This window comes from Phycisphaerales bacterium, from assembly GCA_016699835.1.
GTDB lineage: Bacteria > Planctomycetota > Phycisphaerae > Phycisphaerales > UBA1924.
In genome coordinates, this window is record CP064987.1 from 1902077 (window position 1) to 2017419 (window position 115343).

The 115343-nt window shown below is 66.5% G+C and carries 90 protein-coding genes, 1 tRNA gene and 1 other RNA gene (2 of these 92 running past the window's edge); 61 read left to right on the forward strand and 31 right to left on the reverse strand.

The features are described 5' to 3' along the window. On the forward strand, positions 1–231 hold the end of the coding sequence (locus tag IPK69_07935) for a glycosyltransferase family 2 protein (GenBank protein QQS07939.1). Its footprint begins 690 nt before the window's first position; only the last 231 of its 921 coding nucleotides appear in the window; the start codon falls outside the window, past its left edge; the stop codon is at positions 229–231. A gap of 48 nt (positions 232–279) precedes the next feature. Here the strand turns inward: IPK69_07935 and IPK69_07940 are convergent, their stop codons facing one another. Next, the gene (locus IPK69_07940; GenBank protein ID QQS07940.1) at positions 280–2244 is read right to left on the reverse strand and encodes a transketolase; all 1965 of its coding nucleotides are present in this window, start codon (positions 2242–2244) and stop codon (positions 280–282) included. Positions 2245–2673: 429 nt separating this feature from the next. On the opposite strand from IPK69_07940, the gene dnaN reads away from it, so the two are divergent. Further along, on the forward strand, positions 2674–3840 hold the full coding sequence (gene dnaN / locus IPK69_07945) for a DNA polymerase III subunit beta (GenBank protein ID QQS07941.1): 1167 nt from the start codon (positions 2674–2676) through the stop codon (positions 3838–3840). Between the two features lie 15 nt (positions 3841–3855). Here the strand turns inward: dnaN and IPK69_07950 are convergent, their stop codons facing one another. After that, positions 3856–3996, reverse strand: coding sequence for a hypothetical protein (locus IPK69_07950; GenBank protein QQS07942.1), 141 nt, complete (start codon positions 3994–3996; stop codon positions 3856–3858). Between the two features lie 119 nt (positions 3997–4115). Between IPK69_07950 and nuoE the strand changes: the two genes are divergently transcribed. Both nuoE and IPK69_07960 read left to right on the forward strand, forming a co-directional pair. Next, the gene (nuoE, locus tag IPK69_07955; GenBank protein ID QQS07943.1) at positions 4116–4670 is read left to right on the forward strand and encodes an NADH-quinone oxidoreductase subunit NuoE; all 555 of its coding nucleotides are present in this window, start codon (positions 4116–4118) and stop codon (positions 4668–4670) included. Next, positions 4657–5445: a prolyl oligopeptidase family serine peptidase gene (locus tag IPK69_07960; GenBank protein ID QQS07944.1), complete on the forward strand. Its 789-nt coding sequence runs from the start codon at positions 4657–4659 to the stop codon at positions 5443–5445. The genes nuoE and IPK69_07960 overlap by 14 nt, the downstream gene beginning before the upstream one ends. A gap of 59 nt (positions 5446–5504) precedes the next feature. Here the strand turns inward: IPK69_07960 and IPK69_07965 are convergent, their stop codons facing one another. Next, positions 5505–6713 carry a hypothetical protein gene (locus IPK69_07965; protein QQS07945.1) on the reverse strand — a complete coding sequence of 403 codons (1209 nt, stop codon included), beginning with the start codon at positions 6711–6713 and terminating at the stop codon, positions 5505–5507. A gap of 261 nt (positions 6714–6974) precedes the next feature. Between IPK69_07965 and IPK69_07970 the strand changes: the two genes are divergently transcribed. Beyond that, positions 6975–7634: a hypothetical protein gene (locus IPK69_07970; protein QQS07946.1), complete on the forward strand. Its 660-nt coding sequence runs from the start codon at positions 6975–6977 to the stop codon at positions 7632–7634. A 108-nt stretch (positions 7635–7742) separates the two neighbouring features. After that, complete coding sequence (locus IPK69_07975) at positions 7743–10055, forward strand: hypothetical protein (protein ID QQS07947.1); 2313 nt, start codon at positions 7743–7745, stop codon at positions 10053–10055. Here the strand turns inward: IPK69_07975 and IPK69_07980 are convergent. Beyond that, positions 10052–10753: a DUF2238 domain-containing protein gene (locus IPK69_07980; GenBank protein QQS07948.1), complete on the reverse strand. Its 702-nt coding sequence runs from the start codon at positions 10751–10753 to the stop codon at positions 10052–10054. The two genes, IPK69_07975 and IPK69_07980, sit on opposite strands and share 4 nt — an antisense overlap. 383 nt (positions 10754–11136) lie before the next feature. Here IPK69_07980 and IPK69_07985 point away from each other — a divergent pair, with 383 nt between their 5' ends. After that, the gene (locus tag IPK69_07985; protein ID QQS07949.1) at positions 11137–11448 is read left to right on the forward strand and encodes a hypothetical protein; all 312 of its coding nucleotides are present in this window, start codon (positions 11137–11139) and stop codon (positions 11446–11448) included. A gap of 176 nt (positions 11449–11624) precedes the next feature. Here the strand turns inward: IPK69_07985 and IPK69_07990 are convergent, their stop codons facing one another. Then, positions 11625–13163 (reverse strand): leucyl aminopeptidase family protein, encoded by a 1539-nt coding sequence (locus IPK69_07990; protein ID QQS07950.1) that lies wholly within the window; start codon positions 13161–13163, stop codon positions 11625–11627. 201 nt (positions 13164–13364) lie between these two features. Between IPK69_07990 and IPK69_07995 the strand changes: the two genes are divergently transcribed. Next, a complete protein-coding gene (locus tag IPK69_07995; protein QQS07951.1) occupies positions 13365–13952 on the forward strand; it encodes an HIT domain-containing protein in 588 nt (195 codons plus the stop codon). Positions 13953–14139: 187 nt separating this feature from the next. Then, positions 14140–14739, forward strand: coding sequence for a TetR/AcrR family transcriptional regulator (locus IPK69_08000; protein QQS07952.1), 600 nt, complete (start codon positions 14140–14142; stop codon positions 14737–14739). 87 nt (positions 14740–14826) lie between these two features. On the opposite strand, the gene IPK69_08005 is transcribed toward IPK69_08000, so the two are convergent. Beyond that, a complete protein-coding gene (locus tag IPK69_08005; protein ID QQS07953.1) occupies positions 14827–15567 on the reverse strand; it encodes a GIY-YIG nuclease family protein in 741 nt (246 codons plus the stop codon). A gap of 809 nt (positions 15568–16376) precedes the next feature. Here IPK69_08005 and IPK69_08010 point away from each other — a divergent pair. From IPK69_08010 to IPK69_08050, 9 genes are all read left to right on the forward strand, one after another. Next, positions 16377–17795, forward strand: coding sequence for a cysteine desulfurase (locus IPK69_08010; GenBank protein QQS07954.1), 1419 nt, complete (start codon positions 16377–16379; stop codon positions 17793–17795). Between the two features lie 39 nt (positions 17796–17834). Further along, positions 17835–18662: a hypothetical protein gene (locus tag IPK69_08015; GenBank protein QQS07955.1), complete on the forward strand. Its 828-nt coding sequence runs from the start codon at positions 17835–17837 to the stop codon at positions 18660–18662. Positions 18663–18689: 27 nt separating this feature from the next. Beyond that, entirely contained in the window at positions 18690–19583 is an 894-nt protein-coding gene (locus tag IPK69_08020; protein ID QQS07956.1) for an ABC transporter ATP-binding protein, read from the forward strand. 18 nt (positions 19584–19601) lie between these two features. Continuing rightward, positions 19602–20888, forward strand: coding sequence for a hypothetical protein (locus tag IPK69_08025; GenBank protein QQS07957.1), 1287 nt, complete (start codon positions 19602–19604; stop codon positions 20886–20888). A gap of 23 nt (positions 20889–20911) precedes the next feature. Then, complete coding sequence (locus tag IPK69_08030) at positions 20912–21532, forward strand: HYExAFE family protein (protein ID QQS07958.1); 621 nt, start codon at positions 20912–20914, stop codon at positions 21530–21532. 116 nt (positions 21533–21648) lie between these two features. Further along, complete coding sequence (locus tag IPK69_08035) at positions 21649–21897, forward strand: hypothetical protein (GenBank protein QQS07959.1); 249 nt, start codon at positions 21649–21651, stop codon at positions 21895–21897. A 139-nt stretch (positions 21898–22036) separates the two neighbouring features. Next, positions 22037–22372, forward strand: a complete 336-nt coding sequence (locus IPK69_08040; protein ID QQS07960.1) for a hypothetical protein — start codon at positions 22037–22039, stop codon at positions 22370–22372. Then, positions 22369–22719, forward strand: a complete 351-nt coding sequence (locus IPK69_08045; protein ID QQS07961.1) for a hypothetical protein — start codon at positions 22369–22371, stop codon at positions 22717–22719. The genes IPK69_08040 and IPK69_08045 overlap by 4 nt, the downstream gene beginning before the upstream one ends. A gap of 21 nt (positions 22720–22740) precedes the next feature. After that, entirely contained in the window at positions 22741–24126 is a 1386-nt protein-coding gene (locus IPK69_08050; GenBank protein QQS07962.1) for an ATP phosphoribosyltransferase regulatory subunit, read from the forward strand. Between the two features lie 39 nt (positions 24127–24165). Here the strand turns inward: IPK69_08050 and IPK69_08055 are convergent, their stop codons facing one another. Together IPK69_08055 and IPK69_08060 are read right to left on the reverse strand one after the other, a co-directional pair. After that, positions 24166–25761 carry a hypothetical protein gene (locus IPK69_08055; GenBank protein QQS07963.1) on the reverse strand — a complete coding sequence of 532 codons (1596 nt, stop codon included), beginning with the start codon at positions 25759–25761 and terminating at the stop codon, positions 24166–24168. Between the two features lie 400 nt (positions 25762–26161). Next, a complete protein-coding gene (locus tag IPK69_08060; GenBank protein QQS07964.1) occupies positions 26162–27688 on the reverse strand; it encodes a hypothetical protein in 1527 nt (508 codons plus the stop codon). A gap of 123 nt (positions 27689–27811) precedes the next feature. Between IPK69_08060 and IPK69_08065 the strand changes: the two genes are divergently transcribed. From IPK69_08065 to IPK69_08090, 6 genes are all read left to right on the forward strand, one after another. Further along, positions 27812–29593, forward strand: coding sequence for a (2Fe-2S)-binding protein (locus IPK69_08065; protein ID QQS07965.1), 1782 nt, complete (start codon positions 27812–27814; stop codon positions 29591–29593). Positions 29594–29635: 42 nt separating this feature from the next. Continuing rightward, positions 29636–30973 carry a serine/threonine-protein phosphatase gene (locus tag IPK69_08070; protein QQS07966.1) on the forward strand — a complete coding sequence of 446 codons (1338 nt, stop codon included), beginning with the start codon at positions 29636–29638 and terminating at the stop codon, positions 30971–30973. A 3-nt stretch (positions 30974–30976) separates the two neighbouring features. Next, positions 30977–31171 carry a hypothetical protein gene (locus IPK69_08075; GenBank protein ID QQS07967.1) on the forward strand — a complete coding sequence of 65 codons (195 nt, stop codon included), beginning with the start codon at positions 30977–30979 and terminating at the stop codon, positions 31169–31171. 67 nt (positions 31172–31238) lie between these two features. Continuing rightward, complete coding sequence (locus IPK69_08080) at positions 31239–32306, forward strand: tRNA pseudouridine synthase A (GenBank protein QQS07968.1); 1068 nt, start codon at positions 31239–31241, stop codon at positions 32304–32306. Positions 32307–32309: 3 nt separating this feature from the next. Continuing rightward, entirely contained in the window at positions 32310–33689 is a 1380-nt protein-coding gene (locus tag IPK69_08085; protein ID QQS07969.1) for a glycosyltransferase, read from the forward strand. A gap of 103 nt (positions 33690–33792) precedes the next feature. Beyond that, entirely contained in the window at positions 33793–34107 is a 315-nt protein-coding gene (locus IPK69_08090; GenBank protein ID QQS07970.1) for a hypothetical protein, read from the forward strand. Positions 34108–34303: 196 nt separating this feature from the next. Here IPK69_08090 and trpS read toward each other — a convergent pair whose 3' ends face one another. After that, entirely contained in the window at positions 34304–35386 is a 1083-nt protein-coding gene (gene trpS / locus IPK69_08095; protein QQS07971.1) for a tryptophan--tRNA ligase, read from the reverse strand. A 39-nt stretch (positions 35387–35425) separates the two neighbouring features. Next, positions 35426–36367: a CPBP family intramembrane metalloprotease gene (locus IPK69_08100; GenBank protein QQS07972.1), complete on the reverse strand. Its 942-nt coding sequence runs from the start codon at positions 36365–36367 to the stop codon at positions 35426–35428. Positions 36368–36392: 25 nt separating this feature from the next. Here IPK69_08100 and IPK69_08105 point away from each other — a divergent pair, with 25 nt between their 5' ends. Beyond that, the gene (locus tag IPK69_08105; protein ID QQS07973.1) at positions 36393–37286 is read left to right on the forward strand and encodes an indole-3-glycerol-phosphate synthase; all 894 of its coding nucleotides are present in this window, start codon (positions 36393–36395) and stop codon (positions 37284–37286) included. Next, on the forward strand, positions 37283–38839 hold the full coding sequence (locus IPK69_08110; GenBank protein QQS07974.1) for a TlpA family protein disulfide reductase: 1557 nt from the start codon (positions 37283–37285) through the stop codon (positions 38837–38839). The genes IPK69_08105 and IPK69_08110 overlap by 4 nt, the downstream gene beginning before the upstream one ends. A 51-nt stretch (positions 38840–38890) precedes the next feature. Here the strand turns inward: IPK69_08110 and IPK69_08115 are convergent, their stop codons facing one another. Beyond that, on the reverse strand, positions 38891–39823 hold the full coding sequence (locus tag IPK69_08115; GenBank protein QQS07975.1) for a lamin tail domain-containing protein: 933 nt from the start codon (positions 39821–39823) through the stop codon (positions 38891–38893). A gap of 127 nt (positions 39824–39950) precedes the next feature. Here IPK69_08115 and IPK69_08120 point away from each other — a divergent pair, with 127 nt between their 5' ends. The 3 genes from IPK69_08120 to trmD all read left to right on the forward strand — a co-directional run bounded on the left by IPK69_08120 (position 39951) and on the right by trmD (position 41759). Further along, positions 39951–40280, forward strand: coding sequence for a hypothetical protein (locus tag IPK69_08120; protein QQS07976.1), 330 nt, complete (start codon positions 39951–39953; stop codon positions 40278–40280). Between the two features lie 262 nt (positions 40281–40542). Next, the gene (gene rpsP / locus IPK69_08125) at positions 40543–40896 is read left to right on the forward strand and encodes a 30S ribosomal protein S16 (GenBank protein ID QQS07977.1); all 354 of its coding nucleotides are present in this window, start codon (positions 40543–40545) and stop codon (positions 40894–40896) included. Between the two features lie 140 nt (positions 40897–41036). After that, complete coding sequence (trmD, locus tag IPK69_08130) at positions 41037–41759, forward strand: tRNA (guanosine(37)-N1)-methyltransferase TrmD (GenBank protein QQS10447.1); 723 nt, start codon at positions 41037–41039, stop codon at positions 41757–41759. 74 nt (positions 41760–41833) lie between these two features. Here the strand turns inward: trmD and IPK69_08135 are convergent, their stop codons facing one another. Together IPK69_08135 and IPK69_08140 are read right to left on the reverse strand one after the other, a co-directional pair. Further along, positions 41834–42493 carry an HD domain-containing protein gene (locus IPK69_08135; protein QQS07978.1) on the reverse strand — a complete coding sequence of 220 codons (660 nt, stop codon included), beginning with the start codon at positions 42491–42493 and terminating at the stop codon, positions 41834–41836. 87 nt (positions 42494–42580) lie between these two features. Continuing rightward, on the reverse strand, positions 42581–45385 hold the full coding sequence (locus tag IPK69_08140; protein ID QQS07979.1) for a beta-galactosidase: 2805 nt from the start codon (positions 45383–45385) through the stop codon (positions 42581–42583). A 304-nt stretch (positions 45386–45689) separates the two neighbouring features. Between IPK69_08140 and IPK69_08145 the strand changes: the two genes are divergently transcribed. From IPK69_08145 to IPK69_08155, 3 genes are all read left to right on the forward strand, one after another. Beyond that, the gene (locus IPK69_08145) at positions 45690–47348 is read left to right on the forward strand and encodes a TolC family protein (GenBank protein ID QQS07980.1); all 1659 of its coding nucleotides are present in this window, start codon (positions 45690–45692) and stop codon (positions 47346–47348) included. 61 nt (positions 47349–47409) lie between these two features. Continuing rightward, a complete protein-coding gene (purF, locus tag IPK69_08150) occupies positions 47410–48948 on the forward strand; it encodes an amidophosphoribosyltransferase (GenBank protein ID QQS07981.1) in 1539 nt (512 codons plus the stop codon). A 6-nt stretch (positions 48949–48954) separates the two neighbouring features. After that, entirely contained in the window at positions 48955–49983 is a 1029-nt protein-coding gene (locus IPK69_08155) for an ABC transporter substrate-binding protein (protein ID QQS07982.1), read from the forward strand. Positions 49984–49986: 3 nt separating this feature from the next. Here the strand turns inward: IPK69_08155 and IPK69_08160 are convergent, their stop codons facing one another. The 4 genes from IPK69_08160 to IPK69_08175 all read right to left on the reverse strand — a co-directional run bounded on the left by IPK69_08160 (position 49987) and on the right by IPK69_08175 (position 57665). Next, positions 49987–52257, reverse strand: a complete 2271-nt coding sequence (locus tag IPK69_08160; GenBank protein ID QQS07983.1) for a hypothetical protein — start codon at positions 52255–52257, stop codon at positions 49987–49989. Positions 52258–52432: 175 nt separating this feature from the next. Continuing rightward, the gene (locus IPK69_08165; GenBank protein ID QQS07984.1) at positions 52433–54607 is read right to left on the reverse strand and encodes a hypothetical protein; all 2175 of its coding nucleotides are present in this window, start codon (positions 54605–54607) and stop codon (positions 52433–52435) included. A gap of 40 nt (positions 54608–54647) precedes the next feature. After that, positions 54648–56708: an HlyD family efflux transporter periplasmic adaptor subunit gene (locus tag IPK69_08170; protein QQS07985.1), complete on the reverse strand. Its 2061-nt coding sequence runs from the start codon at positions 56706–56708 to the stop codon at positions 54648–54650. 57 nt (positions 56709–56765) lie between these two features. Continuing rightward, positions 56766–57665: an efflux RND transporter periplasmic adaptor subunit gene (locus IPK69_08175; GenBank protein QQS07986.1), complete on the reverse strand. Its 900-nt coding sequence runs from the start codon at positions 57663–57665 to the stop codon at positions 56766–56768. 276 nt (positions 57666–57941) lie between these two features. On the opposite strand from IPK69_08175, the gene IPK69_08180 reads away from it, so the two are divergent. Then, positions 57942–59108 (forward strand): DegT/DnrJ/EryC1/StrS family aminotransferase, encoded by a 1167-nt coding sequence (locus IPK69_08180; GenBank protein ID QQS07987.1) that lies wholly within the window; start codon positions 57942–57944, stop codon positions 59106–59108. Between the two features lie 108 nt (positions 59109–59216). Here the strand turns inward: IPK69_08180 and IPK69_08185 are convergent, their stop codons facing one another. Both IPK69_08185 and ffs read right to left on the reverse strand, forming a co-directional pair. Next, complete coding sequence (locus IPK69_08185; protein ID QQS07988.1) at positions 59217–59357, reverse strand: hypothetical protein; 141 nt, start codon at positions 59355–59357, stop codon at positions 59217–59219. 177 nt (positions 59358–59534) lie between these two features. After that, positions 59535–59633: signal recognition particle sRNA small type (gene ffs, locus IPK69_08190), an RNA gene on the reverse strand. 75 nt (positions 59634–59708) lie between these two features. On the opposite strand from ffs, the gene IPK69_08195 reads away from it, so the two are divergent. Further along, the gene (locus IPK69_08195) at positions 59709–61103 is read left to right on the forward strand and encodes a PIN/TRAM domain-containing protein (protein QQS07989.1); all 1395 of its coding nucleotides are present in this window, start codon (positions 59709–59711) and stop codon (positions 61101–61103) included. Positions 61104–61181: 78 nt separating this feature from the next. Here the strand turns inward: IPK69_08195 and IPK69_08200 are convergent, their stop codons facing one another. The 6 genes from IPK69_08200 to IPK69_08225 form a co-directional block, all read right to left on the reverse strand. Beyond that, entirely contained in the window at positions 61182–61427 is a 246-nt protein-coding gene (locus IPK69_08200; GenBank protein ID QQS07990.1) for a hypothetical protein, read from the reverse strand. Positions 61428–61668: 241 nt separating this feature from the next. Next, on the reverse strand, positions 61669–62373 hold the full coding sequence (plsY, locus tag IPK69_08205) for a glycerol-3-phosphate 1-O-acyltransferase PlsY (GenBank protein QQS07991.1): 705 nt from the start codon (positions 62371–62373) through the stop codon (positions 61669–61671). After that, complete coding sequence (locus tag IPK69_08210) at positions 62370–64043, reverse strand: DUF3459 domain-containing protein (GenBank protein ID QQS07992.1); 1674 nt, start codon at positions 64041–64043, stop codon at positions 62370–62372. Before IPK69_08210 ends, plsY begins: the two co-directional genes overlap by 4 nt. A gap of 45 nt (positions 64044–64088) precedes the next feature. Further along, on the reverse strand, positions 64089–64748 hold the full coding sequence (gene tmk / locus IPK69_08215; GenBank protein ID QQS07993.1) for a dTMP kinase: 660 nt from the start codon (positions 64746–64748) through the stop codon (positions 64089–64091). Positions 64749–64795: 47 nt separating this feature from the next. Further along, positions 64796–65848 carry a hypothetical protein gene (locus IPK69_08220; GenBank protein ID QQS07994.1) on the reverse strand — a complete coding sequence of 351 codons (1053 nt, stop codon included), beginning with the start codon at positions 65846–65848 and terminating at the stop codon, positions 64796–64798. Between the two features lie 20 nt (positions 65849–65868). Beyond that, positions 65869–66723, reverse strand: a complete 855-nt coding sequence (locus IPK69_08225) for a DoxX family membrane protein (GenBank protein ID QQS07995.1) — start codon at positions 66721–66723, stop codon at positions 65869–65871. A gap of 147 nt (positions 66724–66870) precedes the next feature. Here IPK69_08225 and IPK69_08230 point away from each other — a divergent pair. Beyond that, positions 66871–66954: transfer RNA gene (locus IPK69_08230), tRNA-Leu, on the forward strand. Positions 66955–67001: 47 nt separating this feature from the next. On the opposite strand, the gene IPK69_08235 is transcribed toward IPK69_08230, so the two are convergent. Then, positions 67002–68486 carry a hypothetical protein gene (locus IPK69_08235; protein ID QQS07996.1) on the reverse strand — a complete coding sequence of 495 codons (1485 nt, stop codon included), beginning with the start codon at positions 68484–68486 and terminating at the stop codon, positions 67002–67004. Between the two features lie 180 nt (positions 68487–68666). On the opposite strand from IPK69_08235, the gene IPK69_08240 reads away from it, so the two are divergent. After that, the gene (locus IPK69_08240; GenBank protein ID QQS07997.1) at positions 68667–70511 is read left to right on the forward strand and encodes a sodium:alanine symporter family protein; all 1845 of its coding nucleotides are present in this window, start codon (positions 68667–68669) and stop codon (positions 70509–70511) included. A 16-nt stretch (positions 70512–70527) separates the two neighbouring features. On the opposite strand, the gene IPK69_08245 is transcribed toward IPK69_08240, so the two are convergent. Further along, on the reverse strand, positions 70528–70764 hold the full coding sequence (locus IPK69_08245) for a hypothetical protein (GenBank protein ID QQS07998.1): 237 nt from the start codon (positions 70762–70764) through the stop codon (positions 70528–70530). Between the two features lie 278 nt (positions 70765–71042). Here IPK69_08245 and IPK69_08250 point away from each other — a divergent pair, with 278 nt between their 5' ends. From IPK69_08250 to IPK69_08295, 10 genes are all read left to right on the forward strand, one after another. Then, positions 71043–74999 (forward strand): hypothetical protein, encoded by a 3957-nt coding sequence (locus IPK69_08250; GenBank protein ID QQS07999.1) that lies wholly within the window; start codon positions 71043–71045, stop codon positions 74997–74999. A gap of 200 nt (positions 75000–75199) precedes the next feature. Continuing rightward, a complete protein-coding gene (locus tag IPK69_08255) occupies positions 75200–77227 on the forward strand; it encodes a ShlB/FhaC/HecB family hemolysin secretion/activation protein (protein QQS08000.1) in 2028 nt (675 codons plus the stop codon). 104 nt (positions 77228–77331) lie between these two features. Next, on the forward strand, positions 77332–86811 hold the full coding sequence (locus tag IPK69_08260; protein ID QQS08001.1) for a filamentous hemagglutinin N-terminal domain-containing protein: 9480 nt from the start codon (positions 77332–77334) through the stop codon (positions 86809–86811). Positions 86812–87112: 301 nt separating this feature from the next. Further along, a complete protein-coding gene (locus IPK69_08265; GenBank protein ID QQS08002.1) occupies positions 87113–87736 on the forward strand; it encodes a hypothetical protein in 624 nt (207 codons plus the stop codon). Between the two features lie 34 nt (positions 87737–87770). After that, positions 87771–88334 (forward strand): hypothetical protein, encoded by a 564-nt coding sequence (locus tag IPK69_08270; protein ID QQS08003.1) that lies wholly within the window; start codon positions 87771–87773, stop codon positions 88332–88334. Positions 88335–88476: 142 nt separating this feature from the next. Continuing rightward, positions 88477–90150 carry a hypothetical protein gene (locus IPK69_08275; protein ID QQS08004.1) on the forward strand — a complete coding sequence of 558 codons (1674 nt, stop codon included), beginning with the start codon at positions 88477–88479 and terminating at the stop codon, positions 90148–90150. Positions 90151–90226: 76 nt separating this feature from the next. Next, a complete protein-coding gene (locus IPK69_08280; GenBank protein ID QQS08005.1) occupies positions 90227–90682 on the forward strand; it encodes a YcfL family protein in 456 nt (151 codons plus the stop codon). Between the two features lie 31 nt (positions 90683–90713). Continuing rightward, positions 90714–92465, forward strand: a complete 1752-nt coding sequence (locus tag IPK69_08285; GenBank protein QQS08006.1) for a hypothetical protein — start codon at positions 90714–90716, stop codon at positions 92463–92465. A gap of 171 nt (positions 92466–92636) precedes the next feature. Next, the gene (gene purE / locus IPK69_08290; protein ID QQS10448.1) at positions 92637–93182 is read left to right on the forward strand and encodes a 5-(carboxyamino)imidazole ribonucleotide mutase; all 546 of its coding nucleotides are present in this window, start codon (positions 92637–92639) and stop codon (positions 93180–93182) included. Positions 93183–93212: 30 nt separating this feature from the next. After that, positions 93213–94334 carry a 5-(carboxyamino)imidazole ribonucleotide synthase gene (locus tag IPK69_08295; GenBank protein ID QQS10449.1) on the forward strand — a complete coding sequence of 374 codons (1122 nt, stop codon included), beginning with the start codon at positions 93213–93215 and terminating at the stop codon, positions 94332–94334. On the opposite strand, the gene IPK69_08300 is transcribed toward IPK69_08295, so the two are convergent. Continuing rightward, complete coding sequence (locus IPK69_08300) at positions 94335–95381, reverse strand: flippase-like domain-containing protein (protein ID QQS08007.1); 1047 nt, start codon at positions 95379–95381, stop codon at positions 94335–94337. A gap of 80 nt (positions 95382–95461) precedes the next feature. Here IPK69_08300 and IPK69_08305 point away from each other — a divergent pair, with 80 nt between their 5' ends. The 14 genes from IPK69_08305 to IPK69_08370 all read left to right on the forward strand — a co-directional run bounded on the left by IPK69_08305 (position 95462) and on the right by IPK69_08370 (position 109330). Next, positions 95462–96268: a polyphosphate kinase 2 family protein gene (locus IPK69_08305; GenBank protein QQS08008.1), complete on the forward strand. Its 807-nt coding sequence runs from the start codon at positions 95462–95464 to the stop codon at positions 96266–96268. 158 nt (positions 96269–96426) lie between these two features. Then, entirely contained in the window at positions 96427–98361 is a 1935-nt protein-coding gene (locus tag IPK69_08310) for a PAS domain-containing protein (protein ID QQS08009.1), read from the forward strand. 22 nt (positions 98362–98383) lie between these two features. Next, complete coding sequence (locus IPK69_08315) at positions 98384–98719, forward strand: STAS domain-containing protein (protein ID QQS08010.1); 336 nt, start codon at positions 98384–98386, stop codon at positions 98717–98719. Beyond that, positions 98716–100539 (forward strand): Flp pilus assembly complex ATPase component TadA, encoded by a 1824-nt coding sequence (gene tadA / locus IPK69_08320; GenBank protein QQS08011.1) that lies wholly within the window; start codon positions 98716–98718, stop codon positions 100537–100539. Before IPK69_08315 ends, tadA begins: the two co-directional genes overlap by 4 nt. Then, positions 100536–101774 carry a type II secretion system F family protein gene (locus IPK69_08325; GenBank protein ID QQS08012.1) on the forward strand — a complete coding sequence of 413 codons (1239 nt, stop codon included), beginning with the start codon at positions 100536–100538 and terminating at the stop codon, positions 101772–101774. The genes tadA and IPK69_08325 overlap by 4 nt, the downstream gene beginning before the upstream one ends. Continuing rightward, a complete protein-coding gene (locus IPK69_08330; GenBank protein ID QQS08013.1) occupies positions 101771–102856 on the forward strand; it encodes a hypothetical protein in 1086 nt (361 codons plus the stop codon). The genes IPK69_08325 and IPK69_08330 overlap by 4 nt, the downstream gene beginning before the upstream one ends. Before the next feature lie 3 nt (positions 102857–102859). Beyond that, positions 102860–103504: a hypothetical protein gene (locus tag IPK69_08335; protein QQS08014.1), complete on the forward strand. Its 645-nt coding sequence runs from the start codon at positions 102860–102862 to the stop codon at positions 103502–103504. Then, a complete protein-coding gene (locus tag IPK69_08340; protein QQS08015.1) occupies positions 103501–104094 on the forward strand; it encodes a hypothetical protein in 594 nt (197 codons plus the stop codon). Before IPK69_08335 ends, IPK69_08340 begins: the two co-directional genes overlap by 4 nt. A gap of 54 nt (positions 104095–104148) precedes the next feature. Next, positions 104149–104697: a hypothetical protein gene (locus tag IPK69_08345; protein QQS08016.1), complete on the forward strand. Its 549-nt coding sequence runs from the start codon at positions 104149–104151 to the stop codon at positions 104695–104697. 247 nt (positions 104698–104944) lie between these two features. Beyond that, positions 104945–105403: a prepilin-type N-terminal cleavage/methylation domain-containing protein gene (locus tag IPK69_08350; GenBank protein ID QQS08017.1), complete on the forward strand. Its 459-nt coding sequence runs from the start codon at positions 104945–104947 to the stop codon at positions 105401–105403. Between the two features lie 27 nt (positions 105404–105430). Continuing rightward, complete coding sequence (locus IPK69_08355) at positions 105431–106120, forward strand: prepilin-type N-terminal cleavage/methylation domain-containing protein (protein QQS10450.1); 690 nt, start codon at positions 105431–105433, stop codon at positions 106118–106120. A gap of 138 nt (positions 106121–106258) precedes the next feature. Next, positions 106259–107509, forward strand: coding sequence for a hypothetical protein (locus IPK69_08360; protein ID QQS08018.1), 1251 nt, complete (start codon positions 106259–106261; stop codon positions 107507–107509). A gap of 4 nt (positions 107510–107513) precedes the next feature. After that, positions 107514–108032 carry a hypothetical protein gene (locus IPK69_08365; protein ID QQS08019.1) on the forward strand — a complete coding sequence of 173 codons (519 nt, stop codon included), beginning with the start codon at positions 107514–107516 and terminating at the stop codon, positions 108030–108032. Continuing rightward, complete coding sequence (locus IPK69_08370; GenBank protein QQS08020.1) at positions 108029–109330, forward strand: hypothetical protein; 1302 nt, start codon at positions 108029–108031, stop codon at positions 109328–109330. Before IPK69_08365 ends, IPK69_08370 begins: the two co-directional genes overlap by 4 nt. Before the next feature lie 93 nt (positions 109331–109423). Here IPK69_08370 and IPK69_08375 read toward each other — a convergent pair whose 3' ends face one another. After that, positions 109424–111094 carry an oligosaccharide flippase family protein gene (locus IPK69_08375; protein ID QQS08021.1) on the reverse strand — a complete coding sequence of 557 codons (1671 nt, stop codon included), beginning with the start codon at positions 111092–111094 and terminating at the stop codon, positions 109424–109426. A gap of 115 nt (positions 111095–111209) precedes the next feature. Here IPK69_08375 and IPK69_08380 point away from each other — a divergent pair, with 115 nt between their 5' ends. Next, entirely contained in the window at positions 111210–114008 is a 2799-nt protein-coding gene (locus IPK69_08380; protein QQS08022.1) for an oligosaccharide flippase family protein, read from the forward strand. Here the strand turns inward: IPK69_08380 and IPK69_08385 are convergent. Both IPK69_08385 and gmd read right to left on the reverse strand, forming a co-directional pair. Continuing rightward, positions 113931–114875 (reverse strand): FkbM family methyltransferase, encoded by a 945-nt coding sequence (locus tag IPK69_08385; GenBank protein QQS08023.1) that lies wholly within the window; start codon positions 114873–114875, stop codon positions 113931–113933. The two genes, IPK69_08380 and IPK69_08385, sit on opposite strands and share 78 nt — an antisense overlap. A 48-nt stretch (positions 114876–114923) precedes the next feature. Beyond that, positions 114924–115343 carry the 3' portion of a GDP-mannose 4,6-dehydratase gene (gene gmd, locus IPK69_08390; protein QQS08024.1) on the reverse strand. 639 nt of this gene lie beyond the right edge of the window, so 420 of the gene's 1059 nt are visible here — the last part of the coding sequence; its start codon lies off the right edge, out of view; it ends in the stop codon at positions 114924–114926.

Below are 115343 nucleotides of genomic sequence, written 5' to 3' on the forward strand. Positions count from 1 at the left end.
ACCCCCTGCGTCCACCTCGACCACGCCCGGGGCTACGTCAACGACCACGCCCAGCGCGTCAACGCCCAGATCCGCGACGAGACCAGGCAAAGCAAATCCACGCGCACGGCCCACGGCATCACCGAAATCAATCGCGCGACCGGGTCGATCCTTGATGCCGATTCATCACTCTCGACCGTCGCGAGCGAACCCTTCGCGCGGCACACGTCGCCACAGATCTCGACACCGTGAGCATCGAGACAGGGCCCGAGTCCATCTCCGCGCCGGCCACACCCGCCGTCACACCCCCAGCATCTTCATCGCCGCGCTCTTGATGTCGTCCGCGGTCAACCCACACATCTTGAGCACCTCGTCCGCCGACCGCGCGCTCTTGGGGATCCGACGCACGTGCATCTGCCGCAGCGTGAACGCGTCGCCCGAGTCCGCCAGCGCGTCGCACACCGCCGAGCCGATCCCGCCGCCGAAGTTGTCCTCGATCGTCATCACGTTGAAGTTGTTCTCGCCCACGATATCCAGGAGCGCGTCCGTGTCGAACGGGATCGAGTACAGGTCCACCAGCGTCGCCGAGACCCCCGCCTTGTCGAGCAGTTCGATCGCCTTGTTCGCCTCGTGCACCATGTACCCCGCGGCACACAACACAATGTCCCGACCCTCGTGCAGCACTTCGAACCCGCCGAGGTTGAACACGGCATCATCGCTATACAGGAACTCGGTCTCCGGGCGCAGCGTCCGCATATAGCACACGCCCTCATACTCCGCCATGACCTCGGTGAGCGCATACGCCGCGAACGCGTCTGCCGGCTGAAGGATGTAGCACCCCGGGTTCCCGCGGTGGTCGCGCATCGTCGTGAACGAGCGGAACCACGCCACGTCGGGGAGCGCCATCTGGCTCGGCCCATCCGCCGCCAGCGTCACGCCGCAGTGGCTCCCGATGATCTTCAGGTTCGCCCCGGAATAGATCGCCATCTCGATCTGGTCATACGCCCGCGTCGCAAACTTCGCGAACGTCGAGCAGAAAGGCACCTTCCCCGCCGCCGACAGCCCGACCCCCAGCGACACCATGTTCTGCTCCGCGATCTTGCACTCCATGAACCGGCTCGCCAGCGCCGGATCCTTGCGGAACGTCTCGGCAAACGTCGAGTTCGAGACGTCCGCGTCGAGCACGACGATCCGGTCCGACGCCTTCCCCAGTGCCCGCAGGCCGATGCCATACGCCCGACGCGTCGCCATCGACCCCGAGTGCATCGCCGACTCCATGTCCATCGACTTCATCATCGCCGACAGCGACGGGATCTCGACCTCCGCCGAGGGCTTGGGCTTGATCTCCGCCGGCGGCTGGATCGTGAACTGATCCGCGGGCGACAGCGCGCTCGTCAACTCGATCCGGCGCTCGTCCAACTCGCCGATCGCGCGCTTCAGCGACTCGCCCGTCGGGGGCTTCCCGTGCCACCCGTTCCCCTGGATGCTCGGCGCGCCCCACCCCTTCACCGTCTTCGCCACGATCGCCATCGGCTTGCCCGTCGTGCTCTTCGACACCTCGCTAAACGCGTCGAACGCCGCCTTGATCTGCGTCGGGTTGTGACCGTCGATCGTCTTCACCTGGAAGCCCGCGGCCTCGAGTTTCGCCGCCAGAACCTCCGGCGACTGCTGCGCCGACACGCGATCCGCCTGCCCATACTCGTTGCAGTTGAAGATCGTCAACACGTTCGTCAACTTCCGATCGACGATGTAGTCCATCGCCTCGGCGATCTGCCCCTCGCGCGACTCGCCGTCGCCCACGATGCAGAAGACGCGCTTGTCAATCTTGTCGAGGCGCGCCCCCTCGCCGATCCCCGCCGCCACGCTCAGCCCCTGCCCCAACGAGCCCGTCGCCGCATCAAAGAACGAGAACCCTTCCATCGGGTTGGGGTGCCCCTCCAGAACACTCGTTCCCATGCGCAGCGATGCGAGATCCTCAACCTTCAGTTTCCGCTTCGCGTCGCCCACGCCGACCATCACGCCCAGTTTCGCCGCCGCCGCATACACCGCCGGCACCGCGTGCCCCTCGCTCAACACAAGCCGGTCGCTCGTCGGATACGACGGATAGTCCGGGCTCCACCGCATCGACGCGAACATCGCCACCGTCACAAGGTGCCCCAGGCTCATCGCGCTCGTCGGGTGTCCGCTCCCCGCGCTCGCGCACATCTCCAGCGACATCCGATCAATCTCCAGAGCCTGGGCATGGATCGCGGCTTCGAACGACATCGGCACTACCTCCTACACCCGAGAGGACCCTCGTCCCGCACGGGCGGCATGACAAAGTCCACAACACAATCAGGGACCACGAAAAAACACACCAAACACGACCACAACACAAGCCATCCAGGCCCGCATCGCGGCTCCACCAACACGCCCACGCCGGCACAGGCACCCGCCCCCAACACGACCCCACGCCAGCCCGACGCATCGGACCGATGAGTATCTGGGACCCCGGCCCATCGGGCAAGACGATTTCTTCCCGATTCCCATGCTTCCCCAACTTTTCTTCGCCTATCGACCGGCTCACCCCGCCGACCATGGGCGCAAGTCGAGCCAAACACCCCGCTTGCCCGCCCGTCGTCCACGATCGCGGTACACTTGCCCACTCGAGGCGTTTTTCGCGCCCGAATCGACTACAGGAAGGCTGGAACCACCATGAAGGTGATCTGTGATCGCAGCGCGCTCCTCGAGGCCGTCAACGCCGTCTCCGGCGCTGTCGCCTCGCGCACACCCCGAGTCCAACTCACCTGCGCCAAACTCATCGCCACCAAGAGCGGCAAGGCCGGCGAACTCGCCCTCCTCGCCACCGACGCCGAACTCGCCCTCAAACTCATCATCAGCCAGGTCGACGTGTCCCAGCCCGGCGAGGCCCTCATCCCCGCCGACAAACTCCGCCAGATCATCTCCGCCGAAGAGCACGACCCCACCCTCACCCTCGAGACCGAGGGCGACACCTGCCATATCCGGGGCACCGACGCCCACTTCCGCGTCCATGGCTATCCGCCCGCCGACTTCCCCCCCATCCCCGATTTCGAGACCGTCGTCAGCGGCTCCGCCGAGGTCCAGAAGGCCAAGGCCGTCATGACCCACCCCGCGGGCAGCCTCCAGGCCCTCATCGGGCGCACCCTCTTCGCCACCGCCCGCGAGAACTCCCGCTTCGCCTACTCCGGCGTCCTCTTCAAGCGTGACGGCAAGCGCCTCGAACTCGTCGCCACCGATGGCCGCCGCCTCGCTCTCGCCCGCGCCAATCTCACTGGCCAGGCCGAGAAGGAAGCCAAGCCCGTCTCCTGCATCGTCCCCACCAAGGCCCTCTCCATGCTCCTCAAACTCATCGGCGACCCCGAGGAGCAGGTCGCCATCGCCATCACCGACAACCAGATCGTCTTCAGCCTCGGAGGGCGTGCCATTCTCTTCAGCAACCTCGTCGAGGGCGCCTTCCCGCCCTACGAGGACGCCATCCCCCGCGACCAGGACAAGAAAGTCACCTTCGACCGCGACGTCCTCGCCTCGGCCGTCCGTCGTGCCGCCGTCCTCACCAACGAGGAATCGCGTGGCGTCCGCATGAGTTTCTCGGGCAAGGACAAGCGACTCGAACTCGCCAGCCGCGCCCCGGAAATGGGCGAAGCCGAGATCAAGGTCGATGTCGCCGCCTACGAGGGCACCGACATCGAGATCGGCTTCAACCCCGCCTTCATCATTGACGCCCTGAAGGTCATGAACGAGCCCCAGGTCATCATGGAACTCAAGGCCCCAAGCAAGCCCGCCCTCATCAAGTCCGGCCAGGACTTCATGTACGTCGTCATGCCCGTCGCCCTGCAATAGACGCGGTCCCGGGTGTTACTCGTCGTCAGGTTCCGACATCAGCAACTCCTCCTCAAGCGCCGACCACCGGTTCGCCGTGGGGTCGCGGTCTGGGTTGAGATCCGACCGCAGGCCATGGTCCCTGGCACACGCCCCGTCCGCGCAGGCCATCGCCATGGTCACCAGAATCCACACGCGCCGCATCCGAAAGAGCCCAGAACTCGTCCGCATTGCCGCACCTCCCACCACAACCTTCGGCGTTCGACGCCAAACTCGCCCACCTACGCTTAGACACCATGGCCTGGATCACCAAACCCTCCGGCACCACCAAGATCGAGCGTCGCGATCAGCCCTACCTCACGCCCGCGATGCGCGACATGCTCACCACCACCTACCTCCCGCGCTACCAGAAGCCCGCGGGCGCCCTCCTCCCCGCCCTCCACATGATCCAGCACGACTATGGCTGGGTGCCCCACCAGGCCATGATGGAGATCGCCCAGTTCCTCTCGATGTCCCCCGCCGAGGTCATCGACTGCGCCTCGTTCTACGAGGAATACTGGCTGAGGCCCAAGGGCAAGCACCTCGTCCAGGTCTGCCGGTCCATCGCCTGCGAGTTTTGTGGCCAGCCCGAGATCACCGACGCCGTCCGAACCAAACTCGGCATCGACGTCGGCGAGACCACCGACGACGGCACCTTCACCCTCATCGAACTCGAGTGCCTCGGTTCCTGTGGAACGGCCCCCGCCATGCTCGTGGATCACACCCTCTACGAGAATCTGACCCCAGCCCAGGCGGTCGAGATCCTCGACGAGTACGCCAGCGGAAAGAAAAACGCGCATGCGCACCACTGAGACTCCGGGTTCCCGCCCCTCGCATGCCGAGTGGTGCGCCCTCGCGATGCTCGCCATCGTGGCCTTCGCGCTCGTCGGCTGCCGCGGCATGACCGATCCCGCCTCCGCTATGAGCGCCAACAACAACGGCCTGTTGTACACGTCCGTCACAGTCAACGACGCCAGCCACCTCTACGCCGTCTACGCCCCGCGCGAGTACAAATCCAACGACAAGCCCTGGCCCCTCATCATCTTCCTCAATGGTCGCGGCGAGTGCGGCACCGACGGCCAGCGACAGGCCGCCGTCGGCCTCTTCCCCGCAGCCCTCGGCGAGCCGGAAGCCTGGCCCTTCGTCATCGCCCTCCCCCAGAAGCCCGTGGCCAAGACCCAGTGGATCGAACACGATGACCTCGTCATGGCCGTCCTCCGCGAAACTCAAGAGCGATTCAACATCGACCCCAAGCGGATCTATCTGACCGGCCTCTCGCAGGGCGGCGCCGGCACGTGGGCCATCGGCGCCAAGCACCCGGACCTCTTCGCCGCCCTCGCCCCGGTCTGCGGCTACGGCGACCCGGCCATCCTCACCGACTCCCTCAAAGGCATGCCCATCTGGGCCTTCCATGGCGAGGCCGACAACGTCGTCCCGCCCCAGAAGACCAGGGACCTCGCCGCCAAAGCCAAGGCCCTCGGCGCGATCGTCACCCAGTCCTACTACCCCGGCGTGAACCACAACTCGTGGGACAAGGCCTACCGCGAGGAAGACCTCGGCGAGTGGTTCCTGGAGCACGTCAAGTAGACATCATGTCCCGCACTCGTCGCACGCGCGCGAACAAGCCGGGCGCACCGATCACACCTTCACGGGGCGCGACGCTCCAGCGGGAATCGCAGCATCACCTGCGAGTGCAGCGGCGGATAGTCGATCTCCACACGCATCCCCACAAAGTCGTTCGGGGACCACCCCGCGCGATCGAAGACCATCTGCACCATCTCCGCATACCGCGGCACACGCGTCGTCGCCACCGCCGGCGGCGAGCCCGCGATCCGCACCACCCGGGGTTTCAAAGGCAGCACTCGCGGATCGTCCGACGCCGGAGTCCGCTCCCCCTGCGGATAGATCTGCCCGAACACCAGCGACTCGACATGGTCTAGATTCGTCAGCGATCGGTGGTAGAGAAGATCAAACACCAGATGCTCGCTCGGCGTCGTGATCGACGTTCCCACCTCGCCAATGTCATCCCCGGGCGCGGCGAACCGATCCTCGCCGCTCCTAAGCAGTTCCCCGGCGAAGACATCAAACGCCCCGGCGTTTCCCACAAGCCCACTCCGGAGCATGTAGTTCGTCCCCTCCGGCGTCGCCGTCAACTCAACCTTGGGCACATCACCCTGGCAGAAGTCGAGCAGCAGCGGATTCTCCACGCTCGCGCGCGGATCCAGTGGCGTGAACGGGCGCTCCTCCGACGTCTGCCCCTCCGTCCTCCACACACGCGTCTTGAAGATCGGCCACTCGACATTCGGCCGAAGCCGACGGACCCGCGCATACCCGCGAAGCGTCGCCAGGTCCAGCCGCGTCGGATCCTCCGTGTTCGGCGCCACAAACCATGTGCTCAATCGCGTTCGCGCTTGCACACCGAAGATCCCGCTCTGCCCCCGGAATGTGTACCGACGGCTCACCTCCAGCCGCTGGTCCTCCGCCGGGAGCACGTTGTCGAGGATCAACTCCAGCGTGCTCCGATCGCCCGCGTGCCGCTCCACCATCTCGTCGATCGCGCTCGCCGCGTCCCGAACGCGCTGCTTCATCTCCGCAAGCCGCTTCCCCCCGGGAAAGGCGTCCGCCACTTTCGTGATCGAGGCCGCGCCCGGTGCGAACGACAACGCCTCCAGAGCCACCGGCGCATCCAAAAACCGGGCGATATTCCACGTCAGCGTCTTGTTGACGCCCAACTGCCGGGCCACATCCTGCGGCTTCTTGTGGTCGGCGTTCGCGGCATCAAAGAGCTCGATGAGGGCCGATTTCAGCCTCCCAACAACCTCCTGACACTCAATCTCGAAATGGCTTTGCGACATGCCTTTCTCGCTCCTGGGGGGCATCATACCACAGATTGCAGAAAGCAAAAGTCCACCCGCCGAAATTCCAAAAGATTTTCCAGTTGGAAAGTTGACAGGATATTGAAACTCTGGTAACTTGATGTCTGTCAGGGCGGTGGACCACACCAGTCGCCGCCAGGTGGGACCGAGAACGAGGCGTGTGTGGGTGTTCCGCACACCACAAACTCGGCCGGACAAGACCGACGGGACGACAGTCCCAAACGAGAGGAGATGGACATCATGAAGGCGAAGACTGTGTTGGCTGTGGCCGCGTTGGCCCTGGGCGCTTCGATGGCAAGCGCCGACGTGCTCTGGAATCAGGCGCCTGATCAGACGCAGAACGGATTCTTCAACTCGATCTCCGGCGCGCCACCCTTTGGCGTGACGGCGTACGTCGTCGCCGACATCACCGTCCCCGCCGGCGGCTGGAACGTCGACAGCATCACCATGTACTTCGGCGACATCGAGTCCGGCGGGTCCTGGCAGACCTCCGTCACCCAGGGACGCCTCTACATCCAGCCCAAGACCGGATCGCTTCCCACCGCCGCTCCCGCGGGCGCGCTCATCCCCATGTCGGCCGTCTCCCTCTTCGACAACACGGTTCAGCAGGCGTACTACGCCGTCACCGCCGCCGGCCTCGCCCAGTCCCTCGCCGCAGGTGACTACTGGATCGGCATCACCCCCGCCGCTCCGGGCGGATTCTTCGGGCCTGAGATTGGCCTCTCCTCGTCCAGTGTCATTGGCGCGACCTCCGCGTCCTACGACGCCGGATTCCCCTCTTGGGCTGCCCTCTCGACCGACGCCGCCATCACGGTGAACGGCACGGCCATCCCCGCCCCGGCAGGCCTCGCGCTCCTCGCGGCCGGCGGCCTCGCCGCCTCGCGCCGGCGCCGCGCCTGAAACAAACTCCCCCAGCGCCCGCCGCGAGCGACAGCCCGTGCCGGGCATTCCCACGGACCGACTCGCAACGTCCGTGAACACACGATCCAAACACACACGGAGGACATCATGCGCCCCGCCACACTCTCGATCGCCACCCTGCTCGCGCTCTCGGGCTCCGCCCTCGCGCAGCCCGTCCTTGTCATCACTCCCGCCGCCGAGGACATCGACTCCACAGGCACCAAGACCGTCGGCAGAGTGGTCGAGTGGACATCCACGCCATCGGGCCCGGACTTCGCCTACGCCCCATACGTCTGGCAGCGCGGCGTCGGGTTCACTCGTGTCCCCGGGACCTACGCCACACCGACGCTGGTCCGCGCCTCCTCCGACCTCTCCCAGTTCGTCAGCGATCTCGAGAACACCTCCAACTGGGGTGATCTCAACTGCTTCAATGGCTACTGCTTCGGATCCATGACCGGTTGCACGCCCGGCGATCCGCGCCCGCCGCAGGATCCGTGCTGGGTCCCCAACATCACACACCACTATTCCGCCGCCAACGGCTGGGTGAACGCCGGATCGCTCGAACGATTCCTCGACTCGGGAACAGGCCGATACTTCGGCGGCACGCGCTGCGACGGCACCGTCAACTCGCCCTATGACATCTCCGGCGATGGCCGATACATCGTCGGCGGCGCCTGGTGGGCGCCCCTCACCACCAGCACCGGTGGCCCGGGCTTCGGACTCTGTGGCCACTTCGACGCCTTCCGCTATGACTCCGTCACCGGCACTTTCGCCGCGCTCCCCTCCAACTCCGGATCCACGACCACCCGCGCCGACCGCGTGAACTACGACGGCACGGTCATCACCGGCTACGACCTCGGGCCCATCCCCGACGGCTCGGGCGGCTTCTATGACGCCCGCCGCATGTGCGTCTGGACCAACGGCACTCAATCCATCATCGACGGCATCTCGGGCAACTCCAGCATCTGGCCCGTCAACAGCCCCGGCACCGTCATCGCTGGTGGCCCAGCGAGCGCGTTCAGCCAGGCGACCTTTGGCGTCAGTGGCATCAAACTTGTCCGATGGGTCCGCCAGCCAGACAACTCGTGGATGCCGCAAAATCTGGGGCGCCCCGTCGATCGCTTCGAGGGCGTCAGCATCGACATCCTCGTCGCGCTCTATCCCAGCGCCATCAGCGACGACGGCAACACGATCGTCGGCACAGCCCAGTACAACGCCCTTGGACCGACCGGGACCTCGCGCGTCTTCATCTGGAACCCCTCGATCAACGCCGGCGTCCCCGTCGATCTCGGCGACTATCTCCAGACGATCGCCCCAACCAGCCCCATCCTCGCCGACGGCTTTCTGCTCTCCTTCTGCAACGGCGTGAGCGCCGATAGCAACGCGCTCCTGCTCAGCATCTTTGACAGCCGAAACACCTGCACCAACGGCGGGAATAGCCACGTCTCGTTCACCTCCGGCGTGCTCTATCTCAACGGCGCGGGCATCGCGTGCGATCCGCCGCGGATTGTTTCGCAGCCCTTCGACTGGACGGCGACACAGAACCTCGTTGGTCTTGGGGTGGCGATGAACGTCGCCGCCTCGGGGACCTTCCCCCTCACCTACCAGTGGCAGCGCGAGGATCCGCAGAATCCCGGGCAGTGGCTGAACCTCGATGACGACTGCTCCAATCACTACATCCCCGGCGAGGGCTGGAGCGGGTTTGATCCATTCTTCAACTACGAGGGCGTTCACACGAACCAGTTGCGGATCGGGATGGACGAGTTCGGCGTGTGCGATCGTCGCGGGCAGTATCGCGTGGTGATCTCCAACAGTTGCGGGAGCGTGACGAGCGATCCGGCGACGATGGACGTGGCTCCGCCGCTCTTCCGCAGCCAGCCGCAGGACGCGTCGATGTGCGCGACGGGCGGCGTGTCGAGCGAGAGTGCCGTGTTCGGCGTCACCGACGAGAACTTCCAGGAGTTGGTGCGCCGCTGGCAGGTGGAGTCGCCCGAGTCGAGCGGGCAGTGGGTGGACATCTTCGGGCCGACTTTCGGCGAGGGCTCGACGGGGCTCACATTCACGGTTGCGGACGAGTTCTCTCGGAATCTCACGGTCTCGAACGTGACGCTGGGGACGCACGGGCCATCGATCAAGATCAGGCACCAGGTCGAGTCGTACGCGTGCGGCGTCATTACGCACAGCGATGTCGCCACACTGACAGTCGCGACGTGCTGCGTCGCGGACGTGGACGATGGCACGGGCACGGGCACACCTGACGGCGGCGTGACGATCGACGATCTGCTGTACTACCTCGCGATCTTCAATCAGGGACTCGTGTCGGCGGACGTGGACGATGGATCGGGGACGGGCACTCTGGACGGCGGCGTGACCATTGACGACCTGCTCTACTACCTGTTGCGATTCAACGCGGGTTGCTAGGACGCGGTCGAGTCTTGCGTGGCCGCCGGTGTTGAGGCGTGCGGCGCTCTGTGCGCGAGTGCGACTCGCGTGAGTTGTCGATCATGCAAGCGCGGGAGCGTGAGGAGGGCGGCGAGGGCGCCCAGGCCGCAGAAGGCCATGTCTTTCTGGGTGTCCCAGATGTCGCCCTGGGTGCCGAGGAAGGCCTGGGAGCCGGCGGAGTCGATCTCGGCGACGGCCCACTCGACGAGTTCGTAGATCGCGCTGATCGCCATGCAGAGGGCGAGGATGACGACGAAGAGCCACGCGCGTGCGCCGCGGGATTTGTCGCGCGCGAATGGGGATTTTCGTAGGAGGATCTCGCGCGCGAGGATCGCCGGGACGAAGCCTTGCGCGAAGTGGCCGAGGCGGTCGTAGTGGTTGCGGGAGAGGTCGAAGGAGTGGCGGGCCCACTCGCCGAGGGGGACGTGGGCGTAGGTGTAGTGCCCGCCGACGATCAGAATGAGACAATGGATCGCGACGAGGATGGTGGCGAGCGTGGTGAGGGGGAAGCGGCGGTGGGTCGCGAGGATGACGGCGATGCCGACGACGGCGGGCGTGACCTCGAGGGCCCAGGTGGGATAGTCGTGGGGATTGATGGCGGACCAGAGGAGCGCCGCGAGGACGAGGACGAGAAGGGAGAGGTTGAGAAGGGCGGGTGTGGGGAGGCGAGCGGGCATGGGGTGAGGATATTGATGGTGGGGCGTGTTGATGATGAGGCGGCGGCGGGAGTGGGCGGGAGACTGGTTTGGAGCGGGATGTTGTGTGCTTTGATGTCAGCGGGAGTTGTGCTTCGAGTCGAGTGAGTAGAAGTAGACACAGGCGGGACGCTCTCCGAAACCGAGGCACAAGAAGAGGTAGGCGAGGTAGGGGCAGGCGGGCCGCCTGCCCCACGAGATTGAATAGAAAGAAAGACACCGCTCTGGAGAGCGGTGCCACCAGGAGCGGTGCTGGCTGAGGCCATCTTGAGTTTGAGGATGGTGGTGGCGGCGCGGCGGGTGAGTTCGTTGTCTTCGCCTCGGAGGATGATGCGCGAGAGGCAGGCGATGGCGTGGACCTTCGCTTGCATCAGGAGCATATCGGCGCGGAGTTCGAAGAGGGATTTGAGTTTCTCGAAGAGTTGTTCCAGTTCCGGCAGGCGGGTCCACTCGGCGAGGGCGTCCTTGGTGGTGGTGATCTCGTGGACGAGATCGTCGAGGGTTGTTTCGTGGTCGAGGAGTTTGCGGATGATGTCGGCGGTGGGGAGCATGATTGGAACATACATGCTTCCTGTGGGAATGCAAGGGGGTGTGGGGGTATCAGCGCGTCTTTGCGCGCAAGAGTGGGCATTGCGAGGGAGATGGCGCGCGGGTTGAGTAGTTTGGTGAGGATGTGAGTGAGGCAAAGGAAGTAGACGAAGGTAGACACAAGCGGGACGCCCCCCCCTCCCCCCTCCCCCCTCCCTGTGTCACGAGGAGAGGTAGGAGGAGTAGGGGCAGGCGGGCCGCCTGCCCCACGAGATTGGGTAGATAGGAAAGCACCGCTCAGGAGAGCGGTGCCACCTCGAGGCGATTACGCGTTGTCGATGAGGTTGGCGAGGAGTCGGACGCCCCAGCCTGTGGGGCCGGTGATGAAGGGGCCTATCGGCGCGTCGGCGGCGTGGACGCCGGCGATGTCGAGGTGGCACCAGGGGACTTTCTCGTCGACGAAGTTGGCGAGGAAGGCGGCGCCCTGGATGGGGTGGGCCTTGCGGTTGGGGTTGCTGTTGACGATGTCCGCGATGGGGCTCTTCATCATGTCGCGGTATTCCTGGTGGAGGGGGAGCCGCCAGACGCGTTCGCCCGAGGCGGCGGCCGCGGACTCGATCTGGGCGCGAAGCGCGTCGTTGTCGCACCACATGCCGGCGAAGGTGGAGCCGAGGGCGACGACCACGCCGCCGGTGAGCGTGGCGAGGTCGATGATGGCGGCGGGGTTTTCCTTGTCGCAGGCGTAGCAGAGGGCGTCGGCGAGGACGAGTCGGCCTTCGGCGTCGGTGTTGGTGACTTCGACGGTGACGCCGTTGCGGAAGGTGAGGACATCATCGGGGCGGTAGGCCTCATCGGAGACGGAGTTCTCGGCGGCGGCGAGGAAGGCGACGACCTTGCGGCGGGGCTTGATGACGGTGGCGATGGCGTGCATGGCGCCAAAGACGGAGCAGCCGCCGTCCTTGTCGCGCTTCATGCCGACCATGCCGTTGTTGACCTTCAGCGAGAGGCCACCGGTGTCATAGGTCATGGTCTTGCCGACGAGGACGATGGGCTTGGCGTTCTTTCCTTTCGCCCCGCCCTTGGGTGTGTACTCGAGTCGGATCATGCGGGGCTTGTTCTCGCTGGCTTTGCCGACGTTGATGAGGCCCTCGAACTTTTCTCTTGTGAGCGCGGCTCCCTCGAAGACGTGGCACTTGAGGCCTGTTTTCCGGGCCATTTTCTTGGCCTGGTCGGCGATCCAGGCGGGTGTGGCGACGTTGGGGGGCGTCTGGCTGAGGGTGCGTGCGATGTTGGCGGACTCGGCGAGGGCGAGGCCCCGCGACAGCCCAGCGTGGAAGTCGGCGTCGGAGGCGCGGAGGGCGAGGCGCGTGCGGTCTGTCTTGGGGGTAGCGGTGCCACGGAACTCGTCGCAGGTCCAGGCGATGAGGCCGAGGGACACGCCGGCGGCCTGGGCGAAGTCGAATGCGTCGATGGACTTGATGGCGGCGAGGGCGGAGTCGAGTTCGAGTTGGACGGCGGTGGCTTTGCTGGCGGCGAGGGCGCGGGCGAGGCCGGCGATCGCGGTGCGGAAGGACTCGAGGGTGAGGGCGTCCTTGGAGCCGAGGCCGAGGAGGATGACGCGGTCGGCTGTGTTGCGGGACTTGGAGGACCTGGTGGATTCGATGGGGGCTTCGGAGGTTGTGCCGAGAGCGGCGGTGAAGGACTTGCGGGTGTGAGCGGCGTTGGCGGCGGCGGTCAAGCCCAGGCCTGCGGCGAGGGATTTGGTTTTGGAGTCGAGCGGCTCGGCGGCGGACTTGGACTGGAAGACGCCGAGGACGATGGCCTCGGGCGTGAGGCGGTTGGCGGTGGAGACGGCGGTGAACATGCGGGAAACTCCTTGGAATCTCGTGGTTTTGGGAGGGGGAGTGTAGGGCTTGGGTCGCGAGAGATAGAGAGAGTGTGATCGCGCGTGGGCGAGTGGGGGCGAGGAAGGAGGACACAAGCGGGACGCCTGTGCCACGAGAAGAAGTAGGAGAAGGTAGAGGCAGGCGGGCCGCCTGCCCCACGAGGATGGGTAGAGTTGGGCATGACGACGCCGAAGCCCGATGCGAACTCGCCCGCGTCTTTGCAGGCGCCGTGGCGATTGGAGTATCTCGAGTCGTTGGGAGCGAAGGAGAGCGAGAAGGCGGTCGGGTCGTTCCTGCGGGCGTATTTCCTGGAGCCCTCGCGTGATATCGAGAACCACGTGGTCGCGCGGACGGCGGACACGATTGTGGACAGTGTGTCGCGGCGTGACGGCGGGATGATCCTGCTCAACGCGTTCCCGTATGCGAATGGGCATCTGCTGGTCGCGCTGGGCGAGGCGAGGGCGACGCTACTCGACTATGACGAGGCGCAGCGGGCGGCGCTGTGGCGACTGGTCGAGCGGGCGGCGGACCTCATGCGGAGGACGCTGCAGCCCCAGGGGTTGAACATCGGGATCAACGAGGGTCGGGCGGCGGGGGCGGGCGTGCCGGACCATCTGCATGTGCACCTGGTGCCCCGGTGGGGCGGCGACGTGAACTTCATGACGGTGGTGGGGCAGGTGCGGGTAATCCCCGCGGCGCTGGAGGCGATGGCGCGTCGCTATCGCGACGAAATGGCCAAAGAGACAAATGGCCAAATTTCCAAATAGGACCAAGGCGGCGAGGTCACGCCATGCACGGCGCATCACGCTCCGGGTCTTGCGTGCTCGCCTTCGCGCCTTCTCTGCCATTGCCTATTGCCCATTGCCTATTGCTCTCCCTGTTTGTGAGTGCTTCGAGAAGAAATGGGGCGTGGGAAGTGGCTTTTGGGGGTGTTGGGCACGAACAATCGGGGTGATGAGCCGTTTGCCGGCCGCCGAGCGGCGGGAGCAACTTCTGGACGTGGCGGCGGAGTTGTTCGCTCGGGCGGGGTACGCGCGGGCGACGACGGCGGAACTCGCCAAGGCCGCGGGCGTGACCGAGCCGATCATCTATCGGCACTTTTCGAGCAAGCGTGACTTGTTCGTGGACCTGATCGAGCGGACGGCGAAGCGGACGCTGGAGCACTGGGAGCAGCACCTCGCGGGGGCGAAGGACGCGGCCGAGCGGCTCAAGCGGCTGATCGGGGACAACCCGATGGTGAGCGATTACGGGCGCGAGAGTTATCGCGTGTTTCTGCAGGCGATCACGGAGGTCGAGGACGCGAAGATCAAGGAGGCGGTGTCGCGGCACATCGGCGAGTTGCACGCGTTCCTGAAGAAGGAGATCGAGCGGGCGCAGGGGGAACGGCGGGTGACCAAGGCGCTCTCGGCGGAGATGATCGCGTGGCTGCTCATTGACATCGGGATGGGCTATGGCGTGCTGGCGGCGATGGGCGTGCCGGGGCAGGGGGTCGACGCGAAGGGGCGGCACGTGCAGGATGTTTTGGAGCGGCTCTTGGTGGGGCGGGGGGAATAGGGATTCTGCCTGCGGCGGGGAGGGGAGAGAAACACCTGTCGGTCGTCTCGACCCGTGTGCAAGACGCTCGTTGATCCCACTTGTAGTCTAGAAAATTTTCTTCCACCTCTTGAAGGCGGCGACATCAGAAGAGTTCAGATTGAACCACTCGCCGTTCAATCGCTTGTTCTTGAAGCGATTGTGCCAGTAGGCCTCAACACCGTACATGTCATCGGTTTTGATCGAGTGGATTGATACGGCTTCTTCAGGCAGTTCAACAGAGATTTCGCCAAGCCGTCTCAGTTCATTCTTTGAGCAACCGAGTTTGAATTTTGTTGAATTGCCAAGCCTAAAAAGGTAAACATATCCGATAGAAACGCTCTCAGTGTTAACTACCTCGATCGGAGTACGCACCTGTGCGAGGTATACGTCGCAGAGGGCCACGACCGCCGAGTACTCTGGTCGATGATCGCAGTATTCCCGGAGTTTCACGATCATGTTTCGTCTACCACCATACCGCCTGGTTGACACTCCTAGGGACGGCATGTTTCTAGTGCCGTCTTTTACATGAAGCTTTGTCTCTTCAACAGTTGGTAGTCGGCCGAGTTCAGCGCATATCCGTGCGTACTCACTTAGCCTCACATCGTCTGCAACGGCAGTACTTCGATGATTCGGCTCAAGGCCCGCTTCTTGGATCGCATCACTCCAGCGAGCCCAATACACGCCAAGCCACTCGGACTCCTTTATACCTGTGGACGTCAAGAATCGCTTCCAGCCAAGAGGGGCGCCGCCATTTTCCGAGGCTGTTCGTCTGATCGCAGCAATGATCTCAGCCTTTGTTGCCATCATCACCCCAATCAGTGAGATTGATTCCGTGACGTGGCATTGTACCGGGACAGGCAATTCACTCTCGCGCGATGGCCGTTTGGCCTAGAGCAGTGGGATGGATAGGTTGCCAGTCCCGAGACGGCTTGTTCGTGGCTCTATCTGTTGGCGTGATTGACTCTGGCGGCCACGTGTCCCAAATCCCTAGTGATGTCGGCCGAATCGACGCGTGACTCGGGCGGTTCGGCGTTCGAATCCGGCGAATCGCCCCTCGAACCCGACGGATCGGCCTTTGGAACGCGGGAATCGGTGGTTGATTCTCGAGAATCGGTGACTGATTCCCGGGGATCGGCGGTCGTTTCGCGGGAATCAGCGGCTGATTCGCGGGGATCGGGGGTCAATTCCGCAGAATCTGCGCGTGATTCGTGCGGAGCGGCGTGCGATCCAGGCGTGGTTCCAAGCCCGGAGGGCTTGAAGGACATAGCCGGGGGCAACGCCCCCGGAACATGCCAGTGCCCGACATCACGATCCCGCAGGGATCGAACACAACCTCTCTTGTCACGCGTGGTTGACGGAAACGCCCATGGCACGGCGCGTGCCGTGTTCCATCCCTTCGGGATGGGGATGGTCGTTCGGGGTGTGGTGCTTACCGGGGGCGTTGCCCCCGGCTCCTGGCTTGCACCCCTTTGGGGTGAGGAGATTGCGGGTGATGGTGTGGGAGGGCATCGAGGTCTCACGGCGGATCACGACGGCACGGGTGTGATTGCGGTGAGGCCTCGCGGCCGTGGTTGTGGTGAAGATGATGGAGCATCAAGGGATTGGAGGGTGGGGAGGTGTCGGCTCGGAGAGCCAATCTGCCTGTGGGTGGGCCGTATCGTGTTGGCGTGATCTATCTGGACAACAACGCGACGACTCGGCCGGCGGCGGGGGTGGTGGAGGCCGTGGGGCGGGTGATGCGCGAGGGGTGGGGGAATCCTTCGAGCGTGCATCGGTTCGGGCAGGCGGCTCGACATGAGGTGGAGATGGCGCGGGCGAGGGTGGCGGCGCTGATCGGGGCGCGGCCTCGGGAGATCGTGTTCACGTCGGGGGGGACGGAGGCGATCGATCTGTGTGTGCGCGGGGTGTTAGGGGGGGAAGTGGGGAGGGGAGGACGAGGGAAACCGGTAGGAGAAGGAGACACAGGCGGGCCGCCCCCCCTCCCTGTGCCACGAGGGCAGGTAGGAGAGGTAGAGGCAGGCGGGCCGCCTGCCCCACGAGGCGAGGTAGATTCGCGCCCGGTGCTGGTGACGACTCGGGTGGAGCACGCGGCGGTGCGGGAGTTGGCCGAGGCTCTGGAGCGAGAGGGTGTGTGCGAGGTGCGGTGGTTGGAGGTGGATGGGGACGGGGTGGTGCGGGTGGATCGGTTGGAGGGGGCGATCGATGGGCGGGTGGCGTTGGTGAGCGTGCAGTGGGCGAACAACGAGACGGGGGCCGTGCAGCCGGTGATGGAGGTGGCGCGGGCGGCTCGGCGGGTTGGGGCGGTGTTCCACTGTGATGCGACGCAGTGGGTGGGGAAGATGCCGGTGGAGGTGTGGGGCGGTGATGGCGCGGCGGGGGCGGGGGTGGCGGATCTGGTGACGTTCTCGGCGCACAAGTTTCATGGGCCCAAGGGCGTGGGGGCGGTGTGGCGGAGGCCTGGGGTGGGGCTTGTGCCGCGGTTGGTGGGGACGCAGGAGGGCGGGGCTCGGGGCGGGACGGAGAATGTGGCGGGGATCGTGGGGATGGGTGTGGCGGCGGAGTTGGCGGGGGAGTGGCTTTCGGAGCCGTCGAGGCGCGAGGCATGTGCGCGGTTGAGGGAAGAGTTTGAGGCGAGGGTGCTGGAGTTGGTGGAAGGGGCAGTGGTGGTGGGGCCGAGGGGGGGAGATCAGGTAGGAGGAGTAGGCACAGGCGGGACGCCTGTGCCACGAGACTTGGTAGGCCGAATCTGGTCGACGTCGAACATCGCGTTTCCGCGGCTGGAGGCGGAGGCGTTGTTGATGCTCTTGAGCGAGCGTGGGGTGTGCGCGTCGGCGGGGGCGGCGTGCAGTTCGGGGAGTCTGGAGCCGAGCCCGGTGCTGCTGGCGATGGGTGTTCCCGAAGAGGTGGCGCACGGTGCGGTGCGGTTCTCGATTTCGAGGGAGACGACGCGCGAGGAGTTGATGGAGGCGGCGGCGATCGTGGCGGCGTGCGTGGAGCGGTTGAGGGGAAGTGGGGGGGGCGGCCGGGCGAAATAAACGGTCGATGGGGCGTCGGCACCGATATACGCTGTATCTATGACTCAATACACACAGAACCCGTACGGGTCGGACGTGATGGAGCCGCAGCAGCGTCTGAGTTTGGCGGCGTTGTTTGCGATGATCCTGGGGATCGTGTCGCTGGTGGCGTGCTGCATCCCGGTGGTGAACCTGGGTGTGGCGGGGGTGGTGGTTCTGCTGGCGATCGTGGGGTTGGTGTCGATCTCTCGGAGCGAGGGGCGGCTGCGCGGGACGGGGATGGCGATCACGGGGCTGGTGCTGGGCGGGCTGGTGCTGCTGATCGGTGGTTTGTGGACGGTGGGCGCGGCTCAGGCCGGGCCGAAGTTCTTCGGTCCCTACGGCGATGTGTTCGTGGCGGCGGAGAGTGGTGATGTGTCGCTGGCGAAGCAGGTATTGACGGGCGAGGCGGGCGACAAGGTTGATGCGTCGATGCTGGGGGCGTTCCAGAGCGAGTATCAGGCAAAGGTTGGGCACTTTGTTGGCGTGGAAATGTCGTCGATGGGCATTCTCAAGGAATGGTTGGGCATGGGGAAGTACAAGTCGCTCCTGCAGACGCTTCCCATGGAGTACCAGCAGAACGCGATCCCGATGCCTGTCCGGTTTGATAACGGGAAGGGGATTCTGTGGATGAAGTTGCCACAGACGCCGAATGGTGGAGGGAAGTACATGGCGGGTCCGATTGTGGATGCGGCGTTGCTCGTGGAGGGGGGGTCGGAGATCATTTATCTGTACCGAGGCCGTAATAGCCACCCGAGCCACGGGACGACGCCGGAGAAGGTGACGGAGCCGACGCCCTCGGAGACTCCGTCGGCGCCCGTGCCGAGCGAGGTCCCGGCGACGCCGTGATGCGAGTTGCGTGAGGAGGCGTTGGGGATGGAGACCCAGGACCGCGAGGCGGTGATCTCGTGCCGGGGCGTGGTGAAGCGCTTCGAGGGGCGGACGGTCTTGTCGGGGATCGACCTGGACGTCTATCGCGGCGAGACGATGGTGATCCTTGGGGGTTCGGGGTCGGGGAAGAGCACGCTCTTGCGTCACTTCATCGGGTCGGTCAAGCCCGATGAGGGGACGATCGGTGTGCTGGGGACGAATCTGTGCTCGGCGACGCCGTCGCAGATGGATGAGGTCCGCAAGCGGTTCGGGATTCTGTTTCAGAGCGGGGCTCTTTTCAACAGCATGACGATCGCGCAGAACGTGGCGCTGCCGATGCACGAGCACACGGACCTGGACGCGGGGATCATTGATATCCAGGTGAAGATCAAGTTGGAGTTGGTGGGCCTGCGCGAGCACGCGGACAAGTATCCGGCGCAGATCTCGGGAGGGATGAAGAAGCGGGCGGGGCTGGCGCGGGCGCTGGCGCTCGATCCGGAGATTCTGTTCTATGACGAGCCGAGCGCCGGGCTGGACCCGGTGACGAGCGCACAGATCGACCAACTCATCATCGCGTTGTCGAAGCAGTTGGGGGTGACGAGCGTGGTGGTGACGCACGAGATGGACTCGGCGTTCGCGATCGCGGATCGGATGGCGATGCTGGACAAGGGGCGAATGCTGCGGGTGGAGACGCGGGAGTGGTTCGATCGGGTGCGTTCGATGGCGTCGGGGGACGCGGCGGGGTTGAGCGAGGACGAGCGGCTGATCCGACAGTTTCTGCGGGGGGATGCGGAGGGGCCGATCACGGAGCGCCGGGACGCGGCGTCGTTCGCGGAGGACCTGCTGGGGGGCGGGGGCGGGGCGGAGGCGTTGCCGAGCCTCATGCCGACGAGGCGGTAGGCTCGATATGTAGACATCATGACGTCGTACAACAAGACCAACTTATTGGCTGGGGCGTTCCTGCTGGGCGGGCTGGCGCTGGCGGTGTGGGTGAGTTTCATGCTGTCGGACCGGTCGGCGTATGCGAGCGTGCGCCGATTCACGGTGCGCTTCGAGTTGGGCGAGGGGGTGACGGGGCTGAAGCACGGCTCGCCGGTGTATCTTGGGGGGAAGGACGTGGGGCGGGTGCTGGGGGTGGAGTTCATCATGAACGACGGGGAGGGCGGTGCGGCGAGCGGATCGGTGCCCGAGGCGCTGGCGGTGAAGGTGGAGATCCGGTCGGACGTGACGCTGTACGACGGCGCGGGGATTTTTCTGGATCGGCCGCTGCTTGGGAACCTGAGTTCGTTGAACATTGCGAGCGTGGGGGACGCGGGGCTGACGCTGTCGGGTGGATCGCCTCGGATAGAGGACGGGGATGTGATCGAGGGTCGGATCGCGCCGCCGGCGTTTCTGGCGCAGGCGGGTTTCGGGCCTGAGCAGGCCGCGATGATGAAGGAGACGATCCGGGACGTTCAGGCGACGGCGCGTCGGGCGAGCGAGATGGTGGAGCGTGTGGGGCCGGAACTGGAGAGCGCGGCGACGGAGATCGATTCGCTGGCGTGGGATGTCCGGATGCGCGCCAAGGACTGGGCGGCGTCGATCGACACGATCGTCGCGGACATGAAGACGGCGTCGGGGAAGGTGAACCCGCTGCTCGACGAGTCGCGCGCGACGGTGGTCTCGCTGCGGGCGATGGTGGACGAGAACCGCGAGAACGTGGACGGGATTCTGGCGAGCGCGCGAAAGGTTGCGGAGCGGCTGGACACGGAGGTGATGGAGTCGATCCAATCGGGAGTGCGCGACGCGACGGCGGCGCTCAACGGATTTTCGAGAACATTGACGCGCGTGGACGAGTTGATGGCGAGCGAGGCGCCCGGGGTGCGGCGGAGCCTGGCGAACTTCCGGTTGATGTCGGATCAGTTGAAACTGGCGGCGATCGAGATCCGGTCGCAGCCGTGGCGGCTGCTGATCCGGCCCGAGAGCAAGGAACTGTCGGCACAGTTGCTGTACGACTCGACACGGGCGTATGCGCAGGCGGCGAGCGATCTGAAGGCGGCGAGCGAGTCGCTCGAGGCCTTGATGGCGTCGGCGAGCGATGTGCCTGGGGCGGGGGTGGGGCGTGAGAGCCTCGATGAGGTCTCGCGCACGCTGACCGAGGCGCAAGCGAAGTACAAGGAGGCCGAGGCGGCTCTGCTGGACCGGCTCATTCGGGCGCGGGAGTGATGGGGCGCTGGTAGGATGGTGGGATGGCGCAGCGCCGGCACCACTATGAGCGGGCCTTTGAGGAGTTCGTGCGGGAGCGGCGGATTCCGTATGTGGCCGTGGACGAGGCGAAGAAGGCGCTGGTGGGTGACTCGTCGGGAACGCGGCTGTCGCGGGGCGACTCGGGATTGAGGTCGCTCAAGTCGTTCGACTTTGTGATCTATGGCGGGGACACGAACCTGCTCCTGGAACTCAAGGGGCGTCGGGTTCGCGCGCCCAAGACGCGGAAGGTTCGGTTCAACGAGGATGGGGTGCTGCATGTGCCGCCGGCGAAGACGAGGCTGGACTCGTGGGTGACGCTGGAGGACATCGAGTCGTTGCGGGAGTGGGAGCGGCTGTTCGGGGCGGGGTTCATGGCGGCGTTCGCGTTTGTGTATTGGTGTGATGAGCAGCCGCCGGATTCCTTGTTCACGGAGGTCTTCGAGCATCGTGGGCGGTGGTACGCGATGCGGGTGGCACGGGTCGAGGAGTATGCACGGGTGATGAAGACGCGGAGCACGCGCTGGGGGACGGTGCATGTGCCCGGGCCGGTCTTTGAGACGATCAGCACGTCGTTTGGGGCGCCGGGGTGGTCGGCGGCGGGAGGTGTTCCTGCCCGCACATAGCCCTGACGGGGTGGGGCTGGTGTGGTGTGGGGGTGCTCGTGGCGGCGGCATAACCTTGGTGAGACGGGGCAACTGCCCCTGGGGCGGGGGCGAATATGGACGCGATGGGAGCCGTCATGAATCGAGCCGCGATGTTGTCTCTGGTGCGTGTGGTGGTGATCGCGTTGGCGCTGGGCTCGGCCATTGGGCCGGTGTCCACGGCGCGGGCGCAGTCGTCGCAGAAGATCGAGGAGATCCGTCCGCCGGCTCCGGGGAAAGAGGATGACACGCACAGTTACGTGCTGAACATGCTCATCGCGATCGCGCTGATGGGGATCGTGGTGGGGGCGGCCGTGATCCCGAGCAAGCGCGGGCACCAGGACTAACGAGCCACGCGTGGATGGGTTGTGGCGTGCGTCGCCGGTACCGGTGTCGTGAGACGTGCGTGGAGCGGGCGTTGGTGTCGGCGCTGTGATGACGCACGCACCCATTGACCGGCAACGCTGGGAGTGGTGGAAGGAAACCATGGGCGACTCGAAGGTTGAATCGCGGGATGGACACAGGGCGGGCGGGGCGCGCCGTGGTCGTGTGGCGATGCTCGTTGGCGTGAACGCGATTCTGGTCGGCGGGCTGGCGATGAAGTGGTCGCCCATGGCGTGGGCGCAGGACCGGTCGCGGCCTCGCGGGGAGTACACGATGGTCAGCGGGCGGCTCCCCAGTGGCGGGCCCGAGGCGATCTATGTCGTGGACGCGGCGAACGAGGAGATCGTGGCGCTGCGCTGGGACAACGGGCGGCAGGCGCTGGTGGGGATCGGGTATTCGCAGATCGGCAGCGAGGCCGAGCAGGATCCGGGGCGATGAGCGAGACGCGCACGAGCACGGGTGGAACGGCGATGCGCCTCGTGGAGCGCGGGCTGTGGCTCCTGGCGGGAGTGCTCGCGGGGGCGATGCTGTTTGGGGGCGATCGCGGGGCGACGATCACTATTCCCGGGGTGTCGGCGGCGAACGCGGCGGTGGTCTCGAAGGCCGGGGCGTTGACGGTGCTGACGGCCGAGGGGACCAACGACGAGATGCTGATGGTGCTGGACTCCCGGCGTGAGGAGTTGCTGGTCTATCGCACGAGCGCGCAGAACGGGATGCAGTTGTTCCAGCGGATCCCGCTGGCGGACCTCTTTCGCGATGCGCGGCTTCGGGCGCGCGGGCAGTAGCGACGTATCCTTGCGTCGCGCATGAGCAGCGAGAAACACCAGGGCGGAAGGGCGGCAGTGCCGGCGTCTCCCAGCGGGACGCGGGACTTCTATCCGGCGGAGATGCGCCGGCGGCAGTACCTCGAGCGCGCGTGGCGCGACGCGGCAATCCGGCATGGGTTCGAGGAGATCGACGGGCCGACGTTCGAGCACCTGGACCTGTACACGATCAAGAGCGGCGAGGGGATCGTCAGCGAGTTGTTCAGTTTCCAGAGGGCGGGGGGCGAGAAGACGTATGCCTTGAGGCCGGAGTTCACGCCGACGCTGGCGCGGCTGTATGCGCAGCGGGCGGGGTCATTGCCGAAGCCGACGAAGTGGTTCTGGCAGCAGTCGTGCTTCCGGGCGGAGCGCCCCCAGCGCGGGCGACTGCGCGAGTTTTTGCAGTGGAACGTGGATGTGGTGGGCGTTGGGGGGGGAGAGGCGACGGTGGAGTCTTTGGCGCGGGCGGATGCCGACGTGATCGCGTGCCTGGTGGATCTGCTCGCGACGCTGGGTTTGCGTGAGAGTGATGTGCGTGTGCGGCTGAGCCATCGGGGCGTGGCAGGGGAGATCCTGCGATCGATCGGGGTGGGAGAGGGCGGCGTGGACCGCGCGCTGCAGGCGCTGGACAAGGTCGCGAAACTCCCGGCCGTGGAGGCCGAGAAGATGTGTGGTGAGGCGGGGTTTGTGCTTGATGCGTATCGCGAACGGGCGAGAGCAATTGAGCAGGCGTACGCGTCGGGTGGGGAACTGACGATCGTTGGGGGGAGTGAGATTGGCGGGGGGGGCGGCGGTGCCGCGCTCGCGGCGTTGCGAGGCGAGTTGGAGGCGAGCGGGATCTCGGCGTGGTGCGTGCTGGATCTCTCGATTGCGCGGGGGCTGGCGTATTACACGGGGACGGTGTTTGAGGCGATCGCGGATGGCGAGCGCGCGGTGGCGGGGGGCGGGCGGTATGACAATCTGATCGGGCTGTTTGGTGGGCCCTCGACGCCGGCGATCGGGTTCGGGATGGGAGATGTGGTGCTTGGGCTGGTGCTCGAGTCGCGTGGGCTGTGGCCCGATGATGCGGCGATGATGGATGCGCTCTCGGCACGGCCGGCGTCGCGGAGGCCCGAGGCGTTTGTGATCTCCAACGGGACGGCGGAGGCCGACGGCGCGGTGCGCGGGCTGGTGGCGCGGCTTCGCGCGGCGGGCCTGCACGCGCGGACGACGTCGAAGGCGACGAAGAACGTCGGGAAATTGCTGCAGGAGGCGTCGGCCTTGCACGCGAGGGCCGCGGTGATCGTGGAATCGATGACGACGGCGAGCGTGAAGGACCTCAAGACGGGGGAGCAGAGCGAGAAGCCGATGGGATTTGGGGAGGTTGTGGAGGGGCTGCGGCGGGGGTGAGCGATCCGAGTTGTGCAGCGGCGACCCGGTGTCGACGGTCTACCAGATAAACCGCATGCGGCCGAAGTCGGGGATGGGGATGCTGCCCTTCCATTTGGGGGCGGGGAAGTAGACGACGAAGGCCTTGCCGATGAGGAGTTTTCGGTTGACGACGCCTCGGGTGGGGTCGATCTCGTCGGCCCAGGGGTTGTTGGGGGGCCAGGTTCTGGCGTCCTGGGAGTAGGGGCTGTTGTCGCCACAGACGAAGAACTGGTCGGGGCTAAGGCGCATGGTGGTGATGGGGTGGGTGGCGCGGGCGGGGGTGTCGCGGGCGAGGAGTTGGGGCTGGTAGTAGACATCGCGGGCGAGGGCGACGCGGTAGAGGGTGAAGGGCCCGGCGCCCTTGAACTCCCAGCGGACGGTGGAGGCGAAGTAGGAATCGGGGTCGGTGAGGAGGCCGGGGTCGCGAGCGATGATGGCGGACCAGTCGGGGCCGAGGTTGGTGGCGGCGCGGACGCGCTCGTCGGGTGACCAGGCGTACTCGGCTCTGGCGATCTCCTCGCCATCGACAAAGAGGGTCAGGGTCTGATCGATGTTCCAGAACTCGATGTTGGCGACCTGGCCCGGGCTGAGCGCGCCGGAGAGGTTGGCTTTGGCGAGGTCGGTCCATGGCGCGTCCTGGTCGCCGCTGTCGAGCGAGCGCACCCGGAGGACGACGCTGGTGGGGGTGAGGTCGGCGCGGAACTCGTGGCGGCGGGCAGTGATGACGGCGGAGAGGGCGGCGTCGGGGCTGGTAGGGCGGAAGCCCAGGGACATGGCGAGATCGCCGACGGGGAATCGGTCGTGGGGGGCGTTGGTGGTCTGGTCGTAGGCGTAGTAGTCGCGAAGGGGTCGGCGGGCGGCATCCCACGAGAGCGTCGTCGGCGTGGAGGCGGAGTAGGTATAGATGCCGGTTGAGGTGTCCCACCCCCCCGCGCCAGAAGTCGTCGCCGGGAGCCAGGGGGATCGGAAGGTGGAGCCGGATTTGGGGGTGTACTGCGAGTCGAAGACGGGCTGGAGCATGGAGCGCTGGATGCGTTCGGGCTTGTGGACGCAGCGCCAGCCGGGGAGGTTCCAGGCATCATGGGAGGGGGCATCGTGAGTAGGGTCGGCTGAGTCGGCCTCGCTTGGGGTGCGGGCGAAGACGTCGCCGTCGATGAGGGCGATCCAGTCGCCGGGGAGGCCGAGGAGGCGCTTGATGTAGTTTTCCTGGGGGTTGGTGGGGTTCTTGAAGACGATGGCGTCGAAGCGGTGGGGGGCGCCGAGTTTCAAGACGAAGATGCGGTCGCCCGAGCGGAGGCGCTGGTTGAAGGTGGGTGGGAGGTCCTGGGCGGTGAGGGGGTTCTTGAGTTTGAGGGGGTTGCCCGCGGTGCCCTGGGTTGATTCGCCCATGGCGGTGTTGCGTCGCATGTCGCGCGGAGCGACGACCCACTCGTTGCCGGCGTTCTCGTCGCGGACCTGGAGGTGCTGGCCCAGGAGGGTTGGGCCCATGGATCCCGTGGGGATCTGGAAAGGCTCGATGACGAAGCCGCGGAAGACGAAGGCGAGGGCGAAGGCGATGATCATGGAGATCACCGTCTCCTTGATGTGGGAGCGGGCGGCGTGGGAGGCGGTCATTGGGGTGAGGGTAGGGTGGGGTTGGGGAGGTGAGGGTGGGGAGGTGAAGAGGTGAAGAGGTGAAGTGGTGAGGGGGTGAGGGGGGGCAGTCGCGACTCGCCATTGGCGCGTCTCGCGGGGCTGTCTGAATCGTTCGGCGTCGGTGTTTTCTCTCCCGGCAGGCCAGCGGAGAGACGTTTCTGGCCAGCGGAGAGACGTTTCATGGCAGCGGAGAGACGTTTCATGGCAGCGGAGAGACGTTTCATGGCAGCGGAGAGACGTTTCATGGCAGCCCAGAGGCGTTTCATGGCAGCCGAGAGGCGTGTCATGGCAGCCGAGAGGCTCGGCAGGCATGCCGAAGGGTGTGGGAGGCGTCAAAGTTGCGCGTGGGAGGGGGCGAAGGGATCGTTGACCCTGGGTGTTATGCGCCACCGCCGCCGCCACCGCCACCCGGACCTCCGCCGCCGCCACCACCACCACCGCCCCGGCGTCGGCGACGTCGGCGCTTGCGGGGGGGGTGGCCAGAGCCGGAACCCGGCTCACGCTCACCTTGATCTCGTGGCCCGGCGTCTTTGTTGGAGGACGGGCCGGTGTCGCGTGGGGGTCGAGCGCGATCGGGGCCGCCGACGTCTTGTTCGTCGAGGGCGGCCATGATGTCGTCGATGTTGTCGTCGATGTTGTCGTCGATGTTGTCGTCGGCGGTGTCGCGCTTTGGTGGCGATGCGGGTCGGGGGTGAGGGGGGGGGTGAAGGGGGGGGCGATCGGCGCGGGGGGAGTCCGGTTGATTGCGTGCCGGGCCCGGCTCATGTGGAGTCGGCGGCGAGGCGCGATCGGGCCGCGTGCCCCGATCGGATGGCGATGTTGGCGAGCCGGACCCCTGGCGTGATCCTCCGCCCGAACGCGATCCATCTCCGCCGCGGGGGGGGCGGGGGGGGTGGGGGGGGCGAGAGTGGGGGGTGGGGAACTCGCGGACGGGTCTGGTGGTTGAGACGGGCGGGGTGAGGTCCTCGACGGGAATGGCGACCTGGCGGATCTTGCCATCGGTGCCGATCTCGTCGAGTTCGACGAGGACGAGTTGGGTGAGGATCTGGGAGTCGAGGACCAGGCCATCGCCCTCGGGGGTGCCGACGCGGGACTTTCGGCGGGGGAGTCTCTTGGCGAGTTCGGCGTAGGACTCGTCCTCGTATCGGAGGCAGCACATGAGCCGTCCGCAGCGGCCGCTGATCTTCATGGGATCGAGGGTGGCCTTCTGGACCTTGGCGGACTTCATGCTGACGGGCTTCAAGACCTTCAGGAAGTTTTTGCAGCAGCAGTACTGCCCGCACTTCTCGTAGTCGGCGGTGAGTCGGGCCTCGTCGCGGCTGCCGACGTGGCGGAGATCGATGCGCTCGTGCAACTCGTCGGAGAGGAGTTTCAGGAGGTGCGAGAGGTCGAGGCGTTCCTCGCTCGTGTAATAGACGATCAGCCGCTCGTTGCCCAGGAGGGCCTCGACATCCACGATCTTGAGGGGCATCTTCAGCGACTCGGCGAGGCGGCGGGCCTTGAGGCGCAACTCGTGACGCGACTGCTCGATCTTGGCCTGCGTGTCCATGTCCTCGAGCGTCGCCACGCGGAGGACGCGGCCGTCGGTGGAGAAGGGGTAGTCGCGGCCGCCGGAGTGATCGATGTACTGGAGCATCTGCTTTCGGGAGACGCTCTTGCCGCAGCCGGAGTTGGGGCAGGTGGTGGTGAGCATCTCCCCGATCTCGGTCCCGCGATGCGTCCTGATGACGATCTTGCTGCCGCAGCCGGGCTTGGCGTCGCCGTCGTAGGGGAACTCGCCGACCTGGAACATCGCGCCGTATCGCACCACCATCGTCTTGGGCGGCGTGAGATCGGCGTAGGTCTTCTGGTCGGCCTCGTCGGCGAGAAGATCGGCCTCGAACTGGGGAAGGGGAAGAATGGGCATGGTGGGAGCAGGGAAGACGATGGTTCGCGTCGCCACATCGGTGGCCGCGTGCGGTTTGAAGGCTAGGGCGTTTGTTTGCCGAGGGTTGGGGACGCAAGTGATGGGCGACTAGGATTGCGACCTATGCCCTCGATCATCATCAATGGCGTGAAAACCGAGTTCAAGCCCGGCCAGACCATCCTTCAGGTCGCCAACGACCTGGTGGTGCGGGGCGAGGTGGGCGAGCACGCGGAGATCCCGCAGTACTGCTATCACGATGGTCTGTCGGTGGTGGCGTCGTGCCGGATCTGCCTCGCAGAGTGCTATGCGCCCAACCCCAAGAGCGGGGCGATCGAGCCGTTCATGGGCGGGAAACTCATCCCGACGTGCCAGACGCCGGCGGTGGACGGGATGGTGGTGCACACGGACTCGCCCAAGGCCGTCGCGAATCAGAAGGCGGTCATGGAGTTCCTGCTCATCAACCATCCACTGGATTGTCCGGTGTGCGACCAGTCCGGCGAGTGCTTCCTCCAGGACTACTCGTACCAGTTCGGCCGGGGCACCTCCCGCTTCGAAGAGCAGAAGGTCAAGCAGCCCAAGAAGGACCTGGGGCCGAACGTGCTGTTGTACAGCGACCGCTGCATCATGTGCACGCGGTGCGTGCGGTTCACGCGCGAGGTGGCGGGGACGAGCGAGTTGATGGTGCAGGGGCGCGGAAATAAAGAAGAAATCGACGTCTTCCCGGGCGTCGCCCTCGACAACGAACTCTCCGGCAACGTCGTGGATCTCTGCCCCGTCGGCGCCCTCCTCGACAAGGACTTCCTCTTCGCCCAGCGCGTGTGGTTCCTCAAGGAAACGCCATCGATCGATGGCATCACCGCGAGCGGGGACAACATCTGGGTGCACCACAACGAGGGGAAGGTCCACCGCATCAAGCCCAGGACCAACGACAAGGTCAACAAGTGGTGGATCACCGACGAGGTGCGTCACGGCTGGTCGTTTGTGCACAGCCAGGATCGGCTGACGTCGGCCATGCGCCGGCATCACGGGCGTCTCGTCGAGACGGACTTCGCCAAGGGATACGCGGACGCGATCGAGGGGATCGCCGCGGCGACGGGGCGTGGCAAGCGCCTGGCTGTCATGGTCAGCCCGATGCTGTCGTGCGAGGAGGCGTTTCTGCTCGCCCGGTTGGCATGGCGTCTGGACCCGAGGGCGATTCTGGCGGTCGGGCCTGTGCCGGTGTTGGGGCAGGATCGGTACTACCCCAAGGGGATCAAGGCGGATGATCCGAAGGCGTTCCGCGTGAGCGCGGAGAAGTGTCCCAACGCGCGGGGTGTGCGGCGGGTGCTCTCGGGGTTTGGCGGGGCGTCGCACGTGGCGAGTTACGAGTCGCTGGTGAAGATGCTGCAGGAGCCGGGGGGATCGGTCGGGGCGGTGATCCTGACGGGGAACTATCCGAGCGAGTGGGGGACGGCGGAACTCAAGAAGGCGCTGGCGGGGGAGTTCGTGGTGCTCGTGGACACGCTGGCGTCGAGCGTGATGGACGTGGCGAGCGTGGTGCTGCCTGGGGCGACGTGGGTGGAGAAGGCGGGGACGTTCGAGAACGTCGGCGGTCTGCTACAGGCGTTCGAGCAGGCGATCCCGGTGATCGAACTCGCCAAGAGTGAGGGGCAGATCGCTCTGGATCTGGAGGCGGTCTTGGATGGCTCGCCGCCGCCGAGCGAGCGGGCGATGCCCGTGCCGGTGATCTCGACGAAGGCGCAGGTGCCGGCGGGGGCGCGGGTGGCGGTGGCGTGGCGCGAGGTGTACGACGCGGCTCGAGTGCGCGGCGAGATGGTGGCGGCGGGGCTGTCGGCCTTCGGCGAGGTGTCGAGGCCATCACCCAAGGCGGCACGCACGGCGGACATGGAACTGGTGGAGATCTAGATCCAGTGGGGGCGAAGATGTCGAGGAATCGCGGGTGTCGGCATGGGTGATGTGGGTCCTGCGGGCACGCGGCGCGAGGGCGGTCGTGCGTCGGCGCGGGACGAGCGTCTGCGTGACATCATCGATCTCTTGAAGACCACGAGCCGGTATTCGGACGATCCGCAAGAGTCGGTGCTGGCGTATGCGCAGCGGGTTCGGAAGATATCCGAGGCGGATCGGGTGGTCTCGATCTCTCGTCGGGGCCTGGAGTCGCCCTTCTATCGCGTGACGCGGAGTTCGACCTGGCCGATCGCGCTGGATCCGTGGAAGGAGCGCGAGCGATTGCCGCTGTTCGAGGGCGGGCTGCTCTCGGAACTGATCTATGCGGGGGAGCCGCGGCTGATCGATGACGTTCGCGTGACGGCGTTGGACCCGGCGGCGGAGTATCTGGAGGGGATGAGCAGCCTGGTGGCGCTCCCGACGTGGGACGACGGCGAGGCGCTGAACATGGTCGTGCAGATGTCGGCGAGGCCGTACGCGTTCGATCCGTCGCGACTCCCCGAGATGCTCTGGATCAGCAACCTCTTCGGGCGTGTGACGAAGAATCTGGTGCTGTCTCGCGAGGTGAAGGAGGCGTACGCGGCGCTCGATCGGGAGTTCCGCGTCGTGGGGGAGATCCAGATGGCGCTCCTGCCGCAGGAGACGCCGGCGATGCGGACGCTGGACCTCGCGACGCACTATCAGACGAGCACGCAGGCGGGTGGCGACTATTTCGATTTCTTTCCACTTCGCGAGGGGCGTTGGGCGATGCTGGTGGCGGATGTCTCGGGGCACGGGACGCCGGCGGCGGTGCTGATGGCGATCCTGCACGCGATCGCGCACATGATGCCCCGGGACGCCGGCAATGGCGGGCTGGAGCCGCATCGCGCGATGGAGTTCATCAACACGGCGATCACGACGAGGTACACGTCGAGGCTTGGCTCGTTCGTGACGGTGGTGTACGCGGTCTATGACGATCGGTCGCGAATGCTGACGCTGTGCAACGCGGGGCACCCCCGGCCGCTGCTTCGCCGGCGGGATGGGCGCGTGGAGGAAATCGACGGGAATGAGGTGGGTTTGCCGATCGGGATCACGTCGGACGCGTCGTACGCCTCGCGGTCGATCCGGTTGGAGCCGGGCGAGTCGCTGGTGGTGTATTCCGACGGCATCACCGAGGCGTTCAACGACCGGCGCGAGATGTATGGCGTCGAGCGCCTCGAGCGCGTGATCCGCGAGAGTGGCGGCGAGATCGGGAACGCTTCGGCGTTGCTGTCGGCGGTTATCGAGGATCTTGGCGCGTTCGCGGGATTATCGAATCGGAGCGACGACCGGACCATCGTCGTCGCGTCGGCGAGGGAGTGAGCGATGCCGAGCGTGACGACATCGATCGTGGTGATCGTGGGGCTGATCCTGCTGCTGGGGGTGCCGTTCACGCTGTGGTGGTGGAAACTCGCGGACAAGTGGGCCGACGCGGAGCATCGGCGGTTCCGCGACAAGAAGGACGAGCGCGAGCGGGTGGTGGTGGACGACGAGGCGGACGGATCCGAGCGTGAGACGTAGAGGCGTTCTCTCGATGTTCGTGGCGGGTTGGTGGTGTGGGTGTGCTCCGGGTGGTTTTGGTGAGTGCGTGCCGAGATACAAACTGACCATCGAGTATGACGGGACGGAGTTCTGCGGGTGGCAGAAGCAGGAGCCGCTCGCGCCGGAGGAGGGTGATCCGCGGGCGAGCGCCCATCTGCTCAGGCATGTCGAGGCGGGGTTGGTGGCGGGGACGCCGGGTCGGATCGCGCTGCGGACGGTGCAGGCGGTGGTGGAGCGGGCGGTGCGTGAGATCGTGCGCGAGCCGGTGATGGTGCAGGGAGCGAGCCGGACCGATGCGGGGGTGCACGCGCGGGGGCAGGTGGCGGCGTTTACGTGTTCGGGTGATGATGCGGTTGGAGGAGAGGAAGACACATGCGGGACGCCCCCCCTCCCTGTGCCACGAGAAGAGGTAGGGCAGGTAGGGGCAGGCGGGCCACCTGCCCCACGAGAGAAGGCAGAGGACTTGGCCGCGGACGAGGTGATGACCGGCACTCGGCACGGCGGGTGGCCTGTGTCGCGCGGGCTGGATCGACTCCGCCGTGCGATCAACGGACGACTGCCGGGTGATGTGCAGGTGGTCCGGGTCGAGCACGTCGAGGATTCATTCGATCCGATCGGGGATTGCACGAGCAAGGGGTACTCGTACTTGTTGCACGTGTCGCCGCCGCCGCCGTTTGGATCCGGGTTGCGTGCGATGTGGGATCGACGATTCTGCCTGCACGTGTGGCACGCGTTGGACATCGATCATATGAACGAAGCGGCGCGAGTTCTGGTGGGCGAGCACGATTTCGCCGCCTTCGCGGCCGCGGGACATGGGCGACTGACGACGGTGCGCACCATCTACGAGTGCAAGGTGGTGGACGCGACTCCAACCACCGGAAGCGATGCCGACGAAAGCCCTTGGCCCCGGCGCCTCCGCGTCGAGGTCTCGGGCAGCGGCTTCCTCTACAACATGGTCCGCATCATCACGGGAACACTCATCGAGGCTGGGCGAGGGAGGCTCTCGCCCGACGACATTCGGCGAGCATTGGAGGCGAAGGATCGCCGGCTCGTGGGACCGACTTCGCCGCCGGAGGGGTTGTGTTTGGAGTGGGTGAGGTACAAGGATCTGTAACACGTGCCCCTTTGCATCCTCCACATCTCCACGCGCCTCATCCTCGGCGGGTCCCAGGAGAACACCGTCCTCTCCTGCGAGGGGCAGGCGCGCCGCGGGCACGAGGTTCATCTCGCCTTCGGGCCCATCTTCGGCCCCGAGGGCTCCATGCTCGATCGCGTCAGGGCGTTTCGCACCGCCGACGGCCGCTCCATCGAGACGCACGAACTCAGGCACCTCATCCGCCCCGTGAATCCCTTCGCGGATCACGTCTGCTTCCACCACGAACTCCGCCCGCTCATCCGAAGACTCAGGCCCGACATCGTCCACACGCACAGCAGCAAGGCGGGAATCCTGGGGCGATGGGCCGCGTGGAAGGAACTCGCGAGGATGGCGAAGGCGGAACGCTGCGGCATCGTCCACACGGTGCACGGCCCGCCGTTCATGCCGGTGGATGGAGGTATGTTCTCACGCTCGAAGACGCGTCTCGTCAACATGGTGTACACCCACGCCGAGCGCTTCGCGGCCCGTCGCTGCCATTCGATCGTCTGCGTCGCCGACGCCATGCGCGACGAGTTCCTGCGTAGGCGAATCGGCCGGCCCGAGCAGTACGTCACCGTGCGCTCGGGGATCGATCTCACGCCGTTTACCAACTTCTCGATCGAGGAATCCCGCGAGCCCATGCGGGCGTCGCTCGGCTTCACGAACGACGACTTCGTCATCGGCACCGTCGCCCGCCTCGCCCAGCACAAGGGGCACGATGATCTGCTCGAGGCGCTGGGCGGAATTCTCAAGACGAACCCGTCGTGGCGGCTGCTGTGGGTCGGCGACGGCTGGTGGCGTGGGCGATTGGTCGCCAAGGCGTGGGCGATGGGGATCGGCGTGCGCGAGTTGGATCGGGAAGGAGAGAAGAAAGAAGTAGGAGAGGGAAATGCAGGCGAGCCGCCCCCCCTCCCTGCACCACGAGATGGGGTGGATGAGCGTACGCACCCTGCCGCCCAACTCGTCCTCACGGGGCTTGTGCCCCCAACGCGCGTCCCCGGCCTCATGCGGGCCATGGACATCCTCGCTCATCCGTCCTCGCGTGAGGGTTTGCCGCGGACGGTGCCGCAGGCGCTGCTGGCGGGGGAGGGTGGGAATGACGGGAGGGGGGTCTGTCCCGTCGCCTACGACGCCGACGGCACGCGCGAGGCCTGCATCGAGATGCAGACGGGCCGCCTCGTCCGCGTGGGCGACATCTCGGGCCTGCGCGAGGCGATCGCGTGGTGCGCGGCCAACCCACAGGAGCGCCAACGCCTCGCCGAGCGGGGAAGAGAAATGTGCCTGCGTGAGTTCGGGAGCGAGACGATGGTGGAGCGATTAGAAGAGGTGTACGAGCGGGCGATGGTGCTGGCGAGGGCATGAGTCAATGGTGGCACCGCTCTCCAGAGCGGTGTTTCTTCGTGTTCATCCGCCATCATCGTGATTATCTTGTTCTTGGTGCGCACAATCACCGCTCTGGAGAGCGGTGCCACCAGGACCGACGCCGCCCTATGGCTTCGCGGGCGCGTTCGACAGTTTCGGCGCGCTCACGCTCACGTGGAAGTCGCGCCAGCCCGACGGTGCCGTGGGCACGACCTTCCAGGTCTCGCGCCGCCTGAACAACTCCGGGAGATACGAGATCCTCGACACCGTCGGCACGCGCGAGTTCGTCGACACGACGCTCCCCGTCGGCACCCACAGCGTGGCGTACGTCGTCGTCGCCAAGCGCGGCGCCAAGACGAGCACGCCCGCGGGGTTCACGATGCGGTTTGGGCAGGGAGGGGGGGGCGGGGGATGGTGACACGACGATCGGCATTGCCGAGGCGGCGTGAGGCGAGTGACGGGCGCATGGTCTTGATCCTTTCGTGGGTGGCACCGCTTTCCAGAGCGGTGTTTCTTCGTGTTCTTCCACCACGATTGTGATCATCCCGTTCTTGGTGTGCACGATCACCGCTCTGGAAAGCGGTGCCACCAGGAGCGGTGATCTCGTTGAGGAACTAGAGCGTCAGCGTGCGCGGGCCGTAGTCGAGCCGCATCGCCTGCTTCGCGAGGTGCAGGGTTTCCTCGGCGAGTTGGTTGGCTCTCGCCGTGCCGGCGCGGATGATGTCGATGGCCTCGCTGTCGCCCGACTCACCCTCGAGCCTCGCCCGGCGTTCGCGGATGGGGTCCAGGAGTTCGTTGATTGCGTCGATGACGAGGGCCTTGACGTGGCCGTCGCCGAGGTTGTCGCCCTTCCTGTAGCGCTCGCGGTACTCCTCGACCTTTTGCGTGTCCTTCACGAAGGCGTCGGCGTACGAGAAGACGGGATTGATCTCGGGGTTCCCCGGCTCGTCGGGGTTTCGGCTCTGGCCGGGGTACATGGCGTTGATCTTCTTCTTGACCTCTTTCGCCGAGTCCGAGAGGAAGATCGCGTTGTTGAGGCTCTTGGACATCTTCTGCGAGCCGTCGGTCCCGACGAGACGGCCGACGCGCCCGACCTTGGCCTTCGGGATAGGGAACAGGCCCCCGGCCTTGACGTAATCCTCGTCCTCGGTCTTGGGATTCACATTGCCATACACCTGATTGAACCGCCGCGCGACCTCGCGGGTCATCTCGATGTGCGCGATCTGGTCCTCGCCGACGGGGACGAGGTCGGGCCGGAAGGCGAGGATGTCCGCACATTGCCCCACGGCGTACATCGGAAACCCGAAGGAGTACTGGTCCCCCAGGCCCTTCGACTCGATCTCGGTCTTGAGCGTCGGGTTGCGCATGACGCGATTGAACGGCAGGAGCATCGCGAAGAACCACGTGAGTTCCGCGATCGCGGGGACCTCGGTCTGGAGGACGATGGTGCTTTTGCTGGGGTCGATGCCGCAGGCGATCCAGTCCTTGACGATCTCCAGCGTGCTGCGGCGGATCTCGTCGGGCTGCTCGGCGCGCGTGGTGTAGGCGTGCATGTTGGCGAGGAGGATGTAGCAGTCGTACTTGTCCTGCAGGTGCAGGCGATTCTCGATCGAGCCGACGTAGTGCCCGATGTGGAGGCGGCTGGTGGGCGTGTCGCCGGTGAGGATGCGGGGCTTGTGGGATGGAGGGGTCGTCATCACGCGGCGAGTGTAGGGATTCGAGAAAGCCCGCAAATCTCAGGCGTTCTTTGCGATGAGGATGTTGGCGAGGTTGAAGGCCATGTGCATGACGATGGGGACTCCCAGGCGGCCGGTGCGCTCGAAGGCGATGGCGTTGGCGAGACCCAGCACGAAGATGGGGACGATGGCGTACCAGGGAATCGCGTTCTCGCCCGTGCCGATGTGGATGGCGGCAAAGAGCACGGCCGAGATGGTGGCGGCAAGCCAGGCACGCTTCACGAGGCGCAGCGCCGCGGACTGAAGGAACCCACGGAAGATGACCTCCTCGGCGATCGGCGCGAGGACCACGGCATGGGCGATAAGAGCGAGCGTCCAGGGGTCGTTCTGGTGGTCGGCCATCTTGGTGAGGAGCGGATGGGCGAGGGTGTCGATGCTGCCGCCCATCGAGCGCTGGATCGCGGTCGCGAGGATGCCCGACGCGAAGACGACGGGGATGGCGATGGCAAAGCACAGAAGTCCGCGCGGGAGATCGCCGAGTTTGATGTCGAGCCCCGAGGACGAGGCCGAGGCGACGACGAGGCGGACCAGGAGCAGGCCGATGAGCGCCCCGACGAGCGAGCCGCAGAGTTGGGTCGCGACGAGGAGTCGGTAACTCTCCGGCGAGTCGCCCTTGAAGAGTCCCAGAGTGGTGGCCAGGCTCGGGCCGATGCTGAGCGCGACGAAGGTGGCAAAGGCGCACGCGAGGTAGAGCCACCACGGGTGCTCCTCGACGGTGCGGTGGGCGAGGGGGGACTCGTTGTGGCGGACCAGTCGCCCGATGAGCAGGCCGACGAGGACGAGGGCAGCCAGGACGAGGATCCACGTCTCGCCAGCGGTGTGAGAGGCGGCGGAGGAGATCTGCTCGCCGACCTTGGAAAGGGCGTTCGAATCCGTGACGGGCACCGTGGTGGAGGACGTCTGGGGGAGGAGGGCGAGGATGGCGTGGAGCGTGTGTGCCACGGGGCGAAGGCCAACAATGTCTGCAGTGATCCCGAACACCGACCTACTCCACCATCTGGCCTCGCTCAAGCGAGCGGAGGTCGCTCGACTTCAATCGGCGATGGCGTTCTCGGAACTGGAGGCGAGCGCGCTGAGCGAGGAGTCGCCTCGGAACTTCTTCACGGCCGTGACTCGGCATGCTGGGGCCTCGGGCGAGGGTGGGGTGTCGATCATCGCGGACGTTTCACGCAAGTCGGCGTCGGGGGCGTGGCTTCGGCCGGAGTTCGGCGGATCCCCGGCGAGCCGGGAGGCGCTCGCGACGCTTGCAAGACGATATTCACAGGCGGGGGCGAGCGCGATCTCGGTGCCGACGGACGCGGGGCATCTGGGCGGCAGTCTGGGGGACCTGCGGGTGGTGAAAGAAGCGACGGATCTGCCGGTGCTTCGGCGGGATCTGATCGTGGATCCGTGGCAGATCTGGGAGAGCCGGGCCGCGGGGGCGGATGCGGTCATCCTGACGAGTGAGATCCTGCCCGAGGGGCAGTTGCTCGACATGCTGATTTTGGCGCAGCGGCTGGGGCTGACGAGCCTGATCGAGGTGCACTCGATGGAGCACCTGCTGCGTGTGAGGCATCATGTCGGGTTTCCGCATCCGAGTTACTGTCTGTTGTCGATCAGCAATCGAAACGCGGAGAATCTCGAGCCCGACCTGACGACGACGCTCCGCCTCGCGGACATGGTCGAGGATCGGGGCGTTCTGGTGTCGGACGCGGGGGTCTCGGCGTCGCGGGACCTGGCGCGACTTCGGCGCGTGGGCGTGCAGATCGCGATTGTGGGCGAGGCATTGATGGCGTCTGAGGATCCGGCGGGTGCTCTGGCGATGATGCTCAGGCCGCCGGCGACGGAGAACGGGGCGATGCCCAAGGTGGATTTTCAATGAATGGCAATCGTCAGAGGATTTTGAGGGGCGTCGTTGCGTTCAATTGGGTTCGCGGGGTGCTGGCGGGTGTCGCGAGCGTGTCGATCGTCGGCGGCGCGTGGGCGCAGCCGACGGCCGATGCTGAGGCGTCGCCCGAGCCGATGGCGCTCCCGGCGACCACGCCGGGCACGGCGAGCGATTCGAGCGTGCTCAGCGGCGACGTGGCCCGGGCGAAGGGGATTCTCGAACGCGCGGCGTCGGTGCTGGAGAACACATCGTCGCTTGCGTTCTCGGTGGAGTACACCCCCAGCGCGCTCGTCGCGAGCATGATGAAGGGTTCGTCGGGGGATGTGCGGATGCTCCGCACGAGCGAGTCGGGGGACTCGACGTGGATTGTGTCGGTGAGCGGCGCGGAGGCGGGGACGCCGCTCGACCAGGGGTTCAACGCGACGTGGCTGGAGCGGACGGCGGAATGGATCGACCACTCGGATCGGAAACTGATCGAGAAGCCGACGCGGAGCGCCCGGGGCACAACGCTTCAGGCCGCCAAGACGCTGCGCCTCGAGGACATCATGACGGCGCGTCCGTTCGACAAGTTCCTGAACTCGGGGGCGACGTCTTATGGCCTGCTCGAGCCCGAGACCATCGACGGTGTGGCGTGTGAGGGGGTGTGGATGAGGTCGGGCGCGCGGGGCGCGAAGATGATGTGGTGGTTCGGCACGGAGGATGGATTGCCCCGGCGGAGCAAGAAGGCCGTGGGCGACGGCGATGACGCGTTCACGTGGAATCTGCGGAGCGTGCGCGCGACGAGCGTGAGCGAGAGCCCGGCGTTCACGCGCGAGTCGCTGCGCGTCGCACTTCCCGAGGGATATGGCGAGGACCGGACGGCGGCGCCGGCGATCAACCCGGTCGAGGCCAAGCCACCGCGTCCTTCGCCGGGAAAGCCGTTGGTGACGGACGCGAGGCCGGTGGAGATAGTTGAAGGAACGAAGAGTGCTGACTCGGGAATGCCCGCGCCTCTTCCGCCGCCGCCGGAGATTCGACTTCCCGAGTTCTCGTTGACGCGCGTCGGCTCGGGGGAGAAGGTGACGCGGGAGTCGCTCTCCGGGAAGGTGGCGATCCTGGATTTCTTCGGCTCGTGGTGCGTCTCGTCGAGGGACTGGCACGCGACGCTGAAGACGATTCTCGACGAGCACTCGGGCGTGGCGGGCGCCACTGGAGGCGGTGAGGGGCTGGTTGTGTATGGCGTTCTTGTCCGCCAGCGCGACCCTGCCGACGCGAGCGCGATCGTGGAGTCGGCCGGCCTGGCGGGCGCGATGCCGCTGCTCGAGGCTGGTGAGTCGCTCGCCAACGCGTGCGGCGTGTTCACGTATCCGGGTGTGGCGATCGTGTCGCGTGATGGCACGGTCACGCCGATCAACGCGGCCCATAAGGATGGCTCGCGCGCGGCGATCGACGCCGCGATCCGCACGGCGTTGGGACTGGCTCCGCGAGAGGCCGCCGCGGGTGAGACTCCGGCCGCGAACGAGAAAAAAGAAGAGCCCGAGCCGATCGAGGGCGAGAAGAAGGACTGAGTCCAGGCTGCTCGGACCAGGCGCCCACCTGTGTTCGCTGGGCGCGAGGCGTTACGAGCCGCTCTTTGTGTCGTCGGATGGATCGGCTGGTGGGGCCGGGTCGGTGGATTCCTCGAAGACTCCCGGGCTGAATCGCGTTCCTCTGGCGGCAAGATTCAGAGAGTCGTGGGACTTGAACGCCGAGCCCTGGTGGAGCGTGGTGCGTTGGATGCTGCCCTTGACCTCGTCGCTTGAGGGCGCCTTCTCGTCGAGTGTGGACGTGGTGTTGGTGCCTTCGTCGTCTTTGTCGCTGGTGTCGCCCCAGTGAACGCACTCGATGGCCGTGGCGTCGGGCGCGATGAGGCTGACGCAGTCGCCGGTGTTGGCGAGGGCGGCATAGGAACTCTTGGTCTGCATGGTGAAGACGTAGGCGTCGTGGAAGTTCGGGTTCCTGGATGGGGCCTTGGTGGAGGTTCCGATCTGATCGGCGGAGCCTTTGGGTGTGGTCTCGAAGCCGTTGAAGACGACGACGATCTCGCCGGGTTTCAATGTGAGATCGGGGAAGGTGAAGATGACCCGAGACTTGGGTTTCTTGGTCGCGGGAGTTGAATCTCCGCCTGGTTCGTCGGAGGGGTTGGGTGTGCCCTTGCCTCGTGGCGTTGTGGATTTTCCGCCTCGGCCTGTTCCTTTCGGCTCGATGGCGGGCTTGGCGTCGGGGCCTTTGAGAGGGCGGCCATCAACGATGGCGTAGCCCTTGAGGTTGATGGACGTGTCGTGGGGGTTGATGAGTTCGATGAACTCGTCGCCGGTGGCGGAGCGCCGGCCATCCTGTGAGGCGTCGCCGTCGTCGCCTTTGGGGACGGCGTAGAGGATTTCGGTGATGATCGGGTGGGGTTTCTTGACGAGTGGTGGGGCGGCGCGGAGTTCCGTGACACTGGACAAGAACAGGGCGACGGCCGCGGCAAGCGTGAACGGGGTTCGGGATTGTGAGTTCTGGTTGGGCATGGTGGCGACCGCTCCTCGAAGGGAAGTGTGGGCGTCCATGCATCTCAGGGTGGCGACGGCAAGCCGAAGTCCGTGGCCGGACAATGTATCGTGAGCGGCGGGACGGTGCCAGTGCTATGGTGGCGAAATGGAGTCCTCCGAACATCCCAGGGGTGCCGACCAGAATGGGCCTAAGAAGAAGCCGCCGCTGATGCGGTCGCTGGGGGCGTTCGTGGGGCATTTATGGCAGGCGGCGAAGGCCGAGCCGGGCAAGAAGTGCGATAGCGATGGACACGGGGTGGTGACCAGACGCGACGTGACGGAGGAAACACGCGATACGCCCCAGGGTCCGGTGGTTGTGCGTCGAACAGTGATCGAGGAGATCGAGATCCCGCCAGGCGGCGAGATTTATACAGAACGGTCTGGTTTTACAAATGACAAGCCGGATGTTGGTTCTGAAGACACGAAGGGGGCCTGAGGGGGCCGATTTTCGTCGGTGCTGGACCTGCGGGATCGGGTCGGCTCTTCGTGAGGCACTTGCACCACTCTGGAGAGTGGTGCCACCTCGGAGCAATGCCACCTCGGAATGGGGCCACCTTGGGGCGGGGCGGGCGGCTACCATCTCGACCCTGCTTTGTCGCCGGCGTGGTGTCGGAAGGACTGGAGCAGGAACAACTTGGGCATGCTCCGTGAAGGTGTCGGCGATGGCCGGGCTGTGCCGGGGCGATTTGGAGGTTTCGATGGTTCGCATTCGTTTCAAGCGGTTCGGTCGGCACAAGCGGGCGTTCTTTCGGTTGTGCGTGATGGATCAGCGGACGCGTCGTGACGGGCGCGTGATCGAGGAACTTGGTTTTTACGATCCGATGGAGAAGGACGCGGCGAAGGGTCTGCAGATCAAGACCGACCGCATCAAGCACTGGCTGAGCGTGGGCGCCCAACCGAGCGAGACGGCGATGGACTTCCTGGCGAAGAACGGGCTGGTCGAGACGAAGGATTGGGAGAAGACGCGCGAGTGGCACCGCAAGGATGTGGAGAAGAAGAAGGTGGCCGCGGCCGCGGCTGCGGCGGCTGGTGAGGGCGAGAAGAAGGAGTAATCCGATCTCGCGAATCAAAGAGCATCAACAATCCCCGGGCGCGAGTGGCCCGGGGATTTTGTTTTTGGAGTGAAGTGGCGAAGTAGAAGAACGGAGACACAGGCGGGACGCCTGTGCCACGAGAAGGGGTCGATGGTCGCGTGCGGATCGATGTGCTGACGACGTTTCCGGAGATGTTCGGCGCCACGCCGCCCGCGGCGTTGGGCGTGAGCATTCCGGGACGGGCAATGGCGAAGGGGCTGGTCGAGGTCCATGCGACGGACATCCGGGCGTATGCGGCGAACAAGCACGCGAAGACGGACGACCGGCCGTTCGGCGGCGGGCCGGGCATGGTGATGATGTGCCAGCCGGTGTTTGATGCGGTGACGGCGGTGGAGACGATGGATCCGCGAGAGGCGACACGGATTTTGTTGACACCACAGGGTGTGCCGCTCACGCAGGCGTTGGTGGAATCGCTCGCGACGAGGCCGAGGCTGTTGATGATTGCGGGGCACTATGAGGGGCTGGACGAGCGGGTGATCGAGGGGCTTCGGCCTATGGAGGTTTCGATCGGGGACTACGTGCTCAGTGGCGGCGAACTGGCGGCGATGGTGTTGATCGACGCGATCGTGCGGCTGATACCCGGGGCCTTGGGCGACGAGGACTCGAACGCGAGCGACAGTTTCGGTGTGCTGGGGAAGGCGGGCGAGCGGCTCTTGGATTGCCCGCACTACACGAGGCCACGGGTGTGGGAGGGGATGGAGGTGCCCGAGGTTCTGCTCTCGGGTGATCACGAGAAGATCGCGGCGTGGCGGCTGGAGAAGATGATGGAGAGGACCCGGGAGCGGCGGCCGGATCTGTTGGGGGGGGAAGGACAGAGGTAGCGGAGAACACTGCTCTGGAGAGCAGTGCCACCAAGAACCCAAAACCGGGAGCGGTGCCACCAGGAGGGCGTCGTCTACTTCGCGGGCTTCTTCTTGGCTTTGGCCTTGAGTTTGGCGTCGATGAGCGCGGTGAGGGCGTCGATGGCGCGTTGGCTGGTGTCGTGGGTTCGCGCGTCGGTTTCGGCGAGGGTGATGGCTCTGTGGGCGCGGTCGAAGGCGTCCTTGAGGCGTTTGGCGTCGGCCTGGCCATCGGGGAGGGTCTCGGTGTCGCAGAGGTTGTCGTAGGCGTCGGCGAGTTTGATGAGGCGGGCGCGCCAGTCGGCGCGGGCGAGTTGGAGGTCGTAGGCCCGCTCGCGATCGATTTCGGGGAGGGCCATGTTCTTGGTGAGGGCGGCGACGAGGCCGGCGACGTCTTGGCCAAAGGGTTCGGCGAGGTCCTCGAAGTCGGTGTGGGTGTCCTCGATGGTGTCGTGGAGGAGTGCGGCGGCGATGGTGGCCTCGTCGTGGTGGTCGAAGACGCGTTCGATGGTGAAGGCGACGCGGACGACGTGGGCGGCGTAGGGCGTGTTGCCATCGCGCCGGGTCTGGTGGCGGTGGCGACGCTGGGCAAAGGAGATCGCCTGCTGGACGAGGGAGATCTTCCGCGCGGGATCGGGCTTGGCCGATTTGGCTGGAGTTGGAGTGGGCGCGGCGGCGGTCGGACGGGCGGGTTTGGGACTTTGTTTCTTGGGCAATGTGGCCTCGCGTGGTTCGAGGTGTGAGTGGATGTGTAGGAGGTGTAGACACAAGGGAGGCCCTGTGCCACGAGAGGATGTAGGGAATTAGGAGCGGATGGGTGATTCGGGGCTGGCGTAGATGAGGCGGGCCTTGGCGGGGCTGGAGCCATGCTCTTCGAAGAGGGTGATCTCGTTCTCGAGGCCGTGTTTCAGCCAGGCGTCGGGGAGGAGGTAGAGGGACTGGGGCTCGACGGGCTTGAGGCCGGCGCTCGAGGGCGTGGCGACGAAGTATCGTCCGACGTGGCGGCCGTTGAGATAGATCTGGCCCTTGGTGAGTCCTGCGGGATCGAGGTGGAGCGGGGCATGGGAGGTGCCGACCTTGAAGGTGCAGCGGTACCACGCGGGGCCATCGGCGCCCTTGGTGGCGGACTTCATAGGGCCGAAGGCGGTGTTCTGGGGCATTTCCCATTTGGCGAAGGCGAAGTCGGCCTTCTCGGTGAAGGTGCTGGAGGCCTCGAAGAACTCGACGGCGGCGGCGACGTCCTCGAGGGCGACCTTGAGGGCGTTCTCGGCGAGCATGGCGATCTGGAAGGTGGTGCCCTTGTTGATTCGCTCGGCGTCGATGATGATGGCGCGCGGGCCGGCGCGGTCGGCGTAGCCCAGGATCTCGTCGTTGAGAACGAGGAGGGCGCGCCCGGGGAAGTTGGTGAAGCGGACGATGAGGGGGCTCTTCTTGCGGGAGGAGAGCGACCAGGTGACGCGATCGGGGAGAGTGGTCTCGCCCTCGCGGGTGTCCCAGAGGGGGCTCATGGCGGCGAGGACGTCGATGGGCGTGCCTCGCACGAGTTTGGGCTTGGCGACGTTGAGCGGGGCGTACTCGTGGGCGTGCCCGTAGAGGCCCTTGCGGTCGGCGAGGTGGACCCCGGAACTGAATCGGCCCATGTTCTCGGCGAGGACGACCATGTTCTGGTCGCCCTTCTTGACGGGGAAGGAGAGGTCGTGGCTCGCGCCGGGGCCGGCGCCGACGACGCCGACTTCCTTGCCGTCGGCGAAGACGTGGAGCCGGTCGGCGGCCTCGGGGAAGAGGAGTTTGGCCTTGCGTGTGGAGGAGTTCTTGAGTTGGACGCGGTACCACCCGTAGCCGAAGGGGCTGCCGAGGTGGGTGAGTTCGGTGGGGGCGTTGATGGTGGCGTAGCGCGGGCTGGTGCCGGCGAGGTAGTCGTCGCAGTCGGCGAGGGTCCATGTGCCGAGGGTGATCTTCTCCGATTTGGAGTTCTTCTCGGGGGCGACGGGGACCTGGGACATTTTGCCATCGGCATCGACGTGGGTGTAGTGCTTCTCGCCGGGGAGGGGGATAGCGATGCCGTCGGCGGAGATGGATTGGACGCCGGCGAAGACGCCGTGGTCGGTGACGAAGGTGTGGTCGATGAGTTGCTCGGAGACGATGACGACGGTGAGTCCCTCGTGGGTGATGACGAGGGGCGTTCGGCCTTCGGGGACGGTGAGTTCGACGGGGGAGCCGTTGACCGAGAGCATGGCGCGGGCGCCGGCGGGCCCGAAGCAGACGAAGGTCTGGCCGAAGGTCGCGAAGGCGTTGAGGTTGCAGTAGTCGATGATGGATCGGCCGCTGACGTGGACGCGGAAGACGCACCAGGCGACGGACTGCTCACCCAAGGTCACGGGGAGGGAGGAGCCGTCGGGCATGAGGAGGGAGAAGGTTCGCGTGGGGGGCGGCGGCGGGAGGGCGCCCTTGGTCTTCTTGGCGCGCTTGGGCTTGGCAGTCTCGGTTGGGGGCGAGAAGACGAAGACGATGCCACCCTGTGAGCCGGCGGCGGGGACGACGGTGGGATTGCCGTCTGTGGACGGCGCACCGGGGTCGAGGACGACGGGAAGATGGGCGGGGTCGAGGTGAGAGAAGACGCGTCCGAAGCGTGAGGAGAGGTGGGCGATGCGGCGGACGGCGTGGTAGGCGGGGGCGGGGGAACCATCTTCCTTTACGAGCGCGCCGGCATCGGCGCTGGTCGTGAAGAATCGTCCCCAGCCCTCGGCGGAGCGGCCACCCCAGAAGGCGTGGTTGGTGCCTCCGGCGAAGGGTCGGATGTTGAACTGCCCGCCGCCGACGAGGATCTCGGCGAGTCGGCGTTGGATTTCCCAGGGGGAGAGTGGCGTGGGTTCGGGCTCGCCCCAGATGCGTTCGCGTCCGACGCGGAATCCGATGACGAACCGGGGCTGGTCGGGCTTGACGAAGCCGAGTTGGCGCATGGTGGCGAGCATGTCCTCGCTGCCGACCCAGCCATCGATCTCGCCTTCGACGGCCTGCCAGAGGTTGTTGTTGTTGATGCAGGGGACGTTGAGGCCGGCCTCGCGCGCGTATCGGCTGAGTTCGCCGAGGTAATCGTGGGCGAGTTGGTCCTTGCCACAGGTCCAACTGGACTCGATCTGGAGGGCGACGATGGGGCCACCCTGGCCGGGGCTTGTGACCTGGAGGTCTTTGACCTGGTCGGCGACGGCGGAGATGAATCGAGAGGAGGCCTCGAGGAAGGGGCCGTTGGCGGTGCGGAGTTTGACGTTGGGATTTTCGAGGAGCCACGCGGGGAGGCCGCCCATGTCCCACTCATCGCCGACGTATGGTCCTAGACGAAGGAGGGCGTAGAGATTCTCGCGTTTGATGATCTCGATGAGATGGCGGAGGTCGTTGTCGCCCTTGAAGTCGAACTTGCCGGGGCGCTGCTCGTGGCAGTTCCAGAAGAGAGGAACATCGATGCAGTTCAGTCCGGCGAGTTTGGCGGCATGGACGCGGTCGCGCCAGGTGTCGCGCGGGAGGCGTGCGTAGGCGAGCGCGCCGGAGGCGATCCAGAGTCGACGGCCATCGAGTAGAAGACTGCGACCATCGTGCGTGATGGAGGGCATAGGGTGGGCTCAGGAGGGAGGAATGATCGAAACTCACGCTCGTCCCGAGACGTGGCGCCAGGCTCGATCGGAATGGGTAAGGCTTTGAGCATATGAACAAGGGTTGAAATCAGCAAGAATTTGGCAAAATGAGATTCCAAGTCATTTGTTTGCAGTGGTTTGTAAAAAAAGACTCCATAGTCCATAAAAGAACATGACGCGAACAGGATCACAACACTTGGGGCATGTCGAGGGGACCGTGAGTTGGCGGCGAACGGGCTGGATAGCCGTCGTGTTGGTTGGCGTTGGTGGAGTGTGTGGGTGCGTGCACGAGAGCGTTGAGTCGCGGGTGGATCGTCTTCTGGGGTTGACCTCGGCGCGGCTTGGCGAGAGTGCGCGCCGCGTCGAAGGCAAGGGTGCGAGTGGGCGGACGACTCCCAGTGAAGCGCTCGATACGCCGGGCACGGTGAACCCATTGGCGAACGAGTTGCGATACACGCCGGCGGGTGAGTTCAAGGCGTATTCGGATTCGATGTCGCGCGGCTCACCATCGGGTGATGAGAATGGCGCGAGCGTGGATCCTTCGACGATGCTGTCGCTGGGCGGCGCGCTGCGTGCGGCCCAGGCGGGCGGGCGCGAGTTCAAGTCGGCGGAAGAGGACTACATCCTCGCGGCGATCTCGCTCCTGATCGAGCGTCACCTGTGGGGGCCACGATTCTTTAATGACACGAGCGCGGAACTCTCGGGAACAGGGACGGGTGGAGATTTCCAGAACGCGGTGGGGGTGGTGAACCGGTTGCGGATGACCAAGCGGCTGCCGTTTGGCGGTGAGGTTGAGGCGAGTTGGGTGTTCCGCGCGAGCGAGCAGTTGCGTCGGCAGGCGACGGGACGGTACACGCAGTCGTCGAGCCTGGTCTTGTCGGGGAGCGTGCCTCTGCTGCGCGGCTTTGGGAGCGTGGCGCGCGAGGACCTGATCCAGGCGGAGCGGACGCTGGTCTATCGGGCGCGGAGTTTCGAGCGGTTCCGTCGGACGTACCTCGTGGACATCGCGACGGATTTCTTCGACCTGAAGCAGGCGCAGGCGAGCATCGCGAACCTGGAGCGGCAGTTGGAGGCGCTCAAACGGCTGGAGACCTCGACGCAGGCGCGCGTGGAGGCAGGGCGGCTGGATGCGTTCCAGACGAGCATCGCGACGAGCCGGGTGCTTGCGGCCCAGGCGAGTCTTCGCGGGCAGCGTGAGACGTATCGATTGCGGCTGGATCGGTTCAAGGTTCGGCTGGGGCTGGCGCCCGAGGCGGCGGTGCGGATCGCGGAGATCGATCTGGACATTCCGGACCCGGTGCTGGATGAGGATGCCGCGACGCGGGCGGCGCTCGAGTATCGCCTGGACCTGCAGAACTCGCGGGATCAGGTGCTTGATGCGCAGCGCAGCGTGGCGAACGCGAGGGACGCGGTGCGCCCGGATCTCTCGCTGGACGCGAGCGTGGAGATCCCCTCGGATCCATCGGAGCGGGTCGGGCTTTCGCCGAGTGGTGATGATGCGAACTACACGTTGGGGGCGACGTTTTCGTTGCCTCTGGATCGCGAGACAGAGCGGCTTGGCGTGCGCCAGGCGGAGATCCGGCTTGCGCAGCAGGAGCGGTCGTATGAGCAGTCGCGAGACACGGTGATCGTGAGTGTGCGTGCGGCGACGCGGAGCATTGATGTGGCGCGGTTCCAGTTGCAACTGGCCGAGCAGCAGGTGGAGATCAACCGGAGGCGTTTGCAGGGGCAGCAACTGAAGGCGGACTCGGTCGATCCGCAGACGCTGGTGGACTCGCTGAACGAGTTGCTTGATGCCGAGAACAATCGGGACCGGGCGCAGACGGATCTGCGTACGGCGATTCTGAACTATCTGCTCGAGTCGGACCAGTTGCGGGTGTCTCGGGAGGGGACGATGGAGCGATTGCCCGGGATGGACGACGCGCCGGCGAAGGGGCCTTAGGTGGGCCGCTATCCTGTGGTGTTCGGGGGCGTGGGTGCGGCGCGGCGATGATGGCTTGTTCATGGGAGTGTGGTCGGTGACGCAGGCGAGACGACTGCCGCTGTCGGTGCTTCCCTCCACAGGCGGCGTGCGCGGCGGCGGACCCAAGGAGAAGTGCGCGGTCTTCGGCGTGTGGGCGAGTGTGGACGCGGTCCGGCACACGTATCTCGGGTTGTACGCGCTCCAGCATCGCGGGCAGGAATCGACGGGGATCGCGATCTCCAACGGCGAGCGGCTCGCGGGAGCGACGGGGATGGGGCTTGTCCCCGAGGTCTTCGACCCCGAGACGATCCTGAAACTCGAGGCGTCGGCGGGGAAGCGTGGCGTGCGTGGGGCGATCGGGCACAACCGGTACTCGACGGCGGGAGGCTCGGAGGCGTGCAACGCGCAGCCGATCCTCTTGAGTTACTCTCGTGGGCAGATCGCGATCGCGCACAACGGGAATCTGATCAACTATCGCCTCCTTCGGCAGCAGTTCGAGGAGGCCGGGCACATCTTCCAGACGACGAGCGACACGGAGGCGATCGTGCACCTGCTCGCGTCGCCCGAGCAGCAGCGGGCGCCCGACCCGCTCGCGGCGGCGCTGCGCCGGCTGCAGGGGGCGTTCAGCCTGGTGATGCTCTTTGCGGACCGGATCGAGGCGGCGCGGGACCCGTGGGGGTGGAGGCCGCTGGTTTTAGGAGAGATGCCCGACGGCTCGGCGGTGGTGGCGAGCGAGACAGTGGCGTTGGACGTGCTTGGGGCGCGGCTGGTGCGCGAGGTCGAGCCTGGGGAGATCGTGACGCTGAGTGATCAGGGCGTGACTTCGAGACGGTTCGCGGATGCGGTGCCGCGCTCGGCGATGTGTGTGTTCGAGCACGTGTACTTCGCGAATCCGGCGAGCGTGGTCTTTGGGCAGAACGTGCAGGCGACGCGGGAGCGCTTGGGGGAGACGCTGGCGAAAGAGTCGCCGCCGCCGAGGGGTGGGGCGGACTTTGTGGTGCCCATGCCCGACTCGGGCCGGAGCGCGGCGTTGGGGTATGCGCGGGCGAGCGGCTTGGCGTATCGCGAGGCGATCGTGCCGAATCGGTATGTCGGGCGGACGTTCATCAAGCCGACGCAGCACGACCGCGTGGCGGCGGTGCGGCTGAAACTGAACATCATCTCGGAACTCGTGCGGGACAAGCGGCTGATTATCGTCGACGACTCGATTGTGCGTGGGACGACGACACGGGCGAAGATGGACCAGTTGCGGGCCGCGGGGGCGAAGGAGATTCACCTGCGGATTTCCTGTCCGCCGATCCGGCATCCGTGCTTCTTTGGCGTGGATTTCGCGGAGCGCAGCCAACTCATCGCGACGGGGCGCACGGTGGAGGAGATCCGGGCGTACCTCGGCGTGGACTCGCTGGCGTATCTCACGCTCGAGGGGCTGCTCTCGTGCATGGATCGGCCCGGCGAGCACTACTGCACGGCGTGCTACAGCGGCGAGTATCGCCTGGACCCCGAGCACCCGGTGTCGGACGTGCTCCTGTCCGAGCAGGGGCAACTCGAGATCTTCGATGATGAGCCGAGCAAGGCGTAGGAGCGCGTGATCGACGACCCGCGACCAGTGCTGACGCTTGCGCACTCGCCCGACCCGGACGACGTGTTCATGTGGTGGCCGATCACCGGGAAGATCGCCCCGGACGGAAGACCTCTCGCGCCGCCGGCGATCGAGACGGGGCGGTTCCGGTATCGGTCGATCCCCGAGGACATCCAGGTGCTCAACCGGCGGGCGCGTGACGTGGGTGACTTTGACATCACGGCCATCTCGTTCGCGGCGTATCCGGGCGTGCGCGAGCGATACGCGATCACGGCATGCGGGGCGTCGTTTGGCGAGGGATTCGGGCCGAAGGTCGTGGTGAGAGATGATTCTCGCGTGCGTGAGATGGGCGATCTTGTTGGACGTGAGGGCGTGGTTCGCCTCGCGATCCCAGGGAAGCAGACCACGGCGTGCATGGTGCTCTCGATGGTGCTCGCGGAGGCGGGGGACAATGACACAGGCGAGACGCCTGTGCCACGGGTCGGGAGGGCGCGCTCTGTTTCACTCGTCGAGATGGCGTTCGAGAAGGTGATCCCCGCGGTGGCGTCGGGCGAGGTGGACGCGGGGGTGGTGATCCATGAGGGGCAGGTGATCTTCGAGCAGGCGGGGCTGCGGCGGGTGGTTGATCTTGGGGAGTGGTGGAAGCGGCGGCTTGGATTGCCATTGCCGCTTGGGGCGAACGTGATTCGTCGCGATCTCGATGCGCGGTTCGGCGCCGGGACGTGCGGTGAGGTTGAGCGGATGCTATCGGCGTCGATCGAGTATGCGTTGTCGCACCGGCGCGAGGGGTTGGAGCACACCGTGCCGTATGCGCTTCGGAACGCAACGCGGTCTGGGGAGCGGTCTGGGGGGGTGGGTGAGCCGCCGAGTCTGGAGCGGATCGATGCGTACGTGGCGATGTATGTGAATCGTTGGACGCGGGGGATGGGTGTGGAAGGGGCGGAGGCTGTGCGACGTCTGTTGCGCGCGGGGGCGGAGGCGGGGCTTGTCGAGGCGTGCGAGGTGGACGTGGTGGGGCTTGACTCGCGAGCGTGAGTTTCAGCCCACGCCGGGGAGGTGGCGGTCGATCCAGTCGTCCTGGCGGAGGACGGCCCCGCGGTTGCGCCGATCGCGTGATTCCCAGCGGATCTGGGCGTATCGGAAGAGGCGCGCGAGCACGGGGGAGAGGGGGATCTCGCCCGCGGCCTGTGGCGCGGAGACCTTTGGGCTCAGCGTGAGCGTGTCGGTGGATGAGGTTGAGGGGTGTGGTTGTGTTCGTTGCAGGCGGATGACGCCGGCGATCCAGGGGGCGTACTTGAGGACGAGTTCGTCCTCGAGGGAGACGAAGATCTGGCTGCTGCCGGGGTCGCCTTGGCGGCCGGCGCGTCCGATGAACTGGCGGTCGATGCGTTTGGCGCCGTGCATTTCGGTGAGGATGACGTGGAGCCCGCCGTGGTCGCGGGCGTCGTCGTCGAGTTTAATGTCTGTGCCTCGGCCGGCCATGTTTGTGGCGACGGTGATGCTCGCGACGCCGGCGCGGCGAGCGGTGCCGATCGCTTCGTGGAGGTGCCCGAGTCGGTCGCGTTGGGCGCGTTCCTGGGCGGCGGTGCCCGGCGCGAACTCGGAACCGGCCGCCTCAATGACGCGCTCGTCGATCACTCGGCCCGCGTCGGTCTCCTGCGGCGGGAGATGTCTGGGCAGGTCGCAGGTCATGTCGAGGTTGCCGCGACCGGCGAGTTCGATGACACCGGCTTCTTCCTTGTCGTGCTTGGCGTTCAGGACCTGGTGGGGGAGGCCACGCTCGGTGAGGAGTCGCGAGAGGAGTTCCGAGGCGGCGATGGAGCGCGTGCCGACGAGGATGGGGCGGCCTTCGGCGTGGATCTCCTCGATGCTGCGGGCGATGGCGGACCACTTATCGCGCTGCGTGCGGAAGACGCGTGTGGGATAGGCGACGCGCGCGATCGGGCGGTTGGTGGGGATGACGGTGACGGGGCGGGCGTAGACGCGTTCCATCTCTGGGATGGCGTCGGCGGCGGTGCCTGTCATGCCACAGAGCGTGGGGTACGAGCGGAAGAATCGCTGGAAACTGAGGCGGGCGAGGGTCTCGCGGTCGGCGGTGATCTCCAGGCCTTCTTTGGCCTCGACGGATTGGTGCAGCCCATGCTCCCAGGAGCGGTCGGGGAGGAATCGCCCGGTGTACTCGTCGACGATGACGACCTTGCCCTCGACGATCTGGTATTGCTGCCCGTGGAGGTAGCAGTGTCTCGCAACAAGGGCCTGGCGGACGAGTTCCTCGGCTCGGCGCGTGGCGCGGAAGACGCCCGCGGCGGGGCCTGATGCGGCGGCCTCGTCGAACATGGCCTTGAGGCGATGGCGGCCACGGCGCTTGAGGTCGGCGCGGCGGGCGACGTGGTCGATCTCGAAGTCGGGACCGAGGTCGAGTTTCTGGGCGAGCGAGGCGGCGATGGTGTAGGCGTGGGCCATGTCGTCCTCGCGGCGCGAGCGGGCGATGATGAGGGGGACGACGCCCTCGTCGATGAGGACGGCGTCGGCCTCGTCCACAAGCGCGGCGCGGAGGCCCGGGACCATCGGGGCCATGCCGCGGGCGCGATCGGGCCCGGCCGAGGACATGATGTGCCAGCCTTGCCACGCGGTGGAGACGGGCCCCAAGCGGATCTGGTCGCGGAGCCAGTCGGCGACGATCTGCTTGGGCGTCGCGTAGACGATCGATCGCATGTAGATGTCGGCGCGCTCGACGGGCTCCATGGGCCCGGTGATGGCGCCGACGCTCGCGAGGCAGCGGCGATAGATGGGCCCGCGCGACTGGGCGTCGCGCTGCGCGAGGTAGTCGTTCACAGTGAGGATGTGGAGCGAGCGGTGTCGCCAGGCGAGGACGGGGGCGACGAGCGAGCCGGTGAGCGTCTTGCCCTCGCCGGTGAGCATCTCGCAGATGTGCCCGTGGTAGAGGGCGAGGGCGGCCATGAGTTGGACCTTGAAGGCCTCTTCGCCGGTGGCGCGCCGCGCGACCTCGCGGACGAGGGCGAGGGCGCGCCGCACGGTCTCGTCGGTCTGGCGCCGGCGGACGAAGACCTCGCGGGTCTGCGCGATCTCGTGATCGAGGGCGTTCTCGGAGTGGTTGCGGATGGAGGCGGCGAGGGCGATGATGGCGTCGGCCTCGCGTCCGAGCCAGGCCTTGCGGACGCGACCGCGCTTGACCTTCACCGCGGCGAGTTGGGCGAATGAGTCGAGGCCCTTGGGGACGGTGGTCCGCCGCCGCCGCGAGGCGAGCGAGTCGAAGAGCAGTTCGTAGCGGGTGAGGGCCTGGGTCATGGGGATACAGAACGCGGAGGACGCGGAGGAGATGCAGAGGAAGACGGAGGAGGAAGTGGGGTTGGGTCCATGGATTCGTGTCAATTCAGAATGTCACGGCGATTTACGATGTCTGGAACACAGTTCTTCTCATTGATTTCCTCTGTTCACCCTCTGTGGCCTCTGCGTTCTGCCCTTACACCTTCGCCCGGCCTTGCATCATCTTTTCGAGTCGATCGAGCCACTGGAAGAGGACGGGCTTGCTCTCGAGCGTGAAGCGGAAGCGGAGGCGTTCGCCGGGATAGAGCGTGGGGGTCGAGACGAGGCTGGTCGGGCGGAAATCGGCGGTGAAGACGGGGCGTTTCGTGCGCCGGCCGGAGCGGTCGGCGGCGTCGATCTCGATGGTGCCGCCGCCGGCGTAGCCGAGTGATTCGTGGGGGAGATCGCGCAGGCCGAACTGATAGACGCGCTCGGCGCGGACGGGGATGACGCTCGCGGCGTCGGCGAGGCGTCGGACCTCGGTGGTGTAGTCCTCGGGCTTGAGTTCGTTGACCCAGAGCGCTTCTTCCTGCGTGAGAGTCGCGGTGAGGCGGATATGGGTGTGGTCGCTGTCGACGAGCTCGCAGAGGGGTTGGCCGGCATCGACCATGGCGCCGGCCTTGAGCGAGGGATCGCTGCCGACGATGGAGCCCGCGTGCGGCGCTCGGACGATGAGGCGCGAGGCGCGTTCCTCGAGCACCTTGATGACCTGATGGCTGACGGCGACGTCCTTGTCGGCGATCTGGGCGGCGGCGGGGTTGTGGGCGACGGCATAGAGACGCCGGGCCTCGTTCTCCTTGAGGGACGCCCGGGCCTCGGCGAGTTGCGAGGTGAGCAGTGGGCTGGAGAGCGTGACGATCGGCTCATCCTTCTCGACGCGCTCGCCGGGGCGTTTGTGGACGGTCTCGACGAGGCCGGCGACGCCGAAGAAGACGGCGGTGCGCGCGTCGCTGGTGACGACGCCATCGGCCCGGCGATGGTCGGGCATGGGGATCAGCCCGATGAGCCCGAACCCAACGACGACCATGATCGCGCTCGCGACGATGGCTCGACCTCGTTTGTCGGCGAGCGTTGGGCTGATCGCGAGCCAGTGGAGGAACTGGCCGACGGGCAGGAGGAACCACATCGCGGCGGTCCACGCGGCGAGGATCACGCCGATCGCGAAGAGTTTGCCCATCACATAGAGCGTGATGGAGACGAAGAGGAAGACGCGGTAGAAGAGGGCGGCGACGCCGAAGAGATTGAGCGCGATGGCCTCGGCCCTATCGGAGGTCGGCGGCGTGGCGTTGCGGACGCGATAGACGTGGACCTGGAAGTGGTGCTTGAGCATCGCCATGGAGCGCTGCATGAGGTTGGGGATGCCCAGGAGGTCGCTGAGCATGTAGTAGCCATCGAACTTCATGAGCGGGTTGGCGTTGAAGAGGACGGTGGAGACGCCCGCGGTGAGCATGGCGTTGAAGGCGAGTTGGTGGAGGAGGAGACCCGGCGCGGTGTTGCTCCAGACATGGGCGGCGAGGGCGGCGGCGGCGAGTTCGAAGATCATGCCGCCGGCGCCGACGGCGATGCGCTTCCAGCGGCTCTCGAAGGCCCACGCGGAGGACGCGTCGACGAAGGGCGCGGGGACGAGCACGAGCATCATGGCTCCGAACTCGGGGACGTGCCCGCCGAAGCGCTTGCAGATGAGCCCGTGGCCCAACTCGTGAAAGAGTTTGAGGGCGACGAAGACGACGAGCATCCACGCCCAGTTGGCGGGGGCGATCGCGTCGTGGAAGGAGGTCCGGAGCGACTCCCACTGCGGGACGACGACCGTGACGAGGGCCGCGATGACCCACACCGCCCAGAGCAGTAGACCGATCGGGTTGAGCAGGGGCCTGGCGATCGGCTCGAGCCAGGTGAGGAGGCGATCGGGGTTGAAGAGGCGGACCTTGAAGTACATCAGGCCGATCGCCTGCTGACGGATCTTCTGGCCCAGTCGTTCCTTGCCTCGGCGGAGGAGTTGCTCGGTTTCGGGCGGGACGTCGGCGGAGAGGAGGTTGGCGGTGTACAACTGCGAGAGGAGTTGGATCGCCTCGTTCTGGGTCGGGGCGTGGTCGGCGTGCTTGGTGAGGACGATGTCCCAGACGGCCTCGACGGTGCGCTTGCCATCGAGCAGGCCGACGAATTCGTGGGAGACGGGGCTCAGGCGATAGAAGGCGTTGGAGGCGGGATCGTGGACGACGTGCCAGCGGCCGCCGCGGTAGTGCTGGCGGGTGATCTGGACGTGCGGGCGCAGGCGCGGGCGGAGCGTGCGGACGCGGTGCCAGAAGGGGGAGAATGTGGGACGATCGTTCATGGGTTGTGGAGCGCCTCGCGGCGCTCGAGTGGTCGCCGGCTCACCACCAGAGCCAGAGGCGGAGTTGATCGATGATTCGTCGCCCCGCGATGCCGATGAGGGACTTTCGCGGGCCGTCGAGGCGCGCCTGGCCCTCGACGCCGGGGAGGAAGCCGTCGAGCGACTGATTGGGCCCTGGGCGCAATGCGGCCCGGATCTCGAATGCGTTGGTGCCCTCGTCGGCGCGGGCCATGGGGACGATTCGCTCAACGACGATGGGGATGGTGCGCTTGGGATCGCTCTTGGGCGCGATCTCGCCGACGGTGGGGGGAACCGTGGGATCCTTGCTGTCGTGGATCATGGAGATGTCGCGGTCCTCGACCTGGATGACGGCGATCATCTCGGAGAGGTCGGCGATCTGGAAGAGGGGCGTGCCGGCCTCGACGAGTGATTTCAGCCGGTCGTCGATCTCCGGGGAGACGATCGTGCCCGAGATCGGCGCGACGAGGCGAGATTGATCGATCTGGGTGTGGAGGAGTTCGATGCGAGCGTCGAGTTGCTCGACCTTGGCCTGGGATTGCTGCGCCCCGGAGAGGTCGTTCTTCTTGGTCGCCTCGTCGGCTTCCTTGAGGTATTGGAAGCGGGAACTCTCGGCCTCGCTGAGCATGAGGCGCAGACGCGTCGTGTCGAGTTCGGCAAGAAGGTCGCCCTCGTTCACATTCACGTTGGGCCCGATCCCCGGCGCGAGTTCCCAGAGGATCCCCTCGAACGGGACGGTGACGGTGCGCAGGTCGCGCGGTCGGAGTTCCATCGGCGCGCCGATGCGGTAGGTGGTGTGGACGAAGGTGACGACGAGGGAGGTCACGAGTGCGAGCACGCCGACGATTTTCCAGACGGTGTGCGTCGGCCCGACCAGCCATGCCGCGGCCTTGCGGGCGGCGGCGGCGGTGCGCAGCGCGAGGTTGCGGTCGTCGCTGTGGCGCACGACGAGGACCGGGGCGAGCAGGTCGAGGGCGGCCTGGAGGAGTTCGGCGGTCTCGACGTTGATCGTCGCCTGGCCGCTCTGGGGCGCGGGGCTGGACTCGATCGTGAGGACGCCGACGATCTCTTCGCCGTCTTTGTCGGTGGTTCGGAGCGGAAACGAGCCGACGCGGAGGCGTGCGTCGCCCGAGGCGAGATCGCGGTGGGCGTGGACGACGGCCCGCGACAGGATCGCGTCGGCGTTCTCGTCGCCGGTTTCCGGCGGCGGAGGGAAGAGGACGGGCTGGGCCTGGTCGAGGCACTCTTCCATCGCCGCCTCGAGTTTCTGGATCATCGCCATGCGGCGGTCGAGATGCTCGGTGTCGGAGAGTGCGGCGAGTTTCACGACGCGGCGGGCGCTCCCCCCGGTCTTCCCGATCGCCCAGCCGAGCGCTACGCGATCAACGGCGAGTTGGCGGCAGAGTTCGTTGACCAGTTGCATGCACGCGGCCTTGAACCCCTCGACGGAGTTCATGGAGGCGATGAGTCGGGTCGCCATTTCCAACGACGCCGAGGAGGAACGCACGCGCCGGAGCGTCTGCTGCGTGGTGTGGGTGTAGATATACCCGGTCAGGATCTCGACGAGGGCAACGGTTGTTTGGAGCGCCTGGCGCGAGCGATGATCGAGGAGGAGCGAGACGACGCCCTTGAGCGGGGCGATCGAGGCCTCGTTGGGCATGCCGCCAAACACGGGGACGGCGAGCATGTATCCCTTCGATCCCGTGACGTCATAGATCTCGTCGTTCTGGTCGAGGCTGTAGACGCGTGCCTGGCGCTGGCTCGCGGCGCTCTGGGCGGCGGCCTTGGCCTCGGCGAGGTGGTCCACGCTCGACTGGTCCGGCGCGGTGGCGACGGCCGAGCCGGGTGCGGCGCCCTCGACGGCCGGCGCCGGCCAGAGCATGTCGAGGACGGGCTCCTGGGGGGCGCTCTCGTCCTCGCGTTGTCCGGTGATGGTCCAGAGGGCGCCTTGTCGCGCCCCGGCGATCTGGCTGAGGATGGAGACGAGGCGGAGGAGGTACGCGCGATCGTCCGCCGCCGGGGCCGAGAGTTCGGCGACGGCACGCTGCCAACCGGGGGCTTTGAGGCTGGAAAGGTCGATCACGGCGTGTGCGTATCCAATCGGGCGTCGGGGCGACGCATGTGTGTCTATCGGTCGGGCCTACCGGGACGAGGCCAATCCGAGGCGGTCGAGCAAAGCCTGGTCGGGCTCGGTGAAGCGGACCCACGCGGGCTCGCCGGCGACGACGCGGTCCTCGCCGGTCGCGTTGGTGAACTCGACTCGAACGCGACGTGTGCGGCTGCTGGCGTCGGCAACGGGGCTGACCTCGGCGATGTGACCACGAACGACGCGGTACCTTCCCGCGACCTCGAGCATGATCCATGCCGCGTCATGCTCCTTGAGCGCGAGCGTCACGGGGTCCTGCATCGGCGCGGGGACGTCGATCCACAGGAGGTCCACGTTGACGACGCGAACGACCTTGTCGCTCTCGGAGACGGACTGGCCCACGTCCACGGCGATGGTGTCCACGTGCCCATCGAAGGGCGCGGTCAACTCGTAGCGGTCCATGCGCGCCTTCTGGCGGTCATAGCCCAGTTGCTCCTGCTGACGCTCCCAGTTGGCGGTTTCGAGGTCGATGCGGGCGTTCTCGCGTGAGAGGCGCACGCGGTCGAGTTCCTGCTGCGTGGCGGCGCCACGATTGAAGTTGTCCTGGACGCGTTTGAACTCGATGTCGGCCAGATCGAGGGCGACCTTGGCCTTGTCCGTGGGGAGCGTCGAGTCGGCGCGGGCTTTTTGCAGGCGGAGGAGCGCGGCGTCCTCGGAGCCGTTGCCACGAACCAGCGGCTCGCCCTTCTTCACCGCCTGTCCACCCTTGACAATGACCTCGGTCACCTGTGTTGTGATGGAGAAGCCGATGGTGGCGTCGCGGCTGGGCTTGGTGAAGGCGCGGATCCCCGCGAAGGTGCGGGCGGCGGTATCTGCAGTGATCGCCGACGAGGGTTGAGCGCTGTGTGGCGAGGCCCCCGCGAGAAATGCGGCTCCAACCGACAACGCTGCCATGGCCCACAGGATTCGGGAACGGGTTCTGTTCGCGCAAGTCATGGTGCCACTATACGAAGGGGCACGGCGCGTCTGTTCCAAGGCCGGCGACAGAGTCGGTGTTGAATCCGAGCCGGTCGTGTTGTGTTGGCGGTGCACAGGAACAATTCCCAAACAATTTGAGAAGGAGACGACTCGCCGCAGGCTTGTGTTCCTAGTGTTCCTCCCGCGCCTCGCGTGTGCATTGGAGGCCGGGGTGTCGCTAGGCGTCCATAGCCATTTCTGGGAGGGTTTTCGTTGTCCACCTCGACCGCATCGGACCGTCTGGCGATCGCCGGCGGGACCCCCGTTTCCAGCAAGTCGATTCCGTTCCTTTCCACCGCGCTCACTTCGGGCGATATCGCCGCGGCGACGGCGGTTTTGCAGTCCGGCATGCTCCGGGCGGCAAAGAAGTGCGAGGAGTTCGAGCAGAAGTGGAGCGCGATCACCCACGCGAAGCACGCGATGACGTGCGCCAATGGGACGTGTGCTCTGCAACTCGCGTATGAGCCGCTCTTTGAGCGGGGCGATGAGGTGCTCGTCCCGGCCTGGTCGTACATCGCCACGGTCTCGATGGTCGTGGCGCGCGGCGGCGTTCCCGTCTTTGTCGACGCCAACCCCGACACCTTCCAGATCGATGTGAATGATGCGGCGAAGAAGGTGACGGGCAAGACCCGGGCGATCGCCGCCACGCATCTGTATGGATGCCCGGTGGACATCGACGCGGTGCAGGCGCTCGCGTCGAAGCATTCGCTCAAGGTCATCTACGACGCCGCCCAGTCGCACCTGGCGACGTACAAGGGCAAGGGGATCGGGGCGTTCGGAGATGCCGTGACGTACTCGCTCTATGCGACCAAGAACCTCGCGACGGGTGAGGGCGGGCTGATCACCTGCAACGACGACGCGCTGGCGAGGAAGATCAAACTCCTCCGCTCACATGGCGAGACCGACAAGTACCTCCATGAGAGCGTCGGGTACAACTATCGCATGAACGACATCACCGGCGCGATTGGCGTTTCACGCCTGGAGCGGCTCGCGGACCAGACGAATGCCCGGCGTCGCGTCGCGGCGAAGTACGACACGATCGTCCGTGAGATCGCCGGGCTGACGCCCCCGACGACGACGCCGAACGCCGAGCCTGTGTATCACCTGTACACGGTGAAGATGGACACGAAGAAGTTCCGCTGCACGCGTGATGAGTTCTGTAAGGCGCTGGGCGCCGAGGGCGTGCCGACGGCGACGCACTACCCCAGGCCGCTCCCCGAGCAGCCTGCATTGTCGAAGTGGAACAAGCGTGACTGCCCCGTCTCGGACAGGCTCGCGACGAAGGTCTTCAGCCTACCCATGCACCACGATCTGAGCGACGATCAGATCGGCTTGGTGGGCGAGGCGCTCGCGAAGGTGGCCAACGCGTACCGGGCGTGAGTGACATCACGTAAGGAAGTCGGAACGAGTGACGCGACACGGTGGTGCCACGCACGCACTTCTCCTCTGCCGTCTTCCGCGCACCCTCTGTGTCCTTTGCGTTCGCATTCACGCCATCAGACTGATCGCCCAGAGCACCCCGATAAGGACGAATGCGCCGAGCAGGACATACGCCCAGATGGGAAGCCCACCCTTGCGGGGCTTTGGGTCTTGGGGCATGGTCGCGCGATGGCTCTGTCGTTTGGTCATGACGTGGACAGTCTACCGCGCCGCGACCTTCGTGCAAGCATGGCGTGCCGCGGGGTTCGCGTGCAACCACGTCCGACAACGCGCGGGGTGGCGCCGATTGGAACATTGTCGTGGTGGTGGGCGTGCAGAGCCAGATGGAGGTTCGTGCGCCCGTGAGAATGGATGCTCCTCCCGGTCGACGGCCAGGACACCGACGGCACCGGATGACGGCCGCTTATGGCTGCTGCGGTCAAGCCCTGACCAGGTTCACGGGCCACCCGTGCATCGGGCCCGGCCGTCGACCAGAAGGAGCAACTCACGGTAGGCTTGGCGGACCCGCCCTCCAAGCCCATCCGTACAGTCTCCCATCACATGGGCGGCCAATCGGAAAAAACCAAGGACCAGGCGAGCCAGGGCGATCTCCCGACCAACGCCTCACCCTTTGACGTCGATCGGCGCCAACGCGATGTCCTCATCCGCGTCGTCCGGGCGACGTTCTTCGTCCTGTTCCTGACCGTCACGCTGCTGTACATCCTGAGCGAGGGGCCGGGCTCGGCGGCGACGACGCTCAACTGGTGGGTGACGCTGCTGGTCGCCTCCGGGGCCGCCGCCGTGGTCGTCGTCATCGATGTGCTGACGCCCCGCAAAAAGATCTCGACGCTCTTCTCGATCGCGTTGGGCCTGCTCGGCGCGATGCTCGCCTCGCTCGCGATCGGGTTCATCATCGATCTGGTTATCGAGAGTTGGATCGCCGACGACACGGCCATCAACGCCATCAAGCCGCTGGTCAATCTTGTGAAGGTGCTCCTGGGTGTGAGCCTGTGCTACCTCAGCGTGGTGACGGTCCTGCAGACCCAGGACGACTTCCGCCTGGTGATTCCGTATGTCGAGTTCGCCAAGCAGATTCGCGGGCCGAGGCCGTTGGTGCTCGACACGTCGGCGTTGATCGACGCGCGGATCGCCGACATCGCCTCGACGAGTTTCTTGCAGGCGCCGATGATCGTGCCGAGGGTGGTGATCTCGGAACTCCAGACGCTCGCCGATAGCGCCGACTCGCTCAAGAGGGCCAAGGGGCGTCGCGGGCTGGATGTCATCTCCCGCCTCCAAAGGCTCTCCACCGCGTCGCTCTCGGTGGACGACACGGTGTTTCCCAACACCTCGACCGACCAGGCGATTGTGGAACTCTCGCGATCCATCTCCGGGATGATCGTGACGACGGATCTCGCGCTCGCCCGGGTCGCGGCGATCCAGGGCGTGCTGGTGCTGAACCTCAACGACCTCGGGAACGCGCTCAAGCCCAACGCGCTGCCGGGTGAGGAACTGGTCGTGAAGTTGCTCCGCACGGGCGAGCAGGCGGGGCAGGCCGTGGGCTTCCTGCCCGATGGCACGATGATCGTCGCGGAGAACGCGCGCGAGGCGATCGGGCAGACGGTGCCCCTCGAGGTGGTCTCGTCGCTCCAGACCTCGGCCGGCCGACTCATCTTCGCGCGGCTCCGGGGTGGCGACTCGTCGCCGACCATCTCCGATCCATCGTCGGGTGATGAGTCAGAAGCATTCACGCGTGATGTCGATGTTGCCGAGGGCTTCGTCGATCATGGGGCGAGCGTCGGCGAAGTTTCGTCGGACATCGAGGTTGAAGGGTCGGGCGATGACCACATCGAACCTCACGATGGGAGCACGCCGGATACGAGATCGGCCCGCTCGCCGCACCCCCCGAAGCCGCCGCGGTCGCTGCGCGCCGGCACGCCTCGAAACCCTCGCCGATAGTGGCCCAATCCAAAACGCAACCGGCCGAGCCTCCAGAGGAAGCCCGGCCGGGGGGGGTTCAGGTTGCGTGCGTCGCGATCAGGCGGCACGCGGGCCGTCGTCGCGATCGAAGTCGTCGCCCAGAAGGTTTCGCAGGCCGGCGAGTTGCCGATCCATGCGGTCCAGGGTGGACTCGGCCTGGCGGATGATCTCATCCGTGGAGGCGAAGTCGCCCTCGCCGGTCAGGCCCTTGGGAGCCCAACGTCCGATCCGGCTGACGCTCTCCGCCGGGAACGGAATCGCGTCGTTGGTCTCGTCGTTGGTGAGGCGCAGTTTGCTACTCATGATTCCATCAACCTCCCTCTCCGCATACAGGCGGAACGAGAAGGGCATCGGCGGAATCAGGGACCGAGTTTCGTTCGAGAGAACCATGGGATGCTCCACGCATTTCCCGGACCGGTGCGATTCGCGCAGATCCTGCGCCTTCACACCAACGTCCGAGATCATGCCGGTGCATCGGCGATCGCCACCCTCGCACTGTGGTTTGGGGGTCGATTCTGGAGTGTCGATTTTGAGTCCGATAACTTCAGGTTGAGGGAGATGTGGCCTTTGCGGGCGGTTTCTGCCCGACCTTCGGCTCAGTCCCGGTTCGCAAGCGCCGGATGTTGGCCCGGTGCGTCCACACGATGAGCACGGCGAGCAGCACCGCGACACCCACGAACGGGGCAGCCTGGGGATTGGATGTCGCGGATGTGGCGAGTCCCAGGGCGGGCGCGGCCCACATCAGATGGATGGCCACGAGCAGGGGGAGGATGCAGGTCGCCGTCATCGCGGCGAGGCTGACGTACCGGAAAGTCTTCAGCATGATGAGGAAGACGAGGAGCGCCCCCACGCCGGGGATGGTCAGCGCGGGATAGATCGCGACGATCGCCCCGACGCCGGTTGCGACGCCCTTGCCGCCTTTGAACTTCAGCCAGGGCGAGAAGACATGTCCCAAGACCGGCGCGACCATGCAGGCGAGCCAGGGGAGCGACTCGCGGGGTTCGAGGGGGAGGCGACCGGCGGAGTGGGTCGCCAGGCCGGCGACCAGCGTCGGCGCGAAGCCCTTGAGGAAATCAAGGAAGAAGCAGAGGAAGAAGTATGGCCTACCGAGCGCGCGGCCAACATTGGTCGCGCCGATGTTCCCGCTTCCGACGCTTCTGATGTCCACGCCTTTGGCGCGAGAGATGAGCAGGCCGAAGGGAATCGACCCAGAGAGGAAGGCGATCGGGATGAGCAGGAGCCAGATCAAGGCGTGGGCTTGAGGAGATAGACGCGGCGTGGTTCGAGGACGGAGATCGGCACGATGGCCTTCGCGGTCGTGAGTGACTGGCCGGTGTGAGGCGTTGAGGTGAGCACATCGATCGACGAGGCGAACCTCGACAGGCGCGCGTCGGGGTCCTTCAGCACGGCGTCGCGGATCGGTTCGTCACCCAGATTCACGACGACGAGCCGTGACTCGCCTTCGAGTGTCCGCTCAAAGGCGAGGATCCGCGGATCGGTGACGGAGACAAGGCGTGTGTCTCCCCGGCGCAGCGTCGCGTCGGATAATCGCACGCGGATGAGTTTCTTGTACCAGTTGAGGAGCGACGCGGGATCGCTTGCTTGTGTCGCGATGTTGCGCGTGGCGTAGTCGGGCTGGGGTGCTTGCCAGAGTTTCGCGATCGTGAATCCGAGGTTCTCCGCGCCGGTCCAGGGCATGGGCGTTCGGAGACGCTCGTCGGGCTTCTCGCCCGAGAGGCCAATCTCTTCGCCGTAGTAGAGAAACGGCATTCCCGGGCCCAGCAGCATGATCGCGGCGGCGAGCCGGGCGCCTGTTTCGTCGCCCTTGAGCACGCTCATGACACGGTTCATGTCGTGATTGGTCAGGAAGTTTGAGAACTGGTTGCGCGGGTAACTGCGGAGGACGCCCTCGAGCGCGCTGCGGAGTTTCGTCGCGTCGCGCGACACGATCGAGTGCAGGGTGGCGTCGGCGAGTTCAAACTCAAAGACCAGGTCGAGTTCGTCGGGGATGTACTTGGACGCCTCGGCCGTGGGCGACCAGACCTCGCCGATGGTCAGGGAGTCGGCGCGGAGGGATTTGCAGAACGCGTTGTATTCCTTGAGCCAGGCGTGGGTCTCGGGGGTGTTCTCCTGGATCTGGCCGTCTTCGATGAGGTGGCGGATCGCGTCGAGGCGGACGCCATCGACGTCGTAGTTGTGGAGCCAGTACCGCGTGATGTCCTCCATCTCCTTGGTGACGTCGGCGTTTCGATAGTTGAGATCGGGCATGCCCTTCCAGAACATGCCGTAGTAGAACCCCTTGTCGGTGTGGTGCCAGACGGGCTGGTGCCACAGGCCCTTCCAGCCCGGGTCCTCGAACGACCAGATGAACCAGTCGCGTTTGGGTGAGCCTGGATCGCGTGACTCCTTGAACCAGGGGTGCTCCCACGAGCAGTGATTGACGACGTGGTCGATGACGACGCGGATCCCGCGCGTGTGGCACTTCTGCACGAGTTCCCTGAAGTCGTCGTTGGTGCCATACTCGCGGTCGATGGTGCGATAGTCGGTGATGTCGTAGCCGTGGTACGAGGGGGACTCCATGATGGGCATGAGCCAGATGAGATTGATGCCCAGGTCGGTGTCGGTGCTCGGGTCGTTGTCGTTGAGGTAGTCGAGGGAGTCGATGAGCCCGCGGAGGTCGCCGACGCCGTCGTTGGCGAGCGGGCCGGAGGAGGAGTCCTTGAAAGACCGGACGAAGATCTCGTAGCCGATGGCGTCGTTCCACCAGTGGGACTGGGGAGCCTCGGGTATCGACGCCTTTCGAGTGGTCGCGGGCGCGTCGATTGAGGCGGGAGATTGGGCGACCACCCGCGCGCAGGACCCGGCCAGGGACGCGACGAGAGCACCAATTGCGAGAATCGTGCGGGGGCGGGCGCGCATGGAGCCTCCTCTCGAGTTCGAGAGTGTAGCGACGCGTACTTTGGTCTACGCCTCGAAGCGTTCGCCCAGGGCGTCCAGGAGAGACTGCCACACCTCGTCGGCGGATCGGCGGGCGTCGATCACCAGGTGCCTGTCCGGAGCCTGCCGCGCCTGCTCAAGATATCCCTCGCGGACCTTGCGGTGGAACTCTCGGCCGCGCGATTCGATGCGGTCGAGGCCCTTGGTTTCTCGGGTCGAGGAGACGTCGGCGAGCAGGGGCGAGATCCGCCGGGCGGCCGTTTCTTCGTCGACGTCGAAGATGATGACCAGGTCGGGATAGGCCCCCTGGATCGCGACGTCGGCGACGGCCTTGATCTCCGGGATGGGGATCCCGCCGGCCGAGCCTTGGTACGCGAGCGTGGAGGAGACGAAGCGGTCGGCCATGACGACCTCGCCGCGTTTGAGGGCGGGCCTGATGCGCTGCTCGACGAGTTGGCTGCGCGAGGCCATGTAGAGCAGCATCTCGCAGCGCAGGGTCATCTCGTCCTTGGTGTGGAGGAGGATCTGGCGGATGGATTCGCCGATGGGTGTCCCGCCGGGCTCACGGACCTCGCAGACGGTGAGCCCGCGCTGCTGGAGCAGCGAGATGAGGCGGCGATACTGCGTCGTCTTGCCCGAGCCGTCGGGTCCCTCGAAGGCGATGAACCGTCCCGCAAGGCGTCGCATCCATGGAGCGGAGGGGAGCGTCACGCGACGAGGGTAGGGCGTGCGGCCTACTTCGGCCTGCGATTCACGACGCGATACGAGCCTTCGCCGTCGCCATGCTGTTCGGCGATCGCCTGGAGGAGGCCCGTCGGGTCGTCGTCGACGAACTGGATCGCCTTGATGACGACGGGCCGTTGGCGGGTGGCGAAGTTCCTGGGGTTGAGCGAGTCGAGTTCGCCCAGGGTCTGCTCGTTGCCGGCGCCCCAGTTCGCGTCGCTCCCGGAGCGCTTGATGCTCTGGGTGAGGATAAGGACGAGGTCGGGCTTGACGCGCAGGGCCTCGCGAAGGCCCGGCAATGGATCGCTGCGTCCGACGAGTTGCACGCGGTTCAGCCACGATGCGAGCGAAGCCATCGTGTCGCGCGTCGGGGCGACGAGGCCATGGGTGGGGAAGACGGCGACGGGTTGGTCCGGGCCATGCGAGACGACGACCTGGAAGGATTGGTCCTCGCCGAGTTGGCGTACGGACTTCTTGAGTTCATCGACGGCAAAGGCGAGCGAGTTGGCCATCGAGCCCGAGGCGTCGAGGACATACACCACCTTGCTCGCGGGTGTGGCGTCGCCATCGGCGTAGGACACCGAGGGACGCGGCGGCACGGGCGACGGCGATTCGATGGTCGGCGTCGTGGGCGCGGGTGCTGTAGCGGGTGCAGAATGAACGGGAGTTTCGGACGTCGGCCGCGCGGGAGGGAGAGCCACGGGCGCGGGAGGGTCGAGTCGAAGCGCTTCCGGCGTGGGAGTCGGCTCCATCACCGGTTCGGCAACCGGTGCCACAGTTGGTGTCGTGGCGATTTCGGGCTCAATGGCCGGGGGCGGGTCGACGATCGGCTCATTCACGCTCGGCGGCGCCGGCACGAGCGTGAGGATCGACTCCGGCTCGGGCGTCAGGCCGGCGCTCGAGAGGCCGATCCGATCCGGACGACGCGAGAACGAGGCGATGACGACCAGCAGCGCGACGACCGAGAGATGGGCCACGATCGAGGCGACAACGGCCGTCGTGAGCGACTGGCGGTCGCGCTGCTCGGGTGTTCGGGGCCTCAGGATGCCGGTCGCGAATGGCATCGGACAATCGTAGGGATCGCCTACTCCTCCTCGTCTTCGTCGTCCTCATCATCATGCTGCGGGGCGCGACGGGCGCTTCGTGGATGGTGGGCCTCGTCGACGGCGGGCGCGAAAAGGGCCCGATCGATCGACGCCTTTCCGGCGCCCATAAAGAGCAGCGCGAGCGCGATCGAGAAGAGCGAGAACTGCCAGAAGAGCGTGGCGAATGCGGCCTGTCCGTTGGCAATATCCCACGCGCCGTGGTTGGGGAGGAATCCCAGGGCCGCGTCGCCGCTCATCATCGCGGGCCCGATCTGGGTGAGCCACATTGCCGTGCCCATGACGCACGCGAGCGCGAATCCGCTGAGGCGTGTCAGCAGGCCGACGAGGACGAGCGCCCCGCCGATCGTCTCGGTGAGGGCCGCGGCCCAGGCGCCGTACACCGGCCAGCGCCCTTCCGAAAGGAACCGGGGCCAGAGGCGCGTCACGAGCGGCGTGGATGTTCCCGCGCCGGCCGTCGGCTCCACGACAGGCGCGTCTGGCGTTTCGTCGTGTGCGGGCGTTGGCACCGTGGTCGAAGGTTCGGGCGCGGTCTCGGCGCCGGCCTCGGGTGTGGGCGTGTGTGATTCGGCGCTTTGTGCCAGCAGCAGCGTGATGCCATGCACGCGCCGGACCTGACGTTCACCCGGGAACTCCGCCGCCGTGGGCTCCGGGCCTTGGGGCGTCTCGGTGACGGGGCGCTCGATCACGCCGAGCTGTGCGAGCATGGCGGCCTGCTCACCCTGGACCGGCATCGTGGGGATGATCTTCCCCAGCCCCGCCCAGAGCATGGTGATCCCCAGGCAGAGCCTCAGGAGGAGCGGCGAGAGCGTGAGCGGCTTGGCGTGGGTGGTCATGGGTCATTCCATTGCGGCGTGCGAGAAGAGAGCATCGAAGAACATGGGAGATTCGCTGGAGATTCTTGGTTCGATCGATCGACTCGTTTGGAAGACGTGCGGCGGCGTTTCGTGGGCATCGTGGTCACCCTCTACGATTCATCCGACGCGGGCGTGGCGGAACTGGCAGACGCGCGGGATTTAGGTTCCCGTGGCCGAAAGGCCGTGCAGGTTCGATTCCTGTCGCCCGCATTCCGGCCCGAGTATCGCGATCCCAGAGCCTCTCAGCACAAGGCCCCTCAACACCCGACCTGGAATCGCGCGAGGTAGTACAACAAATCATCGATGGTCACGGCTCCATCGGTGGTGCCCGTCCCTGTCCCGTTGTCCACGTCGGCCCACAAGAGCCCCTGCGAGAAGATCGTGATGTAGTAGAGCAGATCGTCGATGGTGACAGCCCCATCCGGAGTGCCCGAGCCGCTGCCGTCGTCCATGTCCGCGACACAGACGACCGTCGTCGTGCACGGCGACGCGAGGCGCAGCACCGCGTCGAACTCCTCGAGCGTCGCCAGGTCACGAAGGTGCGCGAGCACGTGGATGAGCCCATCGTCGGCGAGATCAATCGCCGGCCCGATGAGCGAGGCCGCGGCGATGGAGACGACCTGATGCTCGGGCACGCCATCGCCCGTCGTGTCGAGCGTGTCGCCATTCTCGAGGACGAGCGTCGCGCTGGGCAGATTGTCGATCGGTCCGGCGAAGAGCGCGTGCGTGTTGTTCGTGTGCGTCCAGACGAAGGCCGCGCATCCGGCGTTGGAGAGGCTCACGGCCTGGACGGCGGCCGGATCGAGCAGCGTCACGCCATCGACCGTGTCTCCCTCGCGGATGACGACCTCGCCGTTGCACACAAGGACGCCCTCGAACGGAGCCGCGAAGGTGTTCGCGCCGACGAGCGTGTCGCCCAGGTCGTTGATCGCGACGCAGCGGAATCCCTGATAGATATCGTCAAACCCCGGGCTGGGCACGACGAGAGAGCCTTCCTGCAGAAGGATCGACCCATCGACGACGATGCACGAATCGGTCAGCGTCGAGCCGGTGTCCAGTTCGACATGCACGGCTAGGTGCTGCCCGTTGTCGGAGAACTGATACGGGAACGAGATCACGGGCGACGAGAACCGCACGGGCAGGCCCGCGAGCAGATCGCCCGTCGAGAAGACCGGCGTGATCGTGTAGGAAGTGTCAGTGAGCGTCCCGCGATAGAGCGTTTGGGCGGAGGTTGAGCCGGTTGGGGCCGCACCGGTTCCCGCGACGAAGGAGAAGCCGGAGTCGCCGAACATCTGCGGGCGGCTGGCAAAGCGGATGTATCGCGTGTCGAGCCCGGGTGCCGGGTCGGTGTCGCTGAGGATGTAGCCACGGCTCGACCACAACCCGTCGCGGGCGACGCCTGAAGCAGCGTTGATGATGGCGGGGCTGTAGACAAACCTCCCGAGCGCGCCCACGCCCATGGTGTTCTCGATCGTGTTGTTCAAGGAGTAGGGCGCCGGGGCGTCGGCGCTCGTGAAGACGACGCCCGTGTCATACCACACGGCGTGTCCGCCCGAGGCGAGTCGAAGGATGAAGCCCACTCGTCCCGAAGGATCGGTGAAGGGCGAGGAGAGTGTGGCGATGGTGCCGACGCCCGGTATTGTGTCGCCGGTGCGCGCGACGATCGACGCCGATCGAATCGGTGCGGCGGCCCACACCGGACACGCCACGAACAAGCAGGTAATGGCCCCAAGTCTCCTCATTGAAGCGTTAGGCTAACGCGTTGGGCTGCAAACAACAAGAGTTCTCCGGGCGTTGGCTCACAGGATCAAGCCAGAGCACGCCAATGTCCGATGGACTCTGTTTCATCGAGGTCCGATAGCCCCACGCTGGCGAGAATCCGAACGCGGCGGTATGGTGGCCAATCAAGGAGATCTCCGCGCATGGACAAGTTCATCGAACGCTTCATGGCCCTGATGGACGTGATAAATAACGTCTTGTGGGACAACACGGTCCTCTATGTGGTGCTTGGAGTCGGCATCCTCTTCACGCTCTGGAGCATCTTTGGGCAATACCGCGCCATCACCCATGGCGTGTCGGTGATCCGCGGGAAGTACGACGACAAGCACGATCCCGGCGCCATCAACCACTTCCAGGCGCTCTCGACCGCGCTCTCCGCGACGGTGGGGCTGGGCAATATCGCCGGCGTCGCCATCGCGATCTCTGTCGGCGGACCCGGCGCGGTCTTCTGGATGTGGGTCACCGGGCTTGTCGGGATGGCGCTCAAGATGACCGAGGTCACCCAGGCCTTGCTCTTCCGTGACACGTCCGACCCCGAGAACCCGCGTGGCGGGGCGATGTGGGTCTGCAAGAACGGCTTTGCCAAGATCAGCCCGGCCCTTGCCCCCTTGGGGGCCATTGTCGGCGGGGTCTTCTGCATTACGCTCATCATCTCCGCGGTCACCGGCGGGAACATGTTCCAGGCGTGGAACGTCGCCGATATCGGGTTCACCTACTTCGAGATCCCCAAGGTCGCGACGGGGATCTTCCTGGCGGTCGGCGTGGGGATCGTCATCATCGGCGGGATCAAGCGCATCGGCGACATCGCGGGCAAGATCGTGCCATTCATGTGCGCGATCTACATCCTCGCCGGGCTGTACGTCATCGTCACGAACATGGACCAGATTCCCGCGATGTTCGGGTTGATCTTCAGGGAGGCGTTCTCGCCCAGCGAGGCGACGGGCGCGTTCCTCGGGGGGACGATGGGGTATGGCTTCCTGAAGGGCATGCAGCGAGCGCTCTTCTCGAACGAGGCCGGGCAAGGCTCGGCCCCGATCGCCCACTCCGCCGCCAAGACCGACGAGCCGGTTCGTGAGGGCGTCGTCGCCGGGCTTGAGCCATTCATCGACACGATCGTCGTCTGCACGATCACGGCACTGGTGATCCTGCTCAGCGGGATGTGGAATCGCGAGCCGGCCCTGCGGTACATGGACGGCGTGACGCCCGTCGCGTCGGTCGTGACCAACGCCGACGGGACGCCCTGGCTCAACGATGATGGCGAGACACGCTACCTCATCAGCCCGATCGGCGTGCGCGTCGAGAACGTGAACGAGGCCGATTCGCAGATGCGCGACGGCATGGACATCTTCCTGGTTCTCAAAGGCTCGGCGAAGAGCAACGCGGAGACCGGAGGCGACCACCTTCGCGTGAACGGCGTCCTCCAGAAACCCAGCACCGAAGATGGAGTCTGGAACGCCGTCTTCGATGGACGGAGTAAGGATGACAAAGCAAACGGCAAGCCCGCCTTCAGCTTTGCATCCAAGGAACCACTCACCGTTGTGCGCGATGGTGTGTACTTCGGCTTCAAGGGCGCCACACTGACCGCGAAGGCCTACGACCGCGTCATCCCGGGCCTTGGAAAGTGGATCGTGCCGGTCACGGCCTTTCTCTTCGCCTTCTCCACGATCATCTCCTGGTCGTACTACGGGCAGCAGGGCGTGGTGTACCTCTTCGGCAGGCGTGCGATCACGCCGTATCGGGTTCTGTACTGCCTGCTCGTCATCGTCGCGACAGTCCCAAGCATCGTCAAGACCGAGGCCGAACTCGACACGATCTCCACCCTGGGCACCGGCGTCATGCTCTGGGCCAACATCCCCATCATGCTCATCTTCGGGCCGATGGCGATGAAGGCCTACCACGAGTACATGGGTCGGCTCAAAAGTGGGACGATGGAATCCCACGCCGCGCCGAAGATCACCGACGTGATTGAGGGCAAGGACGTCGAATAGCGACGGGGCGGATGGTTTACTCGCCGGGCTCGAGGACGGTCGCGAAGGAGCGCCCGTCCCTGATCGCCTCGGCCTTGGCGACCTGGTACGTCCAGTTGTTCACCATCGCCAGCCCGAGCGAGTCGCCCACGCCGCAGCGCCGGTCGATCTTGCACTGCGCGACGGGCGCGCTCGTGTGGAACGACGAGCACCCGCCCGCGAGCGACAGGACGCCGGCCGCCAGCACGATCGTGATCACCTTCGTGGACTTCATCGCTCGCATCGCTCTCCCCTCCCAGGCGGCATGGACACTCGGCCGGCGTCGTCGGGCGGCGTGCTCGCACCACACTCGGCGACGCGGTGGAATCGACTGGGAGCGAGGTCAACACGAGCCGAGCCGCGGTGGGGGGACGTTGACCGGCGGGGGTGTGCGGCCTGGGAAACAGTGGAGAAGCGCCCATGCGTCCGATATCGGGGTGGTGCCCGATTGTCTTTGGGCGCCGATGATTCATCCGTGAGGGCGCGGCAAACGCCACCCTTTGGAGGACACGCGTGGGCGACGGGCCGAACCAGGGCAACGCGGCAACACGATCGATCGCGCTCCTGGCGTGGTCGCGCGCGGGGGTGAGCGACGCCGGCGAGCCGGGCGACGCGCGCGCACCGGTCATCGATCGTGTCTTCACGCCCTGGCAACGCCTGGGCGATGCACGCGAGCGACTGGTTGTCTGGCGCCGTGGCGAGACGCTCATCGTGGCGAGCCTGAAGAAGGATGCCGCGGTCGCGGCCGTCTGTCAGGGGCTGCCCGTGCTCTGGATGATGGAGCAGGTCGTCGGCAAACTGAGCGGCGTCGCGGACAAGGTCGCCATGTCGTCCTCGGCGATCGTGACCGAGCAGGTGATCGAGTCCGCGCGCGCCGAGTTGGAGGTCGCGTCGGTGCAGGCGCGGGGTGTTGCCGAGGCGTTCCCGGGGAAGGGGAGCCTGATCCAGCGACTGGTGGACCACCCGGATCTGAACCTGGATGAGAAGGGCGAGCCCGACCCGCTCGACGCGCGGATGGGCCTGGTCCGGGTGATGCACGCGATCGAGGGCGCGTCGGCGGGGAAGGGGCTGGTGCTGCGTGTGCCCAAGTGTGCCGGGCGCGTGGGCGAGGCGTCGCGCGTGTGGACGGCCATGGCCGACGAGATGGTGGGGCGTCGCACGTCGGTGATGGTGGTCGAGGATGTGCAGGGTGGGCACGCGGACGTGGTGCTGGGCGAGCCGTCGGAGGCCGCGTGGAGTCCGATCGTCGCGCCGCCGACGGCCGTCGGCCTGGCGACGAAGGGTCCGAATCCGCCACAGGGTTCCATCGAGCAGGCGCGCAAGCGGATCGACGTGTGGCGTGAGCACGGCCCGTCGCGGGGCGATCGCGTCGGACCTGGAGTGGCGGCACGCACCGGACCCATCGAGCCGCTGGGCCCGGATGAGGACGACGGGCGTGCGCGACAGGCTGCCCGTGAGCAGGCGATCCGCGAGGCGATGCTCGGGTCGGGCGTGACACAGGCTCGGGCGAGCGTCATCGCGAGCGAGAAGGACCTGGGCGAACTCTTTGAGGATGTGCCCCAGCCGCGGGTGGCGCAGCGGCGACGCTGGCGCCGGGTGATGCAGGCATCTGGCCCGGTGGCGTTGTCGCTGCTGCTCGCGGGCGGAATGTGGTGGGCGTGGAAGCGCGGGTACTTCGAGGTGGACCTCTCGCCGAAGGGTCTGGGTGTGGATGTCGGCGGTGAGACGCGGCCACGCGTCGATCCCGGGCCGAGTGTGGTGGACCCGACCACGGCCCAGGCGACGCCGACGACGAATGTGCCCGAGCCCGGGGCGGACCCGCGGCTGACATGGGGTTTGCCCGACGAGTTGAAGGCGCTGCGCGCGCGGTTCGACGCGTTGCTCGTTGACCAGCGTGCCGGCGGCTCACCCACGCCGAGCGCTCTGGAGATCGGGCGTCGCCTGGTGATTCTCGGGCAGCGGCTGGACGCGGCGGCGTCGCCCACGTGGTCGCGCGAGATCGAGGAGTGGGTGCGGGGCGAGGTGGCATGGGCGGCGGGGGAGTCGCGGGCGCTCGATGGGGAGATCGAGAGCGAGCGGGTGCGGGGCCGCGCACGCGTGCGCGAGTACCTCGCGAAGGCTGCGGAGGCGTGCTCGGCGACCTCGACGGAGATGCGCGGCGCGTTTGCCGAGGTTGTCGGGGCGATGGACCCGGCGATCGGTGACGCGGCGGCGCGCGAGGCGGTCGGGCGGCTGGATGGGCTTGTGACGAAGTTCGAGGCGGGGATCGGGCTGGGCGTGAGGCCGCCGGTGGGATGCGGGCTTGTGGATGATGCGCGCGCGGGCGAGGCGCTGGGTGAGGTGCGTGCCCGCGCTCTGGCGACGGCGGCGGGAGATCTTCGAGCGTCGGGCGCGGGCGATGGCGAACTCGGCAGGCGATTCGACGAACTCGCGGCGGTGTCGGGTGAGGAGCAGGTGGTCCTGCGGGCGAAGATCGAGCGGGCGTGCCTGGCGGAGCGACTTCTGGCGGGTGGCATCCGAGCCGACGAGGCGATCGAGGGCGTGACGCCGCGGGGATTGCGCGAGGAGTTGGATGGGCTTTCGGGGGCGGCGAAGGAGGCGGTTTCGCCTGCGATCGCGGCGTTGGACGGCGTCATCGGTCTTGGCACGAGGCGAGATGGGGATGAGTTGGCGCGAGAGGTCGATTCGGCGGCTCGCGAGGGCTGGAACGCGTCGCTGGCGGTGGGTGGATTGGAGCGATTGGCGAGTCTGGGTTGGCCCGGGAAGGCCGAGCGTGCGTCGGAGGCGGGCGTGCTGGCGAACGAGCGCGTGCCGAAGATGCTGGTGGGCCTGCCCGACGCGTTGCGCGGTGCACTCGAGGCGCGCGTCGCGGACGCCCGTCATCAGATGTGGCGCGGGTTGATGGAGGGTCGTGAGCAAGACGGCGCCAACGTGGATGCGGCGATGCGCGCGAAGGCCTATTGGGGCATCTCCGAGAGGGATGAAGACTCACTCTCGCTGGTCGCACGGTTCAACGCGACTCGGTGGCGGTTTGGGCAGGAGTTGGACGTGATCGAGGCGTCGGATCGGCCACGCGAGGAGCGTGTTCGGAGCGTGGAAGCGCTGATGTCGAAGACGTTGGCCGCGGTTGAGGCACTGGGCCCGGGGATAGCGCGGCGGGCGAGTGTGGAGGCGTTTACGGGGTTGTTGCACGGGGCGAAGGACCTGCCCGATGAGCGGAACCTGACGCTCCTTGGGCCCGGGAGCGCGGGGTGGGAGTTTGCCGGGGGTGCCGCGGACGGATCGGTGGTGGCGTATCGGAAGGTGGTGGAGGTGCCGGATTGGAAGGGGAGCGATCCCGAGTCGCTGCGTCGGCCTCAGGAACTTCGGCTGGAGTTTCGTCGGCTGGGCGTGCCGGGGCGTTCTCGCGTGACGTATCTCGCGACGACGGAGGTGTCGCTGGCGGAGTTCGCGCTCGTGGTGAGCGACGCGAAGGAGGGTGGTTCTCGCGAGAGTTTCGGGCAGGGTGACTGGGCGCGGGTTCGGCCCTTGATGCTGGTATTCGATCCCCGGACGGACGATCCGCGGCTTGGGCCTCGCGTGTGGACGTGGGATCCGTCTCGGTCGTGGACGTGGGGCGAGGGGGAGGCGCCATCGATCGATCGCGGGTTGTTGTCGCCGATCGTGCCGAGCCCGGCGGTCGCGGGGAACACGAGCAGAGGATGGCTGCGGCCGATGACGCGTGCGGAGGAGGATTATTACCCGGAGGCGATCGCGGGCGAGGTGGCAGCACCGACCGAGTCGATGCCGATGCAGTACGTTTCGGGTCGGGCAGCGGTGCACGTGTCTCGATTGATGGGGTGCCGATTGCCGACGTCGTCGGAGTGGAAGCAGGCGCTCACAGCAGAGCGGAAGGTCGCGGGCACGGAGCCGGTGTGGAATGTGCGTGACTCGCGCTGGCGGCAGCAGTTCGAGAGGACGCTTGGGTTGATCCAGCACACGCCGGACGCGCCGAACGCGGGGATCTTCAGGACGAGTGGGATGCGTCGGCCTTCGGCGTCGGCGGACGGGGGTGTGGTGACGGAGGCTGATGATGGATACTTGTGGTTCGCGCCGGTGGGTGCCGGGGCGGGGCGGTTTTTCAGGCATCTGATCGGGAACGTGAGCGAATATGTGTACGAGTCGCCCGGGGATCTGGAGCGGCTGGGCGTGGGGGATGACGCGGCGATCACGGAACTACTTGGGCGGGGGTCGAAGTTGCGCGTGATCGGGGGGTCGGCGTTGTCGCCACCGGATATTGATGCGGAGACGCCCCAGGGCGTGCCGTTGAGCCAATCGCTGGAGGGGTTCAGCGACGTGGGGTTCCGTGTGGCGTTCTCGGCACCGGGGAACGCGGTCGCGCCCAAGGGCGATGAGGAGTCTCTGGTCGAACGGGCGCGGCGGGCGTGGCGTACGTCGTCATACCTGGCGTCGGAGGAGCCCTCGCGATAGCCGCCCCTGAGAGCCACGAGTCTGCGAACTGGTGTTTGGTGGACGTTGGCGTGTTGGGGGATGGTGAGGGGGTTTGGGCGTGGTTGCGTCCTACCGTAGAGACCTGCCCAAAGCGGGTGGCGTCTTTGGGGCGCGTCCGCGAGAGAGGCCGGGGATGGACGCCCGGCACCACACTGAGCCTGGATTCAAGGGATACGTCGATGAGGGAATCTGCATCGCTGCGCTCTTTCGCACTTGCCCGAGGCTGGGCTGTCGCCTGTGTGCTGGGGGCCGGGCTCGCCGCGCCGGCGGTCGGTCAATCAGCGGGAGAGGCCTCGTCGCCGATGGACGTGAACGCGACCCGCCCTGGGCAACCCGGGGCGTCGCAGGTGAGCGGGACGGGGATCGAGGCCACGGGCGAGGACGGCGCGAAGTATCGCGTGTCGCGCTTCGAGGTTCGGTACTTCGCGGACAACGAGGGGAACCCGGCGCTGGAGACGGTGCTGGCGGCACCGGTGGAGTTGGGCGTGCTCTCGACGGGGTATGTGGCTCCGCGAGAGGGGCTGAAGACGACGACGATCCGGGTGGGGGACGTGGTCGAGGGGACGATGCCGTTTTTCTATCGGAGCGCGCTCGATGAGGTGCGACGGTCGGTGTACAACGCGGTGAGTTCGCAGGGGCTCTTCGGCGTGGTGGTGCTATTCGATCAGGAGGATGTGGACGAGGCGAACGATCGTGATCTTCGGGCGGGGCAGCGCGGGGCGATCCGGCTGGTGGTGTACACGGGGAAGGTGCAGCAAGTGCGGACGATCGCGTCGGGGGACCGGCTGATGCCGGACTCGGGCGATGAGTCCACGCAGCGCCGGATCAACAACCCGGACCCGGTGCACGCGCGGATTCGATTGCAGTCGCCGGCGCAGCCTGGCGGGGTGGTGCGGCGCGATGATCTGTCGGCGTATGTCTCGCGGCTGAACCGGCACCCGGGTCGGCGCGTGGAGGTCGCGGTGGCGCCGGCGGTGGGCCCGGACAATCCCGAGGACGTGGTCGTGGACTTCCACGTGGCGGAGATGAGGCCGTGGCGTGCGTACGCGCAGGTCTCGAACACGGGGACGCGCCAGACCAACGAATGGCGAGAGGTCTTCGGGTATGTGAACAACCAGTTGACCGGGCACGACGATACGTTGAGCGTGAACTACATCACGGGGGGGTTCACGGACGCGAACGCCGTGACGGCGAGTTATGAGTTTCCGTTGCGATCGGACATTCTGTCGATGCGGTTGTACGGGGCGTACAGCGAGTTCGACGCGTCGGAGGTCGGGCAGGCGAGCGAGAGTTTCAGCGGGCGGACGTACCAGATCGGGACGGAGGTCACGGGGACGGTCTATCAGCAGCAGGACTCGTTCATCGATCTCTTCGGCGGCGTGCGGTATCAGGACGTAAGCGTGACGGACACGCTGCTGCTCCCCAGCCCGCAGGCCGAGGGGCAGACGGCGTTCCTGATCCCGTATCTCGGCGTGCGCTACTCGCGCGAGACGCCGGCGATGTCCACACGGGCGTCGCTCTCGGTGGAGGGGAACCTGGCGGGGATCGCGGCGACGGAGTCGTATCAACTCGATCGGCTCGGCCGGCGGAATGCGGACAAGGCGTGGACGACGGTGAAGGTGTCGGGTGAGCACTCGATGTACCTGGAGCCGCTCTTTGGGAAAGGCGGTCCCTTCGGCGAGACGCTGGCCCACGAGGTGGCATTCCGCGTGGGGTATCAGGACGCACTGGGCAGCCGTCTGATCGCGAACGAGCAGGAGGTCCAGGGCGGGATGTTCACGGTGCGCGGGTATCCCGAGTCGGTGGCGGCGGGCGACAACGCGGCGTTCGCGTCGCTGGAGTATCGCTATCACGTGCCGAGGGCGTTTGCGATCAGTGAGCCTGGGACGTTGGGCGGGAAGTCGATGCCGAAGGTGCCGTGGGTCGAGAACTTCCGTTGGGCGCCGCAGGTGCCGTATGGCACGGCGGATTGGGATCTGGTGCTTCGCGGGTTCCTGGATGTGGGGAGCGTCTCGAATAACGACCGACTGCTGGGGGAGTTTGACAACACGCTCGTGGGGGCGGGCGTGGGCGTGGAACTGGTCTTCCGGAGCAACGCGAGTTTGCGGCTGGACTGGGGCTTTGTTCTGAGCGAGGTGGACGAGCCGGGGAGCACGGTGGACACGGGGGACAACCGGGTTCACGTGATGCTGTGGCTGGCGTACTAGCACAGAACGCCGAGGATGCGGAGGGGTTGGGTTCGACCGAGAGGGAGTGATGGGGGGGAGTAGGGCAAGCGCTTGGGGCGGCGGGCTAAGGAAGGAATCGAGTCATGCGGAAGAACAGCACGGGCGGGATGGTGACGGGTTCTGGGATGAGCCGTGTGGCGCGCCTTCGCGGGCGTGCGGAGTGGACGGCGAGGCCTGTCGGTATGCTCGGCGGCATGATGGCGGCGGCGATGGGGAGCGTCGCGTTCGCCTCGCCCGAGGGGGCGCAGGTGGTGCAGGGGAACGTGGGGATCTCGCAGCAGGGCGGGCTGACGACGATCACCGCGAGCCACAACAGCATCATCAACTACAGCAGTTTCAACGTGGCGGCGAACGAGGCCGTTCGGTTCGTGCAGCCTGGCGCGACGTCGCGCGTGCTGAACCGGATCAACTCGGCGACGCCTTCGCAGATCGATGGCTCGATCTCGGCGAACGGGATCGTGTACCTGATCAATCCGGCGGGCGTGTACTTCGGCGCGGGGTCGGTGATCAACGTGGCCGGGCTGTATGCCGGGGCGGCGTCGATCACGGACTCGGACTTTTTGAATCAGATCGACCGGTTCGCGGGCGGGCGCGGGGCGGTGGTGAACCAGGGGACGATCTCGGCGGACTTTGCCGCGTTCGTGGGTGGCGCGGTGCACAACTCCGGGAACATCGTGTGCCCGGAAGGAACGGTGGTGATGGCGGCGGGCTCGGACGTGCTCATCGGCGAGCGCAACGGGCAGATTTATGCGCGGGTCTCGGGCGAGACGATCGCGCGCGCGATCGAGGGAACGCATGACACGGCGGCGGTTGCGAACACGGGAACGATCGACACGCGCTCGGCGAGCGGCGGGTCGGGGCGGGTGCTCGTGGGCGTCGGCGACGCGCTGGGCGTGGCGATCGCGAACGCGGGACGCATCCACGCGCGCGACACGCGCATCGAGGGGCAGGGGACGGGGATCGTCGCGGTCGGCGGCGAGATCGACGCCACGAACGGGGACGGGCGCGGCGGGCGCGTGGAGATCACGGGCGAGCGCGTGACGCTGCGTGATGCGCAGATCGATGCCTCGGGCACGACGGGCGGCGGCGAGGTGTACGTCGGCGGCGGAATGCACGGCGAGGGCGACGTCGCGAACGCCGACCGGACGTATGTCAGCCCGGGCACGAACATCCATGCTGACGCGACGGTGCAGGGCGATGGCGGGACGGTGGTGGTCTGGTCCGACGAGGCGACGTCGTTCCGTGGCAACGCGACGGCGCGCGGCGGAGCGATGGGCGGGAACGGCGGGCTGGTGGAGATCTCCAGCGGCGGGCTGCTGTCGCTGAGCGGCAAGGCCGACGTGACCGCGGAGGAGGGCGAGGCGGGAACGATCCTGCTCGACCCGCGCGACATCACGATCCAGGCGACGCCGGGGCCCGACGATGGCGAGGTGACGGTGACGATCGACGAGTCGGTGCTCTTTGCCGACGGCGGGGCGGCGACGGACTTTGTGATCGGCGAGGCGGCGCTCGAGGCGCTGCAGGGGAACATCGTGCTCCAGGCGTCGCGTGACATCACGACGTCGGTCGGGGCGACCTTGAACCTGACGAACCAGACGGCGGGCGAGACGGTGGTCTTCCAGGCGGGGCGGACGATCACGCTCAACGGACTGATCTCGACGGGCGGGGCGGCGATCGACTTGCGCGCGGGCGATCCGGCGAGCGGCGCGCCCGACGCGTCGGCGGCGCTCATCATCAACGCCACGCTCGCGTCGAACGGCGGGAACATCTCGCTCTCGAACACAGGGAGCGGCGGGATCACGCTCTCGGCGAACGTCCTCGCGGGGACGGGCGCTGTGCGCTTCAGCACGACGAGCGGCGGCATCACACAGACGGTGGGAAGCATCACGGGCTCGACGCTGGAACTCGTCGGCGGCGGGGCGTTCGTGCTCAACCAGACGGGCAACGACGTGGACACGCTCGCGGCGGGGATCAACGGCTCGCTGCGGTTCACCGACAACGACGGGCTGGCGATCGGGAGCGCGGGGGCGACCAACGGCATCTCGACGGGCGGGAACGACGTCACGCTGGTCACGGGCGCGGCCCTCTCGCTCAACCAGGGCATCAACGCGGGCTCGGGCGTTGTGACGCTGAGCACAGCATCGGGCGGCGTGAGCCAGACCTCGGGCGGGATCGTCGCGGGCTCGATGCAGTTGCTGGGAGTCGGGACGTTCACGCTGGGCAGCGCGACGAACAACATCTCCACGCTCGCGGCGTCGATCAACGGCACCTTGACCTACGTCGACGCGAACGCGCTCACGGTGGGCGCGGTCACCTCGAACGGGATCGTGACGGCGGGGAATGCCGCGGACATCACGGCGGGGAGCACGATTACGCTGGCGCAGGGGATCAACGTCGGCGGCGCGACGCTGACGCTGAACGCGACGGGCGGTGGGCTGACGCAGACGGGCGGCTCGGTGATCGCGGGCAACCTGCGGCTGCTGGGCGCGGGGGCGTTCCTCCTGACGCAAACGGGGAACGACGTGAACGTTCTGGCGGGGAACGTGAACGGGAGCGTGTCGTACACCGACGCGAACAGCCTGACGATCGGGACGGTGACGGATGTGGGCCTCACGACCAATGGCGGGGCGGCACTCATCACGGCGCCGACGCTCCTGACGATCAACAACCCGATCAACGCCGGGGCGGGCGCGGTGGTGCTGACGACGGACTCGATCTCGGTGAACTCGCTGGTGACGGGGAACGCGGGGATTTCCATCGCGCCGTTCACCGCGGGGCGAGCGATCGGGCTGAACGGGCCGAGTTCCGGGCTGGACCTCTCGCAGGCGGAGTTTGACAACCTGAACTCCACTGGGACGGTCGTGATCGGTTCGGCGAGCGCGGGCGCGATCACGACGAACTCGGGGGCGACGCTGGATCTGTCGGCCGAGTCGTACAACCTGTCGCTGCAAGGCTCGTCGATGACGCTGGGCCCGATCACGCTGGCGACCGGGCGGACGCTGACGCTCAACTCGGCGGGCGCGGTGGGGCAGACGGGGGCGCTCATCGCGACGAATCTGCGGCTGCTGGGCGCGGGGTCGTTCGACCTGTCGCTCGCGGGCAACGACTTTGACGTGCTCGCGGGCGTGGTGACGGGGGGCGTGTCGCTCCGCGACGCGGACGGATTGACGATCGGGACGGTGACCGACAGCGGGCTGAGTGCTTCGGGGATCACGCTGACGACGGGCGGCACGCTGTCGCTCCAACAGAATCTCTCGTCGACGAGTTCGATCACGCTCGCGCTCGCGGGCGGCGCAACGCAGACCGGCGGCGCGATCACCGCGACGCAGCTCGTGCTCTCGGGCTCGGGAGGGTTCGATCTGCAGTCGGCGTCGAACGACGTGAGTGAGATCTCGGGGAACGTCTTCGGGCCTTTGACCTATCGCGACGCGAACGCGTTGACGGTGGGCTCGTTCGCGATCTCGGGGCTCTCGTCGAACGCCGGGGCGATCTCCTTGCGTTCGGGCGGGCTTCTGACGCTAGCGGCGGACATCGACTCGGGCGGGGCGGCGGTCTCGCTGAATGCCGCGGGCGTGACGCAGACGGTCGGGAGCATCTCGGCGAGCACGCTCGAACTTCTGGGGACGGGCGCGTTCACGCTGGCGCAGGCGAACGACGTGGCGACCCTGGCCGCGAACGTCGCCGGCGCGTTGACCTTCAACGACGTGAACGCCCTGAGCGTGGGCACGTCGGGCGGCACGACGGGGATCGCGACTGCGGGCGGTGATGTCTCGCTCACGGCACAATCGGTGCTGAACGTGATCTCGTCGGTGAACGCGGGTACGGGCTTTGTGACGCTGACGGCGGACTCGATGGACGTGCTGAACACGGTTCGAGGCGACGCGGGCGTGACGGTGAGGCCGTTCTCGAACGGGAGGAACGTCGGCCTGGGGACGATCGCCGCGGGGCTGGACCTCTCGGTGGGCGAGTTGAGCAACTTCCAATCCCTGGGCGACGTCACGATCGGGTCGGCGACAACGGGGAACGTGACGACCTCGGCGCTCAACCTCTCGGGCACGAACTACAACCTGTACCTCCACGGCTCGGGCGTGTCGATCGGCGGGATCACGATGGCCTCGGGGCGCCGACTCACGCTCGAGTCGAGCAGCGGCGTGACGCAGACGGGGGCGATCTCGGCGTCGAGCCTGCGCCTTCTCGGCGCGGGGGACATCGTGCTGGATCTTGGGTCGAACGACTTCGGCACGATCGCGGGAGACACCACGGGCATCGTCAGCGTGACGGATATCAACGGCTTGATCGTGGGCACGGCCGTGACCAGTGGGCTGCGCGGGCGGAACGTCACGCTCAACACGGGCGGGACGATCACGATCGCGAACGATCTCCGCGGGGATGCGAACACGGGGATCGTCACGCTCAATCCGCTCGCGGGCGGCGTGACGCAGACGGGCGGGAGCCTGGTCTCGGCGAATCTTCGATTGACCGGGGCTGGGGCGTTCAACCTGATCGGCGCTTCGAACGATGTGAGCGGCTTCGCGGCGAACGTCGTCGGATCGGTCGCGTTCAACGACGCGGACGAGGTGTTCATCACGACGATCGGGCCGGTGAGCGGCGTGACGGTGACCGGGGGCAACGCGCAGATCACCTCGCAGGGACTGCTCACGCTGATCGCGGACGTGATCGCGGGAACGGGTACGGTGGAACTCAACGGCGGCGGGATCCTGCAGTCGCTGGGGCAGATCTCGGCGGGGTCGCTGCTGCTCCGCGGGTCGGGCGACGCGACCCTCGCGTCGGCGACGAACAACATCGCGACGCTGGCGGCGAACGTGACGGGCAATCTGCTGTATCACGACTCCAATGCCCTGGCGATCGGGACGGTCTCGGGGTTCCAGGGGCTCACGGCGAGTGGGAACATCGACGTGTCGTCAGGTGGAGCGATCGCGGTCGGGAATGTGGTGACGAGCACGGGCGGCGACGTGCTGATCCATGCGGGGCAGTCTGGAGGCGGGAATCTCTCGTTTGGCTCTGGCGTTGCGGTCAGTGGCGATTCGATCACGCTCCGCGCGGGTGATGGCCTCGGCGGGAGCACCGCGGCGTTTGTCGATGCCCGGACCAACGGGCCGATCTTCCGCGGGACGGCGGGGGCGACGAGCAATCCGGCGGCGTTCACGATCCAACAGGACGCGGGGGTGACGAGTTCGCTCTTGCCGCTGGGCTCGCAGTTCGGCGCGGGCTCGCCGACGGGTGTGGCGTATGTCGTGCGCAGCGACGATGGCGCGATGGTGATCTCGCAGGGCGACTCGTTCCAAGGGGCGGCCCTCACGCTCGATGCGCTGAACGGGCTGAGCGTGGCGACGGCGCTCGACGGCCTGCGATCGTTCACGACGAGCACGGCTCTCACCCTCTCGGGGAGCATCCGGGCGACGACCGGCGGGAGCGTGACGATCAACAGCACGGTGACACTCGCGGGGGACAGCACGATCTCCGCGGGCGAGTTCGGGTTTGTGACGCTTGGCGACGCGGTGACGGCGAGCGCGTTCGACCTGACGCTCGAGGGCGTGGAGGTCGACTTCCTCGCGGATATCACGGGGACGGGGCGGCTGACGATCCAGCCCGTGGACCCGACACAGACGATCGGCGTGGGGAACATCGGGTCGTCGCCCGAACTGGATCTCTCACTTGATGAACTGGCGCATCTGGTCAATGGATTCGAATCGGTGACGATCGGGCGGGCGGATGGGACGGGGACGATCCGGATCGCGCAGGCGATCTCGACGATGAATCCGCTCATCTTCCGCACGCCGGGCGGCTTGATCGACGTTGCGTCGGCGATCCGCGCGGACGAGAACGACGCGTTCCTCGCGTTCGTCGGAGCGACGCTGCTCTCGCAGAACGTCACGACGGCGGGGACGAGCCTGGCGTTCTATGGGCCGGTGACGCTCGGGGCCGATGTCTCGCTGGACACGACGGATTCCGGCGGCGTCGCCGAGGGCGCGGACATCTTTATCGACGCGCCGCTGAATGCGGACAGCGCGACAAATCGACGGACCCTGACGCTGACTGCAGGGTCGGGCGGCGAGGTCTCGATTCGCGCGGGTGCCGGCCTGGGGACCGACGGGACGCTCGAGAGCCTGATCGCCTCGGGCGAGATCGTTCGCCTCAGCGGTGTTCGGACCTTTGGTGCTCAGACGTACAACGGCTTCACGGGGCTCGGCGGCGATATGACAAGCCTCGAGGGCGGCGCGATCACGATCAACGGTTCGGCAGCCGTGGCTCTGGACACGACGATCCGAACGGCGGGCCTGGTGGCGGGCGACGACATCGTGATCACGGGCGTCGTGGATTCGGCCGTTTCAGGGAGCGAGGCGGCGCTCTCGCTCGATGCCGGGGCGGGATCGGTGACGCTCTCGGGCGATGTCGGCGGCAACATGGCGTTGTCGGACTTCAGCGCCACGGGCGCGAGCGTGACGACGCAGAGCGTCGCGGCGTTGGGCGCGGTGACGTATGGCGGGCCCTCGACGCTCTCGGGGACGATCTCGGGCGACACGGTCGTCTTCAACGAACGCGTCGAGGTGGCTGGGGCGACAACGGTGAACGGCACGACCTCGGTCACGTTCTCTGACATCGTCGAGTCGGCGACGAACGAGGACCTCACGATCACGAGCGCGGCAACGACGTTCCTGGGCGAGGTCGGGTCGGATGACGGGCACGAGATCGGGAATCTCACCGTCTCGGGCGGGACGGTGGACATCGCGACACAGTTCATCGAGACACTGAACGACCAGTCATATGGCGGGGCGGTGACGCTGAATGCGGATGCGAACCTCAACAGCGCCCTCGGCGGCATCACGATCGAGGGCCCGATCGACTCGGGAAGCGTGATCCACTCCCTGCGGATGCAGGTCCCCGGCGAGTCGCGATTCGGCGGCGATGTCGGCGTGACCAACGCGCTCTCGACGATCACGATCGTCGGCGGCGGCACGCTGACGATCGCGGGAACCAGCATCAACACGACGGGGTTCCAGAACTACGACTCGGCGATTGTGCTCGATTCTGATGTGACCCTCGCGGGCGACACGATCACCGTGACGGGCGCGATCGATTCGGGGGATCAGGGTGCCAAGGCGCTCATCGTCGATGCCCGCAGCGGCGTCGCGACGCTGGCCGACATGGGCCAGACCAACGAACTGTCGTCGGTCGTGGTCTCCGGGGCTGGGGTCTCGCTGCGTGCGGTGCGCACGACGGGGGCCCAGACGTACTCCGGCGAGACGACGCTCAACGGCGGCACGCTGAGCAGCACCGGGGCCGGCGAGATCGCGTTCAACTCCGATGTGATCCTCAACGGCGACGCGACGGTGACGACGGCGGGCCTCGCGAGCACCGACAGCGTGACCTTCGGCGGGGCGATCGATTCCTTGAACACGTCGCACTCTCTCTCGGTGGGGACGGGCCTTGGTTCGATCACGGTGACGGGCGCCGTGGGCCGGGGGCAGGACGCGACGGACGCGCCGCTCTCGGACTTCGCGCTCACGGGCGAGACGATCTCGGTCGGTGCCGTGCGCACGACGGGCGTCCAGTCGTACTCGGGGATGACGACGCTGCATGGCGATCTGGAGAGCACGCTGCTCGGGCCGATTCTTCTCGAGCGCTCGGTGACGCTCGCGGGCGATGTCACGATCACGACCAACGACGGCGAGGTCGCGTTCCTCTCGACGATCGACTCGGACGGGACCGCGCGGAATCTGACGGTGAACACCGGCGGCGGGAGCGTGACGCGGTTCGCGGGGGACGTGGGGAGCACCAGCCGCCTCGCGACGCTGACGACCAACGCCGACGGCACGACGCAACTCGGCGGCGTGGTGGTCCGCACGACGACCTCGCAGACCTACAACGACGCCGTGGTCCTCGCCGGCCCGACGACGCGGATCGAGGGACCGACGGTCACGTTCCTCGGCAACATCGACTCGGATTCGAGCCTCACGCCACGCGCACTCATCGTGAACACCGCGGCGACGACGCCCGGAACGGCGACGCTCGCGGGGAACGTGGGGAGCACCGCGGCGCTGCGTCAACTCAGCGTGACGGGGACCGGTCGGGCGCGGATCGGGGGCGACGTGACCGCGACCGAGGGAATCACGTTCGAGGGGCCGGTGCGGCTGCTGGGCTCGTCGATCATGAACGCCGGGACGGGCGGGATCTGGTTCCGCGCGACGGTGGACACAGAGGACTCCTTCGCGCCGGCGCCGCTCACGCTGCTGTCCACCATGGTCGCGACGGCCGACAACACGCCGTTCCGCTTCGGCGGGAGCATCGGCGCGACCAACGCGCTCGCCTCGCTCTCGATCGGGTCGGACATCGGGAACTCGGCCCAGGCGGCGACGATCGTCTTCACCGATTCGTTCGACTCGACGGGACGCATCACGAGCGGGACGGTCGCCGCGACCGACTCGTTCCTGATCCGGACCTCGGGCGACTTCACGATGGGACGCGGGCAGAGGCTCACGTCGTTCGGGCGACTCAACATCCAATCGGGGGGGACGGCACGACTCGGTGATCTCACGTCGTTCGCGGACATCACGGTGACGGCGAACGCGATCGTGCTGCAACTGCGCCCGGCCGGGTCCATCCTCGACAACTTCTTCCAGACGCCCGACCAACTCCTCCCGGATTCGGGACTGGACATCGTCGCCGCGGGCGCGATCAACTTCAATCAGGTCCCGACGACGACGGGCACGGGCGGACCGGCGTCCTTCGCCAACAACAGTGGGTTCGCGCCGGCGAATCTCTCGGGGTTCGCCTTCCGCCAGTTCCCGGGCGGCGTGATTCGCAACCTCTTTGTGGATACTCGCGCCGGCGGCAGTGGGTTCCTCCTCCCCCTCGACCTGAAGGCCGAGGGTCCGTCGTCGTCGTTGTTGGCGACCTCGCTCGCGAGCGCGATCCCCGGCGGGCTCGAGGAGTTTGGCTCGGTCGGGCAGCCGGTGGTCATCACCAGTTCGCTCGAGGAGCCGCTGAGCGAGATGGGACTCACGACGCGTGAGATGTCGGCGGACGACGCGATCGAGTTCCTCGTCGGGACGCGGATCTATGGCGACTCGGGGCTGGGGATGTCAGGCACGGACATCTCGACGCGCCGGCTTGTGCCCCGCGCGGTCGAGCGAGCGCTCGAGTCGTATCGCTCGCTGGTCTTCGCGCCGGCGATCGACGACAAGGGGAACCCGATCCTCGACGAGAATGGCAAGGCGGTGCTGATCAAACAGACCGACCGCATCAAGGACACTCTGGCCGAGGCGTGGGAGGGGTACAAGGCCAAGGTGCCCAAGTCCGACGGGCTTGGGTTCCGGGCGTACCTCGAGACGACGGGGGCCTTGGCTTCGCCTTCCGAAGTGGCGTCGTTGGAGTATCTCACGCGACTGCGCGAGGTGCTCGACAACATCGACGCGCTCGGGTTGTCGCCGTATGAGTCGTCGATCCCCAAGAGCAAGCTGCTGGGGTCGGTGAAGCCGGGCGATATGACCGATCGGGACATGCGCCAGGCGATCTACGGGGCGATCGTCCAGATCCAGTAGGCGACGTTCGGAAGTGCAGGTCCGAGAAGATTGTGTCTCGGGCGCGATGGGTGCCGTTGTCGCCCAACCCATTGCTACGGGAGCATTTGTTAGTGATTGCTTGCAAATTGTGAAACTCGGCTAAGTTTGTGCCGTCTAACATGATGCCGAGTCCCGGTCGGTTCTCGTCCGATGCGAGCCGGGCAGGTCGGGTGTGTTGCCCGACTGGAGACGTGATCGGGTTCGGCCACGCGAGTTCCCGGCCTTGGGGTGAGCACCCCGAGGCCGATCTTCGGATCTAAAGCAAAGTGGGAGGATGGTCATGCGTCAGTCATTGATCCTCGGCGGAGTGGGTGTCCTGGTGGCGGGTTTGTTCGCGGGGTGCAATGCGCCGCCACGGGGTGAGCAGAGCAACCGGGTGGAGATCACGCAGACGACCCGGGGCGAGTTGGGCTCGCGCCTGGTCACCACGACCGAACTCTCCGAGTTCCGCGACCAGGTGGTCCAGCAACTGACGGCGGACCTCAAGGAGGTTCCCGAACTCAACGTGAATCGCGTCTCGGTCGTCTTCGGCGACCTCGAGAACAAGACGGGGATCGTCCCGACGCAGGACTTCGAGGCCTTCCGCAGCAGCATCCGGGCGCAGTTGATGCAGTCGCGCACGGTGCTCCAGAACATCCGGTTCGTGCGCGATCGCCAGTCGGCCGAGGCGCTCATGCGCCGGGAATCGCCCTCGGGCTCGGACATCCTCCAGGAAGGCTCGCGGTCCACGGTCGCGGCCCTCAACCCGGAGTTCACGTACTTCCTGAACGGCGAGATGTACCGCGTCTCTCGCGGCGGCGACTCAACGCAGTTGTACTCGATGTCATTCAATCTCCAGAATATGGCCACGGGCGAACTCGTCTGGTCGAGCGCGCCCTACGAGAGCAAGCGCGTCCTGCGGTGACCGGTCTATTCGGGCCACGAACGGAGGTCTCGCGATGGGCGCGGCGAGGAGGCTCGTGGGGGTGGTGTGTGCGACGCTGCTGCTGGGCGCGTGCGCGAGCGCGCCGCCCAAGTCGTCTCGTCTGACCGTCGATGACCTCGAGGCGACGACGACGGAGATCGCGCAGCGGCTGTCGTCGAGCGACTGGCTCTCGTCGCGCACGCCCGAGAGCCCGCCGGTGGTGATCGCGATCGACAAGGTGCAGAACCTGACGTCGGACCTGATCCCCTCGAGCGAGCAGTGGTGGATGATGGCTCGCCTTCGCGACGGGCTGAATGTCTCCGCGCTGCGGCGAGATCGCAACGTGCGATTCGTGATTCCGCAGGAATACCTGAAGGACGCGATCGAGGCGGGCCGGTTGCCGCCGGAGACGGGCGAGCAGCGTCAGCCGACGCACGCGATGGAGGGGACGTTCCGCTCGCTGACGCGGACCGCGGGCAAGGACCGGACCGACGCGTACATGTTCGAGACGCGGATCACGGAGATCCAGACGGGCGAGCAGGTGGCGCAGGAGAACTTCGAGTTCAAGCGGATCGCGTTCGGGCGGGCGTACGACTAAGCGTCACGCGTGGTCCGAGGCGGCATGAGTCTGGTGCACAGGCGAGACGCCTGGGCCACGTGCGAGAGGGAGTTGTGATCTCGTGGATGCGATGACGGGCACACGCCGAGGGTTGGCTGGCTGGCGCAGTAGGCGAGCGGCCGTGATCGGCGTGGCGTTGGGCGCGGGTGTGCTCCTCGGCGGCTGCGCGGGCGGTCGGAGCGTGTCGGCGGGGTCTCGGCCGTTTGAGTTTGGGGACTTTGCGCGGGCGCGGTCGCTGTTCGTGAAGGAGATCTCGAACGACCGATCGGATCGGGACTACATCCTGTCGCGGATGCGCGCGCAGATCGCGACGCTCGCCGATGGCTATCCGCAAGGGGCCGAGGAACTCTCGAATCAGGCGTTCGACCTGCTGCGGACGCAGGGTCTCAACGCGGACAAGACGACGACGGCGGTGGTGCTGCACGAGGGCGTGAAGACCTGGAAGGGTGAGCCGTTCGAGCAGGCGTTGTCGTACACGTACATAGCCGTGCAGAAGGCGATGCTGGGGGAATGGGACAACGCGCGGGCGGCGGCGGGGTCGTCGCTCTTTCTGCTCAAGGACTTTGCCGACAACGAGAAGCCCGGCGAGAACCCGTCGTCGCTCGAACTCGCCCAGCGCGCGCAATCGAAAGGCGAGGAGTACCTCGACAAGGGGTACGTCCCGATCCGCACGGACTTCGCGCTTGGGTACATGCTCAGCGGCGTGGCGAGCAAGGCGATGGGGCGCGAGGACGAGGCCCGCGACAACTTCAACGCGGCGAGCGAGGTGAACGCGGGGCTGATCCCGCTGGCCGAGGCGCTCACATCGGACGGGTACAACACGCTCTTCGTGGTGGACTTCGGGATGGGCCCGAAGAAGGTCTCGTATGGGCCCGACAACGCGCTGGCGCGGTTCATGCCTCGGACGCAGAGCGACGATCGCGGGATCAGCGCGATGGTGGTGGGGGCGGGCGGCGCGGTGCAGGGCCCGCAGATCGGGCCGTTCCCGCCGGTGTGTGACGTGAACCAGATGGCGCAGAGCCACTTGTGGAACAACCTCGAGGACGTGCGGATCGCCAAGAGCCAGATCGGGAGCGCGCTGATGACGGCGGGGCTGGTCGTCGCGGGGACGGCGAACAGCCACAACAGCGACGCGCGCGCGAACCAGCAGATCATCGGGCTGGGGATGGCCATCATCGGCGGATTGCTGCGAGCCGGGGCGGCGGCGGACACGCGCTCGCTGGATGTCCTGCCCCAGCGGGTGTACCTGATTCCGGTGCGGATCGACGAGCCCGACACGATCGTGCGGCTGTCATTGGGCGCGATGGAGCGGATGGTGCTCCCCGCGATGTCGCCGCCGAGGGAGGATCGGAGGATCCAACTGCGGTATGTCCGGCTCGCGGAGCGCACGCCTCGGGAGATGGCCGGCGAGGTGCTGTACGCGAACGACCAGTGTCGCGCGCGCGTTGAGGGCGATGACCTGCCCTACATCCTGGGCGGGCGCTGCGTTCGGCATCCGTCGCTGGAGGTGCTGACGCGATATCAGCAGGGCGGCTGGCTGGCGGGCATGACGGTGGTCGATCTCGAGAATCTGTATCGCGAGGAGGGGATCACGCTGACGGCGGAGGACGCGCATGGCATGCCGGGCGTGCACATCCTGATGGGCGGGACGACGCTGGTGGAGCCGCTGGCGGGGACGGTGGGGTATGTGGAGGCGTTCACGCGGCCTCACTCGGCGTATCGCCCGAAGTCGGATCGTGTTCGGGAGTTCTCGAAGGAGATCGCGGCGGAGTTGGAGCGTCGGCGGGCGGATTGATTGTGGAACAGAGACGACGGGATGGCGTCTGAGTAGTATCTACTAACAGAGCGGCTTGGCCGCGGGAGTGTGAGCGATGAACCAGGTGACGAGCGGGGCGGTTGGACTGGCGGGCAAGTTGGGAGTGTTGGCGTTGGTGGCGATGGGGTGCGTGATGCTCGGCGCGTGCCGAGGGGAGCCGATCTATCCGCCGGCGGCCCGCGTGGATCCGACCATCCACCAGGGGTATCCGGCGGTGACGGTGGAGCCGGCGCTGCAGAAGTATGTTGTCGTGGCCGAGCCTGTGGTGCAGGGCGAGGACGTGAAGACGGTGACGGTGCCTGTGCGTCTGATCAACAAGCACAACTATCCGATTAACATTCAGTACAAGTTCACGTTCACGGACAAGGACGGCGCCCCGCTGCGGACGCAGCCGGGGTGGGTGTACATCGTGCTCGAGCCGGGCATGCGTCGCGATTTGACGGGCACGGCCCTCGACAACACGGCGGAGAACTGGCAACTGGAGATCCGCTCGGCGCGCGGGGCGGGCTGAACACGAAGGGGGAATGACGATGAATGCGACTGTGAAACACGCGTTGGTGGCGACGATTCCGGCTGCGGCCGGGCTGGCGATTGGTCTCTCGATGGTTCTGGGTGGCGTGGCCTTTGGTCAGCCCGGCTCGGGGCGCTTGCCCGATCCGCCGGCGCCGAAGGTGGAATCCACCTCGGATCGGCCCGAGAACTTCTCGGCGTTCCTCGAGGCGTATGAGCGCAGCGGGAGCCCTCGGCTTCTCGTGACGGGTGACATCGTGGGGATCGGTGGCACGCCGTGCAAGGCGCTGCACGACGACGCGCTACTCTCGACGCTGGGGTCGCGCCTGGAGGGGTATTTCCAGGATCCCGCGATCACGCTGGTGAACGCGAGCGCGGCGGACCTTGTCTCAGCGGTGGCACAGAATGAACTTGCCCGCAACGACGAGCGGGCGGCGGCGAAGATGGTCGGGCAGAAAGTAAAGGCCGACGTGGTGGTGTACGTGCGGCTTTTGGAGCAGCACCACGCGAGCGCGCCCTATCGCGCGTCGTACGAGATTGTGGACCTTCGCCGGGGCACGACGATCGGGACGCACAGTTGGGACATGGCGCCGGATCCGCAGTATCGCGGCGAGTTCACGACGTATCGGCTCGCGGACTATGCCAAGGCGATCGCGCGGCGGGTCGCGGGTGATTACGCGAAGATGAACCCGGTGTCTGGTGCGGCGGAGGGGCGCCGGTTCTCGATCACGCTCGTGGGGGACTATGCCGACGACGATTTGGCTTCGTTCCGCGACGCGATGCGCTCGGTCGCGGGCGTGCGCGAGGGGAGCGTTCGCCTTCGCGAGGAGGACAAGGGGTACGGGCGTGCGATGGCGGAGTTCGACCTTGCATACGCGGGCGATCTGATCGATCTGCGGCTGGACACGCGCCATGCCGTGGTCGATGCGATGGCGATGCAGGCGGAGATCCTCGGCTCGTCGGAGGGGAAACTCTCGCTGCGGCTGGACCCGCTGAGCCTGAGCGATCAGGAGCGGCTGCTCGTGGGCGGACCGATGACGGGCCGGAACCGTGCGGCACGCGAGGTGTTGTCGTCGGCGTATGCCGGCGCAGGGTCGCCCTCGATAGCGTTCGTCGTCAGCCAGGCGATGGTGGAGAAGGAGGAGTCGCTCGTAGATCCCTCGGCTCCGACCGGCTCGGCGACGGCGCTGCAGTCGGGGGACGGCGTGAACATCGTGATCGGTGAGCGCGTCGGGCTGGGCGGGTCGCTGGGGCTCTTGGGCGGCGACCCGTTCCTGGAGCGAGTGATCGATCGCGAACTGAGCGATCGGCGCACCGAGCGGAAGCAGGATGCCGTGATCGACACGATGGCCTTCGAGAACCGGCTGGTCGAGCGGTTCGTGCAGTTGGGCTTGACGCCCCGTGACGTGTCGGCGGCGCAGAGTTCGCTGGAGAAGGCAGGGTCGCTGGCGGGCCACACGTGGACGGACCGGACGCTGGGCTTTGAACTCGCGAAGGAAGCGAAGGCCGACGTGGTGGTGAGCGGCGTGGGGCGATTGGTGCGAGATCGCTCGACCGGCGAGCCGGTGCGTGTCGTGTACACGTTGCGGGCGTATCGCGTGGCGAGCGGCGACGTGCTCGCGGCGGCGACGGTCGAGCGGAAGATCACCGGGCTCGACGACGCGAATCGCTCCATCGACGAGATGGCGGCGGAGGCGACGGGGAAACTGACGACACAGTTGTCGGCGCGGTGGGCGGCGAATCCCGTCCAGGGAGAGACCGCGGAGGTCCCGGCGAATCCGTGACAATCGGGCGGGAAGCCGCGTGAGATTGATTCGTCCCGGCGATCTGGTGGGAAGCCCCCTGGATCGCCGGTTTTCTTTTTGCGGGCGTTCAAACTACGCTGTGCGACCGGGGATGTGAGGGCGTGGTCCATTGGAGGTGCCGAGTTGACCAAGAGTCGTTCGAAGAGTCCGCTGCCGCCGATCGTGGGCGTGATCATGGGTTCGCGTTCGGACTGGGAGACGATGCGTCACGCGAGCGATGCGCTGGCCGCGTTGGGCGTGTCGCACGAGTGCGTGGTGGTGTCGGCGCATCGCACGCCGGACTGGCTGTTTGAGTATGCCGGCGGTGCAGAGGAGCGTGGGCTGCAGGTGATCATCGCCGGCGCGGGCGGGGCGGCCCACCTACCGGGGATGGCGGCGTCGAAGACGACGGTGCCCGTGCTGGGCGTGCCGATCGAGAGCAATATCCTGCGCGGGATGGACTCGCTGTTGTCGATCGTGCAGATGCCCGCGGGCGTGCCTGTGGGGACGCTGGCGATCGGGCGGAGCGGGGCGGTGAACGCGGCCTTGCTCGCGGCATCGATCGTGGGGGTGTCGAACGCGGACGTGCGCGATCGGCTGCGGGCGTATCGCGAGCGACAGTCGCAGTCGGTGCTGGCGCACCGGGATCCGTCGATTCGTCTCGAGGGCGAGGCGCCGGCGCGGAAGCCGACCCGACGGAAGCGATCGGCGGACTAAGCCCCAGAGGCGGAAACCGAGGGATCCATGCTGATCGGCGTGCTTGGCGGCGGGCAGTTGGGGCAGATGATCGCGCTCGCCGGGCTGGCGATGGGCCTGCGGTTCCGGTTCCTGGATCCGAGCGATGAGGCGTGTGCGGCGGCGGTCGGTGAGTTGCGCGTCGGGTCGTTCATCGACAGCGCGGCGATCGATCGATTCGTGCAGAACCTCGACGCGGCGACGTTCGAGTTCGAGAACGTGCCGGTGTCGGCGTTGCACCAGGTCGCGTCACGCCGCCCGACGTATCCCTCGGCAAAGTCGCTCGAGGTGGGGCAGGATCGGGGGAAGGAGAAGGCGCTCTTCGCGAGCGTGGGGCTGGACGTGCCGAGGTATGTGCTGTCGCGCACGCCGGTGCAACTGGAAACGGCGATGGAGGCACTGGGGCTTCCTGTGGTGGTGAAGACAGTGCGCGAGGGGTACGACGGGAAGGGGCAGCGCGTTGTGCGTGACGAGGCGTCGATGCGGTCGGCGATCGAGGCGTTGGGGAACGCTGAGGTGATCGTGGAGCGGATGGTCTCGTTCCGCCGCGAGGTATCGCTGATCGGCGTGCGCTCGGTGACGGGGGAGATGGCGTTCTATCCGCTGACGGAAAACATCCACCAGTCGGGGATGCTTCGGGTCTCGACGCCGCGGGCGGATGATCCGCTGCAGCCCGAGGCCGAGCGCGTGGGGCGGGCGATCATGGAGTCCTTGGAGCACGTGGGCGTGCTGGCGATCGAGTTCTTTGTGGAGCGCGACGCGAGCGGGAAGGAGCGGCTGCTGGGGAACGAACTCGCGCCGCGCGTGCACAACAGCGGGCACTGGACGCAGGATGCGAGCGAGACGAGCCAGTTTGAGAACCATCTCCGCGCGATTCTGGGGTGGCCATTGGGGCGGACGTCGCTCACGCGGGCGTGCGTGATGGTGAACATGATCGGGCGCGTGCCGGGGCGAGAAGAACTGCTTGAGGTTCGTGATGCGCGTGCGTGGCCTCGGATCCACGTGTATGGGAAGGCGAGCCGGGCCGGCCGAAAGGTCGGGCACGTGAATGTGGTGGGCGAGTCGTTGTCGGCGGTGGAGTCGCTGGTCACGGCGCTGCGGGCGGTGACCCTGCGGGCCGAGGCCATGGCGTGATCAGCGCGGCACACGCGGCTGGAAGAGGCGGTTCGGTCCCAGGCGGGCGATGCCCAGGCCAGCGCCGACGAGGAAGGCGATCGCTTCGGTCGCGGTGACGAGAAGTGCAACGCGGGCGAACTCCTTGGCGCCGCCCACGCCGAGGGTCGCGGCGAGGAAGACGATGGCGCCCTCGCGCGTGCCGAGTTGCCCGCTGGGGCTGACGATCCCCGCGAAGAACCCGGCGGAGGCGAGGACGAAGGCGTCGGCGTAGGAGAGCGGCTCGCCGAGGATCTGGGCGGCGGTGGTGTATCGGGCGGCCTGGAGGGCGATATCGACGATGCGGAGGGAGATCGTGCCCGTGACGGTGGCGGGGGACATGAGCATCGCCGTGCACGCGTGGATCTGGGCGAAGTGCTCAGAGCGGACGATCCGCTCGGCGAACCCGAGGCGCGTGGCGCGAGCGAGGGCGGCGAGACGGTCGAGGCCCTGGACGCCGGCGAAGTATCGCGCGACGAGGACGACGCACGTGCCGAAAACGGTGAGGAACCCCACGCCGACGGCGAGTCGCACGAGTGGTTCGGCGTGGCGTGTGAGATAAGCAGTGAGCGTGATCGTGCCGAGGACGGTGAGGAGGATTGCGGCGATGGCGGCCATCCACGCTCCGATCAGGAGCAGGGGGAGTCGATCGCGTTTGGAGTGAGTGGTGACGCGGAAGATGACACTGAGTTTGAAGGGGAGATAGTTGAGGAAGGTGGCGATGGCGTTGATGGAGATGGTGTCGAGCGTGTCGATCTTTCGAACGGGGCGGATGGTCTGGTGGAAGACGAGGCCGTTGGCGATGAGCGTGCCGAGGGAGAAGGCGAGGAGTGCGGCGATCTGGCCTGTGGTGGCGTGGCGGAGGCGCTCGAGGCTCTGTCGGCTGTCCTCGCCGCCGAAGGCCTTGGAGATGCACCACCACAGGAGCGCCAGGCCGACGACGAAGCCGAGCGCCTGGATGATGAACTTCAGGCCGCGGCGCGGGGGCGGTGCATCGGCGTGCGGAGTGGTGTCGGGTGTGCCGTCCATGGCGGGGTCAGTATAGTGATCGGCGTTCGCGGGTCGGGCGATGAGTCGGCACGCGTCGGATTGGCATGAAGGAGGCGTGAATGTTCGACATCGACGACTTCCGCGTGAAGCCTGGATCCAAGGTGGACCTCAAGAAGATCGACCCGGGGACGACCAAAGGCCTGAACAGGGACGAGGGGGAGGATCTCCTCAAGAAGAACCGGAAGAAACTGGATGATCTGCAGTATTTGCTGTACGCGGAGGACACGCGGTCGATCCTGCTCGTGTTACAGGCGATGGACGCTGGAGGCAAGGACGGGACGATCCGCGACGTGTTTGAGGGCGTGAACCCACAAGGGGTGCACGTGACCTCGTTCAAGGCGCCGTCGTCGGAGGAGTTGGAGCACGATTACCTGTGGCGGATCCACAAGGCGACGCCGAGGCGGGGTGAGATGGGGGTCTTCAACCGGTCGCACTATGAGAGCGTGCTGGTCGAGCGGGTCAAGGGTCTGGCGCCCGAGCACGTGTGGAGGCCTCGATACGCGCAGATCAACGCGTTCGAGTCGCATCTCGCCGCGTGCGGAACGATGATCGTCAAGTGCTATCTCCACATCAGCAAGGAGGAGCAACTCGAGCGATTGAAGCGACGGCTGAACGACCCCAAGCGCCAGTGGAAGATGAACCCCGCGGACTTCGAGGAGAGGAAGCGGTGGGACGCGTACATGGAGGCCTTCGAGGACGCGATCGAGTTGTGCTCGACGGCGGCGTGTCCGTGGTACATCGTGCCGTCGGACTGCAAGTGGTATCGAAACGCCGTGATCTCGACGATCCTGGTAAAGATGCTGGAGAAGATGGATCCGAAACTGCCGCGGATGGCGATCGACCCGAGTTTGTTCAAGGTCGAGTAGCGTTATCGGGCGATGGATACACGCCCCAGGCGAAGTGAGACGCGTGGAATCGAACGGATGGTCCCGCGGGCGGCGTTCGTCGGGGGTTGCGCTTCACGACGGCGTACTCCCAGCCGATATCCGCAGAGTCCGGAATCACCAGACTCGCGAGGTATCCCGTGTCCGAGAAGAACAGCACACAGAACCAGGGGTTGGCGCCACGCCGAGCGTTTGTCGCGCGGGGCGACTCGGCGTCAATTCTTGCGTCGTCGCTTTACGGCGTGTTGCTCGCGATCATCGTCGTGGCGGGCGTCGTGTGGTCGCTGGGGACGCAGCGGCTCGAGCGGGCTCGTGCGGATCGCGACGGCGCACGGCGCACGGTCTCGCTCCTGACCGAGTCGGCCGTGGAATCGCTCTCGGACCCGACACCGTCGAGTCTCTCTTCGCTCCGATCGCTCGTGGTGCGCGTGGTGGCGGACTCGGGTCTGGAATCGTGCTCCATCTCGCTGGCCGACGGGACGACGATCGCGTCGTCGCTTCCCTCGCAGATCTCGCACGACAGCGAGGAGAAGGTGCTCGCGGGTTCATGGCTGGGGAGCGCGAGCGACGAGGCGGACGGGGCGTCGATCGGTTTCTTCTCGGTGCCCTCGTCGGTCTCGATCTCGTCGAGCACGGTGGTGCCGGGACGGGGCGGGATCCGGGTGCAAGCCCAGCGATCGATCAGCAGTAGTTGGATCTCGAGCGCGACGTCGGCGTATGGCACGCTCGGCGGCGGGCTCGCGGCGGCGGCGGGGTGGGCAATGGTCTCGTGGTTCTATCGGCGACGGACGCGAGCCCTGGGCGCGATCCAGCAGGCGCTGCGCGCAATGGAGCGCGGGTGCGATTCCGCGTCGGAGGCATCGATCAGCGACGCGTTCGGGGCCGAGGCGGTCGCCTGGAATCGGCTGCTCACCGAGCGTGAAGAACTGAAGGAGTCGATGCTCCTGAGCCAGAGCGATGGTCCCACGGGCGGAAAGATCGCGGCGTCGGGCGACTTGGGGAGCGCCTGCGACGCGCTCTGGCTTGGGCTCGTGATCCTGGACTCGAAACTCTCGATCAAGTATTGCAACGGGGCGGCGGCGGTGCTGCTCCGCACCAAGCGCGAGGAGATCGTCGGGCAATCGATGAGCGAGATCGTTCGGGACAAGGCCGTTTCGGGCATGATCGAATCGATCGCGACTGGCAAGAATCGGCAACGCACGAGTGTCGAGTCTCGGCGCGAGGCCTTTGCGAACGAGGCGGTGGGGCGAAGCGGTGGTGTGGCGAGCGCGGCGGTCCTGAGATTCACCGCTCGGCCTCTGCGTTGCGACGAGAGCGACTCGGTGATGGTCATCATCGAGGACATCACCCAGCAGCGGATCGCCGACGAATCGCGCAACGCGTTCGTCGCCCAGGCGAGCCACGAGTTGCGCACGCCCCTGACGAGCATCCGCCTGTATGTCGAGACGCTGCTGGAGTCTGGCGAGTCGGACCCGGCGGTGCGATCGAAATGCATCAATGTCATCGGGACGGAGGCGCGTCGATTGGAGCGGATCGTGGGCGACATGCTCTCGGTCGCGGAGATCGAGGCCGGGGCGCTCAAACTCCGCGTGGGCGACGTGCGGCTCGACGCGCTCTTCGAGGAGATCCAGAACGACTACAAGATCGCCGCGGAAGACAAGGAGATCACGCTCACGTTCGACCTGCCGCCCAAGTATCCAGTGCTGCAGGGCGACCGTGACAAGTTGTCGCTGGCGATCCACAACGTGATCGGAAACGCGATCAAGTACACGCCCGTGGGCGGGAAGGTCACGGTAACGGCGAACGAGACGGACGGGCGCTTCCAGGTTGCCGTGTCGGACACGGGCCTGGGGATCAAGCCCGAGGAGCAGGAGTTGATCTTCGAGAAGTTCTATCGCGCCAAGGACAAGCGCGTGGGGACCATCTCCGGCTCGGGGCTTGGGTTGGCGCTCGCGCGTGATGTTGTGCGGCAGCACGGTGGGGACATCTCGGTCAAGAGCGAACTCGATCGCGGGAGCACGTTCACGATCGCGGTCCCGCTCCCGGAGACGCAGGGACAGTCGATGGCGGCGTGAGAGTGGGGAAGGAGGAGCGTCGATGGACATCCAGGAGCAGAGACAGGGTGCCGTTACGGTGATCAAGCCGTGCGGCCCGCTCGCGCTCGGTGACGCGGACCAGTTCAAGACGACGCTCCTGGACGCGATGTCGCGCAGCCTCGGGCGCCTCGTGATCGACGCGACGGCGATGGCGTATGTGGACAGCCGGGGGCTGGAGGTTCTGGTCGAGGCGAGCGACGAAGCGTCGCAGGGGGGGCACGCGCTGCGTGTCTTTGGGTTGAATGAGACGGTGCGCGAGGTGCTGGAACTCACGGACCTGACGGGAAAGTTCGAGCACTTTGAGGACGTGACCCAGGCGGTCCGGAGTTATCTGTGAGCCAATCGACGCCGAACGAGCACGATCACACGAACGCGGGCCAGCCCGCGCCGGGTCGTCGTCTGCGCTTCGGCGAGATCCTGGTGCAATCGGGCGAACTCACGAAGGAACAGTTGGAGCGGGCGCTGCGCGAGCAGACTCGGACCAACCGGATGCTGGGCGAGTTGCTCGTCGAGCAGGGGATGATCTCGAGCGCGACGCTGGTGCGGGCGCTGGCGATGGCGTTGGGCGTCAAGGGTTGCCAGTTGCGCCACGGGCTGATCGATCCGGGCGTCCTGGCGCTGGTCGGGGCCGAGGAGGCCGAGCGACTGCGGGCGATCCCGCTCTTCAAGGTGCACGGCGACATCACGGTCGCGATGGCCGAGCCGCAGAATCTTCCGGCCATCGATCGGTTGCGGCAGTTGACGGGTTGTCGCGTGCGTCCGGTGCTGGCGCTCGAGTCGGAGATCCTGGAGTTTGTGCGGAAGTATGCGGCGGGCAACGTGGACGTCGATGCGTTCCTGCGGAATCTTGAGTCTTCGGATGTCGAAGTTGTCGAGAAGGAGTCGGTCGATGAGGGTCCCCTCACCGAGATCGACACGCAGATCGCGGGGAGCCCGATCGTCAATCTTGTGAACGTCGCGTTCCTTCGCGCCGTGAACGACAAGGCGAGCGACATCCACATCGAGCCCGACTCGTCGCATGGCGGGAAGGCGACGCGGATCCGCTATCGGATCAATGGCGTGTTACGCGACCTGATGCGCCCGCCGCCGGGGATGCACTCGGCGATCGTCTCGCGCGTGAAGGTGATCGGGAAGATGGACATCGCCGAGAAGCGTCTGCCCCAGGAGGGTCGCGTGCGGATCATCGCCGAGGGGCGCGAGATCGACCTGCGTGTCTCGACGATCCCCACGCTGCTGGGCGAGAAGATCGTGGTGCGCATCCTTGACAAGAGCAACCTCAAGGTGCGCATGGAGGACCTGGGCTTCCGCGACGAGACGCTCGCGAGTTTCCGTCGGGCACTCGAGCAGTCGCACGGGCTCTGCCTCGTCACCGGCCCAACGGGGAGCGGCAAGACCACGACACTCTACTCGGCCCTCGATCTGCTGCGCTCGCCCGAGGTGAACATCGTGACCGTCGAGGATCCGGTCGAGTACCAACTCGAACTGGTGAACCAGATCCAGGTCGTCGAGGCGATCGGGATGACCTTCGCGAGGGCGCTGCGGAGCATCCTGCGTCAGGACCCCGACATCATCATGGTTGGGGAGATCCGCGACCAGGAGACCGCGAAGGTCGCGGTGCAGGCGGCGCTCACGGGGCATCTCGTGCTCGCGACACTGCACACCAACGACGCACCCGGAGCGGCGGCACGACTGATCGACATGGGCGTTGAGCCGTATTTGCTCTCGAGCGCGTTCAATGGCGCGGTGGCCCAGCGCCTGACGCGGACGATCTGCTCGCACTGCGCGACGAAGTATTACCCGGCGGAGCAGGTGCTGCGTGACGCGGGGATCTGGACGGAGCAGGAGGCCAAGGCGCCACGCGCATTCCGTAAGGGTGCCGGTTGTCCACACTGCTACGACAGCGGATTTCTTGGGCGCTGCGGCGTGTATGAGGTCTTCGAGGTCACGCCCGAGACGCGTCGCATGATCCACAACGCCCGCCCCACGCACGAACTCCGCGAGGCGATGCGTCGGCACGGCGTGCTCACGCTGCGAGAGGAGGGCGTGCTCCTGGCGATCGCGGGCAAGACGAGCCTGGAGGAAATCCTCCGCGTCACGCAGGATGATGATGCCGAGACGAGCAAGCCGCAGCCTGAGGATGTGAGGGAGGCGGCATGAGGTTCACCTACCAGGGCTTCGATGCCGCCGGCAAGGCGGTGAACGGGCACGTCGACGCGAGCGATCGGCACGAGGCCGGCGAGGTGCTGCGCCGCCGCGGTGTCTTTGCGACATCGATCGACGATGATGGCACGGGTGCAAAGGTTACCTTGCGAGGACCCGGCGGAGGCAAGAAAGGCGGCACGCGCGAGGTCGCGACGCTCCTTCGGGAACTCTCCGTGCTCGTCGGCTCCGGGACGCCCGTCGTCGAGGCGCTCGGCTCGCTCGAGCGCCAGATCGGGCCTGGCCCATGGCACGACACAATCGCGGAGGTTCGATCGAGCGTTGAGGAGGGCGCCCAGCTCTCCGACGCGATGGCGAGGCATCCTGGCACATTCAACGGCGTGGTCCGTAGCCTCGTGGCGGCGGGCGAAACGGGCGGACGCCTCGACGCGATGCTCGATCGTCTCGCGAAACTCGTGCGTCAGCAACTCAAGGTGCGGACGACACTCATCGGGGCCATGGTGTATCCGACGGTGCTCATCGCGATCTCGATGTTCGTGCTGACGATTCTTGTGGTCTTTGTGATGCCCCGGTTCCGCGGGCTCTTCGAGACGCTCCAGACGCCACTCCCGCCCACGACCAAGTTTGTGATGGGCGTCAGCGATCTCGTCCGCGGGCAATGGCCGATCATCCTGGGTGTCCTTGTCTCGGCGGTCGTCGGGGCGACGATGTACCTCAAGAGCGAGGCCGGGAAGCGGTTCCGAGACACCGCCATGGTGCGCCTGCCGCAGATCGGCCGTGTGACGCGGAACTTTGCGACGGCGAGGATCACGCGCGTGCTGGGCGTCTTGCTCGAGGGGCACGTGCCGATGCTCGAGGCGATGGCGCTCACGCGCGAATCGGTGCCCAATCGTTTGTATCAGGATGTGATGGCGAGGGCGGAAGACGCCGTCTCTCGAGGCGAGTCGTTCAGCAGCGTGCTGCACGAGTCGGGCCTGTTCGCACCATCGGTGGTCGAGGCGATCCGGACGGGCGAGAAGTCCGGGAAGATGAGCGGCGTGATGCTGCAACTCTCGGACCACATGGACGAGGACAACGAGGTGCTCATCAAGACGGCGACGGGCCTGATCGAACCGCTGATTCTTCTGCTATTGGGTGTCGTCGTCGGCATGGTGGCGCTCAGCATGTTCCTGCCGCTCTTCGATCTGGCGGGTTCAACAGGCTCGGGCGGCGGCGGAGGGGGTGGCGCATGACACGATTTGCTCTTGGGCCCACACGCGGGCCGATCGGTTTGGCGATCGATGGGTGCCTGGTTCGGGCGGCTCAGGTGTCACGTGGACGATCGGGAAAACGCGTCCTGACGACGGCCACCTCGTTCCCGCGTCGCTCCAGCGAATCACCAACGAGTGGCGAGATCCTCGAGATCTTCGGCATTTTGGAGCGTCACGGGTTCCGCGGCTCCGAAGTCGCGCTGTGGTCCGGGCATGCGCCCGTGGTCAGCCAGTTCGTGGACCTGCCGCCGAGGAACTCTGGTGCCCCGATCGATCAGATCGCGCGGGGCGAGTTGTCGCGGGCCAATCGTCTGGATCTGTCGTCGTTCGAGATGGCGATGTGGGACCTGCCGGAGATCGGTGGGCGATCGCGGGGCGCCGGTTCACAGTCGATGGCCGTCCTCCTTCCGCACGCAGAGGCGGATCGGGCCGTGGACGCCTTTGTCGACACCCCCTTGATCGTCCGTTCGCTCGAGCCGTTGTCAACGGCGCTGGCGCGAGCCGTGGCGCCGGCGATTCCGGCGGGCGTGGTGCTGGCGGTGGTGTTGCACGTGGGCTGGAGCGCCTCAACGCTCACGGTCGTGAACCTCGAGCCCGTGGAACGCCGGGCGATCGTGGTCTATGAGCGGCGACTCGGCGAGCATGGGATGGATCGACTGGTCAGCGACTCTCGCGCGTGGCGAACGGGCGGGATGACGGCGGTTCGCGCGTGCCTTCGGCGATTGTCGCGCGACGAATCGCCCCCCTCGGGCCCGAACTTCACCGATCTGCGTTCGAGGACCACGACCTACATCAACGCCCTGACCATGGAGTTGGAGCGTTCACTGCAGTTCGTTCAGCGCCGCTTTGCGCCGCTCGAGGCGACGCAGTGCATCCTCGCGGGGATGTGCGAGGGTGTTCGCGGGCTTTCGGAGCGGATTACGTCGCACCTTGGGCTTTCGGCACGCGCGGTCACGCCGCTCGAGGTCATGGAAGTCGATCCGGCGGTGCACTCGATCGCCGGCTCGCCCGAGATGCTGCTCCCCCTGGGCCTGGCGCTCGGGTGGGGCGGGGAGGGGATGTAAGCCATGGGCAAATCGAACGGCGTCAACCTGTTGTCCCCACGCCTGCGTCGAATGGCGGCGATTCGCCGTCGGACGCGCCTCTGGGCGACCGTGCTCGGCGGCTATGTCGTGCTCGTGCTGGGCGCGGGGGGATCGTTCGCGGCGCTCGATTCGAGCGGGCCCGACCTCGCCGCGCGCCTCAGGGACGCGCAGGCGCGCCTCGAGAGCGCCAAGGCCGAGTTCACGCGCTCGGCGGCGGCGCTCAACACCGAACGCCGAAAGGTCGAGGCGGCGAGCGTCGTCTCAAAGCATCCGGACTGGTCCATCGTGCTCGGATTGCTCGCGCGGTCCTGCTCGCCCGGACTTTCGCTCACACGCATCGACCTCTCGCGGCTCGAGGAGCGCGGAGCAGACGACGCGACCCGCGGCTCTGCGAAGAACGCCGCGGCCTTGGGGGGCGGCTACTCGATCGGCGTGCAGGGCACCGCGCCGACTCAGGCCGACGCCACGTCGTACGTGCTCTCTCTGGAGCGGTCGGGCGTCTTCGACCGGGTCGAGATCGTCGAGGCCCGCGCGATTCCCGGGCAACTCGTGGGCGCCACGTTCCAACTCCGCTGCGTGCTCGTCGAGAACACGGCGGCATCGCCGTCCTCGGAGGGCAAGCCATGAAAATGACCATCTTCGACGCGACGTGGAAGATCGATGCCGCCGCGTTCGCCTTTGCGGGCGTGCTCGCCGGGGTCGTCTACATATTCACGCTGCAGCCACGGCTCTCGGCAAGCGCCGCCGAGAGCGAGTGGCGCAGTCGCCTGACCGAGACCATCAGCGAGGCGGAGTCGAAGGAGGCGAGCACACGTCAGACCGTGGGTGAGGTGCAACGCCTGCGCAGGGTGACGGCCGAGGTCAGCGTGGAACTCCAGTCCACCTCGGACCTCAACAGCCACATCGCCGCGGTCAGCACGATCGCCCAGGAGCACCACGTCCAAATCAACGAGATCCGATCGAGCCCGCCTGTGCCCGTTCCCGGACGCCGGCATGTCGTCGTCCCCATCGATCTCGGCGGCGTCGGGGCGTTTCCGGACGTCGTCTCGCTCGTCGCGCTGCTCCATGAGAAGCATCGCGACACGTCCGTCGCCACCTTCACGATCGAGCACGTCGTCGTGGACGGCGTCGACCTCGCCGCCTTCCGGTTGGGCCTCAACTGGCACGCTATGAACGATGCAGGCCGCACACCCGCGCCCGCCTCACCCGGAACGTGATCGCGGGTCGACTTTTCGCTTGCTTTGGAGTGCGGTGTATCGCACATTCGGGGCGTGACCCTCACCAAACAACAGCGTGCGCTCGCGATCGTTCTGGGGCTTGGAGCACTGGCGGTCGGCATCGACCGGTTCGTGCTCGATTCCGGCGTGACCGCGCCGAGCGGGGCCTCGGCCGCCGCTCCGGTCGCCGCCGCACCGCCGACCCCGACGGTCACACCCGTCAAGGCGACTCAATCCTCGGGAGTGAGTGTCGCCGATCGTCTCGTGAAGCATGAGGCGAGCATGGACCTCGTCGCCGCCGTTCCCGACGCGTTCGCCACGTCCGGGAACACCAAGGCCGCCAACACCTCCACACCTTCACGCCCGGCGGATCTGCCCCAACTGACCATCACGTCGGTGCTCTCCGGCAAGGCCGCCGTGATCAACGGCGTGCTCGTTTCCGTGGGACAGGGGCGGCAAGTCCCGCTCCCGGGGGGCACAAAGGTGGCGGTGAAGGTCGTTGAGATCGCGCCGGGCGAGAACTCGACGAACCTGGTGAAGGTCGAGGTCACAGGCCGCGTCGCCACGCTCGTCTTTGACCCCGCGGGCACGCAACCGCGATAACCCCCGCATTTCGGATCGTGCGGTCCGAGGCCTTGCCCGTCCAATAAGCGGGCGGTGGTCTCGGCGTTCTTGCGCATTCCGCCCAACCAGTATTTTCCCGTGGTTGGGGGATCATTGTGTAGTGAAGTGCGGTGGGCCATGTCCCGATGTTGTGTACGCACGGGCGATCGGATCCGCCCGGCATGAACTCTCGTGGGACACGGTTGGAATACCTATGCTGGAAGGGACTAGAGCCATGGTGCGTGGAATGCGTCGTCTGAACGGATTCAGCATGATCGAACTGGTGATCGTGGTCGTGATCATCGGCATCATCGCCGCGATCGCGGTCCCGCGCATGAGCCGGGGCGCCGCCGGCGCCGCCGAGGGCTCGCTCACCGCGAATCTCAACGTCCTGCGTAGCGCGCTCGACCTGTACGCGACCGAGCACGGCGGGGCCTACCCGACCGCCGCGAACGTCGTGGGCGCCCTGACGACCTACACCGACGATACCGGCGCGGTCTCGGCGACCAAGACCGGCGCGTACATCTATGGCCCGTACGTCCGGGCGATCCCGGTGCTCCCGGTCGGCGCCAAGAAGGGTGCGAACGGAATCGCCGCCGCCGACGCCGCGGGCATCGGCTGGATCTACGTGGACACCACCGGCAAGATCAGCGCGAACACGACCACCGAGACCGACGCGAAGGGCACCCTCTTCAGCGCGTACTAGTCCGAGTTTCGAATCCCGAACATGTCCATGGAACATCAACGGCCATGGTGTCATCAGGCGTGCGGCCCGCATCTCGCGGGCCGTCGCCGTTTCCGTGCAGCGTTCACACTCATCGAACTCGTCATGGTCGTGGTGATCGTGGGCGTGGTGGCGGCGATCGCGATCCCGCGATTTGCCAACGCCTCGTCCCGATATCGCGTGGACCTTGCCGCCGCCCGCGTCGCGAGCGACATCGAACTCACGCGCGACACCGCGCGGTCCGTCAGCGCCTCGATGACGGTCCGTTTCGTCGAGGGCTCGGCCCGCTACGGCTCGGTCGCGAGCAATCCCGGCGCCCTCAACATCGGGCCCACCACGCCCAAGCCGGGCTTCGTGAGCAACATCAGCGGCGAGCCGTACTTCGCCTATGTTGCCGCCGCCAAGTTCGGCACGGGTCCGCAACTCGATATCACGCCCTATGGCGCCTTCGACTCTGATGGTCTGGTGATCGTGACCAACGGCACGTGGGGCGGGGCGATCTCGGTCGATTCCAAGACGGGCACGATCACACGAACGATCTTCATCTGGCCGGCGGTTCTTGCCAATCCAGAAGGGGACACACCTTCCGATGTGGCCGCGCTCCTTCCCGAGTCCAAGCCGCGCAATCGCACTCTCGACACGGCTCCGGACACGGACCTCGACGCCGTCGCCGGGAACAACGTCCGTGTATCAAAATAATCGCGCCTTCTCGGACTCTTGCGTCCCGCTCCAGCGACGCACTCGCGCGGGTCTCTCTCTCCTGACGCGCCACTTCTCGTCCGGGGCGGGCGTTGCCCCATCGGATATCCGATCTTCTGTGTACGGGGGAACTCCAGCATGATCCGCAGACACCGATATCGACCCGCGTTCACGCTCGCCGAGACGCTCGCCGCCCTGGGCATCTCCTCGGTGCTCCTCGTCGCCTCGGGTTCGGTGGTCGTGATCTCGTCGCGATCGATCCCCAAGCCCAACGACGCGGCCACGCTCGCGCTCACGAATCAGCGCGCCTTCGATCGTCTCTCCGACGATCTCCGCTTCGCGACCTCGATCGACGCCGTCACCGTTACGGGCCTGTCGCTGCGGATCCCCGACCGCGACGCGGACGGTTCCGACGAGAGCGTCGCCTATTCCTGGTCGGGGACCAGGGGCGAGACGCTCCTCCGCAGCGAGAACGCCGGCGACACCGTCGCCGTCGGCCCGGGCCTGAAGGATCTCGCCTTCTCGCTTCGCACCACCAGCACGACGAGCACCCAGCCGCACGGCTACGCGACGAGCGCCAACCTCTACCTCGCCGGTCACGACACGATGTACACCGGGACGATGCCTATCCGGTCCAACGCCGGATACTCCGTCACGTTCCGCGTCACGCCGCCGGACTCCTCGGGCGTCGCGTTCAACCTCTCACGCCTCGAACTCCCGATCACCAAGTCGCTCCTGGCGATCACGGGACAGAAACTGACGGTGGAACTCCGCGTTGCCAACGCCGATGGCACGCCGACGGATCAGATCATCGCCTCCGACTCGCGCTCCGCCTCGCTCTTGTCGGACATCCTCTCGCTCACCTGGCCCACCTTCTTCGCCTCGGGCGTCAGTGGTCTCGATCCGAACCAGACCTACGCGATCGTGATGTACTCCGACTCCGCGTCGGACAGTTTCTCGATCTCCTACGCCGACGACGTCCAGGTCGTCGGCAGCCGGTGCGCCTCGTCCACCGGCAGCGGGTGGACCGTGCTCTCCTCGAGGCTGCCCTTCTTCCGGGTCTATGGCACGGTCACCGGCGACGGGTCGCAGACCTCCACCCAGCCCCTCGCCCAGTCCATCACGCTGAACGCCACGCCGAACTCCAGCACGGGGACGGCCTACTCCCGGACCTTCGTCATCCCCTCCACGCCCGCCTATGGCGCGCCCGCCGTCGCCCTGGCGAGCGGCACGACCACCACGCCCCCCGTTCTCTCGGGACCGGGCACCGTCGTCGCCGGAGCGTTTGGATCGGGAACTTCGGGGACTGGAACGAGCGGGACGCTCTCTTCACTGGTCAGCGGAACGACTTCACTTCTCAACGGCAACGGCAACAAGAAGGCAAATTAACCACATGCGATCGTGCTCGAGACATCGCCACGCCTTCAGCCTCGTCGAGGCCGTGATCTCCACGCTCATCGTCGCGGGCCTGCTCGTCGCCTCGCTCAGCGTCGTTTCGCAAGGCGCGCGCGTGCGGCTCACGAACCAGATGCGCCTCGACGGTCTCCGATACACCGAGATCCTCCTCGCCAAGGTCCAATCGCTCCCCTACGACGACCCGAACGACACGCCGATCCTGGGGATCGAGGTCGGCGACGTCACGGCGACGCCCGCCACCTACGACGACGTCGACGATTTCAACGGTTATCAGGAAACGCCGCCGACCGATGCCGCGTGGCAGGCGATGCCCGTCGCCTCGCGATGGAAGATGAGCGTCAGTGTGACCTACGTCGATCCCGACGCGAACTATGCCGTCGCCGCCACCGACACGGGCGTGAAGAAGATCACGGTCGTCGCCTCGTCCGGCGACAAGCCCTACGCCACGCTCTGGACCATCCGCACCCGTGCCTGGGACACGGCAAACACGCCATGAGTGCTCGTCCACCCGTCCCATCCCGTCTTCCTGTCCGATCGGGTGCCGATCGCCGGCCCGCACGACGCCGTTCCGCACGCGCGCGTTCGGCCCGTGCCCGCTTCGGCGGGGTCTATCTCATCGTCCTCTCGGTCTCGACGATCGTCACGGTCCTCGCGATCGGCGGGGCGATCGCCTGGCAGCGCGACATGGGCTCGGTCGCCCTCGCCCAGACCAGCGCCCAGAGCCGCATCGCCACCCAGGCCTCCGCCGAGATCGTCGCCCACACGCTCCTCACCACAACCATCGATCGATCGGCCCTGGCGACCAACCCCGAACTCGTCCGCGCCCGGCTCTCGACGAACACCGTCGTCGTCGGCGAGGTCTATGCCGCCGATGGCACGCCGATCACCACCGACGCGACGCTCCCCATGCTCGTCCGCGCCGAATCGGGCACCGGAATGTCACGCCAGGGCCTCTCGTTCCTCCTCTCGCCGGTCGTCGGCCCGCGGGCGTGCCTCAACGTCCCCATCGCGACAAGGGGCACATTCACAATCTCCGGCTCGATCACCGCCGAGCACCTCGTTGTCTCCTTCCAGGGCGGCAAGGCCTGGCCGGGCTACGACGCAAGCGGGAAGACCAGCGTGATCGCCACCACGACCGCCATGGTCCCCTGGACGCCCACGATCGCCAACGCCGCCGACATGCCCGACGCGACAACCCTGAGCACGTGGCAGTCCCGCGCGTCCGTCTGCGCCATGCCCGGCGGGAAGAAGATCGAGAATGCTGTCCTCTCGCCGCGAGCGAATCCCTATGGTGCCACCAACGCCGAGGGCATCTACTGGTTCAGCGGAAGCGGGACCGTGACGCTCCAGAACCTCCGCGTCGTCGGGACGCTCATCTTCAGCGGCGTGGGGGTCCTGCAGATCGGCGACAGCGTGTGCATCGAGCCGGCCGTCCCGGGGTATCCGGCGCTCCTCACCGACTCCTCGATCCAGTTCACGGGGACGGGCATCTCGCTCGACGAGACCGCTTTGGCTTTCAACTTCAACCCGCCGGGAACGCCCTATATGGGCGAAGAGGACTCGGACACGACCGACATGATCCCCGCGGTGATCAACGGGCTGGTCTATTCCAAGAACAGCATCAGTTGCAACGGCAACCACACGATCGTGGGCGTGGTCGTCGCCGAGGGGAACGTGAGCATCAGCGGGCAGTTGCTGATGCAGTACGACCGACCGACGAATGTCCCAAGCGGGTTCTCGACGGTGACGGGGCAGCGGATCGTCCCCGGCTCGATCGAGCGGCTGACGAACTAAAGCGCGCTCCGGTGTACCCCCACGCTCCGCGTAGGGCTCCTTCTCTTCCTTGTCTCGTCTCCTGAGACCGTGCATCCACGCTGATGGCGCAACTCACACCCCAGGAATCTGGGCGTCCTCGCTGGAGCCTAAGGGCGCCACGCGGGCCGGCAACTCCACGGCATCGCCGCGCTTCCCGGCGAGTTTGGCGATCTTCTCCCCCAGGCGCTTGGGCACAAGCGACTTGACGCGGGCGAAGAGGTCAAGGACATCACCGCGTGCGAACCACCACGCCCAGGCGCTGTAGAGGATTCCCACGACGATCGGGGCCTGAACCAGCCCGATGATGTCGCCGCGCGTGGTGTTGGGGAGCGCCCGGAGGATCCACGCCGCCACGCCGCACGACAGAAGCGATCCGACCGTGGGCCGGGCGTAGATGCGGAGGACATCGAACCAGGAACGCCGAACTTTGTAGAGGGCGATGTACATCGCGATCGGGGAATAGACGAGCATGCCCAGGGCGATCCCGATGGTGCACCCCTCGGCCGGGCCGACGCCAAGCCCAAGGAGCGTCACGCCGTGGGTCTCGGCCCAGCGTCCGCCGATCACGCCCAGGATGCACAGCCCGATGAACAATGGCGTGTAGACGATCATGGTGAGGAGCGAGGCGTTCTGGCGGTGCTGGGCGAGCAGGAACGCGTCGCACGGAAAGGCCGTCAGTCGTCCGAACATCGCCACGCTGAAGACGATGAACATCAGGATCGACGTGTGCCACTTCTCTTCGAGGAGCAGACGGAAAGCGGGGGCGCCCATGACGGCCTGCAGGCCGCACAAGGGAAGTCCGACGAGGAGCAGGCTGCGCACGGCGCGCTCAAACCCCTTGGCCTGTCGCTCGGGCTCGTGCACCAGCGTGCTGAGCGCGGGCATGAGCACCGCGCCCAGGTTCACCATGAGCATGCGTGTACCCTGGTCGGAGAGGGAGAAGGCGAAGTAGAGCAGGCCCGTGAGGTCTCCCGCGTGCTCCATCGTGCCCAGCACGATGCGCGGGCCCTCGATGGTGAGGAATCCAAGGACCGAGGTGACGAGCATCACGCCGCCGACCCCGGCGATGCTGCGCCACTTGCCGACCTCGAAGTGGGCCTGGATCTTGGGCTTGGTTGCCAGCCACGCGAGCAGGAAGCGAATGAACGCGCCGATGGGCTGGGCCGCGATGATGGACATCGCTCCCCAGTCCAGCCACCACGCCAGAAGGATGCTGAGCGCCATCCGCGAGATCGACATGATCGCCCCGAGCCTTGAGAGCAGGCGGAAGCGCAGGTCGGCGCTGAGTCTCGCCTCGGGGACCGTCGCGATGCTCGCGATCGGGAACGAGAGCGAGGCGACCAGGAGCAGATCGATCAACTCGTGCTTCTGGTAGAGCCGCGCGACCCAGGGCGAGACCATCACCGTCGCCACGCACGCGACAACGCCCAGGGCCGCCGACATCCAGAAGGCCGGGGTCACCCATCGGTCCCACTCCGGGCGGCGCTGCACGAGCACGTTCTTCAGGCCGAACTGCTGCAACTGGGTCGCGAAGGTCGTGACGGTGTAGACGAGCGCGACCAGATCAAAGTCCTTGGGGACCAGCAGATAGGCCAGGACGAGTTGTCCGACGGCGGAGACGCCGCGTTCCAGGATCCCCTGCGTGAACGTCCACGCGAACCCCGCCGCCGTGCGCCGCCCGATCTCGGGCGCTGGGCTTCTCGCGGTGTTCCCCGACGTGTTGTGCTCGGCCTTTGCGGTCATTCGTGCCTACGAACCGACTCTCTGTCGCGGACAACGTGAATCGGGGTGAACGCTACGGCACGGTTTCGCCGATGGTTCGAGCCGCGACACTCCATCCGCCAACGATCCTCCATCCATGCCGGAACCGTCCGACACACATCCGCCAGATCGTCCCAGGCCCGAACAAAGGCCGCAAGACGCCGCGCCCGAATCCCTTTCCCGAACCGTCGGCGGCGGGATGCTCTGGGTCGCCGGGACCCAGTTCATCGGCAAGATCCTCGCGGTGATCGCCCAAATCGTGGTGGGGTGGCTGCTCCTTCCCGAGGACCTCGCCCTCTTCGCCACCGCCTTCGCCGTCGCCAACCTCTTTTCCGTCGTGCGTGACGGCGGCGCCTCGGGCCTCCTGATCCAGCGCGGCGAGTCACACTACCACGAACTCGTCGCCCCGGTCTTCTGGATGGCGGCCACACTCGCGAGCGCGTCGGCCCTCATCATCGTCGCCCTCGCCTGGCCCCTCGCCCATTTCTTCTACCACGAGCCCAAACTCGTCGGCTTGCTGCTCGTGCTCGCGTGCATGTTTCCCGCGCACGTCCCCGCCGCCACGCTCCTCGTCCGCCTCAAGATGTCCTTCCGTTTCCGCCTCTACGGGCAGATCACCCTCGCGTGCTCGGCGATCCGCCAACTCCTGATCATCGGCATCGCGTACGCCTTCACCCGCTCCGAGGCGACCAGACCCTGGGCGTCCATGGCCCTCGCCATCCCCGCCGTGGTGACGCTCGCCATCGAGTCGTTCATCTACATGGCCGTCGTTCGCGAGCGCCCGTGGACGCGCCCGCCGGAGACACGACGCTGGCCGGAACTCTGGCGCGACGGGAAGTGGATCGTCGCGAGCAACCTCGCCGCCGCCGGCATGGACAATGGTCCGTTCCTCCTCCTCGGCGCGATCATGTTCAAGGAAGAGACTGGGTACTTCGCCTTCGCGTTCATGGTGGTCGCCCAACTCGCCGTGCTCCTGGGATACGCCCTCGAGCAGGTCCTGTTCCCGGCGTTTGCGAGGATCAAGGCCGAGCCGCATCGCCAGCGAGGGGCGGCATTGCGCGCGCTGCGGGCGATGATGCTCGTCGGCTCGTTCGCGTGCGTCGGGCTGGCCGTCAGCTTCGAGCCGCTCGAACGACTGGTCTGGCATGGCAAGTGGGAGCCGGCCGTTCTCGCCGTCGCGATCCTGGCGCTCGCGTACCCCTGGCGGATCACGATGGCGCTGACCAACGGGCTGCTGCAAGGCCGGGGCGAGTTCAAACCTCAGGCGATTGCCTCACTCATCGAGGCCGCCGGGCTGATCGTCGCGACGGGGCTCGGCGCGTGGATCCACGCCTCGGCCACAGGCGCCGCGATCTGGACCGCGGGATACCTCGTTCTCAGCCGTACGGTCATCATGCTCTGGGCCACGCGACGCCTCCGCACGACTATCGGCGAACTCCTGTCCGCCAGCCTCCCCGCGTGGATTCTGGCTCTATCTGCGGGCGCACTCGCGTGGGGGGTCTCGTCGCGGATCGATCTCGGAAGTATCGCCGCCATCCCCGCCGGACTGGCGAAGCATGTGGAAATCGTGGAGAACCTCACCCGACTCCTCGTCGCCTCGCTCGTGTTCGTGGTGTGCTTCGCGATTCTCGTCCGGCTCATTCTGCGCGCGCATCTCGAGGAAACCTTCGACATTCTGCCACAGAGCCTTGCCACGCGCGCACGATCGTTGCTGCTCCTCCGAGGGTGGCCAAAGCCCTCATTCGATCGCGTCCCCGCCGCACTGGAGACGCTTGTCATCGTCCTTCTGGCGATCTGGGCGATCGGGCGAGCCCTCAGCGATCGCTGGCTGTGGTCGCAATGGCTCAGTTGGATTCCCTCGATCGCCGTCGTCGTCCCCGCGTTCGTGCTGCTGGCCGTGGCCCAGATCGTGCGAATCCTCACACGATGGAAGGCCCGGGGCACGCGTCGCCGGTCCTCGCGGGCCGCCATCATCGCGCGGCTCTCCTTCCTCGTCGCGGTGGTCTGGTTTGCGCGCCACGATGTCGGTTGGAGCACGCTGCCCGCGACGCGACAGGCCGGCTCGTTCCGCGTTGTGCACTGGAACTCGTCACGCCCCGCGACCAAGGGGTGGGAGGAACGCCTCGCGACGCTCGACGCCGATATCTACATCGTCCAGCCCGGCTGGGGGTGGAACTTCAGCACATTCAGGGCCGCATTGGACCCCGCCGCCTCGCTCCTCCAGACGCACAACCATGTCGTCGTCTCACGATTTCCCATCAACGCGTGGACCTCGTTCTCCCTCGAACTCAAGCCTGGCGAGGGCATCGATCCGCGCCTTCCCGATCTCAAGCAGATCCGCCTCGACACGGGCATGCTGATTGCCGCCCTTGTGAGGCTGCCCACGGGAGAGCAACGCTTGCTGTGGGTGATCGATCTCCCCTCGGATCTCTCGCTCTCGCGCGAGCGCGTGCTCGCCCAGACCGTCGCGATGATCGCCAGGTTCCGCGCCGGCGAACTGAAAGTCCGCGTGAGCGACCCCAGCGGAAGGCCCGTCACCGATGAACTGCTCGCGGCCTTGAAGGGTGAACCCGACCTGCTCATCGGAGACTTCAACACGCCACGCGGCTCGCGGTCGCTCCGGCATATGACCGAAGGGCTTCGCGACACGTTTACCGACAACGGTCGTGGCTGGAGCGCGACCTTCCCGAGACGCCGCCCGCTCTGGGCGATCGATCAGGCGTACGTCGGCCCCGGGTTGCGTGCCCTTGATTCTCGCGTCGTCGACCTGGGCCTCGGCTCGCACCGCGCCATCGTCGTCACGCTCCAGCCGGTCATCTCAGCGCCGCTTCGCGATGCCGACGGGAGCAAGCCCGGCGAGTTCACGCCGCCTGCCGACCAGAAGCCCGTCGAATGAGTACGACTCACTCACGCTCGAGTCTGCAAGGATCTCGTACGACGCGCGATCGAGGAACTTGCGACATCGCCCATGAACCCTGGTCGAATGCGTGGAGATGAAGATGTAATCAATGGTCCGTGCTCGGAGTGCCCGTGCCGCCCCGCGAAGCATCTCTCCCTCGTGCCCCTGGATATCCGAGTGCAGAAGGTTCACGCGTGAGAGTTTCTCGCTCGCCATCAGAGAATCCACACTCACCGTCGGTGGGTCCCCGTCACGGGGTTCACTTCCCACGAACCCCCTCACCATCTTCACATCGGAGAATCCTGCGGCCGAAAAGTTCCGTCGTCCCGACTCGAGGTGCTCGTGCTCCGGCTCGACGAGGATGTTCATCGCGTTCGGGCCGACGACGCTCCGGAACCAGAGGCTGTAGAAACCCCAGTAGGCCCCCAGTTCGATCATGACGGCGTCGGCGGGCATGTGCCGAAGGACCTCCTGGAAGACTCGTTCTTCTTCGGGCTCGTGCACGCCACGGTTGACCCGGAGCATCTCCGTGACCGGTCCGCCGTAATACGAATCGACGAGGACGCGCAGCCCGTTGTGCATGACCACGAAACCGTCGTGCGTCTCGCCGGCGTTGGCAACGCGTGGAATGTGCTCGTTGTCGGGGCATTCCAGGACCAGTCGCGTGCGCTCCGCCCACGACTTGGGCATGCCCGGCTCGCTGAAAGGAAAGTCCACGCGTTCGCCATTGGCTCGGACGAACCCGTGCTCGAGAAGCGAACGGACGGTGCGTTTCACCTTGCGAGCGCGTGACCACGCCGCCGCCGCCACGCCCAGGGCGCCAGCCGAGACAACGAGTGACACGATCGCGAGTGGGTCGCCCATGAGTGATGTCACGTTCTTGGTCGAGAGGGGCCGACGGGTGCGGACATGCTATTGATCGTGCCCGACATGGCGTGGCATGCTGTGCCCGGCGTCGATGAGCGTCTTCTCGCGCTGCGCCATCTCCAGGTCGTGGTCCACCATCATCGCGGCGAGCTGCTCGACGCTGGTCGCGGGCGACCACCCGAGCTTCGCACGAGCCTTGGAGGCGTCGCCCAGGAGGAGATCGACCTCCGCGGGCCTGAGGTAGCGCGGGTCAAAGGCCACGTGGGCCTTGTAATCCAGGCCCGCGTGCCCGAAGGCGAGCTCACAGAACTGACGCACCGAGATCGTTTTCCCCGTGGAGATCACGTAGTCGTCGGGCTTGTCCTGCTGGAGCATCATCCACATCGCCTGGACGTAATCCCCCGCGAAGCCCCAGTCGCGCTTCGCGTCGAGATTGCCCAGGAAGAGTTTCTCCTGCAGTCCCAG

Excerpts from the sequence above, each read along its gene's own strand:
- IPK69_08040 (QQS07960.1), top strand. The coding sequence starts at position 22,037 with ATGGGCGACTCGAAGGTTGAATCGCGGGATGGACACAGGGCGGGCGGG.
- IPK69_07970 (QQS07946.1), top strand. The coding sequence starts at position 6,975 with ATGAAGGCGAAGACTGTGTTGGCTGTGGCCGCGTTGGCCCTGGGCGCT.
- IPK69_08140 (QQS07979.1), bottom strand. The coding sequence starts at position 45,385 with ATGCCCTCCATCACGCACGATGGTCGCAGTCTTCTACTCGATGGCCGT.
- IPK69_08385 (QQS08023.1), bottom strand. The coding sequence starts at position 114,875 with ATGGGCGACCCACTCGCGATCGTGTCACTCGTTGTCTCGGCTGGCGCC.
- IPK69_08375 (QQS08021.1), bottom strand. The coding sequence starts at position 111,094 with ATGACCGCAAAGGCCGAGCACAACACGTCGGGGAACACCGCGAGAAGC.
- IPK69_08055 (QQS07963.1), bottom strand. The coding sequence starts at position 25,761 with ATGACCGCCTCCCACGCCGCCCGCTCCCACATCAAGGAGACGGTGATC.
- IPK69_08120 (QQS07976.1), top strand. The coding sequence starts at position 39,951 with ATGGAGTCCTCCGAACATCCCAGGGGTGCCGACCAGAATGGGCCTAAG.
- IPK69_07975 (QQS07947.1), top strand. The coding sequence starts at position 7,743 with ATGCGCCCCGCCACACTCTCGATCGCCACCCTGCTCGCGCTCTCGGGC.
- IPK69_08020 (QQS07956.1), top strand. The coding sequence starts at position 18,690 with ATGGAGACCCAGGACCGCGAGGCGGTGATCTCGTGCCGGGGCGTGGTG.
- IPK69_08070 (QQS07966.1), top strand. The coding sequence starts at position 29,636 with ATGGGTGATGTGGGTCCTGCGGGCACGCGGCGCGAGGGCGGTCGTGCG.
- IPK69_08160 (QQS07983.1), bottom strand. The coding sequence starts at position 52,257 with ATGACCCAGGCCCTCACCCGCTACGAACTGCTCTTCGACTCGCTCGCC.
- IPK69_08255 (QQS08000.1), top strand. The coding sequence starts at position 75,200 with ATGAGGGAATCTGCATCGCTGCGCTCTTTCGCACTTGCCCGAGGCTGG.
- IPK69_08315 (QQS08010.1), top strand. The coding sequence starts at position 98,384 with ATGGACATCCAGGAGCAGAGACAGGGTGCCGTTACGGTGATCAAGCCG.
- IPK69_07965 (QQS07945.1), bottom strand. The coding sequence starts at position 6,713 with ATGTCGCAAAGCCATTTCGAGATTGAGTGTCAGGAGGTTGTTGGGAGG.
- IPK69_08265 (QQS08002.1), top strand. The coding sequence starts at position 87,113 with ATGCGTCAGTCATTGATCCTCGGCGGAGTGGGTGTCCTGGTGGCGGGT.
- IPK69_08325 (QQS08012.1), top strand. The coding sequence starts at position 100,536 with ATGAGGTTCACCTACCAGGGCTTCGATGCCGCCGGCAAGGCGGTGAAC.
- IPK69_07980 (QQS07948.1), bottom strand. The coding sequence starts at position 10,753 with ATGCCCGCTCGCCTCCCCACACCCGCCCTTCTCAACCTCTCCCTTCTC.
- IPK69_07940 (QQS07940.1), bottom strand. The coding sequence starts at position 2,244 with ATGTCGTTCGAAGCCGCGATCCATGCCCAGGCTCTGGAGATTGATCGG.
- dnaN (QQS07941.1), top strand. The coding sequence starts at position 2,674 with ATGAAGGTGATCTGTGATCGCAGCGCGCTCCTCGAGGCCGTCAACGCC.
- IPK69_08330 (QQS08013.1), top strand. The coding sequence starts at position 101,771 with ATGACACGATTTGCTCTTGGGCCCACACGCGGGCCGATCGGTTTGGCG.
- IPK69_08200 (QQS07990.1), bottom strand. The coding sequence starts at position 61,427 with ATGAGTAGCAAACTGCGCCTCACCAACGACGAGACCAACGACGCGATT.
- IPK69_08260 (QQS08001.1), top strand. The coding sequence starts at position 77,332 with ATGCGGAAGAACAGCACGGGCGGGATGGTGACGGGTTCTGGGATGAGC.
- IPK69_07995 (QQS07951.1), top strand. The coding sequence starts at position 13,365 with ATGACGACGCCGAAGCCCGATGCGAACTCGCCCGCGTCTTTGCAGGCG.
- IPK69_08035 (QQS07959.1), top strand. The coding sequence starts at position 21,649 with ATGAATCGAGCCGCGATGTTGTCTCTGGTGCGTGTGGTGGTGATCGCG.
- IPK69_08245 (QQS07998.1), bottom strand. The coding sequence starts at position 70,764 with ATGAAGTCCACGAAGGTGATCACGATCGTGCTGGCGGCCGGCGTCCTG.
- IPK69_08025 (QQS07957.1), top strand. The coding sequence starts at position 19,602 with ATGACGTCGTACAACAAGACCAACTTATTGGCTGGGGCGTTCCTGCTG.
- IPK69_08005 (QQS07953.1), bottom strand. The coding sequence starts at position 15,567 with ATGATGGCAACAAAGGCTGAGATCATTGCTGCGATCAGACGAACAGCC.
- IPK69_07960 (QQS07944.1), top strand. The coding sequence starts at position 4,657 with ATGCGCACCACTGAGACTCCGGGTTCCCGCCCCTCGCATGCCGAGTGG.
- IPK69_08350 (QQS08017.1), top strand. The coding sequence starts at position 104,945 with ATGCGTCGTCTGAACGGATTCAGCATGATCGAACTGGTGATCGTGGTC.
- rpsP (QQS07977.1), top strand. The coding sequence starts at position 40,543 with ATGGTTCGCATTCGTTTCAAGCGGTTCGGTCGGCACAAGCGGGCGTTC.
- trpS (QQS07971.1), bottom strand. The coding sequence starts at position 35,386 with ATGACGACCCCTCCATCCCACAAGCCCCGCATCCTCACCGGCGACACG.
- IPK69_08110 (QQS07974.1), top strand. The coding sequence starts at position 37,283 with ATGAATGGCAATCGTCAGAGGATTTTGAGGGGCGTCGTTGCGTTCAAT.
- IPK69_08235 (QQS07996.1), bottom strand. The coding sequence starts at position 68,486 with ATGAGGAGACTTGGGGCCATTACCTGCTTGTTCGTGGCGTGTCCGGTG.
- IPK69_08280 (QQS08005.1), top strand. The coding sequence starts at position 90,227 with ATGAACCAGGTGACGAGCGGGGCGGTTGGACTGGCGGGCAAGTTGGGA.
- IPK69_08370 (QQS08020.1), top strand. The coding sequence starts at position 108,029 with ATGAGTGCTCGTCCACCCGTCCCATCCCGTCTTCCTGTCCGATCGGGT.
- IPK69_08225 (QQS07995.1), bottom strand. The coding sequence starts at position 66,723 with ATGACCACCCACGCCAAGCCGCTCACGCTCTCGCCGCTCCTCCTGAGG.
- purF (QQS07981.1), top strand. The coding sequence starts at position 47,410 with ATGGGAGTGTGGTCGGTGACGCAGGCGAGACGACTGCCGCTGTCGGTG.
- IPK69_08300 (QQS08007.1), bottom strand. The coding sequence starts at position 95,381 with ATGGACGGCACACCCGACACCACTCCGCACGCCGATGCACCGCCCCCG.
- IPK69_08210 (QQS07992.1), bottom strand. The coding sequence starts at position 64,043 with ATGCGCGCCCGCCCCCGCACGATTCTCGCAATTGGTGCTCTCGTCGCG.
- IPK69_08220 (QQS07994.1), bottom strand. The coding sequence starts at position 65,848 with ATGCCATTCGCGACCGGCATCCTGAGGCCCCGAACACCCGAGCAGCGC.
- tmk (QQS07993.1), bottom strand. The coding sequence starts at position 64,748 with ATGCGACGCCTTGCGGGACGGTTCATCGCCTTCGAGGGACCCGACGGC.
- IPK69_08195 (QQS07989.1), top strand. The coding sequence starts at position 59,709 with ATGGGCGGCCAATCGGAAAAAACCAAGGACCAGGCGAGCCAGGGCGAT.
- IPK69_08000 (QQS07952.1), top strand. The coding sequence starts at position 14,140 with ATGAGCCGTTTGCCGGCCGCCGAGCGGCGGGAGCAACTTCTGGACGTG.
- IPK69_08185 (QQS07988.1), bottom strand. The coding sequence starts at position 59,357 with ATGACCAAACGACAGAGCCATCGCGCGACCATGCCCCAAGACCCAAAG.
- IPK69_08060 (QQS07964.1), bottom strand. The coding sequence starts at position 27,688 with ATGCCCATTCTTCCCCTTCCCCAGTTCGAGGCCGATCTTCTCGCCGAC.
- IPK69_08045 (QQS07961.1), top strand. The coding sequence starts at position 22,369 with ATGAGCGAGACGCGCACGAGCACGGGTGGAACGGCGATGCGCCTCGTG.
- nuoE (QQS07943.1), top strand. The coding sequence starts at position 4,116 with ATGGCCTGGATCACCAAACCCTCCGGCACCACCAAGATCGAGCGTCGC.
- IPK69_08240 (QQS07997.1), top strand. The coding sequence starts at position 68,667 with ATGGACAAGTTCATCGAACGCTTCATGGCCCTGATGGACGTGATAAAT.
- IPK69_08050 (QQS07962.1), top strand. The coding sequence starts at position 22,741 with ATGAGCAGCGAGAAACACCAGGGCGGAAGGGCGGCAGTGCCGGCGTCT.
- IPK69_08355 (QQS10450.1), top strand. The coding sequence starts at position 105,431 with ATGGAACATCAACGGCCATGGTGTCATCAGGCGTGCGGCCCGCATCTC.
- IPK69_08075 (QQS07967.1), top strand. The coding sequence starts at position 30,977 with ATGCCGAGCGTGACGACATCGATCGTGGTGATCGTGGGGCTGATCCTG.
- IPK69_08380 (QQS08022.1), top strand. The coding sequence starts at position 111,210 with ATGCCGGAACCGTCCGACACACATCCGCCAGATCGTCCCAGGCCCGAA.
- IPK69_08065 (QQS07965.1), top strand. The coding sequence starts at position 27,812 with ATGCCCTCGATCATCATCAATGGCGTGAAAACCGAGTTCAAGCCCGGC.
- IPK69_07950 (QQS07942.1), bottom strand. The coding sequence starts at position 3,996 with ATGGCGATGGCCTGCGCGGACGGGGCGTGTGCCAGGGACCATGGCCTG.
- IPK69_08270 (QQS08003.1), top strand. The coding sequence starts at position 87,771 with ATGGGCGCGGCGAGGAGGCTCGTGGGGGTGGTGTGTGCGACGCTGCTG.
- IPK69_08305 (QQS08008.1), top strand. The coding sequence starts at position 95,462 with ATGTTCGACATCGACGACTTCCGCGTGAAGCCTGGATCCAAGGTGGAC.
- IPK69_08340 (QQS08015.1), top strand. The coding sequence starts at position 103,501 with ATGAAAATGACCATCTTCGACGCGACGTGGAAGATCGATGCCGCCGCG.
- IPK69_08360 (QQS08018.1), top strand. The coding sequence starts at position 106,259 with ATGATCCGCAGACACCGATATCGACCCGCGTTCACGCTCGCCGAGACG.
- IPK69_07990 (QQS07950.1), bottom strand. The coding sequence starts at position 13,163 with ATGTTCACCGCCGTCTCCACCGCCAACCGCCTCACGCCCGAGGCCATC.
- IPK69_08175 (QQS07986.1), bottom strand. The coding sequence starts at position 57,665 with ATGGCAGCGTTGTCGGTTGGAGCCGCATTTCTCGCGGGGGCCTCGCCA.
- IPK69_08365 (QQS08019.1), top strand. The coding sequence starts at position 107,514 with ATGCGATCGTGCTCGAGACATCGCCACGCCTTCAGCCTCGTCGAGGCC.
- IPK69_08335 (QQS08014.1), top strand. The coding sequence starts at position 102,860 with ATGGGCAAATCGAACGGCGTCAACCTGTTGTCCCCACGCCTGCGTCGA.
- IPK69_08030 (QQS07958.1), top strand. The coding sequence starts at position 20,912 with ATGGCGCAGCGCCGGCACCACTATGAGCGGGCCTTTGAGGAGTTCGTG.
- IPK69_08165 (QQS07984.1), bottom strand. The coding sequence starts at position 54,607 with ATGAACGATCGTCCCACATTCTCCCCCTTCTGGCACCGCGTCCGCACG.
- IPK69_08115 (QQS07975.1), bottom strand. The coding sequence starts at position 39,823 with ATGCCCAACCAGAACTCACAATCCCGAACCCCGTTCACGCTTGCCGCG.
- IPK69_08015 (QQS07955.1), top strand. The coding sequence starts at position 17,835 with ATGACTCAATACACACAGAACCCGTACGGGTCGGACGTGATGGAGCCG.